Source organism: Paenibacillus xylanexedens (assembly GCF_017874615.1).
In the GTDB taxonomy this organism is placed as follows: Bacteria; Bacillota; Bacilli; order Paenibacillales; family Paenibacillaceae; genus Paenibacillus; species Paenibacillus xylanexedens.
Genome location: NZ_JAGIKV010000007.1, coordinates 230,687 through 331,202, shown reverse-complemented (window position 1 = coordinate 331,202; position 100,516 = coordinate 230,687). Strand labels below are relative to the sequence as shown.

The 100,516-nt window shown below is 42.4% G+C and carries 75 protein-coding genes and 4 pseudogenes (1 of these 79 only partly in view); 22 read left to right on the top strand and 57 right to left on the bottom strand.

Annotation, left to right across the window (positions count from 1 at the left end):
- Window positions 1-100: 100 nt before the first annotated feature.
- The 4 genes from J2Z28_RS12065 to J2Z28_RS12050 form a co-directional block, all read right to left on the bottom strand.
- Window positions 101-526 (bottom strand): hypothetical protein, encoded by a 426-nt coding sequence (locus tag J2Z28_RS12065; protein ID WP_211082674.1) that lies wholly within the window; start codon window positions 524-526, stop codon window positions 101-103.
- A 103-nt stretch (window positions 527-629) separates the two neighbouring features.
- On the bottom strand, window positions 630-1,046 hold the full coding sequence (locus tag J2Z28_RS12060; RefSeq protein WP_211082673.1) for a hypothetical protein: 417 nt from the start codon (window positions 1,044-1,046) through the stop codon (window positions 630-632).
- Window positions 1,047-1,376: 330 nt separating this feature from the next.
- Window positions 1,377-1,664 (bottom strand): hypothetical protein, encoded by a 288-nt coding sequence (locus tag J2Z28_RS12055; RefSeq protein WP_244988239.1) that lies wholly within the window; start codon window positions 1,662-1,664, stop codon window positions 1,377-1,379.
- Window positions 1,665-1,721: 57 nt separating this feature from the next.
- Entirely contained in the window at window positions 1,722-2,198 is a 477-nt protein-coding gene (locus J2Z28_RS12050) for a hypothetical protein (protein ID WP_211082672.1), read from the bottom strand.
- 229 nt (window positions 2,199-2,427) lie between these two features.
- Between J2Z28_RS12050 and J2Z28_RS12045 the strand changes: the two genes are divergently transcribed.
- From J2Z28_RS12045 to J2Z28_RS12020, 6 genes are all read left to right on the top strand, one after another.
- Window positions 2,428-4,107 (top strand): PucR family transcriptional regulator, encoded by a 1,680-nt coding sequence (locus J2Z28_RS12045; protein ID WP_211082671.1) that lies wholly within the window; start codon window positions 2,428-2,430, stop codon window positions 4,105-4,107.
- Between the two features lie 231 nt (window positions 4,108-4,338).
- Window positions 4,339-5,115 (top strand): ABC transporter ATP-binding protein, encoded by a 777-nt coding sequence (locus tag J2Z28_RS12040; RefSeq protein WP_211082670.1) that lies wholly within the window; start codon window positions 4,339-4,341, stop codon window positions 5,113-5,115.
- Window positions 5,115-5,987, top strand: a complete 873-nt coding sequence (locus J2Z28_RS12035) for an ABC transporter permease (RefSeq protein ID WP_211082669.1) — start codon at window positions 5,115-5,117, stop codon at window positions 5,985-5,987. The genes J2Z28_RS12040 and J2Z28_RS12035 overlap by 1 nt, the downstream gene beginning before the upstream one ends.
- Window positions 5,988-6,021: 34 nt before the next feature.
- Window positions 6,022-7,053 (top strand): ABC transporter substrate-binding protein, encoded by a 1,032-nt coding sequence (locus J2Z28_RS12030; protein ID WP_211082668.1) that lies wholly within the window; start codon window positions 6,022-6,024, stop codon window positions 7,051-7,053.
- Between the two features lie 193 nt (window positions 7,054-7,246).
- A complete protein-coding gene (locus J2Z28_RS12025; protein WP_211082667.1) occupies window positions 7,247-8,623 on the top strand; it encodes an amidase in 1,377 nt (458 codons plus the stop codon).
- Window positions 8,624-8,642: 19 nt separating this feature from the next.
- Entirely contained in the window at window positions 8,643-9,029 is a 387-nt protein-coding gene (locus J2Z28_RS12020; protein WP_074096996.1) for a RidA family protein, read from the top strand.
- A gap of 99 nt (window positions 9,030-9,128) precedes the next feature.
- Here J2Z28_RS12020 and J2Z28_RS12015 read toward each other — a convergent pair whose 3' ends face one another.
- Entirely contained in the window at window positions 9,129-11,186 is a 2,058-nt protein-coding gene (locus J2Z28_RS12015; protein WP_211082666.1) for a methyl-accepting chemotaxis protein, read from the bottom strand.
- 276 nt (window positions 11,187-11,462) lie between these two features.
- On the opposite strand from J2Z28_RS12015, the gene J2Z28_RS12010 reads away from it, so the two are divergent.
- Complete coding sequence (locus J2Z28_RS12010) at window positions 11,463-11,888, top strand: hypothetical protein (RefSeq protein ID WP_211082665.1); 426 nt, start codon at window positions 11,463-11,465, stop codon at window positions 11,886-11,888.
- 152 nt (window positions 11,889-12,040) lie between these two features.
- On the opposite strand, the gene J2Z28_RS12005 is transcribed toward J2Z28_RS12010, so the two are convergent.
- The 5 genes from J2Z28_RS12005 to J2Z28_RS11985 form a co-directional block, all read right to left on the bottom strand.
- Window positions 12,041-13,204, bottom strand: coding sequence for an iron-containing alcohol dehydrogenase (locus tag J2Z28_RS12005; RefSeq protein WP_211082664.1), 1,164 nt, complete (start codon window positions 13,202-13,204; stop codon window positions 12,041-12,043).
- Window positions 13,205-13,468: 264 nt separating this feature from the next.
- Window positions 13,469-14,347: an amidohydrolase family protein gene (locus J2Z28_RS12000; RefSeq protein ID WP_076319943.1), complete on the bottom strand. Its 879-nt coding sequence runs from the start codon at window positions 14,345-14,347 to the stop codon at window positions 13,469-13,471.
- Window positions 14,334-17,501, bottom strand: coding sequence for a GNAT family N-acetyltransferase (locus J2Z28_RS11995; protein WP_211082663.1), 3,168 nt, complete (start codon window positions 17,499-17,501; stop codon window positions 14,334-14,336). Before J2Z28_RS11995 ends, J2Z28_RS12000 begins: the two co-directional genes overlap by 14 nt.
- Before the next feature lie 299 nt (window positions 17,502-17,800).
- The gene (locus J2Z28_RS11990) at window positions 17,801-18,136 is read right to left on the bottom strand and encodes a type II toxin-antitoxin system PemK/MazF family toxin (RefSeq protein WP_211082662.1); all 336 of its coding nucleotides are present in this window, start codon (window positions 18,134-18,136) and stop codon (window positions 17,801-17,803) included.
- Entirely contained in the window at window positions 18,133-18,435 is a 303-nt protein-coding gene (locus J2Z28_RS11985; RefSeq protein ID WP_017687001.1) for an AbrB/MazE/SpoVT family DNA-binding domain-containing protein, read from the bottom strand. Before J2Z28_RS11985 ends, J2Z28_RS11990 begins: the two co-directional genes overlap by 4 nt.
- An 898-nt stretch (window positions 18,436-19,333) precedes the next feature.
- Here J2Z28_RS11985 and J2Z28_RS11980 point away from each other — a divergent pair.
- On the top strand, window positions 19,334-19,939 hold the full coding sequence (locus tag J2Z28_RS11980) for a DedA family protein (RefSeq protein ID WP_211082661.1): 606 nt from the start codon (window positions 19,334-19,336) through the stop codon (window positions 19,937-19,939).
- 185 nt (window positions 19,940-20,124) lie between these two features.
- Here the strand turns inward: J2Z28_RS11980 and J2Z28_RS11975 are convergent, their stop codons facing one another.
- The 4 genes from J2Z28_RS11975 to J2Z28_RS11960 all read right to left on the bottom strand — a co-directional run bounded on the left by J2Z28_RS11975 (window position 20,125) and on the right by J2Z28_RS11960 (window position 23,718).
- The gene (locus J2Z28_RS11975; protein ID WP_211082660.1) at window positions 20,125-20,508 is read right to left on the bottom strand and encodes a YhfM domain-containing protein; all 384 of its coding nucleotides are present in this window, start codon (window positions 20,506-20,508) and stop codon (window positions 20,125-20,127) included.
- A 198-nt stretch (window positions 20,509-20,706) separates the two neighbouring features.
- Window positions 20,707-21,906, bottom strand: a complete 1,200-nt coding sequence (locus tag J2Z28_RS11970) for an MFS transporter (RefSeq protein WP_211082687.1) — start codon at window positions 21,904-21,906, stop codon at window positions 20,707-20,709.
- Window positions 21,907-22,213: 307 nt separating this feature from the next.
- On the bottom strand, window positions 22,214-23,251 hold the full coding sequence (locus tag J2Z28_RS11965) for an ROK family protein (protein WP_211082659.1): 1,038 nt from the start codon (window positions 23,249-23,251) through the stop codon (window positions 22,214-22,216).
- Between the two features lie 197 nt (window positions 23,252-23,448).
- Complete coding sequence (locus tag J2Z28_RS11960; protein ID WP_211082658.1) at window positions 23,449-23,718, bottom strand: hypothetical protein; 270 nt, start codon at window positions 23,716-23,718, stop codon at window positions 23,449-23,451.
- 109 nt (window positions 23,719-23,827) lie between these two features.
- Between J2Z28_RS11960 and J2Z28_RS11955 the strand changes: the two genes are divergently transcribed.
- From J2Z28_RS11955 to J2Z28_RS11950, 3 genes and pseudogenes are all read left to right on the top strand, one after another.
- The gene (locus J2Z28_RS11955; protein WP_211082657.1) at window positions 23,828-24,043 is read left to right on the top strand and encodes a helix-turn-helix domain-containing protein; all 216 of its coding nucleotides are present in this window, start codon (window positions 23,828-23,830) and stop codon (window positions 24,041-24,043) included.
- A gap of 519 nt (window positions 24,044-24,562) precedes the next feature.
- Window positions 24,563-25,194: pseudogene (locus tag J2Z28_RS31785) on the top strand (transposase); the annotation flags it as partial.
- 762 nt (window positions 25,195-25,956) lie between these two features.
- Window positions 25,957-27,289 (top strand): annotated as a pseudogene (locus J2Z28_RS11950) (IS4 family transposase).
- 239 nt (window positions 27,290-27,528) lie between these two features.
- Here the strand turns inward: J2Z28_RS11950 and J2Z28_RS11945 are convergent.
- Together J2Z28_RS11945 and J2Z28_RS11940 are read right to left on the bottom strand one after the other, a co-directional pair.
- A complete protein-coding gene (locus J2Z28_RS11945) occupies window positions 27,529-28,584 on the bottom strand; it encodes a hypothetical protein (protein ID WP_211082656.1) in 1,056 nt (351 codons plus the stop codon).
- A 1,776-nt stretch (window positions 28,585-30,360) separates the two neighbouring features.
- Window positions 30,361-31,203, bottom strand: coding sequence for a helix-turn-helix transcriptional regulator (locus J2Z28_RS11940; protein ID WP_211082655.1), 843 nt, complete (start codon window positions 31,201-31,203; stop codon window positions 30,361-30,363).
- A 1,287-nt stretch (window positions 31,204-32,490) separates the two neighbouring features.
- Between J2Z28_RS11940 and J2Z28_RS31780 the strand changes: the two are divergent.
- Window positions 32,491-33,291 (top strand): annotated as a pseudogene (locus tag J2Z28_RS31780) (transposase).
- 390 nt (window positions 33,292-33,681) lie between these two features.
- Here J2Z28_RS31780 and J2Z28_RS11930 read toward each other — a convergent pair.
- The 17 genes from J2Z28_RS11930 to J2Z28_RS11850 all read right to left on the bottom strand — a co-directional run bounded on the left by J2Z28_RS11930 (window position 33,682) and on the right by J2Z28_RS11850 (window position 52,868).
- Complete coding sequence (locus tag J2Z28_RS11930) at window positions 33,682-35,061, bottom strand: sugar phosphate nucleotidyltransferase (protein WP_211082654.1); 1,380 nt, start codon at window positions 35,059-35,061, stop codon at window positions 33,682-33,684.
- Window positions 35,062-36,405: 1,344 nt separating this feature from the next.
- Window positions 36,406-37,455, bottom strand: coding sequence for a nucleoside-diphosphate kinase (locus J2Z28_RS11925; protein WP_211082653.1), 1,050 nt, complete (start codon window positions 37,453-37,455; stop codon window positions 36,406-36,408).
- 119 nt (window positions 37,456-37,574) lie between these two features.
- Window positions 37,575-38,702 carry a methyltransferase domain-containing protein gene (locus J2Z28_RS11920; protein WP_211082652.1) on the bottom strand — a complete coding sequence of 376 codons (1,128 nt, stop codon included), beginning with the start codon at window positions 38,700-38,702 and terminating at the stop codon, window positions 37,575-37,577.
- A gap of 611 nt (window positions 38,703-39,313) precedes the next feature.
- On the bottom strand, window positions 39,314-40,273 hold the full coding sequence (locus tag J2Z28_RS11915; protein ID WP_211082651.1) for a glycosyltransferase family protein: 960 nt from the start codon (window positions 40,271-40,273) through the stop codon (window positions 39,314-39,316).
- A gap of 29 nt (window positions 40,274-40,302) precedes the next feature.
- Window positions 40,303-40,554: an acyl carrier protein gene (locus J2Z28_RS11910; protein WP_211082650.1), complete on the bottom strand. Its 252-nt coding sequence runs from the start codon at window positions 40,552-40,554 to the stop codon at window positions 40,303-40,305.
- Window positions 40,555-42,018, bottom strand: coding sequence for a class I adenylate-forming enzyme family protein (locus tag J2Z28_RS11905; protein WP_211082649.1), 1,464 nt, complete (start codon window positions 42,016-42,018; stop codon window positions 40,555-40,557). It abuts the gene before it with no gap.
- 24 nt (window positions 42,019-42,042) lie between these two features.
- The gene (locus tag J2Z28_RS11900; RefSeq protein ID WP_211082648.1) at window positions 42,043-42,285 is read right to left on the bottom strand and encodes a phosphopantetheine-binding protein; all 243 of its coding nucleotides are present in this window, start codon (window positions 42,283-42,285) and stop codon (window positions 42,043-42,045) included.
- Window positions 42,278-43,153 carry a hypothetical protein gene (locus J2Z28_RS11895; protein WP_211082647.1) on the bottom strand — a complete coding sequence of 292 codons (876 nt, stop codon included), beginning with the start codon at window positions 43,151-43,153 and terminating at the stop codon, window positions 42,278-42,280. Before J2Z28_RS11895 ends, J2Z28_RS11900 begins: the two co-directional genes overlap by 8 nt.
- Window positions 43,140-44,249, bottom strand: coding sequence for a nucleotidyltransferase family protein (locus tag J2Z28_RS11890; protein WP_211082646.1), 1,110 nt, complete (start codon window positions 44,247-44,249; stop codon window positions 43,140-43,142). Before J2Z28_RS11890 ends, J2Z28_RS11895 begins: the two co-directional genes overlap by 14 nt.
- A 5-nt stretch (window positions 44,250-44,254) precedes the next feature.
- Window positions 44,255-45,313 carry a hypothetical protein gene (locus J2Z28_RS11885; protein WP_211082645.1) on the bottom strand — a complete coding sequence of 353 codons (1,059 nt, stop codon included), beginning with the start codon at window positions 45,311-45,313 and terminating at the stop codon, window positions 44,255-44,257.
- A 19-nt stretch (window positions 45,314-45,332) separates the two neighbouring features.
- Complete coding sequence (locus J2Z28_RS11880) at window positions 45,333-47,105, bottom strand: ABC transporter ATP-binding protein (RefSeq protein WP_211082644.1); 1,773 nt, start codon at window positions 47,103-47,105, stop codon at window positions 45,333-45,335.
- Window positions 47,106-47,118: 13 nt separating this feature from the next.
- Window positions 47,119-48,846, bottom strand: coding sequence for an ATP-binding cassette domain-containing protein (locus tag J2Z28_RS11875; protein ID WP_211082643.1), 1,728 nt, complete (start codon window positions 48,844-48,846; stop codon window positions 47,119-47,121).
- A gap of 11 nt (window positions 48,847-48,857) precedes the next feature.
- On the bottom strand, window positions 48,858-49,505 hold the full coding sequence (locus tag J2Z28_RS31775) for a PHP domain-containing protein (protein WP_425325412.1): 648 nt from the start codon (window positions 49,503-49,505) through the stop codon (window positions 48,858-48,860).
- Between the two features lie 116 nt (window positions 49,506-49,621).
- Window positions 49,622-50,356 carry a GTP cyclohydrolase II gene (locus J2Z28_RS11865; RefSeq protein ID WP_211082641.1) on the bottom strand — a complete coding sequence of 245 codons (735 nt, stop codon included), beginning with the start codon at window positions 50,354-50,356 and terminating at the stop codon, window positions 49,622-49,624.
- Between the two features lie 8 nt (window positions 50,357-50,364).
- Complete coding sequence (locus tag J2Z28_RS11860; protein ID WP_211082640.1) at window positions 50,365-51,207, bottom strand: glycosyltransferase family protein; 843 nt, start codon at window positions 51,205-51,207, stop codon at window positions 50,365-50,367.
- A gap of 25 nt (window positions 51,208-51,232) precedes the next feature.
- Window positions 51,233-52,093 carry a queuosine salvage family protein gene (locus tag J2Z28_RS11855; protein WP_211082639.1) on the bottom strand — a complete coding sequence of 287 codons (861 nt, stop codon included), beginning with the start codon at window positions 52,091-52,093 and terminating at the stop codon, window positions 51,233-51,235.
- 40 nt (window positions 52,094-52,133) lie between these two features.
- Window positions 52,134-52,868, bottom strand: a complete 735-nt coding sequence (locus J2Z28_RS11850; RefSeq protein ID WP_211082638.1) for a BUD32 family EKC/KEOPS complex subunit — start codon at window positions 52,866-52,868, stop codon at window positions 52,134-52,136.
- Window positions 52,869-55,368: 2,500 nt separating this feature from the next.
- On the opposite strand from J2Z28_RS11850, the gene J2Z28_RS11845 reads away from it, so the two are divergent.
- The 4 genes from J2Z28_RS11845 to J2Z28_RS11830 all read left to right on the top strand — a co-directional run bounded on the left by J2Z28_RS11845 (window position 55,369) and on the right by J2Z28_RS11830 (window position 59,195).
- Complete coding sequence (locus tag J2Z28_RS11845; RefSeq protein WP_211082637.1) at window positions 55,369-55,686, top strand: transposase; 318 nt, start codon at window positions 55,369-55,371, stop codon at window positions 55,684-55,686.
- 207 nt (window positions 55,687-55,893) lie between these two features.
- Window positions 55,894-56,889, top strand: coding sequence for a hypothetical protein (locus J2Z28_RS11840; RefSeq protein ID WP_211082636.1), 996 nt, complete (start codon window positions 55,894-55,896; stop codon window positions 56,887-56,889).
- 173 nt (window positions 56,890-57,062) lie between these two features.
- On the top strand, window positions 57,063-57,674 hold the full coding sequence (locus J2Z28_RS11835) for a TetR/AcrR family transcriptional regulator (RefSeq protein WP_211082635.1): 612 nt from the start codon (window positions 57,063-57,065) through the stop codon (window positions 57,672-57,674).
- A gap of 198 nt (window positions 57,675-57,872) precedes the next feature.
- Window positions 57,873-59,195: an amidohydrolase family protein gene (locus J2Z28_RS11830; RefSeq protein WP_211082634.1), complete on the top strand. Its 1,323-nt coding sequence runs from the start codon at window positions 57,873-57,875 to the stop codon at window positions 59,193-59,195.
- 26 nt (window positions 59,196-59,221) lie between these two features.
- On the opposite strand, the gene J2Z28_RS11825 is transcribed toward J2Z28_RS11830, so the two are convergent.
- Together J2Z28_RS11825 and J2Z28_RS11820 are read right to left on the bottom strand one after the other, a co-directional pair.
- Window positions 59,222-59,479: a type II toxin-antitoxin system HicB family antitoxin gene (locus J2Z28_RS11825; RefSeq protein ID WP_211082633.1), complete on the bottom strand. Its 258-nt coding sequence runs from the start codon at window positions 59,477-59,479 to the stop codon at window positions 59,222-59,224.
- Window positions 59,480-59,598: 119 nt separating this feature from the next.
- On the bottom strand, window positions 59,599-60,192 hold the full coding sequence (locus tag J2Z28_RS11820) for a YdeI/OmpD-associated family protein (protein ID WP_211082632.1): 594 nt from the start codon (window positions 60,190-60,192) through the stop codon (window positions 59,599-59,601).
- Between the two features lie 261 nt (window positions 60,193-60,453).
- On the opposite strand from J2Z28_RS11820, the gene J2Z28_RS11815 reads away from it, so the two are divergent.
- Both J2Z28_RS11815 and yidD read left to right on the top strand, forming a co-directional pair.
- A complete protein-coding gene (locus tag J2Z28_RS11815; protein ID WP_036617217.1) occupies window positions 60,454-60,675 on the top strand; it encodes a hypothetical protein in 222 nt (73 codons plus the stop codon).
- A 16-nt stretch (window positions 60,676-60,691) separates the two neighbouring features.
- A complete protein-coding gene (gene yidD, locus J2Z28_RS31660) occupies window positions 60,692-61,198 on the top strand; it encodes a membrane protein insertion efficiency factor YidD (protein WP_342357495.1) in 507 nt (168 codons plus the stop codon).
- 42 nt (window positions 61,199-61,240) lie between these two features.
- Here yidD and J2Z28_RS11805 read toward each other — a convergent pair whose 3' ends face one another.
- From J2Z28_RS11805 to J2Z28_RS11790, 4 genes are all read right to left on the bottom strand, one after another.
- Window positions 61,241-61,717 carry an EVE domain-containing protein gene (locus tag J2Z28_RS11805; RefSeq protein ID WP_211082631.1) on the bottom strand — a complete coding sequence of 159 codons (477 nt, stop codon included), beginning with the start codon at window positions 61,715-61,717 and terminating at the stop codon, window positions 61,241-61,243.
- A 26-nt stretch (window positions 61,718-61,743) separates the two neighbouring features.
- Window positions 61,744-62,280 carry a DinB family protein gene (locus J2Z28_RS11800; RefSeq protein ID WP_211082630.1) on the bottom strand — a complete coding sequence of 179 codons (537 nt, stop codon included), beginning with the start codon at window positions 62,278-62,280 and terminating at the stop codon, window positions 61,744-61,746.
- A 67-nt stretch (window positions 62,281-62,347) separates the two neighbouring features.
- Window positions 62,348-63,295: a helix-turn-helix transcriptional regulator gene (locus J2Z28_RS11795; protein WP_211082629.1), complete on the bottom strand. Its 948-nt coding sequence runs from the start codon at window positions 63,293-63,295 to the stop codon at window positions 62,348-62,350.
- 202 nt (window positions 63,296-63,497) lie between these two features.
- Window positions 63,498-67,037 (bottom strand): S-layer homology domain-containing protein, encoded by a 3,540-nt coding sequence (locus tag J2Z28_RS11790; RefSeq protein WP_211082628.1) that lies wholly within the window; start codon window positions 67,035-67,037, stop codon window positions 63,498-63,500.
- Between the two features lie 608 nt (window positions 67,038-67,645).
- On the opposite strand from J2Z28_RS11790, the gene J2Z28_RS11785 reads away from it, so the two are divergent.
- The 3 genes and pseudogenes from J2Z28_RS11785 to J2Z28_RS11780 form a co-directional block, all read left to right on the top strand.
- Window positions 67,646-67,987, top strand: a complete 342-nt coding sequence (locus J2Z28_RS11785; RefSeq protein ID WP_211082627.1) for a hypothetical protein — start codon at window positions 67,646-67,648, stop codon at window positions 67,985-67,987.
- A 56-nt stretch (window positions 67,988-68,043) separates the two neighbouring features.
- Window positions 68,044-68,298: a helix-turn-helix domain-containing protein gene (locus tag J2Z28_RS31150; protein WP_342357494.1), complete on the top strand. Its 255-nt coding sequence runs from the start codon at window positions 68,044-68,046 to the stop codon at window positions 68,296-68,298.
- Window positions 68,241-68,663, top strand: a pseudogene (locus J2Z28_RS11780) (IS30 family transposase); the annotation flags it as partial. The gene J2Z28_RS31150 and the pseudogene J2Z28_RS11780, both read left to right, overlap by 58 nt.
- Before the next feature lie 159 nt (window positions 68,664-68,822).
- On the opposite strand, the gene J2Z28_RS11775 reads toward J2Z28_RS11780, so the two are convergent.
- From J2Z28_RS11775 to J2Z28_RS11710, 14 genes are all read right to left on the bottom strand, one after another.
- Window positions 68,823-69,977: a response regulator gene (locus J2Z28_RS11775; RefSeq protein WP_211082626.1), complete on the bottom strand. Its 1,155-nt coding sequence runs from the start codon at window positions 69,975-69,977 to the stop codon at window positions 68,823-68,825.
- 20 nt (window positions 69,978-69,997) lie between these two features.
- Window positions 69,998-73,030, bottom strand: coding sequence for a histidine kinase (locus J2Z28_RS11770; RefSeq protein ID WP_211082625.1), 3,033 nt, complete (start codon window positions 73,028-73,030; stop codon window positions 69,998-70,000).
- Window positions 73,031-73,223: 193 nt separating this feature from the next.
- The gene (locus tag J2Z28_RS11765; protein WP_211082624.1) at window positions 73,224-75,587 is read right to left on the bottom strand and encodes an S-layer homology domain-containing protein; all 2,364 of its coding nucleotides are present in this window, start codon (window positions 75,585-75,587) and stop codon (window positions 73,224-73,226) included.
- A 15-nt stretch (window positions 75,588-75,602) separates the two neighbouring features.
- Entirely contained in the window at window positions 75,603-77,102 is a 1,500-nt protein-coding gene (locus J2Z28_RS11760) for a dockerin type I domain-containing protein (protein WP_211082623.1), read from the bottom strand.
- A 475-nt stretch (window positions 77,103-77,577) separates the two neighbouring features.
- Window positions 77,578-78,447: an aldo/keto reductase gene (locus J2Z28_RS11755; protein WP_211082622.1), complete on the bottom strand. Its 870-nt coding sequence runs from the start codon at window positions 78,445-78,447 to the stop codon at window positions 77,578-77,580.
- Between the two features lie 72 nt (window positions 78,448-78,519).
- The gene (locus J2Z28_RS11750; protein WP_211082621.1) at window positions 78,520-78,951 is read right to left on the bottom strand and encodes an RrF2 family transcriptional regulator; all 432 of its coding nucleotides are present in this window, start codon (window positions 78,949-78,951) and stop codon (window positions 78,520-78,522) included.
- A 258-nt stretch (window positions 78,952-79,209) separates the two neighbouring features.
- A complete protein-coding gene (locus tag J2Z28_RS11745) occupies window positions 79,210-80,037 on the bottom strand; it encodes a sugar phosphate isomerase/epimerase family protein (RefSeq protein WP_211082620.1) in 828 nt (275 codons plus the stop codon).
- Window positions 80,038-80,049: 12 nt separating this feature from the next.
- Window positions 80,050-80,193 (bottom strand): hypothetical protein, encoded by a 144-nt coding sequence (locus J2Z28_RS11740; RefSeq protein ID WP_211082619.1) that lies wholly within the window; start codon window positions 80,191-80,193, stop codon window positions 80,050-80,052.
- Between the two features lie 453 nt (window positions 80,194-80,646).
- A complete protein-coding gene (locus tag J2Z28_RS11735; protein ID WP_211082618.1) occupies window positions 80,647-83,304 on the bottom strand; it encodes an endo-beta-N-acetylglucosaminidase in 2,658 nt (885 codons plus the stop codon).
- 95 nt (window positions 83,305-83,399) lie between these two features.
- A complete protein-coding gene (locus J2Z28_RS11730) occupies window positions 83,400-84,899 on the bottom strand; it encodes an ABC transporter substrate-binding protein (RefSeq protein WP_211082617.1) in 1,500 nt (499 codons plus the stop codon).
- A gap of 58 nt (window positions 84,900-84,957) precedes the next feature.
- On the bottom strand, window positions 84,958-85,914 hold the full coding sequence (locus J2Z28_RS11725) for a carbohydrate ABC transporter permease (protein ID WP_211082616.1): 957 nt from the start codon (window positions 85,912-85,914) through the stop codon (window positions 84,958-84,960).
- Window positions 85,915-85,938: 24 nt separating this feature from the next.
- Window positions 85,939-86,844: an ABC transporter permease gene (locus J2Z28_RS11720; RefSeq protein WP_205524889.1), complete on the bottom strand. Its 906-nt coding sequence runs from the start codon at window positions 86,842-86,844 to the stop codon at window positions 85,939-85,941.
- A 286-nt stretch (window positions 86,845-87,130) separates the two neighbouring features.
- A complete protein-coding gene (locus J2Z28_RS11715; protein ID WP_017686958.1) occupies window positions 87,131-88,693 on the bottom strand; it encodes a response regulator transcription factor in 1,563 nt (520 codons plus the stop codon).
- Window positions 88,690-90,522, bottom strand: coding sequence for a cache domain-containing sensor histidine kinase (locus J2Z28_RS11710; RefSeq protein WP_211082615.1), 1,833 nt, complete (start codon window positions 90,520-90,522; stop codon window positions 88,690-88,692). The genes J2Z28_RS11715 and J2Z28_RS11710 overlap by 4 nt, the downstream gene beginning before the upstream one ends.
- 231 nt (window positions 90,523-90,753) lie before the next feature.
- Between J2Z28_RS11710 and J2Z28_RS11705 the strand changes: the two genes are divergently transcribed.
- On the top strand, window positions 90,754-93,903 hold the full coding sequence (locus J2Z28_RS11705) for an alpha-mannosidase (RefSeq protein ID WP_211082614.1): 3,150 nt from the start codon (window positions 90,754-90,756) through the stop codon (window positions 93,901-93,903).
- A gap of 475 nt (window positions 93,904-94,378) precedes the next feature.
- On the opposite strand, the gene J2Z28_RS11695 is transcribed toward J2Z28_RS11705, so the two are convergent.
- The 4 genes in view from J2Z28_RS11695 to J2Z28_RS11680 are tightly spaced (at most 37 nt apart) and all read right to left on the bottom strand, a layout consistent with a single transcriptional unit that may run on beyond the window.
- Window positions 94,379-95,404 carry a hypothetical protein gene (locus J2Z28_RS11695; RefSeq protein WP_211082613.1) on the bottom strand — a complete coding sequence of 342 codons (1,026 nt, stop codon included), beginning with the start codon at window positions 95,402-95,404 and terminating at the stop codon, window positions 94,379-94,381.
- Window positions 95,397-99,083, bottom strand: coding sequence for a non-ribosomal peptide synthetase (locus tag J2Z28_RS11690; RefSeq protein ID WP_211082612.1), 3,687 nt, complete (start codon window positions 99,081-99,083; stop codon window positions 95,397-95,399). Before J2Z28_RS11690 ends, J2Z28_RS11695 begins: the two co-directional genes overlap by 8 nt.
- A 37-nt stretch (window positions 99,084-99,120) precedes the next feature.
- Window positions 99,121-99,993, bottom strand: a complete 873-nt coding sequence (locus J2Z28_RS11685) for an ABC transporter permease (RefSeq protein WP_211082611.1) — start codon at window positions 99,991-99,993, stop codon at window positions 99,121-99,123.
- Window positions 99,990-100,516 carry the 3' portion of an ABC transporter ATP-binding protein gene (locus tag J2Z28_RS11680; protein ID WP_017686951.1) on the bottom strand. Its footprint extends 454 nt past the window's final position, so the window shows 527 of its 981 coding nt (coding positions 455-981); its start codon lies off the right edge, out of view; it ends in the stop codon at window positions 99,990-99,992. Before J2Z28_RS11680 ends, J2Z28_RS11685 begins: the two co-directional genes overlap by 4 nt.

The window sequence follows — 100,516 nt, the reverse complement described above, 5'->3', positions numbered from 1 at the left end:
GCGTAGAGTATTTGGTCGTACTTCTATTTTACGCAGAGAGTCAAGCGTGTCTCTATTTACATTTCATGGAACTAGTTTTGGGCAAGTACAGTTACTAAGATTACTTCACAACAATTTCAATTGAATTCATGGTCATAGAGATATCCGCGGTCATATCCACAAAGAGATTTTGTTTCCCTTTTTTGGTTACCTTAAATTCATCTTCAACCTCAATCACTTGACCTGATTTAAACTCAGTTACATATCCCACATCCGCATAATTACGCTCCTCGTTACTACCGGAGAAGGAGAAACGAATTATTGGTTTTCCATGAGATACTTCAACAGGTTTAATACCTGTATATTTTAAAGTTCCTTTTACTTTCAGTGCCTCACCAGTACCTAAAACAGTTGGTGTTGTTACTTCGAAAATAAAATCAGATGCTACTACACGTTCAGTAATTGTATCTTCATTTTTTTCTTTTGGTGAACATCCCGCAAATATCATGGATATCACTAATACCAACATTAAGATGTTATTACTCATTTTATTAATTTCATATCACCTCTCTCATACTCTAACGAATGATGTATAGAAAGGGTTCCTCAATTTGTTCCTTAATTCCCCTGGACTATCGTTTACTGTTAGTTCAATAAGTTAGATGAACAGTATCGTCCGGGTCTGAACCAGCTGATCCCCATACTTCCCCTACAACGCGATAACCGCCACCACTCCATTGAAGCAAGTAACCTCCAGTATTCATACCTTGGGTGAAACCTTCTTTACTATTTATCCAATCAAAAGATTCCCCGGCAGCAATCGTTCTAGCGAAATACACTTTACTAGTATCTAAGTGCGTTAAACTAACATTGACTTCATGGCTACTATTGTTCTTCATAAGCAGTTTTATATGTACAAATTCCGGATTTACGGAAAAGGGTTGCTGTACCGTTGCGCCTCCAGAAACAATATAGTGGGAGGGCTTGCTCTCTTGTTCGCTTAAAGAATTAGAAAGGGTTGCACTTTCGGACTTGCTTGATAATACACTAGATTTTGGAGTAGACATATTCTCTTGAGTTGGACTTGTTGAATCACAGGCAGTTACGGTCGCTGTTGTTAAAGGTAATGCTACGACAGTAAAAAAAGTCTCTTTTTCTTCATTACTTCATTCCTCGTATTCTTTTAGTTATTCCAAAAACCTATAGAAGTTCCTCGTTATGAACAACGCTATCAATCAATAAAAGTTACACCTATAATTCACAAGATGGCATTGAGTTACCTGCCCGTTACTGAACAAAAGTAGCCGATCAGGTTGATCGACTACTTTCTGGGGTTTATTGAGTACCGTATACTTTTAGTATAAACAAATGACGACCGACAGTATTTGACACTTCAGTCATCGAAAACCGAAATGCTTTTCAACTTCCAATAACATCTGATCTTTATTGGACTGAGATGTTCTCATGAACCATTTTAATTGATACTGCTCTGCTTGTTGCAGGTAATGATTCGATGCTCGAACCACCGTGTTTAATGTTTCGTCCCGTGCACGTTGTGGATCTGATAAATTAGGGAACACATCCTCCATGCCTCTCAGATGATCTCGATCCAGATACTCCGCTCGAATGCGGAAACAGTCATTATTAATGCCGTACTGATAAAGAATCTTTTCATTGGAGGTCACTCCTCAATCGTTTCTATAGAATGGGACCTGTGTTTTAGTAGAAACCAGATACAACAACTAATGATCTGTATACTGCAAAGCGTGAATCGGTGTACCTTTAGTGACTTCACCTGTGAATGTATTGATTTCTAGTGGCTCTACTAAAACCTTCCATCCATTTTCGCTTTTGAAAATTTTATATGGAAGTGGTGGCGACTGTTCATATCCTTGTCCTGAATACTTTTGAACTACATAAAATTGAACTTCATCCTTGTTGATTTGTTTGCTTTCCACAATTTCATACCCTGTAGTTGGATTGGTCATAGAGTCCTTAACATATCCTTCTTCACGACTTTTCTCATCCAAATAATTTGTATCTTTAGAATAGAACATCATTCCCTCCACATCCTTAGCAATGTAAGCCTGAAAGTATTCAGTTGCTGCTTCCATCGGAGTTTGGGCTACGACTCTTTCCGCAGTTGTAGTCGATGCTACTAAAATAGAACCAGCAACAACACTGGCAAGTAAAAGCGATACTAATCCTTTTCGTTTCATGGATTGAGAACTCCTTTTTAGTGATAGAGTTGATAGAGTTGGTAATAGTGATCAAATTTTCTTTAGATCTATTTAGTATAACGCATTGAATTATTGGAAAGTTTTTTTGTATTTATGAGAAATTTGTTTACATCTATCTTTCAGCCTCTTTATCCAAACACTTCTTTACGCCCACCTCACTTAATGTTAGATTTTATAACATATCATTATGAAAGCGAGTGGGTTGAAGATGGATCTGCAACAGTTATTGACTATCCCCATTCTCTCCAAAGCAAAGGTTATTGCCGGACATCGCGGACTAGATCGCTTGGTGCAATCGATTAATATTATGGACGCACCAGATATTGTCCAATTCCTGAAGCCGGGAGATATGCTGCTGACCAACGGTTATATCCTCAAAGACCGCCCCGATGCTCATCTTGCATTCATTACAGACATGCATACTATTGGCTGTGCGGCGCTTGCTGTCAAGACACAGCGTTTCTCTCTTGAATTATCTCCGCAACTGCTTGAGACAGCAAACAGACTGGGCTTCCCGATCATCGAACTGTCTGAGATAGACAATACACTTGGTGAAATATTTCAACATTCGATCAGTGCCATCCTTCAGAACAAAACCCATGAGCTACACTACGCCTTGTCTATTCACAAGCAATTTTCCACGATGGTTATGCAGGGAAAAGGCATACCCTCCATCGTAGATACGTTGTCTCAGTTGCTATCCTCACCTGTACTGCTACTTGGTTCGAAGAAGCAGATTACGGCAAGCTCCCATTATGCACAGCAGATGGATCACCAGTCTCTTGCCGCGCCCTTACTGACATTTATAGATGAGCACCCTTCCTTCCATACCGCAACCTCGATCTGCCTACTTACTGCTGATAAATATCGGCATGCTGAGCTTCATCCCATCTTCACGGATCGGCACGAGGGCTACTTGATCGCACTATACGACAGTTCCGCAAGCTCTAAGCTCTCCACTCTGGCACTGGAGCAAGCGGTCAATGTGATCGGTCTGGAGTTAACCAAGAAACAAGCCGTCAAGGAGCGCTCCCGCCGTTACAAAAATGAATATTTCTCCGATCTCATTCAGGGCTTCATTCGTTCGGAACAAGAAGCGCTGCATCGCGGCAAGAAATATGGGCTGCAAGCCAAAGGAAGTTCTGTTCTCATCATTGCCAAAACGGATGAATCCTTAGCGGGCATACCTAAGCAGGACTCTACTTCCTCCGGGGAAGAGCGGTTCATCTCGGAACGAGACGCTAATTACGAGCTGATTAAACAGGAATTCGCCAGATTGGATCTCTCCTTTGTCATGTTCACTAAGAACGACCAGTTCGGCATACTTGTCTTTTTGGCCGAATCGTCTTGGGACGAACACACCGTTGTTCAGCAGCTTGAGCGGATGGCGAACAATCTGTATTCGGAGTCGCAGCTCAGCCTATCCTTCGGAATAGGTAATCCCTACACCAATGTATTGGATATTGGACTCTCCTATAAGGAGGCAGTCAAGGCGCTCCAATCCGGTTATCAGATGCGTAAGACACGCTTCGCTCATTCCTATCAAACCATGGATATAAGCCGTCTGCTGCGCATGATCCCCCACGATGAGATGATGCAGTTCCATCAAGAAACCTTTAAGCCCTTCAACGACCGAGAACCAAACGAGCGTAACGAGCTTATGAAAACCTTGTCCTCCTTCTATGAGAATCATTGCCAGATCGTCGATACAGCGAAAGAGCTGTTCGTACATCGCAATACAGTGATCTACAGATTGGAAAAATGCGAGAAACTAACCGGCAGGAACATTAAGGACCCGATGGAGAGCCTGCGCTTCCGACTTGCCTTCGCACTTGAGTCCCTTCTGAATGTTAATCCAGCCCCTAGCGAAGCTAATCATACGTCTTAAACCGAGAACGTGTCATGTATAATGACACGTTCTTTAATTTTTCTTTTCCCAGCCTAAACTCATTTGTGCATTTTAACTGATTCAATTCTATTTTTATGTTCAGAGTAACTAATGACAATTATGCAAACAGTCTATATGATTAGGAATATATTCATTAATGTCATGTTAATTAACATCAAATTACATCAAGAAACGAAAAAACATCAGGCTGTAGGAAAGGGGCTACCTATCATGGCTATACAGATACAAGGCGTATCCAAATCATTTGTCAGTGCAACCGGAGAAGATATTCAGGTCCTGGCTGAGGTTTCGATGCAAATCAAGAAACAGGAATTCTTCAGTATCGTGGGACCGAGCGGTTGTGGCAAAAGTACGATTTTCAATATTATCGCAGGTCTGCTTAAGCCAACAAATGGCAAGGTTATCGTCTGTGGTGAAGAGATCGATCAGACCACCGGACATGTCGGTTATATGATGCAGAAGGACCTGTTACTTCCTTGGAGAAGCATCCTGGATAATGTCACGTTAGGCTTGGAAGTGAAGGGCATGTCCAAAAAAGATCGTGGCGATATTGCCATGGATTATCTGGATCGTTATGGCCTGGCTTCATTCGCAGGAGCCTATCCCTCCACACTATCAGGCGGTATGCGCCAACGTGTAGCCCTCATTCGTACCCTCGTTACCCAGCCCGATATTATATTACTGGATGAACCCTTCTCCGCACTTGATTATCAGACCAGACTCATTCTGGAAGATGAGATCTTGTCTATCCTGAAATCCGAGGGCAAAACAGGCGTCCTGATCACGCATGACATTGAGGAAGCGATTGCCATCTCCGACCGTATTGCCGTTATGAGTAAACGACCAACAACCGTGAAGCAGGTGTATGACATTGGTCTCGCCTCGCAATATGGCTCAGCACTGAAAGCCCGCTCCGACCAGAAGTTCAAACAGTATTTTGAATCAATCTGGTCAGAGCTTGATATCCAAATGGGGAGGATCAGCTAATGAAGAGCACATCACCTGAAGTTACCCTTGCCGGAAAGCCTGCTGGAGTTACGAAGAGCAAAAGCAAACGCAGACAGCCCACCTTCTCCAAAGAATGGCTGATGACGATGCTGTGGCGGTTCATTATTGTAGCGGTCATCCTGGTGATCTGGGAATCCGCCGTTCGTCTGAAACTGGTTAACGGATTCCTCATGGGATCACCAAGCGCCATTCTCGATGCCGCCATCACGATGGCCAGCTCAGGGCAACTGCTTACAGACGCGTTTGCAACGGTGAATGCCACCGTTATCGGCTTTGTAGCCGGAAGCTTAATCGGCTCATTGGCAGGACTGCTCATGTGGTATTCCAAGTCCGTTGCCCGTGTGCTCGATCCATTCATTGTAGCGATGAACGGTATTCCGAAGATCGCACTTGCTCCCATGATTATCATCTGGTTTGGTTCAGGCATCTTCTCCAAGATTGCTCTGGCCTCCGTAGCAACATTTATCGTAGCGCTGTTGTCCGCCTACCAAGCTACTCATCAAATCGACGAATCCCAGATTAATCTGATGAAATCCTTCGGTGCAAAGAAATCACAAATTTTCCGCAAAATTATCGTTCCTTCCTCTCTGCCATGGATCATCTCAGCCTTCCGTATCAATATCGGTTTGGCATTGGTGTCTGTTGTAGGTGGAGAATTCATCTCTTCAGATAAAGGACTTGGACACATGGTATTCGTCGAAGGTAACCTGTTCAACCTTCCGGCCGTATGGGTCGGCGTGTTCATGCTTATGCTGGTCGCCATGCTCCTCTACACCTGTGTCGGTTATATTGAATCCCGTCTCCTTCCATGGAATGACAACAAGACCAGCAGCAAATCCACATCTGTATAGCTGACCTACAACGATTAAAGGGGACTGATGACTAATGCGTACATTCAAAAAGATAGCTTTTCTAACAGCGATGACGGTTATTTTGACTACACTGCTCAGTGCATGCGGAAGCAATTCCACAACACCCGCGAGTGGTGCAGGTGCATCTAATAGCGGGGGGCAAGCAAATACGCAGGTGGACAAAATTATGGTCTCCGAGGTGTATCACAACCTGCTCTACCTTCCCTTGTATGTAGCGAACAACCAAGGTTTTCTAAAGGAGAATCGCATTGAGCTATCTTCCATCCGTGCTGCCGGAAGCGGTCCAACAGCATTGTCTTCGGTGATCTCAGGTGAGTCTGCGTTCTCCTTCCACGGTCCGGAGCATGTCGCATTTGCTAATGCAAAGGGCGGAGACGCCCGTTCACTCGTCCTTCTATCAGGCAGCGCTCCAGTATGGGCTGTTGCGCGAGAAGGAGTAACCGTGAACTCAACAGCGGATTTCAAAGGTAAAACCATCGTTGTTGGCTTGGCACCTACAAGCTCGAACAGCTTACTGCGGAAGTTATTCGCTGACAACAACATTGATATCGATAAGGATGTGACGATCACTGAGGTCCAAAATGGCTCTGAGCTTGGTGCTGTATTAGCCGGCAAAGCCGACATTGCTATCGTTTACGAGCCTCAGCTGGATCAAGGCATTACAGAAGGGCTGCATATTGTCCATGATTTCACGAAGGATTATCCTGACTTTGCCTTTGCAACGATGAATACAACTGCAAGCTTCATTGAGAAAAATCCTGATCTCACCCAGCGTTTTGTCACTTCTATCGAGCAAGCCCTGGAGTATATTCAATCGAACCCCGAAGGCGCGAAAGCAGTTGCCGTGAAGGAATTCCCGAATTTAGATAAAAACGTCGTGGAGCAAGCGGTACAACGCATGATCGACAGCAAAGTATATCCTGCGGAGGGGCTCATCAATGAATCAGCATTCGAGACCGCAATCAATATGCAGCGCTTCATCGGCAATCTGAAGGAAGACCTCGCTTACGAGGAGATTATCGATTCAAGCTTCACCACCAAATAGAGAGAGAAAGGGTGATTACTCTGAACCAGGACGACTATCTCACACACCGCCTTACAGAAAGCGCCAAATATGCGGACGGAGTTATTACAAGCGAGGAGCTTGCCCTATTTACAGCAGACTTGGAGCTGATTCGAAAATTCAAGTTGCCAGAACAAGTAGGGCCCAATCCCCCGCATAGGAGCGTGCCTCTGCGATGATTACGAAACCACTTAACGAGCTGACGATTGCTGAAGCCGCAACACTGATTAAAAATAAGTTGATATCTCCTGTCGAGCTTACGAAATCCTATTTAAATCGCATTGAGAAAGTAGAGCCTGCTGTGCAAGCCTTCGTTACGGTCACCGCCGAACAGGCTTTGCAGGCCGCAAGAGAGTCTGAACAGAAACTGATGAATGGCGAATATCTCGGTCCTCTGCATGGCATTCCCTATGGAGCCAAAGACATTATCCATACCGCTGGCATACGCACCTCGGCTGGATCAAGTACCTTTCCAGACTTCGTACCTGGAACGAATGCAACTGTAATTAATAAGTTGCAAGCTGCAGGTGCTATCCTGCTCGGCAAGACAACAACGACGGAATACGCCTTTCAGGGAGGAGAACCGCCAACCCGCAACCCATGGAATTTAGAACATACCCCAGGCGGTTCCAGCTCCGGCTCTGCCGCTGCAGTAGCGGCTGGCATGGCTTCCTTCACACTCGGAACACAGACCTTTGGCTCTCTGCTTAGACCCGCAGCTTACAACGGATTAACCTGTATGAAACCCACTTACGGCAGGGTTAGCCGTAATGGTGTCATCACAGCCAGTTGGAGCCTGGATCATATTGGCGCCTTCACTCGATCGGCACAAGATAACGCAATCGTTCTGGAAGCAATGGTCGGACAAGATGAGCTGGACCCCTTCACGCTCCCTCATGGCAAGCCAGATTTAACAAATGCTCTTGAGCATCCTATTTCAGAAATGATGGTCGGGCTACCGAGCAGCTTCTTCCAGACTGATGAACCGGCGATCTTGTTAGCGGTAGAGTCGGCCATCGCTGTGCTTGAGAAGCTGGGCATGCAATGGAAGAAAGTTGACCTGCCTTCTTATATAGAAGAGACCGTTGCTGCTCATCGTACGGTAATGCGGGCAGAAGCTGCCGCCTTCCATCAGGAACGCTTCGCGGAAGCCGCTGATCGTTACGGCCACACGATGCGGGAACAGCTTGAACTCGGTTACCAGACGAGTGCCGTTGATTATTTGCAGGCACAACGCATTCGAACGATATTCCGGAGTGAGATGATGATGCTTTTCAATGAAGTAGATGTGTTATTGACTCCATCAACACCATATGCGGCCCCACATGGCTACAAAACAGGCAGCCCGATTTTCAACGGACCGTTCACCAATACGGGTCTACCGTCCATCACCGTGCCCATTGGGTTCGATACCACCTCAGGGAAGCAATTACCTATCGGCATGCAACTTGCCGGTCCACTCATGCGAGAAGACCGCTTGTTGTCCATCGCTCATCATTATCAGCAGGCTACGAACTGGCATCAGTTAACACCAATCATACACACTCATTAGGAAAGGAATGACAGCTACGATGTCTACCATCATACATGCAAGTGCAGCACCCAAGTTCCCGCTTCCTTTCTCCCATGCTGTCCGCGCAGGAGATTTGGTCTACGTCGCAGGTCAGGTAGGTGTCGATCCACAGACGCTTGAGCCCATTGGCGGCATTAAGGAGCAGACTGAGCAGTGCATTCGTAATATTGAGGTGATCCTGCAAGAAGCCGGACTTACACTCGATCATATTGTGAAGGTAACCACTCATCTGGCCCGAGTCGAGGATCAGCCCGAATACAACGAAGTGTATGCGCAGATGATTAAACAGCCCTATCCCGCCCGTATTACCGTATTCAGCGGGTTAGGACCTTATTTAATTGAAATGGAAGTGCTGGCGTATGCGCCATCCATTCGAGGAGAGTAACACATCACCAAAGAGCACCTGTAGCCATAGATGGGTACAGGTGCTCTTTGTGTCTAGAAACCCGGTTCTCTTTTGAGAAACAGGTTTCTTTACGTATTCCTATTTTGTTTTGAAGCGAGATGCTTCTTCGGCAAGTTGTTTGGTCAGTTCATCGATTCTCTGCACCATATCTGTCAAATGTTCCGTCATGCCGGACTGCTCCTGCATTGTTGCTGTGACTTCCTCAACAGAAGCCGACACCTCTTCACCGGAAGCGGACAAGTTCTGTGCAGCTCCAATGACGTCATCCTTATCACGTTCAATGGATTCGATCTCCGTGGCAATAGCCTGAACCTGGCTCATCATCTCATTCATATTCTCGGTGACAAAATTGAATGTCTCCTTCGTCTGGCTAACACTGCTCTTATGCTGTTCCGCAATCGCTTCAATAGCCTGAACACTCCGGTTATTCTGCTCCACGTGATCAATGGTCTGCATCACAATTCGGTTGATATCCTCCGATTGAGCTGTCGTCTGCTCTGCCAGCTTGCGGATCTCAGAAGCAACGACTGCGAAGCCACGTCCCTGATCACCAGCTCTCGCCGCCTCGATTGAAGCATTCAACGCAAGTAATTTCGTCTGATTTGCGATTTCGGCAATCGTACCTGTAATCTGGTGAATGCCCGAAGAACTTTCGGCGAGTTGCACTGTAATTTTGGAGATGTTGCCAACTTCAATCTCGTTCTGCCCGTTCACCGCAATGAGTGCATCAATAACTTCATGATTATTTTTGAATGCATCCGTAATTTCATCTGCCTTGAACTTCACTGCCTGCGACATTCCATTCACGTTGGCAATCTTGTTACCAACATTCATGAATTTGTCCACAATGGCTTCCGTATCGTTCGCCTGGGACTCCATCGCTCGTGAAATCTCAAATGCTGTTGTCGTTGTTTCGGCAATCGTGGTCGAAGTTTGCTGAGTGGACTGTTCCAGCTCGGATGTACTTGTTTTCAGGATACCGATGGAATGGTTCATGCTGGAAATCAGCTGTTTATTGCCTGCTGCCATAGTATTGAAGCTGTCCACCAATTGTTTGAATTCTCCGCTATATTTACCTTGAGCCTGCACCGTCAGATCGCCGCCCGCAAGCTGTCTGAACAACACAGTTAGTCTTGTAATTGGTCTGGTTACCAGCAAAGAGATCAGAATACCCGCTACGACGGAAACCGCAATAGCACTAAACAAAACAATATACATCTGTTTTGCCATCGCACGCAAAGGCTTCTGCACATCGCTCAGTTTATCTTCAACAACGACGGTCCAGTCCGATCTTGGGATTTTGGAATAATACGCCACTTTCTCATCTGTGCTGATATCCCCTTGCTGTAGTTCAGCGCTAGGAGCAAGATCAATCAATGATTGGTATTCGCCGGACTCCATCTTCTGGCCTGCCAACTTCTCATCCGCTGAATCGTAGATGACCATACCTACACGGTCCAGAATGATCACTTTTCCCTCATCATTAATATTGATATTCTGTAGCTGATTGACGAAGAAAGAGGTAGAAGCAGTAGACGCGAGCACGCCCTGTACTTCTTGATTCTCATTGTAGATCGGCATGGCAAAGACGATTCCCAGCGTCCCCAGAGATTCGGAAATCACACCTTCGCTGATGACACTCTGTCCTTGCAGCGCCTGTTGGAAATACGTACGACTGGCGCGTTCTCCCCCGACCACTTCAGGATTGTTTGCTGCAACAACGACGCCTTTTCGGTCCAGCAAAATAAGAACGCTGTTGCCCTCCATTCCTGTCAGGCTGTCTGCCAATATCCCATTGGCCTTGTCCAGCAATTCACTATTTTCAGAAAAAAATAACTCATCACTCTGTCCTGCCGTATGTCGAATCTCCAGCAAATCACGGAATGTGCGATGTGTCGTAATCAGAAACGTAGACTGCTCCTCCAGATTCAGTGAGGTAAACAGCCCCGCACCAATCCGGTCAGAGGTTGCTTTAATCTCATCTTTGCTTTTGTCGAGTGTGATAACAGCCGCTACAGTGTAGGATACTACCGCAGTTACCGCCAGTACGATACACACCAGCAGACTGATCATAAGTGGCAGTTTGACTCTGAACGACATGTTGCGCATGCGTTCTCTTGCCTTGCTAAATACCATGATTACATTCACCATCCATTTTCATTTTCATCATTATGAAGTCCAAATTCTATGTATCTACTTTATATCGGTCGATATCAAATAATCTGTAAGCTGTTTCCCCAGTTATTCTAGGTCAAAGGCCACTGCAAACGATTGGAAAATGAAGACTTTGGGTTAATACAAAATATGACATCAACATCGTATAATATATAAAATACATATCGTGCAGGAAGAGGGACAACGCATTGAATCCGAAAATGCCTACTTTATTAAATGTCGAATAGGAGAAGTGATATGGCAAAAACAGCATTACCTACGCTATTAAATGTCGTGCGCATTTTATTGAGTGTGAAACTGATCTACGTGATTGTGTCCTTTATCGTGTTCCTCATTGACTTCAACCAGAACATGGAGACCTATCTGGGTTTCTTACGCAAAGGAGATGATCTGGCTTACGCCTCTGGCGTAATCTTAGCCAGAATGTTGTTTATCATCGGTCCCAGCCTGCTTGCTGTTATATTCATCACCAAAAGAAAGTTCAAGCTCACCGTGACGTTTCTGAGTCTGGCGCTATTCGTTGCCATTCCGAATGAGAGTAACCTGTTCACCCTGATTCATCTCTTCGCCCTGCTCATCGTGCTCTTGCATCGTCCAAGCAAGATGTATCTGAAACAAAAGGATACCCCTGTCAATGAAGCCGTAGTTGAACCGAAGAATTAATTCGAAAAGGGGATCACATGATATTGAAGTCCAGATACACGGTGGAGCGCATAAGATATGATGTCATAATAAAAACAAGGACGTTCCTTAGTATTAAAGGAAGGTCCTTGTTTAATGTGACTCACTATACAAAGTGATTGTAAGATTTACAATTACAGTGCAGCTTGATAGATTTGTACTACATCTTCACGCTGCAAGTTTTTGAAGAATCCGAACGGACCGAATCGCATCGCTTTATCAGCCATCACATCAATCTGACTGTCGTCGATGTCATAGTCAGCCAAACGGCTAGGGGCACCAATTGAAGTCCAGAATGTACGCAGCGCTTCAATGCCTTCTTCAGCAACTTGTTTGTCCGACTTTCCAATAGGATTAATATCAAATACATTAACGGCCATACGTTTGAATCGATCTACATCCACATCCAGATTATGCTTCATCCAGTGTGGGAAGAGAATCGCAAGGCCTCCCCCATGCGGAATGTCATACACAGCCGATACGGCATGTTCTATATTGTGAGAAGCCCAATCTCCGGCAAGACCCATATTCAGGACATCGTTAAGCGCCATTGTTCCACAGTAGAGAATGGTTTCACGCAGTTCATAGTTTTCTGGATCTTTAATCAGACGAGGGGCCGTATCAATAACGGTACGAAGAATCGTCTCACAGAATCCAAGCTGAACCGGTGTATTCGTATCCAGATGGAAATAATGTTCAAACACATGAGACATCATGTCCACCATGCCGTATACAGTCTGATCCAGTGGTACGGTGTATGTGTACTCCGGATCAAGAATGGAGAATGCTGGGAAAGAATACTCGCTGAACCATGCCCATTTTTCCTGCGTATCCTGATTGGTTATTACTGAACCGTTGTTCATCTCGGAGCCTGTCGCTGCCATCGTTAGAATTGTACCCAGTGGAAGTCCGCCTTCCGGGGTTGCTTCGCGCACAACAACAGCCCACATGTCTCCATCGTATTTGGCTCCTACTGCGATGGCTTTCCCGCAGTCAAGTACACTGCCGCCGCCAACCGCAAGAACCAGATCGATGTTATGTGTTCTGCATAGTTCTACACCCTTATGAACCGTAGACAGACGCGGGTTAGGTTCCACACCAGCCAGTTCCGTAACCTCTGCTCCGATTTCATTCAACTGGCTGATTACCTGATCGTACAGCCCGCTGCGTTTGATGCTTCCACCACCATATACAAGCAAAATACGCTTTCCGTATTTTGGAACTTCGGTTTGTAGTGCTTGAAGTTGCCCTTTGCCAAAAATCAGCCGGGTCGGATTATAAAACTGAAAAGATCTCATAACGTATGTTCCTCCAAAGAAGTCTGAAATTTTGTGTATCCACCATTATAGTTCTCTTTATTCGTAAAAACAAATACAGACAAGAAGGAGATAACAGATCAGTATGGAGTCTGTCATGGCTAAACACTGTTTTCCTGAACAAAAAAGCTCCTGCCAGCAAAGTGGCAGGAGCTTACATCACAGGAATTCAATATAACCATCGCATGCTTCCATGACAGGCATGCTATACGTCCCCTCAGATATTAAGAATTCGATATTTAGGTTCTAACCCAGATCGGCAATCCGCTGTCCAATACGAGGAAACAGCCCAAAGGCATTCTCGTAAAAGACTTTATCATGATGCTGTTCCGGTACAAGTCGACGGACAAATTCGGCATACAGATCGATGGGCGCAAGCGGCCAGTCGGTGCCAAACAGCATTTTCTCGTAATGATCCGAATAGACCAAGGCCCGGCGGAAATGATCCATGAACAAAGGCTCGTTCATGAACCGTTCAAAATGGGGCCGATCCCCCACCACAAGACCAGACAAATCTGCGTACACGTTAGGATTCTTCGCTACCACTTCAGCTGCATCCATCACCCAGGGATCACCCAGATGACAGATCATGAAGTTCACACCACGTTGCTGCAAGGCTAATTCATCCACCGTCAGTGGATGCGAATACTTGAGCAACCCGTTCATGGAGTACGTGTCTCCTGTATGAATCACCACAGGCAAGTTGTACTTGGCTGCGAGTTCATAGACTGGGGTATAGATTTTGTCGTACACATAATGATGATAGTATCCGGCATAGAGTTTGATTCCGGCTACTTCAGGGGATTGCAGTCTTGCTTCAATCCGGTCCAGCTCGTCCTGAGCGTTTTTACCGTCTAGCGCATTAGGATTGATGCCCACACATTCCATGAGGAATGAGGGAACCTTCTCTTCCAGGTCAAGTCCCATCGGGTTAGGGGAACTGGAATCCGGGAATGCTCCCTTCGTCTGCTCCGTAACCCCCATTCCGATACCCATTATGACATCGTTTTTATCAAACTCCGCTTTAAGACCAGCGGCAGAGTAATCCACTTTAGACAGATCGATCGCTGTTCGGTGAAAGCTGTCGATGTCCGACAGATGAATGTGAATATCAATGATCGGCATGTGAAGCCTCCTTTTCATCGGTAGAAGTTGCAAAATTCAGTTTGAGAAGGTCATGCACATCCGCTGAACTCAGCGGGATGGGTCCCAGAACCAGATATGTCGGCTCCGTCCAGACCGTCTCCCCCTGCTGGAGTGTCAGATGATGATGTACGTTCAGACCCGTCACCTGATTATTGGCAAACCCCCATGCACTCTGATTCGGGTAACGATGTACCGCATGCAGCATGTTTTCACGCGAAACCGATCCTACTCGCAAAAGGTCTTCAAGTGGCAGGCCCACATCCACCTTGCCCAGCGGGAATCGATCTTTACCCGGTTGCTCTATCCAACCTTCCGCAAATACAGATGAAGGCTGGAGGAAACGTTCCTCCGCAAGCGAGTAATCCGTCAGCGTCAGACCGCTTTCGTTGGTCACGGCAAGCATCGTGCATAGCACAGGAACACCGGGCAGCATCAGATAATGCTGGTGGATCGTGATTCCACGATTCGCTTCATGCTTTTCAATCCGGGTGGTCAGCTTTATACCTTTCCAGACGTTTCCATATTGATCATTGTGCTCTGTCCAGGAAGCGACTCTTTGTTCCGACTGGCGGCTGAAACCATTCATGCCTGGAACCCCGACACCCAGTCCGCCATACCACGGATTCCACCACGAGCGTGGAGCCGGTTCAGGGTACGAGCTATCCAGCCATTCTTCTCCTGCATATTTCAGGGAGTGTACTACACTCCCGAATTCAGGAGCAACGGCGATCGACAACACTCCATTATTTACGGTGTACACAGGTCCAGATGAACCTTCTTCAATCTTCTGCTTCACCTCTGTTCCGCTCTGCGGGAACCAAAGGGCGGTTCGCTCCTGAATCCGATCTTCGCCCCGGTATATCCCACGAACTTTCCAACCACTCTCGTGCTGGTCTCGGTCCGCTTCGTCTGGTGAGAATGTCAGCTTGGCGGAGTTTAGGTTCTGCTCCGGATTGAATTCCTTCGCATTGGCCATAACCTCCGGTTCGCCACCCTGCTGCACATACAGCTCCAGCTTGCCCGCAAGCGGAACCAGTTTGTGTTCAGTCAACGTTGCTTGTAGCACGTCCTGAGCAAATGGATTCCCCTCACTCAGTGTCAGATCCAGATGACTGTCCAGCAACGGAATGACCGGATTATGCTGCTTCCGCGCAAACGCACGGAAATCCTGCCACTTCGCAAACGTGTTCAAAGCATATACAGTTGCCTTGGTCCGCACAACGGCTCCTGCGGGAATACGGCCAAGCTCATGCTGAAACCCCAGCGTGTATTCCGGGCGAAGCAGCTTCAGAGAAGGGTCCCAATAGATACCGCTGGCACCATACTCTTCCTTGCAAAACAGCCAGTTTTCCGTAATCTGTGCACTGTCCCAATGACTCGGATCGCCAGCGTAAGAATCCCCCATATCCACAAAACGATCTTGGTACGGGAGAATTAACCTGCTACCATAGAACCCAAAGTTATTCATTAGATACAGGTCCTCTTCCCAGGCGGTGTCTCGTGTATTTTCAACCTCGTGGTGGAATTCGGCGACTCCATTCGCAGACAGCTTGACCACGGACTTGATCTGCAAGCCAGGGAAATCCTCCGAGTCATACAGTGCTTCAAGAACCTGACGTTCCCCTTCGGGATAAATATTCACTTCTTTTGCTTGTTTCTTGGATAACTCTTCGGCAAACGGCTTACCCAGCTTCGGATAAGTCCACCAGAATGAATGACGGGAGCCCGGGTATTCAATCCACATGTTATTATCTTGCTTGCTCATATGAATAGAGAATGCACCATTCACAGCCACCCATTGATCCTCAATCTGCCCTCCATATTTCCCTTCGATTCCCTTCATCAGGACAGAAATTTTGCTTGTAAAAGAGATCGCATGGTTCCCCACTGGGACAGCCGTCACTTCTACTTCTTGGGAATAGAGACCATATGAACGCAAGGTGAAAGGCACAGGCACAGACATTTTACCTTTGGCTGGCACCGTAAAGCGAACCGAACGCTCTGCCCATTCAAGGAATTCATCCTCAGGCAAGTCCAAGCTGAACTCCGTTTCGGCATCCACATTATTTTCCACGTTCAGAACCAACTCCGCCGGAATACCTGGATAGAGTTCCTTCACAGGCAAGATAGTCTTGATCTTGGCCGGGAATTTCGGGGCGATACCCAACCTAAACTCCGCTTTCTTACCGCCGATCAACCATGTGCTGGCAACAACGGGATGGGTCTTATTGTTATTCTGTTCCTCTGTAATTGGATCAAGGTGAAACTCACCTTCCACGATGATGGTTTCTCCCGGAGCGACTGCTTGTGCAATGTCCAGCGCAAATCGAATGTTTTTGTTATCCTCACCCTTGATCTCAACCGCCAGTTCGGACGCAGAATTGTTCTTAATGCGATAGCGAACCTTATAGCTGGAACCGAATACCAGATCATGATCATCGACTTCTGTTGAGATTTCGTAATCTGGTGTTTCGAGGGCAGTCAGCCCGCGACCCGACTTTTCAAATTCAGCCCGCAGGGAGACATCTCCCTTTTTCCACGTGTAGTCAAAGAAATCAAAACCACGCTCCCGTCGGCCATCCGGCTCGACCACGAGTTCACGCGTGCTGTCTGCATACCAATCCAACTCCTCGAAATATGGAGCAAGTGCTTCGGTCTGCAAAATGGTAGGGATGAAATTCATTAGATGCACATTATCATCTTTTTTCTCCCAGAAGAATCCACATTTCTTGTACATCGGTACAGCCTTTGTGTTGCCTGCCCATGTGAACAGATCCAGGCGGGGCCATCCGGCCTCCACGGTCTTGCGCACAGCATTCAGGATCAGATTACGTCCAACTTTATACCCGTGATAGTCGGGGCATACGTTAAGTAGCGGTACATATAGCGCTCTCTCGTCATAGCGGTAATGAGCAAAACTGCAGAAGCCAACAACCTCTTTCTCATGAACAGCTAGAAATGCATAAAGATTGGACGAACTCTCCATCTCGCGGCGAACCGTTTCCTCTGTTCTAAGATTGGTGCCGCCTCCCCAGCTTTCATTACTACGGTTCCACATATCCGCGAGTGCGGCAGCGTAAGAGGGATCGTATTCAATAATATGGATCTGATCGATAATCGAAGTTACGGTCATGTTCTGATCTCCTTCTCTTTATGTACAGGATGGTCTTTGTGAACTTTCGATATGGCCTTTGCCCGATAGCCGCAGAGATAATACAGGCCATGTTTGAAGAAGCTAGCGATAGTCTTATCATACTATAAATGGAAGCATTTTCAGAGAATTAAAAATCTTTCTTTCCAACTTATATGTGCCTTTCGGAAGCTCTTGTTAGAAGCGTCAAGGATGGACGAATCTATTTAGGCATGAAAGAAAAAATCCACGTCTTTTAGTTAGACGTGGATTTAGGAATATGATCAGCTACTAATTTTCAATTATGCCAATATAGAACGGACATTGCGTAGAACTGATTTCATAAATTCAGAGGTTGGTTCGGTATGCCCCGCAATTTGGATACGTCGTTGTCGCACATCAAGACTCTTCAACTGATCCGTTAAAACAACACCTGAAAATGGCAGCTCTTCTGGTAGTGTAACTTCAAAAGGATAATCCTTGGCTTGGCTCGTTATGGGACATACAACGGCAAAACCCGTTATTTCATTGAATTCAAGTTCCGATAGAACAATAGCCGGTCGTCTCCCGGCTTGCTCGTGACCCGCTTGAGGATCAAAGTCAAGCCATATCAGATCGCCTCGTTTGGGAATAATCAAAGTAACTCGTTCCCTTCAGTACCAAAGTCTATTTCTTCATGTCTTGTATCCTGTTTCACTTTAGAGAGCAAAGTCTTTAGATGGTTACGTAGTTCCTCATTGGACTCTACAGGCTTGGTTTTTGGACGCAACAACAATTCATTATCTTCTGTCACCAAAATCTCGATTTCCGAGCCTTCTTCCAGATTAAGACGCTTAAGCAATTGGTTAGGAATGCGAATTGCACTGCTATTTCCCCATTTGCTAAGTGTGGCTGTAGTCATGGCAATCCCACGCCTTTCGTTTGATTGATGCTCCAATTATACCTCACCTCCCTACAGTTGTATATCTATATGATATACATGAAACAGTAAAAGGATACATTGTATTCAACCATAAAATAATGATTGTACAGCCTATGGTTATGAATAGATATACCATTGGTACAAAGCAAAATAAGCATATAAAAAAACCTTATTTGGTCGAAACGAGGTTTCCCAGTCAGATCATCTCCAACAATGAAAAACAGCTGTAAGCCTTAGACGAAAAAAATGAAGTCCAGACTGCCCCTGTTTTATGGAGCTATAGTCCCTCGGTAGCTTACCCTTGTATAATATGCCTTGATCTCGACTGCCAGTTCGGACGCAGAAGTGTTCTTAATGCGATAGCGAACCTTATAGCTGGAACCGAAAACCAGATCATGATCATCGACCTCTGTAGAGATTTCGAAATCCGGTGTTTCGAGGGCAGTCAGCCCGCGACCCGACTTTTCAAATTCAGCCCGCAGGGAGACATCTCCCTTTTTCCACGTATAGTCAAAGAAATCAAAACCACACTCCCGTCGGCCATCCGGCCTCCACGGTCTTGCGCACAGCAGCGTAAGAGGGATCGTATTCAATAATAAGGATTTGGTTGATAATCGAAGTTACGGTCATGTTCTGATCTCCTTCTCTTTATGTACAGGATGGTGAAGAAGCTAGTGATAGTTTTATCATACTATAATTGGAAGCGTTTTCAGATAATTATATCATTGCCTGGTATCCACTTCTGTATTAAGTGTCAATGAATCCATGCCTTATGTACGGGTAAACATATTGCCGCAGTGTGCCCTGAAATGGACATACATGTGAACTTTGACAAGCTCTATTCGCTATTGTTACTCTTTGTACAGGAGTGTTTCTTTTATATATAAAAAAGATAGATTCATGGAGGGAAAGCATGACAGAATGGATCACGCAATTTATACTCTTTTTTAAAGATTTGTCATACGCAGGTCTCGTTATTGCCTTGTCGTTTGAATTCGTACCTGCTGAACTTGTGCTGCCCATGGCGGGATATTGGGTGTATCTTGGGGATATGAAGCTTTGGCTGGCTATTCTGGCTGGTACCGTAGGCGGAACGTTTGGACCTCTGACGTTGTATGCCCTGGGACGATACGGTGGCAGACCGATGGTCGAAAAATTCGGCAAGTATTTCTTGATTCGCCCCCACCATCTGGACGCTTCCGATAAGTTCTTCGAGAAATATGGCAGCGGGGTAGCTTTCTATGGACGTTTTGTACCCGGCATTCGGACGGTGATCTCAATCCCATGTGGAATGGCGAAAATGAATGTGTTTAAATTCAGTATCTTTACATTCTTGGCCATGCTTCCGATCACCTCATTGTACATTTACTTAGGCTTCAAATTAGGCTCTCAATGGGAGCATGTGGATGAGATTGTTAAGCCTTATATCGTTCCGGCAGCGGTGGTTTTCTTAGGCGCTTTTGGATTGTACGTGCTTTTGAAACGTTGGAAAAGAAGAACGGCTTTGAACAAGTCATAGTCTTGTTGAAGTAAGGAAAAGAGATGCGCAATTTGATGATTTTTTGAAATAGTCGTATGCTAAAATTCATCTGATTATATGTAAGACCCCACTCGATCCTAAGGATCAGTGGGGTTTTATCGGTTTAATGACTATTTAATGACTATCTAACTAATAAGATACTGATAGAAAAATTAATTTCTATTTTAAGTCCCTTTTAGAATTGTTTTTAAGTCTTTTATAGACTGACTTGATAGCTCATAAGCATAATTACTGTCAGATTCCATTACGACCATACCGACACTCTTATCAAAATCGATGTATAGATCAAAAATTTTGATATCATTGCTACTGTAATTAACAACTATTTTTTCGTCTGTTTTCCCTACATCAATAACCTTCTTGTTCTTTTGAGCAGATTCTAAAATATTTAGAATTTGATTAACAGTGTCTCTTTGAGTGATTTTGATTACATTTCCTTCCTTATGATATTCTATCTCTGCCACAACATCGTCATTGTTTTTTTGATTACAAGCTACAATGATAAGGAGACATAAACAAATTAAAAACAATAATCCTATCCTTTTCATTTTGCACTTCCTTCCTTGTTCATAAAAAAAACTCTTTTCCCACTCTAATGTTTAAGTGAGAAAAGAGCCATTAAAAATTATTTATTGCTTTGGTTTATACAACAATCCATAATTATTTCTCTGCAGGTAATTAGTTCATCTAAAGATCCTAAAATATTTTTCTCACATGTTTCTTCAATATTTTTATACCTCAAGTATTTAAATCAGTTCCTGCCTTCTTTTCAAATACACATACAACACTACTCCCGATGCCGCACAGATCACAGCACATAAACCGATGAATCCATACCCTGCCTGAAGTCCGCGTAGCAGTCCCAACTGAGTCGTTGAACCGTACAAATTCTTCACGCCCTCAATCACCCAGCCAATCACATAGTTACCAATGACACTACCAACCCCCATCAAGGTAACCGTGAACGTAATCGCGGTGTCACTGCCGTTCGGATATCTGCGTGCGATAAACGCCATAACTGTTGGATAGATCATCGCTATGCCAGCGCCAGATATCGCAAAGAAAATCGCAAGTCGTTCTCCCCCTGCAAGCGCCACGAACGTACATACTCCCGAGAAAGCCGAGAACAGAATCAATGACAATACAAATCCGATTCGGTCCGTCAATGGACCAAGCAGCAGACGTCCCAGCGAGAAGCTGAGGAAGAACGCAGACAGCAGCCCAGATGCTTTGACTGTGTCCCAGGTGTAGGCTTTCTCCAGGAAGTTAACGAGCCAACCTCCAACCGCCAGTTCCGATACCACGCCAAAAGAAAGAATGAGCACCATCAGCCAGATGGCAGGATCACGTGTTAACGTCTTGAGTGAAGTCCGATCTTCATGAGGAAGATCATCTCCCGGAAATTTGCTGCGCAGCGCCGCAATGATTGGCAACATACAGAGTGACAACATCACCAGATACATGCCGCGCCAGTCCAGTTCGTGTCCAAACACCTTCAAGGACATGACACCCGTCGCCAGCAAAGGTGCTACCGTTGAACTCAGCCCATAGAAGAAATGGGACAGGTTCATCATCGTACCTGTGTTTTTCACAAAAATCCGCGCACCCAAAATCGCCAAGGCAATCTCCAGCATGCCGTTACCGATGTACATGAAGAAGTACGATGAAGCAAAGAGTGGATAGGTATGAGACACATAAATGAACACACCCGATAGGATCATAGATGCAAACGATATGATGCTAACTGCCTTAATGCCCCATTTGCGAACCAGAATAGCCGTGAAGGAGCAGGCGATCAGGTACCCCAGTGCGTTCAGGGACAATAACGTCCCTAGCTGTTTCTCATCCAAATTGAAGTCGAATTGAATTCGCGGAATGGCCGGCCCCTTAATATTTTCCGATATGCCAAATACGATAAATCCCAGAAATATCGTTGCCAGTTGCATGGCGTACAGCTTGTTAAACTTTCGTTTGTTGCCTTGTGTACCTGCTTGCTGATTCAAAATAAGTTCCTCCATTGTGTTCAGGAAAATGATTGCACGTTATAACTACGATTGCAGTACCATCTTCCGACCGCTGTTATCCCTGTATTTTTTTGATTTGTTCCTAAAGGTGAAAATACAGTGATAAAGGCGTTCTTCAGATTGGTTCTGCCCTCTACGTTATCGTTTCAATGATTTGTACATTTGAAATAGGAAACATGGTTAAGCTTTATTCCTAAAAATAGAATACTCGTAAAAGCTCCTTTTTCCTTTACCATTGCTTCTCAATCACCTGGATGCGGTAGGTCAGGCTTTCCAGCGTCACCGTGACTAGCCCAGTCACATATTCGCGCCGAGTGTCTCTTTGGATAATCAACTCCGGCATATGCTCCAGTGGAATCATTCGATCCAAACAACCTTGCGTCAGGCCATCCCGCATAGCTGGGTCCATTGTATCGCCTGTAACCACAATTGTAGCCGGGTTAATGATCGCGATGATGGATACAAGCGTTTGTACGACGAGTTCCTTCAAACCCTCTGTCGTTTTCAACATGCGCAATTGCTCTTCCCGTGACACGCCAAACGGTAGAAAAGATACCTCGCCCCCAAATTGTGTGTTCCCGGTCAGCGGACGACCATCAATGATAAAACCTGCACCCGGAAAATGGTTCTCGGGAAACGTCACCACCGCAAAGTTCTTCTCTTCCTCAAATTGCTGCTGGTTGTACAGTCCGTAGACTGTCAGGTTCATGTCGTTGCCAATGACCACTTCCACGTCTTCATACTGCTCCTTAAGCCTTGGCCCGAGTGGCTGATACATCAGATCCGGTACGTCGCAAATGCCAATCACACCGTTGTGTGCCACCCCAGGTATGCCGATACCAATCGCTTGCACATTGTGGTGTTGTTCGATCAGGTTTGCAATCAGATCCTCTACCATCGTGACATTAATCTCATCCAAAATGAGAGTCTGTTCGTCCGCCATCTCTCCGTTCAGATTGGCATATGTATGTGTGATCGAGTGAATGCCGCCCTCCGTTCGAATAATCAGGCACAGTACACTGGCGTAGTCCGCATTAAACTGGTACCGACTCGCCGGTCTCCCCCCGCTCGATTCATCCGGGCCCAGATCAATAATCTCACCCGTTTGGAGTAATTCGTTCAGGATCGTGCCGCATGTCGCCACGCTAAGTTTGGTCAGGTTTGCGATGGAAGCCTTCGTACCTACGCCCATGGATCGAAGCGTGTTCTTCACCAGTTCAACGTTGATCCGTTTTACCTGTTGGGTGTTGTGTGATCTAGGTAACATGGTTAGTTGTATGCCTCCTTTCGTTCATTTCGAACCATTCAATGAATGTTTTTAAAAGTATTTTAATAATTGAAGTTTAGGTGGATTTGTGGGGAAAGTCAATGCTTAATTGGAGCCAAAAAGTTTGGACGGGAAGGCAAAAAGACAGTTCAAGATCATCTTGTGTGATCCTGCACTGTCCTTTAGTTGAGGTGGTTTTATGTAGACTGACTCATTTGATGGGCCAAGATGCTCTTCTCCAGCCTTACTTCAAATAACTTTCGGTATAGATCCTGTTCCATTGCATGTAGGTGATACGCAGCCTGTTTCACCGTGTCCATGTGCAGTACCCCTGCTCGCTTGGCGATAATGTCCATGGCGTCCAATATGAGTTTGTTGCATGTAACGAGTTGATCAACGTAATCGTCTTCTTGTTGGACAAGTTGTGCGTACTGCAAAGCGAGGTCTCCGCTTTTGGTACTTGTCATGTCACCACTCCTAAAATTGGTACGCATAAGAGTACCAGATATACAAAAAGTATATGGTACGCTCATGCGTAACGTCAAGACCATATGGAAAATTTAGGAGTGATTTAGCATGGCAAAGAAAGTCTTTGTTAATATTCATAAACTCACGGAAAAACATAATATCTCACTGCGCGAACTGGCACGATTATCTGATATACGTCACGCTGCGTTGAGTGAGTTGCAGTCTGGGAAACGTGAGAATATCAACTTTGCTCATATTGAACGGATCGCAGAAGCATTGGACATTGATGATATTAGGGAGATTATTGAGATTCGGGATATTTAGTTGAAAAATACTGTGACTATTTTAAAGAACCAATGTACTTTCAAAAAAACCCTGTTTATTATACCTTATCGACAGTCTTATATCTCCAATCTAATTTTAAACCAATCTGCTAGTCTCTTAGCCAACAAAGGAGGAACTGCATAGCCGATTTGCACAAAATTAGAAGTCCTCAGCCCTTCAAAAAAAACCAAATGGAAATAATTGGATTAAAAATACTTCTCTAACAGTAAGAGAACGTTTTTTCGTTATATCTGGGTGAATATAATGATGACCATCTTTTGATATATGAGCGACTACAGTATGAGAATACTTCTCCCCCAGCAACCGCCTTCAATCTGTCAAGAAATGAAGTAAGTTTCTTATGTATAATTAAATGCTCTGGTAGATCAGGATATTTTAAATGACTCTTTTTTTGTTCCACTTTTCTACTACAATATTACAATCCATCGTCTGTAAGATATATTGTGTAAGCTCTCAAACCCATTTAAATGGAAGAAAGAAGAGAGTAAAGGAGAAAACATGGGACTTTGGTCAAAACAGCAAATTCAGGAATTCATTAAGAAGAACAATCTGGTAAGCGCGCAAGATGCACAGAATGCAATAAAGGATCTATTTGCAGAAACATTCAGGAGATGCTGGAAGCCAAGATGGATACCCACTTGGTCTACGGAGAGCATGAAGTGAAGGCAAATCTTACTCCCAACAGCCGAAAATGGAAAGAGCCGTAAAGCAGTAGTCAGTGAGTTTGGGCTTGTCGTTAAGAAAAATTAATAATCGGCCTCGCAAGGATCTATCTGGATTGAAACAAGGATGTCTTAGGGATGTGGATTGGTGAGAATAAGTCCTGCAAGTTCTGACTGAGCGTTCTGAACGAACTAATAATCGGGTAGTTCAAGACATCCTCATCATCTGTATGAACAAACCTGACTGGGTTCGAAGGAGGCTTACTTGAACTCAACCTTTCAAGGAAGTCTGGGGCGTTAAATATCCGCTCTTAGCGAAACAATTAGGATGAGCTCATTAACTTTTTCAAGTACCCGCCTGAGATTTGCAAACCCATCTATACTAACAATATGAACGATAGTTACCACCGCCAGCTTCGTAAGGAAATCAAAGGGAAAAGTATCTTGCCTACGGATGAATTCTTACTAAACCACCATGCACTAGAGCTGGCTAAGTTTTTTTACACTCAAATACACTGAAGTGTTCTCTCATCAAGGCAGCTCAAGTTCGTGACTGTAACTCACTTTTCGATGTATCTTTGATCATTTCTTCCGTCACTGCTCCTACCATTCTAAAAAACATCCGGTTGTCCGTAAATGTTGCTCCTAGAAACGCTTCTTGAGTTCCTGAAATTCTTCCTGCAACACCTTGGAGGATCGACCTTTCAAATATATTGAAACAAATTACTGGGTACTATCGTCGACGGACATGATACCAACAGATGAACGTGTTATTTTCCTATACTACCTCGGATAATCCTTGAATTTCTTGTTTAACATCCTTGATGAATTAATTCTCGTACCATTCTGCTACTGCGCCTTGTAACACTTTGTATCAATATTTTATCGTCCACACGATATGATATTCGATATCGTACCTCGTGTGGCTTCCATTTTGGATGTATCCCATGCCTTCTCAACCTAATTTAGTATGTCAAACCTCCCGGAAAGCACTAAAGTGCCTGCTAGTTCTGGAGGGATTTACTGGCTGAAATCTAATGGGTTTAGACCAAGAACTTTATTAATTACTCAACTTTCTCACCTAGAATATCGAGTCAACCCTTTGTGGGCGTAAAAAAAATTTAAACATCACTGTTTCTATTGACAAAAAAACACCTTTCTTGTTTGGTATCATGGAAGTGCGACCAACCATGCCAACAAGAAAGGGGTGTAACCCTATATTACAAAAACATTCCTTGTCTGAACAGTCTCATTTTTTCTAAACTTTTTGCTACACTCCATATCGGAAAAGCCCTCAGGCACGCAGGCATTTCCAAATCATTTGGTTTTTCGAGTTTAGCCATTTTTCGAATCGTATTCTCGTTGGTTTTTGAAGAAAAGAACTGGTTTCGCCTTTTGGAAAGTGACCGCGGAGCCGATTTGCCAGGTAAAGATGTCTTCTATCGGTTTCTAAATGAACCCTCCTTTGCCTGGCAGCGATTTTTGCAGACGTTAAGTCTTCAGATCGTACGCCATTTTAAATCGCTCATTTCCTCCCACCGGGTACGTGTATTTATCATTGACGCTTCATGCTCAGCCGAAACCGGAGTAAAAAAGCAGAGCTCTTGGCACGTGTATTTGACCATTCCGCAGGCAGGTACATCAAAGGTTATACGATGCTCACGCTCGGTTGGTCGGACGGTTTTACCTTTGTGCCGCTGGATTCTGTCATGCTTTCTTCTGCCAAACTGGCCAATCGTTTTTGCGAAATGGCATCCCATCTCTCCAAGCGGAGCCATGGATACAAACTACGAATAGAGTCTTTTTCTCGTAAGCCCGATGCATTTGTAGGCTTGTTAGATCGGGCTTTAAAAGCCGGATTCACTGCGGATTACGTGCTGATGGACAGCTGGTTTACACAAGCTCCACTGCTTCGCCAGCTCACAGGCAGAGGTCTGTCTGTGATTGGAATGATTAAAGAAATGAAGTAGCGATATCTCGTACAGGGACAGCATATGACGCTAAGTACCGTGTTTCAAACCCTGCCCAAATCGAGGACAAAAGACATCAAAGGCTCCGTGGTCGTACATACTTCGTGTGGTCTGCCTGTGAAGCTTGTTTTTGTGCACAACCGGAATAAAAGACGAGAGTGGCTTACCATTTTAAGCACAGACGTCACGCTCGATGAGACGAAAATCGTACGAATCTACGTTATGCGTGGAGTATTGAGACCTTTTTTAAAGTCACCAAGAGCTATTTGAAACTGGGAACGGAATTTCAGGGTCGTCCTTCGACCAACTGATTAGCCACACAACGGTTGTATTCAACCGTTATTTAGCGATGGAATACGAACGACGCGAAACCAGTGATGACCGGACACTGGGTGGGCTCTTTTTTCTCTTTGCCGATGAGGTTCGCGATCTGTATTTTCAATCCGCGCTTCAGCAACTGATGATTTCTCGACATGTCTCAAGCGAAAACGAAAAAGAACAAATCGGCTGTTTTTTGTCAACTACAAGAATGGATCTCCGGTTTACCCAGCTATATCAAGGGTTTGTTTAAAGATTTAAGCTGCGAAAGTTGAGTTAATTAAAAGTGCTCTATCTGGCCACTGGGGGCAAATACTGCTCCAGCTTTCGGTCTTTTACCGGATCGGAATCGGGTCGGTCAACACTCGGGGTAAATTCGGAGTCTTCCCCCTCAGGCGAAAATATACTTAAAAGATTTTACACAAAATCATTGACAGACTCTCTTTTTTTCATTGTTTTATAACATTATTTATTTATCTCCGCGTCTTAACTATTGGAGCTCATGCAATACAACTTATAATAACTTCTTATCAGAGAAATCATTAAGCAAACGTTCTAGAAGCACTTTCTCGATGAGATATAAATCATCAAGAAGATTCATTAATTGATAAATATATTTTTTCTCCTTCGATATTTTATATTTTATATATAGATTAAGTAAAATTTCACTTTTATTCTCGAGCGTTTTAAATCCTTCGCGAAAAATAGACTTAAAATCAAAGAATTTATTTTCCTGTATATATCTTATTCTTGCAACCATGAGTTTTTTATAATTATAAAGCGTATAATATGGTCTAACATCTATTAACTTGTTGTCCTCCAAGTGCAAATTAATCTGTCTTTTCAATCTAGGTAAGATATTAATACCATAAGTCCAATCCGAATATAATTCATGACTATAGAAAGATCTAAAATTTAGTGATAGATTTTTCGATTCAAAATAGTCCTTTATTTGTTCCGCAACAAATTTCATATCAAATTGGTATGGTAATCCTAGATGATGATTTGGATGTAATTTCAATAAGTGCATATAGTTTACGTGTTGAGTAACATCACTATCTATATGTGTTTTCCCAAAATCGTAAAATGACTTCTCTATTTCTGAGTATGAAGCATAGGAGCACATATATTTTCTATGCTTCAAAAAACCAGAAATATTAAACCGTTGCTCATTATCATCGAATCCGTTTATAAATATTGCATGTGGAAATGAATACTTTTTATATGCTGGCGAGCCTGGAATATAATATTCATTTACATGCAGCCAAATATAATTTTCAAAATGGATTTGATCTTTTAGAAATTCAACTATATCTGGAATATACTTCAATATCGTTGACCTTAGTAATCTTTGAGAGTCTACGAAACATGGATGAAAGTGATGTTCAGGTGTTTGTGCATAATAATCTAGAAAGCAATTATTACTCGATTCCATAAAACACATATTTAAATAATTACTGTAAATCCATGGAAGAAATTTTTCGTTATTAGATATAATAGAAAAATAATATGCATGCTGCGGGTAATTGGAGATAAGCGGATAATGTATAGGAAGTACTTTTGTATTCAATAAAATCATCCCTTTGTTACTATTTTTCAATCATTTGGTTACTTAAATTCAAACCATAAAAAATTATTGAGCAAAGGTGTCTACCATTAATTCCAACCTTGAGTTTCCAGTGAATGAATTTATTTGGTGATTCCACCCCGAGAACTTGAAATATTTTTAAAAAAAATCTGTTTTGTATATATTTCCAACCGGTTTTAACCCCGCTAAAACAGTATTATAGGATTCAGAGTGTATTATTAGGAGATATTTTATCAGGAAATAGGAACTAGTACAGCCAAGCTAAATAAGTCTTGAAATTGAAATGTTCCTGAATGCAGTGAGGGGAGAGCAATGCTATCTCTTTAAACAACTGATCCGACGATGAAGTACGCATCAAAATTTGGTCATTTTACCTGAATCTTTCGGAATCTACTGAGGGAATCAGTAACAGTGAGATCAGCAGCCGGTGGCTTCCTCTTCACCCTCTACAAATCACGCTAGCGTGGGAACGCTAGGCCAGTACCCCAGACTATGTATCATCGAACAATATCATCCCGAAGAACTCTAGGCTGTGGTGTTTCAGGTTTTCACTACGAACCCCAACCTGGTACCCTACAATGCCAACCTTTACCTAGCAGCAAGTGATTCAAATAAAAGAGATTGCCAATCAAGATCCTGAGGCTTGCGGACTTCCCGTGAGTTGCTGGACTGCGCTTTAAGTAAGGGATAAGACAGTCCCAACAAGGCGTTGTACTGTCTATTTTCGTCCGACAGGTCGGTCATCTTTTTAAAATGAGGCGGATCTCAGTCCCTACCGCTACCAAGTATGGATGAATGTCAAACAGGAAAATCCTGCTGTTTTTCCCAAAAGGCCCGAGAAATTTCCTACTCTATCGATCGACTCCACTGCTTCACTCGTTTGGCTTACATGTGGTGTCCTTTGATGAAATCAGAGGTATTCAAAAACTGGAACGACTTCATCCGACCTTGCCGATGAAATCAGGCTTGTTGAAACGCAAATAGTTCGAGTATTTCTGTCATGGCACACTAAGCCTTATTGCTAGTTTTAATGTGATCACGGGGCAAATTGTGAGGGGCGTAGATGGCACCTCCCCGGAACGAAACCGATTTTATGATACATGTGAAGCAGCTTGTGAAAAATGATGCCCACAGAGAGTTCATTGCCCCCGACCTGAACACCCACCACTCGGAAAGCTTGATTCAGGTTAAGGGAAAACACAGGTCTAGCTCCTCCGTGCAGCAAGCAGTGACTTACGCATTTTGTTAACCATCATATAGACCATTACAATGAGATTTCCGACATTGAGGTAGCCACGAGCTCGGCCTTTGGAGACTTGCACATGGCCATTAATTCCTTAGAGCAGACCATTGGTCGTATGTCTGTGGAACCAGCAGTAAAGAATCCCTTCTTCATGCCAACAACTACTAACACAAAATAATTCGAGTTTTTTGTAGGTTGGATTAACAGGTAAGACTAACAGACTGATATCAAAATTTTACTTTTTCTGCCAATTAAACACATTCGCTGCTTTGATAATTGTTTGACCATACAATATATGACCTGTTTCCAGATCAACTCTTCTACACTCTATCCTTCATCAAACTCCATTTCTCAACCATTATCTATCTGTCTACAACCGACATTTCCATAGCCTCACATAGATAAAACGAAAGAGGTGTTTCAAATTATTAGGCAGTTTAATAGAATATGTCCAAGCAACTATGGTTTTTCAACTTCCATTCTCGTGGAAAAGCAGTACTAATATTTCTTCTGCATTAAATATCGAATTGTTTACTTTTAATACTTTGGTCCATTCCGTCTCCACCACTAATCATCCCCGCTCTTGATGAGGGATGATTGATGCGATATTGGCCAGGTGTCACATTGTAATATTTCTTAAATATTTCATTGAATTGGGAATACGAAACATAACCTATCATTTCCGCTACTTCACAAATTGATAAATTTGTTTCCAACAAAAATTGCTGTGCCTTTTTCATTCTATAAACTTGTAAGAATCTCATGGGAGGTATTTTAAATACACGAGAGTAAGTGTTACTTAGATAAATGGGATTACACTTAATTAATTCGGAGAGCAGTTGGAGCGTTAGCGGCTCTTTATAATGTTCTCGAATATACCGATTAACGAAAATTAATCTTTTGTCAATTTTTCCGTTTTTCGTTTCTTTTCTATCAGATATCGCTATCTCACAGCCTGCATTTTCTATTATACAGTTGATAAGTGGAATAATAGCTTCTATATTTGCTGCAAGTTTTTGATAGTTAGTGATATATGTAAAGCTGGCAAGTACACTTGATATGCGTTCATCTACATTTGACCGCTTAACAATGATCGGAATTTTTAGCTGTTGAGAATGTTCGGTTTTCTTAAAACCAAAACCTCTCACAACTATGAAATCTTTAACGCTAGGGTTACTTAAAGTAATTTTTCTCCCAATAACAATATCTCCCTCGCCAAGTTTAACAGGGCTTCTTGTACCTAAATTAAGCAATCCACCCATTTCAAGCAGAACCAAGTCACTCTGTTGAAACTCCATCTGGCATGAACTAATAGGAAGAATAATCTCATGATTTCTTATAGAAGTAACGTACTCCATATCATTCACCTGCAGGTTATAAACTAATAACGCTTTCATTTTATATTTTTAAAAAACTCTTAAACATTTAATGCATCAATGAATTATTAGATTTTTTAATAACCAATTTATTATTTCGAGAGACCACTACAAACAGATCAGAGTATTTTGTATCAAAAACCGATAGGATAACACAATAAAAGAACAACTTTCATACTTCATCGCTCTTTGTATTGATATCGATATGATCTCTCTACAAAAATAAGTATTATCATTAATATTTAACATTTAAGTTATATAATAACTTTAACATTCTATCCATAGTTCGTCAACCAAACACACATTGTAGAGCAGTCGCTTCTAAAATGAGTGAAAAAACAGGGAAATACACCAGACTCAACAATGAAATGAAAGCAAGGAGCTGAGCTTGTGGAAACGAGAAGTTTATTGAATTTGTTTGAAGAAATCCCCGAAGTGAGAGTAACAACCATTAGTTACCATTAATTAAAATAAATGATATTTACCATTGTCCTTTCCATTCTCAGCGATTGTCTAAATTTGTCGAAATGTAAATTTTTACTCGACTACACGAAGAATGGCTACGGACTTTTTGGGAGTTACCCAGCCCTTGCCCCTCCCATGATACCTTTCTATTAGCGCTATTCCTAAGACCTGCATATGCTATTCAAAAGTGGGCCGATACCGTTCGTGAAAAAATAACCTGGAGGCTATATCCAAAGATGGAAAATACCCAACGAAGCAAAGATACGGTTCACACTAAAGGTTAACTACATGTGTTAAGTGCTTAGGCTTTTGGCCAAAGCAAACTGCTATATCTCAAAGGCTGCATCGTAACCATCGAAACGATGGGAACGCAAAAAGACCTCACTTAAACAATCATCAAAAGTAGCAGAAAATACTGGCTGCTGGTCAAGGACAATTAACAGATGCTGAAAGAAGAAATCTCCTATTACCTGGAGAACAGAAGTTACGACTCAACGAACAGCAGACAGTTAATTCGCCAGCCCCTGATGCAAAAATCATAGACGGTAGTTGCTATGTGACAGAAGAGTTTGAACGGTTAAGAAGCAAGGAAGAATGGAGCATCTTGCGGGAATCGGCCTGCTGGTTTCGGAGCGCATAATTGTCAAACAGAAGACAAGGTAATCAGCCATTTTATCTATAGGACGGATTGTAATATGAAGCGCTACACTTACTGGAAATAGATAAAAAAATGGCCCATGGCCGGATTCGTGTAGAATGACGCCACCACAACAAACATTCACACAAGAAAAGGAAGAATCCACCATGAGATACACACATCATAGCATAATCAAACGAGATCCTCCATCAGCAAGGTATAAGCTCACAAGCAATTGCTGAGGAACTGGGCAAACATCCTTCGACTATTTGCCGTGAATTAGAATGAGCCGTTTCATCCGAATCTTATCAGGGACGTAATAAGGCTTCCGTACCCACCGTGAAATGGTCCGATTGGCTAACTCTACTTCACCGGGGCACAAGCTGAGGGCCACATGGTCTCCGGAACAGATTACCGAAGATGAATTGCCTGTGTTCTCCTTCAAAACCATCTATCGCTGGATATACATGAAGACTGATTCGAGTCGTGGTATACATCCTTCTGGTTAAAGTAAAGCGTCAGAAACCTGTTGAAACTCGCGGTCAATTCCCCATTTTCTAATTCATTTCGGATCATCCGAAGTAAGTCTATTCTCGTAAAACGTTTGGACACTTGGAGCCGGATACCATATTTTCGGGATGCGGTAAAAGTATAGGATGCGTAGCCACGCTTGTTGAACGAAAGGCGTCGGTATGCAGCAATTCTTATGTCCAATTCTACCCATTGTCAATGGAGATCGCACTTGCTGTAGCCATTTCAAAGTACCCAAAGAGACGTTTATTTTGCTGATCAGTATTCATCCTAGCAACGCGATTCCAATGAGAATGCGAACGGGCTGCTGCGAGAGTTTTTCCCGAGGATGAAGACCTCGCCCTCCTCACTCGATCTCATTAAACAGACCTCGTAAATGTTTGGGATGCAAAACGGCTCACGAATCTTTTTCAATGGAACTGTCTCACTTAAATTGACACACAGCGTTTGCCAGTGCAACACGTGCGGAATCACGCAGTACCTGAGGAGCATGAGTGCTCATCCTTAGCATTATGTCTAAAGAAGTATTGCACCAACTTATTGTAATTCACCTTCGAGAGATCAATGAAAATCTGGTTCCCTTTCGCTGGACATATGACTTAGAAATCTAAGCATTTTAAAAACGTTAATTCAGGAGTGATCTATCGAATCGAGCTGAATAAATAGGGATATCTAATATCATTCCAATTCGAAAATTTACAACTCTCTTCTTATTCTAGATAAATCACCTGCTTATTCTGAATAATTAATTTTCTGTCAATCTACCTCAGGAACAATAAAAGCTCCTTCTTCAGCGACCATGTCTAGGGATAATTGAATAACTGTCTTCATGATTCCACTGAAATGTTAAGACAATGCTCGGTCATTTCTGACCATGATGAATACAACTCCATAACCTGATCTTGCTCAGAATAACCACTATGGACGTTAATTATCTCCATATTTGTAATGGCTCGCAGGCCATGCAAGGTCTTAATTGGAATGTGCAGAACGTTACCCGCTTTCACTTTCATCTGAATACCGTTCTGAACAAACTCTCCCTCACCTTTCACAATAGTCCATACCTCTTCACGATACAGATGCATGAGATAGCTCAGATATCTTCCTTCTTTAATGGCTACCCGTTTCGTGATAACACTGCGGCCATCATCAAAACGTTCATCGTCAAGAATCCGAACAGTGCCCCATTCTTTCTCTTCGAACATTGGGCCTTGATCATAATTAATATAATCTTTAATTCGTGGACTAACACTCTTATCAGTAACCAGAATACCATCTGGACAAGCTGCGACTACCACATTAGAAACCCCTAGTATCGTAACTGGGATTTCAAGCTCATTAACAAGATGCGTATTGATACAATCCTCACTAATAATACCCTTTCCAATCTTGCTCTGTTTCATCTCTTCCGTTAGTGTATTCCATGTACCAAGGTCCTTCCAGTATCCTTCATAAGGAACCACCACGATATTATCGGTCTTCTCAACAACTTCATAATCAAAACTAATTTTTGGCATTTCATGGTAGTGTTTCACAAGTTGCTCATATTGAGTAGGATATCCATTTTCTTCAAGAATATTAATGAGATACCCCAATTTAAAGGAAAACACTCCGCAATTCCACAATGCTTGCTGCTCAATCAATTGAGCAGCAACTTTTTCAGAAGGCTTTTCTTGAAAATGACTTACTTTCAAGATATCGTTGGTTGCTAATTGTCCTTGCTCTGGTATAATATATCCATACTTTGCAGACGGGTAAGTTGGTTTTACTCCAATTAGGGCTAGATCAGCTTGAGTCGTTAAGATAGTCTTCTCCAACTGTTTAATGACATAAAAAAAGTGGTCTTCTACATAAGGATCCACTGGTAAGATAACTATGACTTCATTCAAATTTACTTTTACAACAGAATATAAATAAGAGACTGTTAAAGCTATGGCCGGGAAGGTATCTCGACGTTCTGGTTCAATAATAAGCGGTACAGAATATCCAATCTGGTCATGCATCATTTCAATCTGGGATTTGCCTGTTGCGACGTAGCTAGATTCGGCTAATCCGCTTTTACTAATTTGACTCCATACCCGCTGCACCATAGATATGAGTTCTTGTTCTTCGTTCTCTATTACCTTCAAAAATTGTTTAGATCGAGCATCATTGGACAAAGGCCACAGCCGCTTGCCTGATCCACCAGATAGCACTACTAGTTTCAATCACTTAACCTCCTTTTGACTCGTTCTATTCTAAATCACCTATTTCTTCTTAAATCACACTATACACACAGTAAATAGGATGAAATTTTTTGGAAAATAAAGCTTGATAAACTAACCGTTATATGAATTATATCGCGACTCTTCACGAGCAGTCATGCCTGGCTAACAGAGACTACATTTCAAATGATGTATTCCTTAAAAATGTATCTTTTCGAAGTTTAAAGATACGCGTCAGTCCTATATGAAAATACTAAATCAGCTTTGCTTCTCTTGGGAAAACAGATACTTGAGATCACAAATTTTCGGTGACTTAAAAAAAGAAAAACCCTGGTTTTTCTAAAAAAATGGATTTAACTGGTTTTCACACTGCGATCCGGCTTGTGTTGCGGCTAGTGGGTATCCCGATATCAAGCCACTATCACTATAAAAACAGTAAGTGAGGGACGCCCTGCACCAGACTATTCCTACCAAGAATGTGGCGTAAGTGTAGCCGATAAACTGAATGAAGAATAGCTGATGGAGCTGATTTCAGACGATCGCTACAACTACAGATATCGTATATTAACGGTTAATCTAAAGCGTGCCTATAAGCTGATTATTAATAAGAAGAAAGTGTAATGGCTTTGTAAAAATCTTAGTTTGCTGAGGCCTCAACGTAAGTTGAAGACGAAACACCCCAGAAAAACGGCTCATAACTGAATCCTTACAAGCTCCAATCAGTAATTTGAAACGGACATAACATATGGCTATATCGCAAGTTAAAATCTCTTTTTCTTTATTCAGTCGTTCATTGATGTATACGATCGCTCCATTATTGCCTACTGATTGGCCTTCGTTGTGAAGTCAAAGATATAGTAAGGATTCTGCATCAAGCCCTGTTGAAACGTCCGCTATGGATTCGCGTGGTACGCTCAGATAACGGTACACAGTTCGTTTCTCATACCTTTAAAATGGCTTGTGAGGACTTCGGAACCCTACATGAACGAATTCCACCATGATTGCCTAATACGAACGATCATATCGAGTCCTTCCATCGCATTCTTCAAGATGATTATCTATATCTCCGAATGACTTTACCACCTATGGTGAGAAGTATGAGGTAGTCATTGCGTTCATGATCTTCTATAAGCAAGAAGAATGCCTTACAGTATTACAGACCTGCTCCTCATGAGCTCTACAAGCAGAGAACCTGATTAAGCCCATTGCCATTCAAGCGGTCCGTTTGTAATTTGAAAAGCTATGAAAGAATGATATTAAGAGAGCATATGTCCAAACTTAATGGGTTAAACCCCTCCGACTGGAAAGTGACCAAACATATACATTCCGAAAACAAACTTTATACTATCAACCAAGCGACTGAGGATGTTCCTTACCATAATCAAAATAATCTTCGCCATACAAAAGATTAAATAATTGATTAAAGATCTCATAAGAAACACTAAATCGACCACTTTGAGTTATTCCACCGCTACCACCAGTTGTAATCATTTTACATGCTAAAATATTCTCTCTAAGAAACTCAGTCTGGGCTAATGTATATTGAGGATGATATACAACCCCACCTCGTATCCCTATATCAGACATTTTTTCTAAAATTTCCTTTGTTATTTGATTTAATTGATTTGTATAACTAAAAAAGGCCGTACCACCAGCTTGATTTATAAGTTGAGTTAAGTCTTTTAGATTAGAGTAAAAGTATTTATCATGATCCTTCGACAATTTTAGAGATTCATTAAGCTTATAATATCCTAAAACCTTAATGTTGATATTATCAACCACAGTATTGTATTCCAAACCAATGAATGTAAACTTCTTGAATCCACCATTATTGTAATAAGATTGAATTAGTTTGGAGTAGTAAGGAAATATGTCATTATTAAAAATATGCGCACACACTTTCACGGATGCATTTTTTTCTATTAATTCAACTTTTCTACAAAAATTTTCATATTGCATTGGAAAAATTGTTTTTGAATACAAATCTGCGTACATGTTGTAATGATTTATATCAAGATGTGGAAAGAAGGTTCGAAATTGCAGATCAAACTCATTTCCAACCTCTGACGAATGTATAATATTTTGCATTGCGTCATTTGCATACATTTTTCGAATATTAGATTTTAAATTTCTTAATTTTTGTACTGCATTTTTCCCTCTCAATAAGACAGCAGTTACTTCGCCTCTAGTCATATAAGATTTATAATTGCGATCATTATATAAGTGAATAAATGTATCTGACACTTGACTCACGCTTAGTCTAAATGTATTTCTGTGAACTTCTTTTAACCCCCCTTGCTCATCTAAATAGGATAAAATTATATTTGTTAAATTTTTCTCTATACCATCCGGTTTCACTAATAACAATGTATTTTCGAAAAAATCGTTTTCGTCCATAGTTTTCACCTTCAATTATGTTTTGAGTATACTGTTTTTCTTATTTTTCCTAATCATCAGCAATTCTAGGCTCTTGGATTTGTTCTATGTCATTGAATAAAAGGTTTTATCAAATCACCTTATCGGATACTTAAAACGAAATTATGATTGTTACGCGATGACAATTCATAAAAATCGACAAAAAATCCACTAGATTGGAATATTTCCAACAATTCATCTTTGTTATATTGATAATTATGGCCTAAATTATGACTAAAATAATCTTTTTTTGTTTCAAATTCTTCAAATTTAGGCATATCCTTCCATGATTTGTAAGTGTGAATGCGTCCCCAGTTCGGTGTGGTTAAACAGATTTTTCCTTTCAGAGTCAAGAATGATTTGATCTTCATCATCGTTTGTACCGGATTACAGACAAAATGTTCAAAAACCTCTGTTAAAATGATAAAATCATATTTATGTGGTAGCATCAAACTAGGATCTTCAATTTCTCCATGAATAACCTGGTGGAGACTTTTGTTATATTTCTCTTTAATATATTTTGACGTCTTTAATGTTCTACGATAACCTGCATAGGAGAGTATGTCATAACTCAAGTTAGGAAAAGTTGATATAATTGTGGCCATTAAGTTACCATAGCCCGGTCCGATCTCTAATACATTACTATTTATTTTTAAATTTTGAAGTAAATATTTTAATACCGGAGACCACCAAGTTATTGATTCAATCAGAAATTGAATCATACTCTCATTAGCAGTTCCAACAATAGGTAGAGATAAAAGCTCTTGCTTATCATAAATATTAATTAACTGATTAATTGTATCTATATAAAGTGAGATAACTTCTTTATTGCTGGAAAAAGGGATAAATTTCTCATGCAACATTATACTATAGTTTTCAACACCATTTAGATATAATTGCGCCCGAACGGTGGATAATTGATCTTTTTCCACCGCTACAATTAAATAATATTCACTTGCATTGTCCATGACGAAATAGGGTGATAGGATTTCACAACTTTCTATTTCTTGCCCCCATTGTTTGTCGTTATTACTACAATATTTATCTATAATTATCCCCTGTTTTTCCAACGCTTGTTTTACTATATAACCTTCTAAGCCTGTTCCAAAGACAACTATTTCCTTGTTGTTCTTATGTTTAATATCGTTTAATGTTTGCTCAATATTTAAAAGAAAAATAGCTAATGGCATATTTTCTATATGACTTTCTTGCAAATAAATTATTTCCATAACCAACCTCATTTTAAGTTTTTATTAACAATTGAATTTGTTAACTAGAGCGTGTGCTTCAAACTCAGGCAAGCTATACAATAATGGATGTTCATGTTCAGCGTCCAAAAAAATCTTGATGCCCATGCTGGCTGATCCTGGCCAATGAGCAGACGAATTTCTAAGGAATACGAGACGTCTTATTTGGCCTTCAGGTCTTTTTAGCAGTTTATTTCCTGCTCAAGCTCAACCTAGTTGAAGGGCTATGGAGATGGCTAAAAAGCGATGTTGTTCACAAAGTCTTTTACAAGAAGTTTTACCACATTCGCATTTACGTAGCTGCCCTTTATGAAACGCTTCAATACCAGTCCTATGGAGTTCATAGATTGACTTTATAAACGAATGTAATTCAAAAGTTCAGTCTAAAAAAGTTAGTCTGTACTAAGTATTTCATGATAATATCCCTACAATAGATAAGGCATAAGCTTTCGATGTAGTATTAAGTAAACAATAAAAAAATAACTCAATTGGAATATATAGGTCACCCCAGTAACCTTGTGTGGTATTTTCCCATGACAGTTTTTCTTTTTTGAAAAAATTTCAAAAAAGAAAGACTGTCGAGGGCAATACTTTTATAAAAGTCGAGTTATCAATTTATTACTGTTATATGCTATCAGCGATAATAAGTATTCGACACGCTTCCCCCACGTATGTTCTTTATATAAAATCTCGCGTCCTTTAGCAATAATTTCTTGTTGTCTATAAGGATCATTTAATAGGCTACTTATGATATCTCTAGTGTGATCATTCCCTTCAGTGTACATAACACCACACCCCTCGGGGAACATTTCCATCATAACAGGATGAATATCAGAAATGAGTACCACACCAGTTGAAATTGTGTGGAATATTCGATTCGTTACGAGCCCAAAGTTATTTGTATAATTTTCATTATGAATACTGAGAACAATCCGCGCTGATCGATATATTTCAATCATCTGATCAATTGTTACGCTCCCTTTATAATATCGATGGTACTCATCGAATAAAGGATCCCGCCATCCAGATCCATAAATCTGTAAGTTGTAATCTGTTGCCGGTAATAAATACTGATTGTATTGTTCCAGAGTTCTCATTCTAGTATTACCTATAAAAACTACATCGCACTGATAGTCATCAATCGATGGTCCAGCACTGAACTTTTCTTCATCAACCGCGAGAGGGAAATAATACACATTATCAAACTTGTCAGCCGTAGACTTACTGTTTGTAATAACTAAATCAAATAAAGAAAATGATGGTTGAGCCTGATTTATCAACTTATCATCATAATACTGTTGAAAAAAAAGGATATTAAAGGCACTATCTATTTTAAAAGTAGGGAAATCAAAATGAATCAAAATATCATATCTCATATTACCGTCAGATTCTTCTATATATTTCAAAATATTTGGCGAAACAATATCAACGTTAATACCTGGTATTCTTTCAAAAGCCGCTTTCAGACCGTTTGCGTCGATTTCTTCGCCCCAGATCATTCCATGAAGATAAGAATTATAAGCCATATCCGGTAAGACTAATCCAATATGCAAGGTAGCACCTCCATGTTTAATTAAATTCTTTAGCCGTTATTTTCGCATTCTTGAATAATGACTAATAACTTTTGTATTGTCGATGCTTCTTCGATTATTAGCTTTTCATCTGGAAATATAATTTCAAATGAATCTTCAATCCTTGTCACTAAATTTATAAAGGCTAATGAATCCATACCAATCATTCGAAAATCAGTATCCAGATCCACTTCTGAAATTGAAATTGTTAATGGAACAACAGATCCTATAATCTCTCTTAATTTCTCCTCATAATTTTCCATTTATGATCCCATCCAATTCACTTTGATTTTAGGTCTGATAACTTTACCAGAAGCATTTTTATCAATAGTCTTAACAACGTTTATTTCATCAGGCAATAGATACGGGGAAAGTGACTTCGAGCATATTGACATAATCTCACGTTTATCAAGAGAAACATTCTCCGATAAAACGATATTAATACCAATACGCATTCCCTCTTTTTTACGAATCCCATATGCTATAATGTCTTTAATATCAGGATTCATCATAAGTAATCTTTCAATTTCTTGTGGATATATATTCATGCCGCCTTTTATAATCATTTCATCAGCTCGAGCCTTAATGAATATTAACCCCGCATCATCTACGCAAGCAATGTCTTTTGTCCATAACCATCCATCAATTATTGGCGTACTATTACTATTGTAGTATCCTTTCATTATATTAGGACCTCTAACAAGCAAGTTTCCATCAATATTCGGACCTACGGTGTTTCCCATATCATCAACTATTCTCAATTCTACTGATCTTAAAGACTGGCCTACAGATTCAGGATATTGATCGAATAGATTTGGCGATAAGCAGCTGACTCTGGGAGCGGCTTCTGTAAGTCCATATACGTGGTAAATATCGATACCCCCAAATACATGCCTGATCTCTTTTGCGATATAGGCTGATAAGCACTCACCGCTTATGGCAATTACTCTGATTCCAAGTTTTTTAGCGCTTCTTTTTGTGAAAAACGCTAAATGATGCAATAAAGTAGGAGTACCGCCAAATACAGTAATTTCATTCTTTAGAATCTCTTCCATGATAATTCGTGGATTGTATTTCTGGTCCAGAAATTGGATGTTTACTCCTTTGACCAATGACACCAAAAGTTCCCCAGTTATTACTCCACTATGGTATAAGGGCCTCGAAATTAATATTTTATCTTTGTCATTAATATTAAAATAGTGAGCAATATCGTCTACATTTGCAATTAATCCTTTTTCAGTGATAAGAGCACCTTTAGGCTCCCCAGTAGTACCTGAGGTAAACATAATTAACGCTACATCCTCAAGGATGTACTCTGGCGCATGGGTATCTATTTTCCCAGTCAATTCTCCGTTTGTGATGGAAAATACGGGTAAGTTAGTATCCAATGCTGGATCAACAAAATTCTTATTATTATCACATATAAATAAATGCGGACGGGATTTCTCAATTATTTTTTTACCGTGCTCGACTCCATAGTTATTTGAAAGTATTATAGGAACAATATCTGCTTTCCAACAGGCGAGGACTGCTAGCATAGTATTAAATTCTCGCTCGCACAAAATAATGCATTTCGACTTTGGGCGAATAGCTAACTTCAATTTATTACCAACTAAATCTACAGTTTCAAGAATTTCCTTATAGCTTTTAGAGATTAAGTGATCGGAAATAATTGAACTTGAATGATTATTAATATAAGTACTTATAAAATCCCAAATTCTATTCATCTTTCTCATATAGTCTCCAAATCGTTATACTTTTAAGGTATGATAAATTAATTCCAAAACATCTTCTACCTTTATTAATTTCGAAGGATCTAATGTAGAATTATTAAACTCTATTTGAAACTCGTCCTCTAAAGCAATAATTAGCTCAACCATTTTCAATGAGTCAATTCCAATCGAGGCTAATGTATCAGTTATATTAACACCATTGCCTTGGATAGAAAGTGATTCAATAGAGCTTAGTGCTCTTTCAGTTACTAATTCAATCATTGTATACTCCCCCAATTGTATTCTTAATTTTTTCGGAAATTTCCATGTCCATGGAATAAAGCTTTTTAATTGATTCATTAATATAATTCAAATCTAGTTTCTTTCTTAGACGCTGGTATTCTACAAGTGCATATAATTTTGAAATTTCGTTTATATATGGGCCAATGTAATCTACTTGAAAATAATTATTCATGAACCGTTCTACTCTCATTCTGCTTATACGAATAACTCCAAGAAAGTCCCTTATTTGAACAGCATCGGTTTTGCCCAGTAATGAGACATTAATATCCATTGAATTTTCTGGTATTTTTAAAGTGCTACAGAATTTAAACAGCAAATCTTCTTTTTTTGTGATTTTATCATGATTGATCAAATGATATTTTATGCACTGACCGTTATATAACTGTTGAAACTGCTCCCTCGTGACAATGCCTTCATCCTTGGGATTGTCGTTCAAATAATGATATATATCTTCGTCTAATTTTCTTATATATACGTAATGATCATCACGCCAAGGGTAAATTTTGTACTTATCATGGAAGTATTTCAGATTCACCCCAACTAGTAAATTGTGATTATTTGCATTAAACATCTCATTGATATCTGTCTCATTACTCCAATTCATATCAATAATATTTTCCTTTACTGCCAAATCCTGAATACGTGTAATGCTACTTAAGCGGGCATACTCAATGTGATTATTAGTAAAGTCCTGATAAAGGCTCTTGAATGGAGCAAAACTCAAATAATAAAGTAAAGAAATATTAAATCCTTCTTTTTTTAGATGTGCAGATATATAGTTTTCTACACAAGAAAATGAAAGTAAGTCATCAAAATCACTTTTCCTTAAGACATCAACTTGTGACATTTTCGATCTCCCTCAGCATTTTAAGCTTATCGTCACAGAATACCCAACTTATAAATTCACAATTGTGGGAAAATGACTTTTTCTCTAGCGGCCAATAAATTATGTTAAAATAATTTAAGTCATTGGGTTTAATGTTTTCTAATAGTATGTTTATCCCCTTTCTCTTAGCAAGGTATGGAAATAATTTTATTGAGTTAATCAAGGTAAAATAACATTCTTTTTCTAATCCATATTCCAAAACTTTATTATTAAATTTTTCAAAAAAATCTTCTTCTACTTCGAGCAAAAATGCATATATGTCACAGTATTTGTATAAATGAGTGTCCCTATTTTCTTTCACCCAATCGTAAATTGTTGCTTCTTTAAACAAATGAGCACACAAGTGAATCAGAAAATCTTCTCTATTTAATGTACAAAGGGATGTTCCATTAATATCATAAGAAAAAGTATTCTCTAACATGCGATCTACTAAACTCAAATTGTATTTTGCTTGAAAATCAAGTGAAATATTTACGTCAACAATCGCAGTTTCAATCCCTTTTAGCCCATAATCTCTAAAATAAGGAAGCAACTCACCATAATTCATTCTAGCAAAAATTTTCTCTTTTCTAGTTGGTTCTACCCATCCTGCTTTATCTCTATAAACTTTTTGAACAAAATTCATTTTTTTTAAATAAACATCAATTTTATCAATGTCTTTTTGAGATATTAATATATCAATGTCGTTAGAAATTCTTTGCCCTTTTGCATATAATTTAGGAATTAGATATGAACCTTTTAAAAAAGCATAATTGTATGATTCATTTTCAATCTCACTTCCAAGATGTTTGAGTATTTTTGTAAGGTCATCATTTTTTGTTTTGTTATTCTCAAAAACCATTGACAACTTACTTTTAAATGAGGAATCTGCAAGGTCTAATAATTGCGAGTCCACTAAAACACTATATACAATACCGCCTATTCTGTGGTGGTTAATAATATCCAGCAGTAAATCCCAATCTGAAATTTCACCGATAGTATTTTTGAGTAATTCATTATCATAATTCTTAAAGTTAATACACTCTAAAATAAATGTTTGAATAGCAGCTTCTTTCATAATTTTCACTCATCTCCATAATTATTCTTTGTGTTTACTATTGCATTTTCAATCAAGATATTTGCCCTTTTTAGAAAAAGGAGATATAATTCTTTAATTTCAATCAGTAATTCCCTTGCTCGAGATAAATCAATTTTACTTAGCGTTACTGCGTACTTACGTAATAAAGAGAAAAAAATCATCAATTTGCGACTAACTAATTCAATCTGATCGAATATATCTTGCTCAAAAAAAATATAATTTTGCTCCATTACATATTTAAATCGTACTTCATGACTTTTCATATGCTGTGAGAATATTTTAATACTCCATATTGCTTGGTTATATCTTTCTAATGATTCATTGTTTTCAAGATCGTTTAAAAGAGTTTGTAACCCTTTAAAAATCATCATTCCACTATAGTACTTTTTCTTAACGTTACCTCCATAAGAGAATTCGATCTCGGCTCCTTGAAGTTGTGTATAGAAATTATGATACATTTTCCGCAGATTCAATTTTGGAAATTGCTTTTTAATCGAAAAGGATGAGAAGGGATGAGAAAATGCAAATTGCCAATTGCGCGCCTCCATCTGCTGAGTTTTCTCGAGGCTTTGCCTAAGAGCTAGATATAAATCGTCATACGCGATTTCACTAGTATCATAATCTTTGTTGTTAATTAAACTTTCATGATAATTAAAACTGTTCTTACCTGAATCAAATCCATAAATGAGTGCCTCTTGATACTGATGTTTTTTCAGATAATCATTTGATTGTTTAACGTAATATCTGTCCCAATTCACTAAGACATATTCTTCCTTTTTTAAAGATTCAATAATGCTTTGTAAATCATCCCCTATTTCGAGTAATTTAAATTCTGCTACTTCATCGTAAATATTGAAAATTTCATAAGTATTTTCAGCATCATAACAATGAATATTAAAAGTATCGTACATTAACTGGGGGATAAAATTGTTAATATACCACGGTAACGCGAGAGAATTCGAGGTTATCGCCACTATTCGATTCATATCTCTAAGCATTCCGCCATAAGGTATGTTCCTGTTTATTGGTAAAATAATTTTCAATAAGTTTTCCTCCAGTACATCATTTATACCAAGAAGCTTGTAAAGAAAACATATTAGCATATATTCCGTTATGAGAAATTAGATCATTATGGTTACCTACCTCAACTATAGATCCATTTTCTATCACAAATATTCGGTCAACATTTTTCGTCCATCCTAATCTGTGTGAAATGAAAATTGCTGTTTTATCTTCACAAAGCTCCAACAATTTCTGATAAATTTGCAATTCGGAAATCGGATCAATTGCTGAAGTAGGTTCATCTAAAATAATCAAGTCTGCATTATTATATAGCGCTCTCGCTATTGCTAATTTCTGCCACTGTCCACCAGATAGTTGTCTACCCCCCTCATATATCTGGCCTAGTTTAACATCCAACCCACCAAGTTCATGATATAGGTCCATCAGCTCACACTTTTCTAATATCATTATAATTTTGTCATCATCAATTTCCTCTTCCACATTTCCCAATATAATATTTTCTCTTAATGATAGTTCAAACTTTATGAAATTTTGAAAGACAACAGAAACTTTTCCTTGAGGTTTATCATTGCCGTTCCACAACACAGTACCTAAAGTTGATTTGTACTGACCTAGTATCAATTTAATTAGAGTTGATTTTCCAGCTCCATTCTCACCTACTATCGCTATTTTTTCCCCATGATTAATTCTCATATTTATATTTGAGAGTATAAATTCTTCTGAATTTTTGTACTTGAAATAGATGTTTGTTAGATCGATTGGTGTCAGTGATAATGTTTTTTTGTTCGTATTACTCTCTTTAATAATATTTTTCTTAAGTTCTAGTACCTCATTTAAATCGTATAGTTTACTGCTGCTAATATAAAGTTTGCTAAGTGGCCAGGTTAGACTCATTATCTTATTACCACATGTTAATAAAGCTAAAAATAAAACAGCAACAGTACCTATAGAAACAGAGTTTGTTTCCTTAATTCCTTTCAACAGATAAACCAATACAATATAAATGGTTCCAGTTTGTATCAAAGCTACAATCATCCCTGTTTTTATTTCAAACTTTCTCGCTCCATATCTCTTGTTGTGCTGTTTTTTCATAGTTCCTTTCCATAAATCGATAAAATAATCTACAGATCTATAAATCTTCATTTCGCGAAGAGTGCTATGTTCCTCTAAAGATTTTGAAAGATAGTCACCCATTCTTCCGTCTAAAGTTATTTCCCTTCCAACTTTTCTTACTTTCACCTCAGAAAAGAGACGAATTGATAATGTGACGATTATCATGATAAAAATTAGTAGGCTAATCAAATAATATCCTGATGTAGCTGACAGCCATATAATACTAAAAAGAGATGAAATTATCCCTACACTGGAAACCAAAAAACCAGTTATTCCATCCAGATCTTCTCCAACAAAGTTCTTCGCTCTTTGTAGTTTATTAGTAAATTGTTCATCATCAAAATTTTCATAATCAATACTATTCGCAATATCAATGATATCTGACTGGAATGAAATAGTAATACTTGCATTCATTTTGTTTTTAACAATTTCAGTTATACTAGCTAATAAGTTTTGAATGGCAGCAACTCCTACGTACAATAATACCGGTATGAGAGCTAGTTCAAAAACTTGAGAAAGATTATAATTTTTCGACCCCATAGTAACTATATCAATTAACTTTACTTGTGCATTATAAGAAAAGAATGTTAATAAACCACTGATCAAAGGAATCACTAAAACAAGTGAAGAAACAAGCTTGTTTTTCCTGAAAATTTTCACTACTATCAGAAGGATATTAAAAATATTTTTTTTTAGCATAGACTCTCCTTCCTTAAATATACAATGAAGATTGAAAATCATACATTTTTTTGTACTTGCCATTCTTTTTTACTAGTTCTTCATGAGTTCCGCTTTCAATGATCTCTCCATCCTCAAATAAAAATATTTTGTCTACTTGTTTAGCCATATATAGTCTATGCGTAACTATAATTGAAGTTTGCTTATCCCCTAACAAAATAAATGTGTTAAATGCGTTCTGTTCCGAATATGGATCCATTGCGGCAGTTGGTTCATCAAAGATAGTTAGAGAACTTTCATTTAAATACGCCCTTGCAATGGCGAGTTTTTGCCATTGCCCGCCAGATAAATCAACTCCTCCAAACTGAGGTCCGAGCATTTTATCCAGATCTGTACCGTTAATATCCGTTTTTGCTTTTTCTATTGCAGTTATTAACCTTGAATCATCGTTAATTGCTGTAATATCACCTAATGCAACATTTTCACGTATGGGTCTAAGCAATTGTGCGAAGTCTTGAAATACAACTCTTATATTCTTTTGGTTTCCATTCAGTCTATGGCCATCTTTAATCCAATCTACATTTCCATCGGTTGGATTATATAAACCTAAAATCAACTTAACAAGTGTACTTTTGCCTGATCCATTATCACCTACAAAAGCAATTCGTTCACCAGGATTAATATTTATATCAATATTTTTTAAGACTTTTTTAGATTTATCACCGTAACTAAAATTAATGTTATTTATCTCCACTCCTATAAGACCCGTTTTCCCTTTGATATCTTGCATCAAAGTAGTTTGTTCGTCTAATTTTATATAGGATAGATAATCTTGAAAGCGCAATCTACTTGCTGTATAATCTGTAAACCCCTTTTTCAATGATGGAATTGTAACAAACAATTGATTTGTAATTTGAAATAATATTACAAATAATCCAACACTACTCCCATTACTTCCAAGTACTAAAACAAGCGCTATAAGCGTGCCACCATTTAATAATGTGTTAATTGAATTCTGTGTGAAATTTATGGATTCCGAGAATATAACTTTTTTTTGAATTACCTCATAATTTTTTATAAAAATCCCCTTTATTTCATTGTATAAATAAGATTGCATTCCATATATCCTAACTTCTTGAGTCGTATTTCTATTTGTAAGCAATTCGACTAAATAATTAATAACTCGTTGAGAGGAGCTTTGGCTTTGGCGAATGTACTCAACCTTCTTTGATACATAGCTTGAAATAGTTAATTGGATGATTAATACAATAAAAATTGCAATAACTAAATAGTAAAAACCGTATAAACATACTATAAGCGCCAATGTTCCCACTATAAAAAAGTTAATAATAAAGGAAAACCATTGATCCATTAATCCGAACAGCGAAAAACGTCTTGCTTTTTCTCGTTTAGTTTTAATTTGTGGATTTTCTATATCCAACATTGTGAGCTTAGATGTTTTTAACAGAATACTATTCTCTAATTCTATAAGGCTAGTAATTGTAAGATTCGTAGATGCTATCGCTTTCATAGAACTATTAAAACCGCTGATATACAACAAGATCATAAGTAGTGTAACCGTAATTAATATGTGGTAAAATTGAAAGTCATGATAATTCTGGATGATATCGATTACATATTTGGTGAAAAACAACTCGATAAATAACAAGGGTGCAGTAAGTAAGCTTGTAAAAATATATACGTTTAAATTTTTTCTATCGATTCTATGAAAGAGTTTGATGACATACATAACATCCAACATTGGTGCCCCCTTTATAAGGTTCTGCTATGTATTTTTGAAAGAAATGGTTCAATTACATGAGAATATTGTTCGCATAAAGAATTATAATTATGAATATTTTCATGTTCGATCCCATGAAAATCGGTCCCAAAAGTACAAAGTAAGTTGAATTCTCGGCATAATTGAATCATCTCTTCAGTAAATTCAAGATCTTGGCTTGGATTAATGCACTCTATACCATCAACCATAGATACTAATTCATTTATGATGGGACTGTAAATTACTGGGTGGGCCAGTATTGCATAACCATTGCTAGCGTGAATCAATCTAGTTATTTCTTCAATTGGATAATATCCAACCGGTACGCTCTTTGACTTGGATCTATTTGCTTTTACAGTAGTAATTATTCGTTGGTTCGCAACGTACCGTTCCAAAGAACTAGACGGGTAATTTGGAAAATATCCTAATACGTGAACAGATTGATTCTCATAAACAGCCGACAACTCAACCCCATAAATATACTTTATATTATTTTTCTTACAAATCAATATTGCATCATTCTGTGATTGAAATGAGTCGTGATCAGTGATCGAGATAGTTTTTACATGATTATTTATACAACGATGTATGGTTTCTTCTATGGAGAGCAGTCCGTCCGAGCAATTAGTGTGTTGATGCAAATCGATCAAATTTTCACGACCTTTGAAGTCACTATAAGTTACCTCCTGTTGGTGCTTTATGCTCCGCTTATAATTCGAAATAAAACAATAATACGTGTTTAAGACTTATTTAATCGTTATATATAATTCATAACTCGCTGTTGTTTGGAATATAGATATCTTTTGTTATCTTCATTTTCGAATCCGCAAAGCCGAATCAGGCCATTAACTACAACCCCATCTTTTTCCAAAGATAATAATTTATCTCTATTATTACTTAGTAACGATATACCTCGAAGTCCTCTAAAATGTTTTAAAATTGTTACGGCTTCATCAAATGATCTTTCATCATCTTCAAAATCCAAAATATTATTTGATTCATATGTATCGTAACCGGCCTCTTGTAGTGTATTTGCAATCGCTTTAGCAAATAAACCTATGCCCCTACCCTCATGATTATCAAGATACACGACTGCACCAGATTCATTATCTATTATTCGCCCTAATGAATGGTGTAGTTGTGGCCCACAATCACACCTAGTAGAGCCAAATACATCGCCGGTAAAACAGCACGAATGAATTCTAACTAGTGGATTATCAGAATATTGAAAGTTACCGTAAGTCAGAATCGAGTTATAGTTCCTTTCTGCCCCATGACTCTTTAACTCCATTAACAGTTCTTGGAACGTCATACTATATTCACTTTTGTGCCATACATACCAATTAAACACATATCTTTTGTAATTTAATATAATAGGAAAATATACAGGACCATATAAATGAAGATAATGACCTTTTTCTTTAATTACTGTGAATTTTTTTTCAAGTTCTAAAAGAGTTTTATCTTTGCCTGTTTTAATATTAGTTTTCATATGCACCCTCACCTTATACTTTGGTGTCTAAATATTCCAACGATATATCCACATAAAACTATAGTCCATTGAAATATCGAAAAACTAAAGTAACTTAAACTATTGTCCTTAGTGTAGACGATCGGGGGGACGTACCTTTTCAGCCTTACTAAAATATGCTCATTATCCCTCCAAAGACGATATCCATAACCTACCCCATATCCAAACCACGTTTTTACCAATTTTTTAATTTTATCATCAGCTTTATTTTTACAATTTAATACAGCATTTGAAGCATGGTATATTTCAAAATCATATTTACTTTTTAAACGTTGACTCAAAATAAAATCATCTTGACTATCAAGATTATCATGAGACCATCCACCAGCTTGTATTAGAAATTCTTTATCAAAAATTAAATTTGGGGAAAATGTCTCATTTTTAAAAAAAATCTCGTCACACAGCGTTCGATAAATGGCGTTGTATCTGGACAACCGATTCTTTTCATGAATGTATATATTTCGACCCCTAATGACTTTCTGGCCTGAAATCTCGAGGATCTCATTCGTAAAAGATCTGTCAAATGTACAATCGCTATCTACAAAAGCTACCATTTTAGTTGATGAAAGCCTCAATCCCTCGTCTTTGCGTTGACATCTGGAGTACCCCTCCCTCACAAATATTTTTATATTTTTATAATTATTGATGACCAGTTGAATCCGTGTTTCATTTTCAACTGAAAGCGTTTTAAACATAATTAATAGTTCAGTTTCATTAATGCGTTCCATTAATAAATAACTATTAATTAGCTTACATAAATCATCAACGTCTCTTTCGATTAATGTAACGACAATTGATAATTTAGGTTCCATTATATGCTCCTTAGTCCTTAATACCTTAATAGGCTATTGTAGGTGTGAGATGGTGTGGTTTTGAGATTCCTTTTGCTTGTGCCCATAGAATATAGTCCAGTTGTATTGGACTAACACGCAAGTTATGCTTAATCTTTAACTCGTCGCATATTAAATCCATCGCTTCGATCGTAGCCAACCGTATCTCAATTTCAAGATCACTGTCTCTACAAATTAAGATTTCGTTGTCAATGGTTTGCGTTAATTTATTTGAATAATTTAAAACACCAAAATGTCTCAGTACCCTAGGAAGTTGATAATCTGCGAGGCAACTCAATTTATCAATATCTCGGATTTTTGATTCTGCACCCAATTTTCCATGCAGCATTGCAACAAATAGTTGTGCTCGTTTATTAAATTTAATTTTCCTTTGTTGATCTTTCCACATAGGAAAATGTTCTGTAATAATTTCTACTATTGTTGGCGCGTGCCATTCTGCTTGGTCACATAGTTTCAACACACTGCCTGAGAATGAGTCAAGCAAAACTTCCCCCGCCTCTAAGAGCGATTTTGTTCTTTCTGTTCTCATGGGAAGTAATGGATCAAGAATCATCTCAATATTATTACCCGAAGCGATACTTTCCAGATTTATTAATTTTTTTTTATCCTTCATCGACGCCCACATTGCTGCTGAGCCTGTATAATTTTTGTATTTATACTTTTGCTGAGATGAATTGTACCAAAATTTATAATTTATAGAGTTTCCAATGAAAAAGAACTGCGCTATCTCTTCAACGTCATTACTATCCAATAAGTGCCGATCATTCCATCTATGAAAAGAAAGATTGCATCTAGATAATTGATCAGCGAGTTTTTTGATACTTTCTGAGAAGATTTCAATGTTCATATTTAATTTCTCCCAAGCTTCCATTTCTAAATTGGTCCTTTCAACGTCCGATGGTTTCACCCAGATATGTAACAAGTCTTTCTATAATAGAATTGTTTAATTTTGGTCGAACAATTGAATCAGGCAATTGAATCCCCTTTCGAGCCGCCAAAGGAATTACTAAGTGATTCAAAAAAACCACATTATCAAGCAATTCCAGTTCCTTCGTATAGGGCATCGCGCCTATTAAATCAATTAGTATTGGCTCACCTGAGAGGTTTGAAATCATAACATTGTGGTCAGTCGGATCTGTATGGCAGATTCCATTTTCGTGTAATACTAGTAGCACTTGTCCCAATTTTCTAATTACCGAAAACAAATCTTCCTCATTACACAAATCAACGTAGTCTATCGTGTTAGAAAACGGTCCAAGTATCCATTCCCCTTTTTTTGTACTTAGATGTATACCATCAACGTATTCAATAACAACTGTGCAAAGACACATGTCTATTATTTTCAATAAATTTGGGTGACTGATTTGCTTTAATTTGTTTAATACAATACCAGTTTCAACAACTTTTTCTCTCACTACAGTGACTCCAAAATCATGAATATTTGCATCCCAATTTTGAGCCAAACGCTCTAAGTAAAACTTATTCTTAAATCGCACGCCTAAATTATGTTTTTTACTTGCACCAGCAAAACTTATATCATCAGGGATACCCTTTATTTGATGCATTACACATCTAGGAGAACAATATAGAAAGCTTATTTCTCCTTGATTCTCACTATTCAAAATCAATAGCATCACCCCGCTATAATTAATCTTTCTATTCAATCATTTTTACGATGACCGTTAAATCTCTTAGAGATAAAAAGTAATCTGTGAATTAGATATATAACCATTAAATTCAGAAACTATTGGAAGACTTTTATCATCCAATAGTTTCTGAATATTTTGATAAGATTCAGTTACCTATACATCACTGTATATAACTAACACTCATTATGTCCCCTTAGTCTTAATTTTCATTTCCCATAATATTTAACATCATTTTATATTTTTCGATTTCCACTTTCAATATGTGTTTTAAAGATTCTGTAAAATTTGCAGTTCTAATCTGGGAATTAGTATAAAGCATTTATAATACACATCTTTCGAATAGGATTTTGTCATAGGAAATTGCTTACCTGAACACTACTCATACATCAGACATGGGAGCTGACCTCCATAAGCGATCTTTAGATCCAATACATGCAATCGTATTTACCGTAAGATTCACCGCTTCCTGTAGTAAAGCGTAGATACACTGAGGAAGATTGGGCACGGTGTGCCTTCCGTCTTTGCCCAGTTGAGAAATTATATTTGCGACTTTGATCCTTATCTTCGGTTGGCGAATTGCCATCAAATTCTTTGTTTTTCTTTACGTGGAGAGGATTAACCAAGCATACTTTACTTACTGTTCTCTTAAGAAATGAGCAAAATTTAGCCAGTAGTGGTCTGTAGGCTCTATGCTGACGATATCCTCCTGAAAGCCTTGCTCTGCCCCCAGTTATTCAAACCTGCTAACGAAGTATTCAAATCCTTCTCGAGAATTGATTTCCTAAATTCGACTCCGCGGTAGTCTTGCGCACGAGCCACATGTTTGAATTTGGCGATATCTAGACTGATGATTAAGATAGAAAAAGTGATTTAATAATTCGTTAATTTGAGTAGAATGCATGTTGAAGTCCTAGGTTTGTTTTTGGATCCGTTAGCTGCCCAGCGTCGGAATCAATACACTGTACCTTTTCCCGTGTAAAAGGTATAACAAATCAGTATCTATTGGAACAGCTAATATGTCTAGTTGGTTAAACTTTGAGTCTAATATCTGTATATAAAAAGAGGGCCTGTCCCAAAAGTGATATGCTCCCCATATAGTAGACAGGTGAAATAATAAAAATCTGCTACTGTATGGAGAGCATTTTTATTGAAAAAAAGAAGCATACAACATTTGAAAAAATTAATATTATTCAAAAAAATGAATGCGGGAAACTCGATGGCTCGAAAGCATGGATTATTCAAAATTAAGCCTGTTAAATATCATAATTAAGTAAATCCATTTTGGTGAAAAACTCCAACTTAAAAAAAGATCCTGTTGCATCCTTATTCTACATTTTAGGGGCAATTGCTCTGAAGAAACAAACTAATAAATGCAATCTCTACATGCTTGGGTATAGCATTTTTGCCGACTCAAAGAGGCTCTCGATAATAACATAAGAGATTAGCGCTATATAACTGACTATAAACCGCATTTTCGGTCGTACCAAATAAGTTAGGCACATTTAGGTTTTGCTTGATCCAGCGAAAAAAGACTTCAACTTGCAGCGAGCTTTATACATTTGGGCAATTTGCTCGCTACTCGCCTTCATCAAATAGGTGTCCACTCAAATTTCTGGCCCCCAAAATCATGAAAAATCACCACCTGGTGACGTTCTTGGCTCCTACCCACCTTACACGTTATTTCTCGGATTACGCGCGAGTCCTTGGATTAATGTCTGTGCAAGGCGTGCTTCTGGTGCAAATATACTTTATTCTGAGCCTTATCGTATAAGATTGGTTGCTGGTTTTTAACCGATTCAGTCGCTCGATTTTCACATATGCTCAATCCATCACCATGATAAAATCAGGATAACTGCTCAGAGTTCGGTCCATCTTGAAGTGATCCCAGCGTTTCTGCGACCTTTTGAGGCGAATGTTCACTTTCTCGCAGTGCATCGAGGATCTTAATTCCGGATTTTTTCACCTTCGTACGGTGCCCAAAATAGATGAGTTTCCCTACGGTAATCGTCGTCGAGTAAAAGTTCTTTAGTAAAAGACTTAAACATCGTTAAAAAAGAAACCAACTGATGAAACAGCTATTTAAATACCCCAACAGGAACCTCGTCCGCTTTCGTGGATATACGGGAATAGTATGACGGACAACCGAGTCGGTTTATGAATTCGGCTCTCGCCTCGATAACTTTTCCATCTGTGACAACCGAAAGTGTCCAGAACCCAAGTAACCGAGGAACTGGAAATTAGCGTGATGTATCCTGACATCCGGAATCCTTTGTAGCCTGTGTAACTTTTTCGATAGAGAGAAAGGATTGAAGAACCGAGAAAAATCGGATAGAATTTTTCATGATACCTCCGCCTTTTGGAGTTTGTAGGAGTACAAACATTTTACCGAGGTTGCTGTTCTGTTTGGAGCTAGAATAAAAAGTGGACACCCGTTAACGGACGGAAGGATAATAAGACTAACGGAGGTGTCCACATGGGAGAACAGCGGCAACGATATAACCAAGAATTCAAGAAACAAACGGTCAAATTCATTCAAGAGCAGACGAAGACACTTGGAGATTTGGCAGAAGAACTCAACATTCCAAAAAGTACGTTGCACCAATGGATGAGTAAGTACCGAGAACTAAAACATGAGCCTGTTGCCAGCGTAGATCGAGTGAAGGAACTGGAAGCAGAGCTCCAAGAGATGCGCCGGTTGCTTCAAGAGAAAGAGCACACGCTTGCGGATACACAAGAAGAACTGGCGATTGTAAAAAAAGCAGTACACATCTTCAGCAAACCAAAGAGCTAAGATTTCAGTTTGTGGAAGACCATCGCTCCGAGTTTTCTTTGGAGAAGATGTGCAGTACCTTTCAAGTATCACGGAGCGGATATTACAGATGGCGAATGGACCGAACCAGCATGCGGCAGAACCGCGGTGATTATGTTGGGAAGATGATATTTTAGGAACTATCAGCTAAACAAGAACCTATATGACGATTTAAAAAAGGAGCTCACCATGGATAAAATACTACATATGGAAATACCCATCATCACATCATATCCTAGGAATGCAAATTTCATAGCGATACTTAGTGGACAGCACCCTTATTTTGAGGATTGGCTTTTAATGAATCATATCCAATTGGCATCGACCATTGATGAGAAACAAAAATTTTGGATTTATTTTTATGAACCGCTTTCAAGACAGTACCATCCATTATTAAACAAACAAGAATTACAAAAAGAAACTTTTGTCGACTTAAAAATTGATCTTATTAACTTCTTAACCACTAACCTAGACAAGAATTTTTATATTTATTTAAGTGTGGACACCTACTATATTTCAGCTTATTCCAATCAAACAAAACATTATGCCCATGATTTATTTATATATGGTTATTCAACGAAAGAAAATATATTTTATATTGCTGATTTTTTCGAGAATGGAAAATATAATTTCTGTTCAGCCAGCTTTGAAGAAATTGAAAATGCTTTTTATAGTCAATACCCTGAAAAAAATGTTGAGTTTGATTCTATACAATTACTATCTTTGAATTCGAGTAAAAAGTATATATTTGATGTATCCTATTTTGAAAAACTCATTTTAGAATATATGCACTCCAATAAAACATTTGAAACTTATCGTTTAATAGACAGTTACACTCTTGACCACACGTTCGGGATGAATGTTTATGATGATTTAACAGAACAGATAATTAATATGCCGCCTAGTGCAAGCATGGTAAAAGCATTTCATATTGTTTCCGATCATAAAAAGCTAATGTTAACCAGAATTAAATATTTATACGAACATAAAATTATTAATGATGAAAATTTATATAATATGTTTGAAAAAATATATCATTTGTCCCTTGTAATGAGAAACTCTTCTCTAAAAAATTTAGTTTCAGGAGTTGATTTAAGCTCACAAATCAAATATGTAAAGGAATTAAAGGAGCAAGAAACACTTGCTTTATGTAAATTACTTAGAAACATAAGATTGCATAAATAAATCACGCTCTTAGAATAACACAATGCCAAAAAGGCTTTCCGTAATCATCATCTCAATTGGGTATGATGAAACCTTGTTAGACCTATTTATGCTCCATTTTTTATTGACAACCCCCTCAAAAAAGGTCTATCCTAATAACGAACCAATCATTCATTATTAAGGAGTCGTTTCCGATGGTGCAAGCCAAGAAAGACGAAGTCAGGAAAGAGATTGAATACGCGGCGCTCAAGGTCTTTTTTGAAAAAGGCTATGTGGATGCCAAGATGAGCGATATCGCGGATGAGATCAATATTTCCGTGGGCAATATCTATACTTATTTTAAGAACAAGAAAGAACTATTCTACGCAGTCGTGCCGCCGGATCTGGTGAATTATTTGAAAGATGTGCTAGTGGAGACGATTCACTTTGATAATCAGACCTTGTTCGAGGAAACGGATAGCGAGCGAAAGTCGGCACTGTTGCAGGAACAGGTGGACGTATTACGTAAATACCGGAATCAGATTGTCATCATCTTTGAAAAGAATAAAGGAACCATCTACACCAACGCCAAGAACGAGCTTGTTGAGCTGATGATCGAAACCAAGAAGGCGTATCTCAAAAATCAATATAAACGATATGAGATCGGAACCGAGGAGAATTTGATCTTGCTGAACATCCTCGCGCACAACGTAATCGACATGAACCTGGATCTGTTGAAGCGGGGTATGAGTGAGGACAGCCGGAAGCAAATATTCGAAGCGTTGTATGTATACAGACTTTACGGTATGAAGAGTCTCAACGAATAACGTTCCATCTCATCACTAATGCCGGGTATACAAAGCGTGCAGATCAGCTCAACTTCACTTGGTTTGCACGCAAAAAAAAATCCATCATAGATCATCCTATTTTTTTGACCTAAAAATGAATTAATTATTCATTATTGAAACAGGTATCTTCGTTACCTTAACTACTCGCTTCACCCACATTCTAAGGAGGAACACAACATGAACACCGCTTACGCATTAAAAAACGTCAATCTGATCCACGGCGACTCAAGCCGCAATCTGCAAAAAAACATAACGATTCTCGTCAATGAACAAGGACTTATTCAGGATATCGGCAAAGAAAATGAACTGCTTATCCCTAGTCACTACACAACAATTGGCCTCTCAGGGAAATACGTAATGCCTGGACTAATCAACGCCCACGTACATCTCTTTGCAGATGGTAAACCGTTCAGTCTCTCGGTCAGTGAAGGCTTGTTGCAGTTTGCCTATGATCGGATATTGAACACGAAGTTTGGCAGAAACGTTTTGAAAAAACGCATGAAACGCAACGCGCTGACTGCACTCCATGCGGGTGTAACAACGATGCGCAGTGTGGGGGAATTCTTTTACACGGACGTCCAGCTGCGGGATGAGATTAACAACGGTGACTTTGTCGGCCCTAATCTGCTTGTCTCCGGGTTTTTCCTAAGTGTAACGGGCGGACATGGTGCTCCCTTTCTCGCTCTGGTGGGCGATTCCCCGTGGGAAGCACGAAAAAATGTTCGCATCAATGTGAAACATGGCGTGGATCTGATCAAAATCTGTGTGACGGGTGGCGTGACGGATGCGAAGATGGTGGGCGAAGCTGGACTTTTACAGATGACGGTGGACGAAGTTGCAGCGATCTGCGATGAAGCGCATAAGATTGGTTTGCGGGTGGCAGCGCATGTGGAGAGCACGGAAGGCGTACGGGTTGCATTACAAGGTGGCGTCGATACCATCGAGCACGGTTCGGAGATGGACGACGAAATCATTCATTTGTACAAAAATAATCCCAATGCCCTGAATGGCTACACTGCACTCATTCCCACACTGCAAGCCGCTTATCCATCCGCTTCACTGGATACCAGCGTAACGAAGGTAAGTGCAACGGTAAAAGAGAATTCAAGACTCGTCTACGATTCCATGCTCAAGGGCGTCAAGCAAGCGATCGAAAACGACATCATCATTGGTATAGGCACTGATGCCGCCATGCCTTACGTGACTCACTATGATATGTGGAGAGAAATGGACCACTACATGAGACAGGCTAACCTGAACAACAAACAGGTCATCGACATGGTGACCCGAACCAATGCGAAGATCCTCGGTGTTGACGATGTTACAGGGACGGTGGATATCGGGAAACATGCTGATCTGATTATCATGGAGCAAAATCCGCTGGAACATATCGAGGCCTTGTCAGGCATCTCTATGGTTATGGTCAAAGGAAATCTAATTCAAACACCATCTGTCACAAGAATCAAAGAAGTCGACGATGTTCTAAATTCTGTTTGGTGAATTCCGATATGTAAACATAGAATTCATCAATAATACGTAATACTTGCTTCAATTAAGTACGCTTTATCTTTAAAGTTCAATAATTCAGGCATTATGCTTTGAGGTGGCGGAATATCTTCAACAGGTTCTCCATCCAAAAATAATTCAAGTGCTTCTTTCGCCATCACTAATGCTTCATCAATTGATTCGCCACAGGTGATACATCCGGGCAGATCAGGAAATGTAACATTAATTCCATCCTCAGCAAAATTAAAAACTGCGTAGTATTGGTAAGTTCGAATCATATGGGACACTCTCCTGCTATCTTTACTTTTAGCAAAAACAGCAAAAGCCCTTCGGATTATATCTGAAAGGCTTTCAACTCGTTTTAACTCTTAATTCCCCTCAAATATTTAGTTATAAATTAATCATTCAACCCTTTGCCCTCCAGGATCGGCTGCATGTACTTCTCGATTCGTGACACTTTTGTCTTGGATTGCTTTGGTTGTGAGAAATAATAGAGATATGCCCGCTGCCGTCCGGGTGTCAGCGCTTCAAATGCATCTCGGAAAGCAGGATTCTCATCGAATTGCTGTTGAAGTTCCTCAGGAACGCTATATTCGGCAGTTTTTTTCATTTCCACTTGCAGTCCAGCTTGTTCCACTTCAATCGCTTGCTGGATATAGGATTTGATCATAGCCTCCTGCTCCACAATCTGCTCCAGACTGGTGAAGCGAAGCTGGCGTTCTGCCTGTACATTCTCCGTTTGCTGGACCAAAATGCCGTGCGAGTCCTTCAGCAGAGCACCTTTGAAGAACAAAATAGCCACGTATTCTTTGAATCCATGGATTAAAACGATGTTTTTCCCATCCAGCATGTAACAAGGGTGCATCCATTTCATATCCTCTGTCAGTTCAAAATCCCGAATAATCTCTCTCAGCTTTGTGGACTCTTCCTTCCACGTTTTGAGTTTCTTTAGATAGCCGTCAACTTTGCGATTCCCACTTGTATCGGTCATGGAGAAATTCCTCTCTTTATCTCATGTTCTTATAGGTTCAATTGTACTGGTTTTCAGTGGATTGTACAGCGTTGCTTACAGAGCTTTTATTGACTTTTCCACTTGAATTTAAACCTTAATAACAACAAAGACCATCCTGTTAGATGGCCTATATTTTAATCCAATCTCATCTAATAAGTTTCAATCGACAGTTTACCATACCCATAGTAAAATAATGGAATGTCTATTGCCATAATTCCAACATACGAAAGGATGATTTAAATGAGAGAGTACACAGTTGTTCCAGGTCCGAAAAATGTTCAAGTAAACCGAGGTGATACTCAGGCTGCTGTTAATTTATTTGCGGATATCATCAATCACAAAGCACAATCTGGATGGACCTATCAATCCATGGAGTCGCTATCCGTCACTGAGAAACCCGGTTGTCTCCAGCAACCTGTTACAACACATCATTATATGCTGATTTTCTACAGAGAGATTTAATAATAGTACAACAATCATGAGAAACTCAGAATCTGAGGAACTGATATATAATAACATGCCATCCGAAGAAGAACTTATTAGACTCTTACATACACATCATGAAGAAAACGACCCTCGAAGCAGTTTCTATATAAGAACTCATGTTATTCCAGAAATCGATTGGTTGAAGTCTTTGCTTAACGTTACACTTGCATTATTCGCAGGGCTAATCATCTCTATGATCTGTTTCTATCTCTTGAATCCATTCATTCCAGTATATGCTTTGCTGAGTGCCCAGATTGTTTTCATAGCAAGTATGTTCTTCATCGTTCTACGACGTGTTAGAGCAATCCTGATATGGAGTATTAGAATTTATCAACGTTTTGCCCCCATTGAAGTGAGGAACAAATGTCGTTTTGAACCAAGCTGTTCTGTGTATATGATTCAAGCTATTGAGAAATACGGGGCAATTAAAGGTCTTTCCTTAGGCATCCATCGTCTTCGCAAATGTAATATCAACGGTGGAGGATATGATTATCCATAAAGCAAAAAGGTCCATAGACAATCTATGGGCCTTTTGCTTTGGTTAACATCCCTGGCTTAAGCTAATATCCAGTAGTGACTGTGTCTCATCTTCCAACATGGAGGAAGCTATCATCATGAAGTCTTCAGCCCCAATTTCAAATTGACCTTTACGAAATGGAAACCCCCAATTGCGATTTCCGCGTGTAAAACTAAGTTGGTCTAACAACGTTGCGATCTTTACTTCTCGACATGGAAGATAACGGAGATCTCGGCGAAAGGGTATAAAGGATTCCGACATCTGATATTGGTATATCCTGTCATCGGTAATTTGACCAATAGCGGTAAACGCCTGAAGTGGCTGCCCTGTTGATATGTCTGTGCGTGGAGAATAGTATATCAGCCAATCACCCGCGGACATCTGTCGCAACAGCGCTGACTTGCCATGGCACAACTGCGCAAACCCTCCCTCTACCGCTACATTTACATGAGAAGCAGATACAACACAAATCCAATATCTGCTGTCCTGATTTGGTTTCATGGATATATCTCATTCCCTTCTCTCGTTTACATTTCCAGATTCGATTTCAATCGGTCTAATTGCAAAAAATGATGTCTGTAGTGCATCTCTATCAACAAAAACCACTCTTGAGCATTTAGAGCGCCAAGCCTTGGATGATGTATTTTGTTATTTACCGACACTTGGTATACAAGAGGTTCTGTACTCCTCATCCGGTCCACGACCATGTGAAGCCCATCAATCAAGGACTCCATGCTCTCGGGTGGTTGCGGGGTATACTGCGGGGAAGCAGGAACCTTAATTGGAACGGGAGGGAATTGTCCTAATTCGAACACTTGCCTACCCAGTTCTGTTTTTTCCTCCCCCGAGTTTAATGTCGAATCCTCGCTGCTCAAACACTGCTCAATATTATGCAGATGTAAGAAAAGCGCTGATTGAATCAAATGTACATACATCTGTCCAATGGACCATTCCTCTTCACTCTGTTTTTTATATAAGCTAGACATATCCAATTTGTTCAGTTCTGCCAAATATCGTTCTACAGCCGTTTCAAATGATGTCAATACTTCCGTTGTACTTCTCATCCTTCAACCCACTCCTCTTGATCTGTGATATATCAAAGTATAAAAAAACACTACTGACAGGTGTATGTCAGTAGTGTTTTAAGATGTTTTTGGCTACTTCCTGCATTCGGAAGCGCAAAGACTCCGGCTCCAAGACCTCGATATCTCCACCCCATCCAAGTAAATAATGCAATATTTCTTCCGGGTAGCGGACACGAAAATGAAAAACAACACCTTCCTCTTGCTCCTCAAATGCATCCATATAAAAATGAAGGGCCTCCATAACTTTGTCAGCAATTTCAGGTTTAGCCCTGATTAATACTTGTTCGTTACGGTCGTCAGGAGGTCGATAACTGTTTAGATCAAAATCCGGTGGCAAAAGGAATTGATCCTCCAGCACGGAAAGTTCAGTCATCCGTGACAAACGAAAATGACGGATGTCTTGTCGCATATCACAACGTGCAATTAACATCCAATTCTCCTGAACCAGTGAGAGTCCGTAGGGTGAAACCTCACGCATATTATACCGATTGCCATCCGTTCCTGGCATTTTTTTCAGGTACATAAAACTGATTTTACGTTGCTCCAAAATAGCATTACGTATCTGGTTAAGGTATGTTTTCACCCGCGTTCGGGTTAAAGGTTCAACCGTATGAAGCAGTCGCATCGTTTCCCGAACACGTATTGATTCGTTTCGAACGGCTTCTGGTAAAATCGCTTCAATTTTTCGTTGAGCCGACTTAGCCTCCATCGCGTATTCTGTATCCAATCTCTGTTCGATAAAATCAGCTCCCATGAGCAGGGATACGGCTTCCTCTGCGGTGAAGCTTACCGGGGGCAGAAAATATCCTTCCATGAGGGAATACCCATGACCCGGAGCACCCATAATCGGAACACCAGCTTCGCTTAATGCCTGCATATCTCGATAAATCGTACGTACACTTGTCTCCAATTGAGCAGCTAAATCTTCTGCTCTTAGCATCTTTCTTCGCTGCAATTCAAGCGTAATCGCAAGCTGCCGCTCCGTCTTGTTCATTCTCTAAGCCCCCACCGTTTCATCATCCAAACCTAACTTATTCTATCACAGTAACTTGCCCTTTCGTTTCGTGAATTACAGCAATGGCACGTCTTAAATATCATCCAAGATGAGATAGTCTTAATCCCAAAAAAACTGATACCCCAAAAGGATATCAGTTTTTTTATCTGCTTTATATACAGTTAATTCTCTTTGTTACTTCTTACACGTACATGGCCAGCAACAAGTTATAGATCATCGTCGCAGCTTCCGCTCTTGTCGTTTCACTTCCTGCACGAACCGTATGGTCCGTATATCCGCTCACAATCTTGGCCTGCACCGCGGTATCCAGTGCTTCTTGTGCCCAAGATGGTGTCTGCGATGCATCGGTGAAACTTGGTTTAACGGAGGTATTACCGGACATTCCGGCTTGTGCATCTGAACTTACTTTCAGCGCATTCGCCATCATGACAGCCATCTCGGCACGGGTAATCGTGCGATCAGGCTTAAATGTGTTATCACCGTAGCCGTTCACGATTCCGGCTTGCACGGCTGCGGCAATATCACCTTTTGCCCAGTCTGGCAGACTGCCTTGATCTGCAAATGTCAGATCGGACTCCACGGACTTCAATGCCAGCGCCTTACTGAGCAACGTAACAAACTCTGCCCGTGTGATCTTCTTCGATGGTTGGAACGTACCATCTGTGTAACCTTGAATCACGTTCATGCCCAACAAACGATCTGCATAGTCGGAAGCCCAGTGTCCATTCAGGTCAGACAGATTCACCGGTGTGTAACTGGACACAACGAATGTACCCAGATGATTAACATTGGCCGTTATGCTTCCTGCTGTATTCATCTTGCCACCAATAAATACCCAGCTCTGACGAGCTTCATTATAATAGTAGATTGCAGGTTGGGTCCCGTTAGGCAGATCTGCCGAATCCATATTCAGGCTCAATGTAGCCTGATCATTCAATGTTCTTCCGCCACTGCGGCTGATCTGTACAGCTTGTCCAAGTACATTCAGGGAAGCTGTATTCTGCAACTTGTCCTTGGCAACCACAGACACTTGCAGCGTATCCTTGGAACCAATGGCTCCCGATGGAACATTGAATTGCACGATGTCTTTCAAACCCGTTTGGACCGGCTGATTCGCTTCCACCTCTACCTTCACTTCAGTGGATGAATCTGACCCCGTTTCCGGATTGGTTGGTGTGGTTGGAACGGTAGGCGTTGTTGGCACACTTGGTGTGTTTCCTCCAGAATTCCCACCAGAGTTGCCTCCAGTACCTCCACCTGAACCCCCGCCACCATTGCCTGAGCGTGCTTGTACAGTCACGGTACGGATAACTTCCTGTGCCGCATTACCAGCGATATCCTTCACGTTATACCGAAGGGTGTAGATCCCTGCTGCTTGTGTGTTCACCGTGCCATCCACCTGCACGGAACCACGGATGCCGACATTATCAGAAGCCTGTGCTCCAGGCTCGTTGTACGTATCTCCTACGTTCAGCGTCATCTGGCTGCTACCTTGCAGGGTGATGACGGGAATCTCACGGTCTATTTTAATGACCAGAGGTAAAGTATACGTTTGTTCCAGATCGTCTGTTGCTCGGAATAAAAGGTTGTGCTCTCCCGGCTCCGTTACCTCCAAAGGTGTATTCTCTGTATAAAGTTCATACGTCTGCCCTCCATCACGGGACAACTCGATAATTGCGGAAGTAGCAGGCGCGTATACTGCGCTGGTTACACTAACCGTTACGGACTGGTTCGTCCATGTATCCGTGTGATACGGCTGGCCGTCAGCGGTAGTCATGTTGCTTTTTAATACCAGCGCCTGATTATTCTTGCCTTCCACAATGACAGTGAACGTTTTGGGTTGTGACTCCGTGCCACGTTGCACGGTTGCCGTCAGTTCCAATCGCTCATTATTGTCCGGTTGCGTTAGCAGCTTGCCCTCGTTATTCATTAGTTCCGGGTTGGAGCTGGACCAGCTAATCGTTGCACCATGCTTCCCTTCAACAGGAAGGGTAAGATCGGAATGGACCGCGTTCAGATCGCCCAGATCGATTGCTTGAAGTGTATCGGTTACCGCCTGTGCATCACTGTAAGGTGTGGCACTCATGAAGATTGGGTTGGAGTAGAACCACAGATCGCGATAGTTGCTATCGTTAATTTGATTAAAACGGGTCGTTGCATCAGCTGTCGTATTTTTTGGATCAAGTTGTGGTTCACCGTCTACAGTCTCACCTGTCACGTTCATGCCCAGATTGGTACCGCGAAGGCGGAAATACTTGTCCTGGTCTGTAGCTTTGATCTTGTACGTGATGACATTATAGCCTTCGGCATCTGTCGTCCAATCGTTGGATGTGAAGGTAGCCAGTACCTTGGTAGAGTCGTTGGTGTCTTTGGTATATGCGGCTGTACCCTTCTGGGCCTTGGCTGTCACATCCCCAGCGATGAGATCAACGTGATCCACCACGGGTACTTGTCCAGCGGACGTGCCGCTGTTGATTGGATTTTCATAGTTGTTGCTCGTCGTTGGACTCTTGAAGCGAATCTTCAGCTCTACTTCATCGCCTTGAGTCACATGAAGGTCTCCGCCCATCTCAACCTGAGCACCCGCTCCGGAAGCTGTAAAGTCCAGTGCGTTGATCAGGTCGCCGAATACGGAAAATGATTTTCCCGAACGCAGTCCATCCAGTACTGCCTGCATGCCTGTACCCTCAACCCACGAATAGGTCTTAGCATATTCACCAGGAAAATAACCACTGGAATTCGTACCAATTGTCTTGAAGTGGTAGTCCGAATTGCCATAGTTCCAGAAGTGACGTCCTTCTCCCAGCAATGCATCCCATAGTCCGCCAACCTTGGCGACCATATAGTCTACACCGCCGTATGTACGGTATTTGTATCCATCATCTGCGGTCGGATTAGCTACATTGTAGCTTGTGTTGTACCCTCCACGATCCGGTTCCATCTGGTTACCCAGCATGCCTTCGATACCAAATACCACTTGTGGAGCCAGATCGTTGAAATCACGCAAGTCGGCGACGGTATATTTGTATTTACCGCGTGAAGGATGGTTGATCATCGCATAACTTGTCATTGGATAGTTCGTTGCGAGCCAATTGATGGCGGTTAAGGCATCCTGATGAGTCGTGTAGGCACGCCCTCCGTTCTGATCCCATTTTGTTACGTCAGCCGTATTAAACAAGTTCGCTGCGCGATTCGTGAAACGGTATTCGAATTCCTTGGCAGCGTTCAGCGCTTCGGTTGAGTTCGGCTCATCCGTGAGAATCCCTACCCCAACGTGTTCATGTGTAGGCATGTCCCATTCGAAACCGGAGAAGATTGTTTTACCTGCGTATTTGCCTGCATCCTGAAGGGCCTTGATCTGTGGTACCTGATATTCATTCATTCCTTGGGACATGGGTATTGACCCACTTGGAATGTCTACGCCGTTGTGATCTCGCTTGGATAACCGCAAATGATCCGTAAGCGCAATCCAGTCCAGCCCATATTTGGTTAAACCCGCGTCGAGCACGTTCTCCAGTGAAACCTGTGCATCATCGGACTCAAACGTATGTACATGCAAATCTCCCGTTTGCCAAGAACCTGTTGCCGAGTTGTTGGTTGATGTGTTATCCCCCGCATCTGCATACGTTATCGCAGCAGGGAAAGCTCCCATGACCATCCCTGTAGCCAAGGGTATAAGTGTAAGCATAGCGAGCATTTTCTTGCCTTTATTAATGAACAAAATCGTCCCACCACCCGTTCTGAGTTGTTGTGTCGGGAGTAAATATAAGAGACTTTTGGGGTCAGGGTCAACGGCCTGGAAGTATGTATTTAAAATTTTACATATACCTGCATTCTTTCATATTCCGTTAAAGGTTTTTCTAACTTATCCTAACGAAGTTATACTCTATACTGCTCCATATTGGGGGAGTGAATCTAGGGATAACGCTGCAAATAGGAGGTGATACAAAATTCAGAGATTGTTCACGATTCAGGAAAGTTCCACCACTGCTGTGGATCATTAGGAGGAGAACTGGCGTAGGCGGAATGATGAAGTGGAGAAGATAGTGGGTTTTGTAAAAAAATCAGGATTGCGTATACGCTGAGTATAGAAAAAAGCACCCACGAACTACAGGCATAATATACCCTGAAGCCGCAGGTAATTTGGATTCAGCGGGATTTTGCTTCAGCATTTACATCTTTACTTTTATAAAATGGGGGCGAGTTGTTTGTGAAATCCGACCTATCTCCACTTTATATTTAAGCTGGAAAAATACGATACATAAACCGATAATCTTGGAAATGGCTAACAACGCAAAGATCATTATACATTGAAGGAGTTGCACACTTTTGAAAAGATTCTATCTAGGTTTTGGATTAACGATCACCATTATCATTGGACTATTATCATGCTCTACTCCAACAGAAGCAGCATCGAAGAAAGTAAACTTAAAATTGTCAGATGGAGGGACGTACTATGGTGAAGTTTTAAACGGAAAACCTCATGGTAAAGGAACCGCGAGATGGGAAGAAACCGAAGTTTACTCTGGAGATTGGGTGAGTGGTAAGCGGCAAGGAAAAGGCAAGTATACATATACATTAGTTGAAGGTGGAGGTGTCGCCTTTGAGAATTACAATGAATCTAATATGGGCCATGGAACAGGTGAATTCACTAGACGGATTGTAATATGAAGTGCGACACCTACTGGAAATAAATAAAAAAGGGCCCATGGCCGGATTCGTGTAGAATGAAGTCACCACAACAACCATTCACACAAGGAGAATCCACCATGAGCTACACACATCTTAGCATAATCGAACGCAGCAAGCTAGAAATCCTCCACAGTCAAGGCAAAAGCTCGAGAGCCATTGCACAAGAACTGGGTAGGCATCCATCGATGATTTACCGTGAGTTAGATCGTGTTGCTGCATCACATCCCTATCAGGCAACTGGGAACTGTATACCGTCGTATCAGGTCGTGGGAAAAGTAAAGGCTGCGTAGGGACGTTGATTGAACGCAAAACACGCCTGTATACCGCTGTTCTCATGCCCGACCGTACCGCTTTGTCGATGGAGATTGCGCTCGGTGTAGCGATCTCACAGTACCCTACAGGGACTTTCCTCACAGCCACGGCTGATCGAGGAAAGGAGTTTGCATGCTATGCCAATCTGGAAACGACCCATAGCCTGCACGTTTATTTTGCTGATCCGTATTCGTCTTGGCAACGCGGTTCCAATGAGAATGCAAACGGGATGCTTCGAGAGTTTTTCCCTAAAGGTACCGATTTTGCTCAAGTGGAGGATGAAGATCTCGCCCGTTCACTCGATCTAATGAATCACAGACCACGAAAATGCTTGGGTTGGTGAACCGCTCATGAATCTTTCACAGAGGAACTGTCGCACTTGGTTTGACAATCCGTCATATAAACAAAAACGTGTCGCTGGAAGGCATTCTCCAGGACACGTTTTATTGGAATTTCAGATAGTCACATATGCGTTGATTCATTGCAGCTACTTCTTCACCGTTCAGACTTTAATCTGTTCATACAAACGTGTGGTCACAGCAGAAGGTCGAATATGAAGTTCACTTAATCGTGCCTCTAGATCGCGATAGATGCGCAAGACATGATCATGGTTTCCCATGGACAAATAGGCTTGCATGGCACAACGATACGCTTCTTCTTCATAAGGGGAATGCCACATTGCACGTTCCGCTGCCTCTGCTGCCTTCTTGCCGTTATGCAGCTCCAGATACTTCTCGGAAAGCTTCAACATCAGCTCCAGCGCACCTCGCTCCATCTTCTGGCTCAGTTCAGACATCCAGAAATAATCCTCCTGCGGAAGCAGTTCATCCTGATACATATGCAAAGTCCGCTCCATTTGAGCCAGTGGAACATCCTCCCCGCGCTGCATTCGAAGCACAAGTTCCAGCACATCATATACGTCAGCCCGGATTCGCTTTTTGTCCAGCATGTAATGTTCATTCTTGTAGCTGACCATCTGCTCCATACCCATTTTATTCAGGTTTTTTCTTAGCAGACTGACACATGTATGCATATAGATTTTGGCTTTTTCGTAACGCTCATCAGGCCACAGATGGTCAATAATGCGATCCCGGTGAACAACACCGGTGGCCGGGTCATGCAACAGCAAATATGCAAACAGTTCCTTCTCCTTCGCTGTACGCCACATGACGATTTCACCGTTCGTAGGCGTGACACGAAACTTTCCAAGCATTTGTACAAATAATTGATTCGGCTCATCACTGTTCATCAGAGATTGCCGGTCCGGTTGCTCGGCAGATGACTTGACCGCGTTCCCCTTATCCTTCAGTAATCTGTCAATGGTTCTGGACAATCGGCCCATCTCAATCGGTTTGAGCAGATAATCCAGAGCCTCATGTTCAAAAGCAGAGACAGCATAATGATCATAAGCCGTTGTAAATACAATCACCGCATCCGGTTCGATCTCATGGATGTTCGCTGCAAGCTCCAATCCGCTCATGCCCGGCATCTCAATATCGAGGAACCAGATATCCGGTCGTGTATGCTGAAGTGCCTCCAGTGCCTCGAATCCATTCACCGAACGACCTGCAATGTGGACCTCTCCCGTTCGAGTCAGAAACATCTCCAGCATATTCAGAGCATGAGGCTCATCGTCCACCAAATAGGCCTGCAACACGTTCTCTCCCCCTCTTTTTATTATTGATAAGGAAACTCGATGGTCACCTTGGTACCTTGACCTTGTTCGCTCTTGATCACAGGTGCTTGACCGTTCATAAGTTTCAATCGTCTCTGTACATTTTGGAGGCCAATGCCTTGTTCTGTATGACTTTTGCTCAGAAGAAAGGTAACCTGCTCACCAGACATGCCCACACCATCATCCTCAACCACCACTTGAACGCTATCTTCACATCTTCGAATGAACAAACGAACGGTTCCCCCATCAATCTTCTTGGATACGCCATGCCGTATGGCATTCTCTACCAGTGGCTCAATCAGGAGTGGCATGACTTTACAAGAATATAACGAGCTATCAACGTCCAATTGAACCTGAAGTCGTGAACCAAATCGCTCCTGCTCAATCTCCACATAAGCCTGAATTAACTCCATCTCCTTACTGAGTGGAATCAACTCCTCGGAGTTATCCAGATGAAAGAGAATACGCAGATAACGACTAAAACTGCCCAGCAGTTCTCCAGCTCTCGGCCCATCCGTAAAACATAATGACATGATAGTTCCCAAGGCATTATATAAAAAATGCGGCTTGATCTGTGATCGCAGAAAGGCCATTTCGTTATTGGCTGCTTCTTTTACGAGTTGTTTCATGCCAAGTAATGTATGTATTCGGACAAGAATTTCGCCAGCATCCAGTGGACGGGTAATAAAATCATTGCCGCCGGCCTGAATACACGCCTCAATATCCGCAGGTGTACTGCGCATGTTGATAAACAGAATCGGGAGATCCACCTGGCTGAACTCCATCCGAATCTGCTTGCACAGCTCATAGCCGGTCACCTCAGGCAGCATGGCGTCGACAATCACAAGATCGGGCAACCTTCCGCCAGCCAATGCAGTCCGAACCTTGACATCAGAGTCTGCGAAGCTCAGATGAAAGCCTTCCGTAGCAAGCAATGTGTTCAGTTGTTCCATGTCTACGAGATCAGACGTCGCAATTAAAACGTGGGCTGAAATCACGCTTCCCACCTTTTTCTCCTCCCTCACATCGGTCTCCTGCGTTACGGCTGTCTCCGCCAAATCCTCCATGTCGATACTAGCAGCACACGGAAGCTCAATCATGATGGACGCAGCTTCATCGTTCACCACAAGTTTTCCTCTCATTGCGCTAACCATTTCCGCTGCAACAGACACCCCCGCTGCAATTCGATCGGCTTGCTGTGAACCGGAGTCCACTTCCTGACGTTGCCGAGTACTCCGATCTGGATCAGCTTCCAGACAAAGGATAATCTGCACATTATCCTGATGCCTCTCGCACGCCAGAACCAGCTTCCCATTATGATGCTGTCCCATCATGTGATAGACCAGGTTATACAGTACTTGCAGCAGCCGACTCTCATCCGCCATGACGTAGCGTGCTTCAGGCTCTAACCTGCGAATCATAACAATGCTTTTGCCAGAAGCCAGAAATCCCAGCACCTCCGTGACCAGCGAAAGGCAGGATACCAGATCAACGGTCCCCACGGATAGCTTTATGCTGCCATCCCTGAACCTTGACATGTCAATCAGATCATTGACCAGATTGGACATCCGGTACGCCGTATTGCGGATAAGCTGAAGCTTGCCCCGGATCTCCTGTTCATTAGCACGCCTCAGTGACATTGTCAGCACAGAACGGGACAGATGAATAATGCTGTGAAGCGGAGAGTTTAACTCATGCGAAGTTAATAGCAAAAACTCATCCTTGGCCTTGTCCGACAATTGAAGCTGATGGGTAAGTTGCTGCATCGAGGCATACGCCTGTGTATATTGATAGATCAGCAACATGGCAAAGGTACACAAAATCACAAGCGTTGTACAGTTCAGCAGCACCTGACTGATTGGATACCACGTAACAATGATTCCAAGCACATAGTTTACTAACATAAGCCAGATGCAGATGATCAGCAATTGAGCTTGGGATCGACTCTTGTTTCCGTACCTTGCCTGAATATACTGATGAATAATTACAATGAAAGCCAAGGCGTAGGCACATAGATTGACGGCATACATGCTCTCTTGGATGAACGAATAGATACGAAATGGAGATATCACAATCAACACCACGTATAAAGCCAGCACTATGCTTGGTACCCGAAGCCATTTTTTCAACAGGGGCTTCAGATCAGAAGTAAGTCTCCAGGTAATCATGCTTGTAATAATAGATACACCATATACCGATATATATTTCAATTTGTACGCCAGTTCAAAGGAAATGTCCGGCATCAGCTGTAACAGCAGACGCTCCCCGTTGGTCACCACCGTCAATGCAAAACCAATAAAGAACAACGCATACAGCAGCTGGATTCCATCACGGTGCAAGCGCACATACAGATAGAAGAACAACAATCCAAAGATCACCACAATGCCCATAATCAAAAGCTCAAGTCCCGATTGAATGATCGCTCTCGCTTCCATATGACTGCCTTGTCCCAGATCAATCGAGTTATAGATGCCACCACTACGAAAATCAAAATTGGCTACCTGTAGCACAACTTCAATCTCTGTACTTTCAGGGTGGAAATAGATTGTATAGGGCTCATTACGGGGGACGTACGATGCGGCAGATGTACCCGGCTGCCCGGAACGGCTCATCAATTTCCCATCAACATACATCACATCCGAGAAGCGTACATAACGTTTGGCAATCGCCAGAAGTTCACCTTGCGGCACATTGCGTACAATCAAGCGATAGGTTCCGTAACTTTTGCCATTCATGGGGTATACCTGACTAATCCTTTTATCGTCCCAATTGCCCGGCACTTGTATCATGACAGGTTGGCTATGGTTGAGATTAATCTGTTGTGGTGAGAGCAACTGCTCCGGATAGAACTCCCATTCTCCATCCAACGGTATGAGAGATTGGTTCGTCCACTCCACACCTGCCATGTCCAGAATACCCTGCCTGGCCAAAGGTTTCTCGTGTCCATCTGTGATCTGCCACGCAACCACCAGTGCAAGCAGCAGGGTCATGCATCCGATCCCTAACAAAAATCGATCCGTTCTGATGACCGTCATCTCTCTTTCTCAAGTAAACGTCTATCTTGCAATATAGCGTTATTCTCCCACTCACACCAGATGCTGTCCATCCTTTTTGAAAACCACAATATAACGATGAAAAAAAGGCATCCGCAGATGCCTCCTGGATTTCATCTGATGCTGCTCGTCCCCAGCTGAAAGATAGGAACAAGCAGCATCAGCACTCTACATTTTAATTCTGGGATGCAGCCTGGATTGCACCATAAGCCCAGTGACTTACAGATACATCCTTCCATCTGGAAGTGCCGGACAGTTCAGGTTCAATATGAACCAGACGATTCAGCAAAGTAACCGCCTCCGCTCGTGTTACGGCTTCGTTTGGACGAAATGCTCCGTCCGGAGACACACTCATGACTCCCGTTGCCAATACACGCTGAACCGCCTCGCGGGCCCAGTGCAGTGTAATGTCCGTAGCTTCCTTCGTCAGCTCTGTTGTCGTTACTGCCCCCGTGATATCCTTGCGATTCAGAAGCCGCTCGATAATGACCGCCATCTCAGCTCGTGTGATGTAACGTTCCGGCATGAAATCCCCGGCAGCATTGCCACGCATATAACCTGCTGCAGTCGCCTTGGTAATCGCTTCGCGTGCCCATTCTGCAGCAGGCATATCCCGATATGATGTATCAAGCGTTGCTTCATCGCTGTCAGACGGAAGTATTCGAGATAATAAAGCAGCCATTTCAGCACGCTGAACCGCCTGATTCGGTCTGAACGTGCCATCCGTATAACCTTGAATGTAGGCTGAGGAAGAAGTGCCGTTCATGAGAATCATGGAAAATGTGCTGAACTTGGTAACTTCAAACTCAATTCCCGGTTGATCAGTTCCATTAAATTTAACGATTTTACCCTTAACGAGTTCCTTGGTTCCATCGCTATGTTCAATAAATACTTGCAGCTTGTCCATTTCCTTCTGCGTCAGGTTTGTCTCTCGGATTGGCAGTACTACTGTCACCGGACGACTGCTCATATTTGTCTCAATGGTCATTGGACGACCTACCAAACGGAAGTCCGCGGTATTTGATGATGATTTGACGATTAATGGATCGTTCTGGATACGCTGCTCCACCACTTCACGCCCTGCAGTATCCTTGATCGGCACAAGATGGAAGAATATATCCGAGCCCAGTCCCTGTAAAGAATTCGCCGGCAGTTGCAGGGAAGCATTATCCGTTTCAATATACAGATTCATCTTCTCATCAGCCATCAGTGAAGTAGACTTGGCTGGCAGCTTCACGTTCAGTTCGGATACCTCGTCTTTCTCATCCGGAATCATGATCCGGGCAATATTCGAACCGGCCTTCTTCAGGCTTTCAATTGCACGAGAAGTCTGCTCAGCCGTCAGATTTACCTCGTCTTTTTTGCGTCCATCTGCCCCTGTTGTTCTCTCTATAATCGTTGCCGAAACAACGGCATTGGTGTTCCGTTCATTAGTCACATTTACTGTAATCTTCTCGGAAGTGCTTGCAGGCGTGGATGGTGTTGACGAACCACCGGATGAACTTCCTGAACCGGACGAACCCGGATTGGATGGTGTTGTTGGCGTAACTGGTGAACCCACGACTGAAATTTTGCCCGGTACAATCTGCTTGTTCATCTCCATTGCATCAGTATCTGTCACCGTAAAATGTTCAGGCAGGGTTGTGTCGACAACCTGAACCGGATAATCTCCTGTAATAGCACCGGAAGCAATCGTGAATTCAATTTTGAACAGCGCCTGCGGGCTCTCCGATGCCGGAATTGGGCTCTGTCCTCCGTCCTCATCACTCCAGCCCACGATGACTGATCCCGTCTCATTATTCGCGTTATACTGGATTCCCGGAACGTTACCTGTAACATTAACCACCTGAAGGGCTGTAGGATTATACTTCAAGCGTACCCCATACGACCCAATCGGTTGATCAAGCGACACGGTATCCACCGGGAGCGTGACCTTGTCACCTGCTTTTCCTTGCGCTGATCCGATCGAAACAAGTACATTTCCAACTGGCTTCTCATCTGACAGCACAGTAACTTTTCCATTTTCCCCAGTCACCTGAAACAGATCGTTTTGCGCAATCAGTACCCCTGAATGAAGGATTACTGAACTTGCACTGGCAGTCGCACTATCCTTGATTTTGAAATGAAGGGAATACAGCACTGTAGATTGATCGATGAATTGTTGATTCGTCGTCACAATCTGAATGAAACCTAGAACAGACGTATCTTTGGTCAGGCTAACTCCCTGATAGTTTTCATAGGCCTGTTGGTTTACAACCTCGTCCCCTTCCACAAGTTCAAGCACAGCCGAATCATAGGCAAAGGACAGTTCAGAGTGATAAAAAGAAAATTCTGAGCCTTTTGAATCATAAGATACAGGCACTTCGACGATTTCTCCTGGTTTCCCGGAGACTTCACCGATATGAATATTAGGATCTACGCTGGCTACTGCCTGAGGAATCCACGAGAATATCATAGAGACCATAAGCAGCATAGCCAGAATAGTCTTCATTGTTCGTTTGGAGTTTGCTGAAAATAGATATAAATTCTTGCTATGCAAGGTATTCACCTCTTCCTAGGTTAATGAGTTGATGCCCAAGTAAACGCCCATAATCAGCACTGAATCTTTCATATCCAGAACACCGTCATCATTCATATCCAGTGCTTCAATCTGTTCTGGTGTAAATGTGATCAGCCCTTTGATATATTTATTGACCAATAACGCATCAGCTGGTGTAAGCACACCATCGCCAGTAGCATCACCTTTAATTCGCAGCATAATCGTTACATCCACGCTATCAGAAAAAACAGTTCCATTGTTGGCCTGCCAGCCAAACGTTGTCTTTATCCCTGTAAAAGCTGAAGCAGGAATGAAGGTCAATGCATTCAACTCTGCGACAGGAATCACCTGATTCTTCACAACGTCAACACCATTCAGTTGCAATGTGCCACTGTCAGGCAGGGATACGATGCGAATATCCGTCATAGGTCGGTTCTCTGGGTCGGCATAATTACTGTCAAAATCAGTAGATGTAAAGGCTATTGGTAGCCCTTTGATAACTGTTTTGGAAAATGCACCTGCTGTAGGCTTAGGGGTGTCATCTTTGCTGAGACCCAGAGTACGAGCAGTAGTTCCGTCTGAACTGAAAATGACGATCCGGTCCCTCGCCGTATCAGCCATGTACAATTCACCTTCTGGTCCAACGCTGATCTGATTGCCTATGTCAATGGGATAGGTCTCCGATCCACTCACCCACGTACTCAAGACAGGCCGATCAGGATAGACAAAGCCTTCGTAGCCTGTGCGCATAATCTGATTCTCGCTCACAACGTATAAACGTTTGTCTACTACATCCAGTGTCAGATCTGCAAGCTTGTCTGTTGAATTCTGTATACCAACCAAGGGGTAGAGCATAACTCCACTATTAGATGTATACCATTTCTGATTTCCATCTCCAAGAATTACACTGGAGTATTCTGTGAATCCTCCGCTCTGTGATCCCCAGCCTGAATTGTCCAGGTTCATGTCGGCTAATGTGGCATACCTCTGTGGAACGTTATTATGCACTCTGTACTCGTTGTAGAACAGGGCCAAGGTTTCATTGTTGTTCTGTTTGTACCGAATTACATTTCGGATATAGGGTTGCTTATCCTCGTCTTGACCCGCATACAACGAAAATTTACGCATAACGTCTATAGGCGGCGCGTTCACTGTACCGTCCGGGTTAAAAATATGTACCTGTGCTTTTGCACCTGATTCAGCAGCATAGATCAACCCATCACTGCCCATCGTAGCCGCCGTTACTTGGTTGACCTCCATGGTCGCCAGCACTTCGCCTTCCGCTGTAGCCCGAATAACCCGATTGTTGCCGCTGTCTGCGATCAGCATCTCTTTTTCCCCATCAGCCGTCTTATAGAACTCGATATCTGTAGGTTGGCTTAACGAAATGGGTGTTGTTGCGGCCAATGCCGATGAAGATGGAAAACCCACGCTTGTGAGTAATGTAACGACAAGAGCAATCACAGTCCACCGTATAAACTTCACTCTTGTACCCCTTCCAATGTATAGACTCAAATGTTCTCCTCCTTAACCTTTCTGATGACTTACTGTTTCAATATACATAACAGCTCTTAACAATCACTGAACACCTCAGAACCTATAGATAAAAGAGAGGATCTTTTTTCTCATAAAAAAACGATGGGGCTGCCTCAAAAAGGAATTGCTGCTCCCTCCAAGCGCTAACGAACCTACCTAATCTTAAAAGGCGGATCATCAACGGTTGTAAGATTTAACGAACCTCAGTCACGCTATTTCGTCATAAAAAGGTATCAAAACCTAAAAATCGACCGAATCGACGAAATAACGTCTCTGTAATTCGTTAGATCTCAGCTCTGGGCAAATGGGTGCGGATAGCGTGTCTCAGGTTCATTCGAACAAAATAACGCTAACAAGGGATGCCCCTGTCATATTCATGACGTATGGGACATCCCTAGCGTTAATGGTTCATTCATATAAAATTAGATATGCCGATGCAACGGATCGCTTCGTTCTACCGAATAAAAAGTTTCATCAAGGTATTAAAAATCGGATTCACAATATAACCTGTCGGATGGATCGAATATCTTTTGCCCGAGTTCAGACGACTGATCTTTTCCATTTCCTCAGCGGACAGCTCAAAATCAAAGATTTCACTATTCTCTCTGATCCGCTTTGGATTGGATGATTTGGGAATGAGGATGACGCCCCGTTCCAGGTGCCAACGCAAAATCACTTGAGCCACTGTCTTACGATGATGATCAGCGATTTCCTTCAATACCGGATGCTGTAATAATACTTGATTCCCCTGACCTAACGGACCCCACGCCTCATGCAAAATCTGATGTTGATCCATATACGCACGCAGTTCGTTCTGTGGAAATTCCGGGTGTGTTTCGATCTGGTTGATCATCGGCAAGATTTTTGCATGCTTCCTTAATTCTTCCAGATGCTGAATCTCAAAATTCGCGACCCCAATGACTCTGATCTTGCCTTCCTCGTATAATTCCTCCATGGCTTTCCATGTTTCGATATACTTCGGCGAAGCAAAATGGATTAAATACATGTCGAGGTAATCAACACCCAGCTTGTTTATCGTTTTCTGAAAAGCTTTCTTGGTCGCTTCATAGCCATGATCTGTATTCCAGACTTTCGACGTGATGAAGAATTGCTCGTGCGGAATCTGACTATGCCGGATCTCTGCTCCCAGCGCTTTCTCATTCCCATAGATTCGGGCAGTATCAAAATGTCGGTAGCCAACCTGAATAGCCTCGCGAGTCGCTGTTGTAAATTCTGCTTCTTTCGTTATTTTGTAAACTCCAAAACCCAGTTGGGGAATGGGAACTCCATTTCTGGCTTCAACCACTTTAGTATGCAAATTCATTTTAACTGCTCCTCTCAAAAAAACAAGATATACTTGATATATATTATATCTAGTTAAAGCCAAAAAAAGAGGTTAACCCTTTCTTTCTTTATGAAACAAATCGGTTAACCGTATATCTTTTAAATAATTCTGCATGGCGATCTCAGCGCCTTCAAGATGATGAATGACCTTTTGTTTCACATCGTCCACGTCTTGTCCCTGGAGTGTTACATCAGTATGAATTTTAAACAAGTCTTTGCCGGGTTCAACCGCCAGGAATACATCCAACATCGTGATTTCCGATAAAGGCTGAGCAAGCAATATGCCGCCCTTGGCACCTTCTTTGGCCATTGTCAGTTTGGCGTTATTCAGATTGCGAATGACTTTTACCGTCGTAGGAACCGGAATATTTAGCTGCTCCGATATCAACTTGGTGGACAAATAATTTGAACAGTTCTCCTCGGATAGAGCGTGAATATAGAGCAGAATCGAGATTCCCTGTGATAAGGCTGTAGAGTATGCCATTGCATTCATCCTAACTATTTCTTTTCTAAATATACTATATATCTTTTATGTTTAGTTGACAACTATCAGCCTATTCCCACTCAAGAAGAACTCCGCTTCCCCTTGTTCGATGTATGTATACACATGATCGTGGTCTATCCATTCCCCTGCCAAAGAAAATGATTCCGTCACTCTTGCCGCTCTTACGAATGGCGAAATGTTATTCATCCATAGCTCATACACATCTATTCCTCCCAACTGCCTTCTCACTGATCCGGTTTATATATTGGCAAACACTTTATCGAAGCCTGCTTTGGACTTGGCAAACAATTCACTTGAATCGACGGTTGGCGTTGGGGCCAGCACCTCCTGAGATACGACACCTGTGTAACCAATCATCTTCAGATTCTTCAAGAACCCCTGCAGATCGATTACTCCTTCGCCAGGGTATAACCGCTCATGATCCAGCAATTCTTCAATAGGCAAATCATAAGCATCATTGATATGAACATGGACAATCTGTTCCTTCTTAAGATCCAACACCTCTTCGATCTTTAATCCATTTGTATGCCAATGATAGGAATCCACCAATAAACCTACATTCGGAGCATGAATTGTTTCGATCCAGTCAAGCGTATCCTCCACACTCCAAATAAATGGATTCTTCCATTGCGTGCGCAGATGATGGCAACCCACAAACTCCAGGCCTAGTCGAATTCCATAGGCGTCCAGAATATCTGCACACAATCTCAATCGTTTGGTAGCTGCCGCCATAAATGATGCTGCTGGCTGATCCGTGGAAGGTAAAATATAGGTGCAACAGCTGTAACAGTTCAACGAAGCGGAGGCTTCTGCCATTTGAACCAGCGATTGAAGTCCTTCACGAAACTGTTCATCTGTGGTTCTCCAGTCCACGGTCAGACCGGATGAACCGATGATCACCTGATTGCTTTCCAACAGCAGTATGGCCTGTTCCTTACCAACCTCTTCAATCAATGAGAGCGGATTCAAATCTACAGACTGAAATCCGTATTTTGCAGCATTCGTGATATATTGTTCATTGGACTCGATGTTCCCTAAGCCTGCACTTGTTAACCCTCTAATCATCCCAATCTCCTCCTAGGACCAGTCAAACAGTACTCCGTTATACTGGTCTTTATTCAATCTCAGACCCTCGTAAGCTTCTTGCGCTTGATCCGGCTTCATCACATGACTGATCAATGGTTCGATATGCAGCTTGTTCTTTAACATCAGTTCAAACACAATGTTCGAATTTCTCACCAGAGAATGCTTAACGAATTCGTTCGGCTCAACCGGGAAGCGTCATTCACTACACCGGCTCCATTCGTTATGGCATCTATCTTTACTTTTATTTTATCTTCTCCGCCATGAAGCGTATAGTCAACCCCACTCTTTTTAACTACAATATAAGACTTTTCATTCGCATTGTATTTGATTGCAAAACCGATTTTTTATCTAAAACAACGAATTTAAAACCCTTGTAAGCGAATCCAGCATAAACGTAAAAAGACTCACAAGATCCAATGATCTGTGAGCCTCATATTCAATCCTATTCAGTCGTAGTCTGATACAATGCGGTACACCCATTAGAAGATGGGATACTTCAGGGATATCCAGCTGTCATTGAAACCAGATTGGCCGCATGGTTCCTTTTTGCTAATTTCACAGCTACACTTGTCACTTCTCAACCGCCAACTACGGCTGCAACCCATGAACCTCAAACTCATAGATTCGGGCTGCCGTATCGCCGCCCTGCGTAGGTCTAAGCACATTCAGTTTCACATAACGAGCCTTGACCAGTGAAATTGCATCCGAGGTTTCGGCTGCGGTATTCCCCTGTACATGAACTACATCGGACCAATTCACGCCATCAGCACTGACCTGGATCGAATAGTCGTTCGTATTAAAACCAGACCACTCCCCACCACTCTCCGCATGTTTGATGACAAAACCACTGATCTGATGTTCTTTGCCAAGATCAACTTGCAGCCAATGCGGCTGGTTACCCAGTGCGCACCACTTGCTGTTGCCAGTCACCTTGCCATCGATCGCCTTCTCTGCACCTTCCGCGGATCCACAGGCGTGGTCAACTGTCGCCTTTTTGCCCAGAGCGACATTTTGGATTCCAGAAGCAGCCTTGCTGACGGTAATCAGCGACTCCTTCGTCACCGTATCCTGCCCCGAGCTGTTGGAAGTTGTTAGCGTCACATTGTACGTGCCTTCCTTGTCATACATTACCACTGGATTTTGCTCCGTGCTGACAGCCGGACTGCCATTATCAAAAGTCCACGACCAGCCTTCCGTCACCTCGGAAGAAAGATCAATGAAATGCACTTGCTGACCCGGTGTGACAAGTGTTGCATCGGCCTTGAATCCTGCTTCCGGCTTCGGATACGCTGGCCACTGGATGGTCACGCTGGTAGACTGGCCGCGCTCATACTTCGCATTCACTGCCACGACTTTCAGTACAGTCGCCTGTTCCGCGTTGATTCTCTTCATCTCAGGCACATAGAACACGTTATTGGCTGTCGCACCCACCCAAGTCTCTTTGCCGTCGGGCAGTACACGGTAAATCTCATATTGTTGAACTTCCTCGTTCAACGCGTTCCATTGCAACCTTGCATCACCGTAAATACCGCCGCGGAAGTCGGATTGGGTGACATTCAATGCTTGAACGGCCTCAAGAGGGTTCGATGGATCACTGTTCTTGTGGATAGATAACTGCCCAATATGGATGTTATAATCCGATACGGTTTCTGTACTGTCAAAATACAAAGACAATGCCGCAATCTGCTTTCCTTGGTAAGGCGTCAGATTGATCACGTCTGTCGTCCAGTCGGTTGCCTTCTCGTTCTTCACATCCAGAAAGACGAACTGGTCCGGCTGGTCTGCAAAAGCAAGGCCAACCTTCATACCCGGCTTGCTCTGTGTCTTGTACGTGATCGACAGCTTGGTAGCTGGCTCAATCTTCAGATCGGTTTGATACAGCTTCAGATGGGTGGCATTTGCCGAACTTAGCGTACCCGCTACCTTCAGGGAACTGCCACCATAATAGGCATCCGACCAATCGAGAGAAGGCTTGAGCGCCGTGCCTTTACTTTCTGCTAACCAGCGCCATGTCGGAAGTACGTCCTGCAAACTTCGATTATTCCATCCAGTCTCCCGCACTTGTGTGCCATCCACATAGAATTTCTCGCCACTACCCGTGTTGAAGTTGGTCGTGAATGGCAGTTGGTCCACCGGCGATGATTCAATCACATTGTTCGCAATCCCTTTCCAGGCCTGGCTTGTCGCCGTATTGGCCGGGTTGCCGTTCTGCCCTACCCAGAATTTATTTTCACGGGCAAAGAAATCGGTCATGCTGTCCGCGCTGTTGAACGACCAATCCGGCCGGTAAATGCCGAGGGAAGTCACAGCCGGTTTCCCCTCAGGAAACAGCAAATTCCATTTCAGACTGGTATCGTATCCTTTCGCTTCCACATCAATACCTGCGAACAGGTCAAATGGTGATCTGCCCAGACTCTTGGATTTGGCCGCAGAACTGCCAAGATCATTCCACCAGAAATTCAGGAACATGCTGTCTGATACCTTGCTCCCGTTATCCTGCAGGAACATCGCGTTCCGGTCCGTCAGCGCATTCTGCCATGAAATATTGCCTTCCTTTGTCATGGAATCATACCAGATGATCTCCATACCCGCGGGCTTATGATCCTGAAGATAACGGAGGAATGCCTTCATTAACTGTGCATCAGTGGCTGTTCCACCTTCAGTCTCCTGGTTGATAAACCAGCCGTCAAAACCGTAGTACTCCGCTACCTCAATCAGTTTATCCGCAGCCGGGAAGGAGCCGTCGCTGTTCTGCTGAAGCATTTGCTTCACCCACTCATATTTGCCACCGTATACGGATGGCGGAAAGAACACTGTGCCCATGATGGGCACTCCGTTCCGGTGTGCCGCATCAATCGTGTCGGCGCTTGGTGGCACAATAATACCTTCTCCCGCCGAGCCACCCCAATATACGAGCTTGTCGACATACTGCCAGTAAGAGAACGTATTTGCGAAAAATGTATCCGAGCCCTGTGATGGAACACCGCTGGTTCCCTTATTCAACGCAGACAAGGCCATGACTTTGGGATCTTTCGTTGCGTTCGGGTTAACTGCCTCTCCCGTGAATCGGCTCTGGAGCGGAATGGTGCTCCGGTTGAAGGCCGCATCCGGGTCGGAAGCTGGATTCCAGTTAAGCAATTGTTCAGGCAGCCAATAGGATGAATAAGGTTGTTTTGCCAAGGCCGCCGAGGAAAGAACAGCGCATACCAATATTACAAATAGGAGACTCGCACCAAGCTTTTTCATGCCATACCCTCCAATCCAATTTTGGCAATCCAATCAGGGTAAAAAGAAACGCCCGTCAACCGGGCAGACGTTTCCATGTCTTCTTTATTTCAGGTTTACTTTGGATTTGCAGCTTTCCATTCATCGTATTGCTTTTGCGCTTCTGCAATCACTTTATCCAGACCTGCCGCTTTCAACTTCTCGATCGCTTTCGGCAGATGCTCATCCGGGTCAACAGCTCCCGTCATGATCGATGGGTAGAATTCCTTCACGATGGCGGAGATGGAAGCGACTTCCGTCTTCACCGGATCAGGATTGAAGTTGAAGCCAAAGCTTGGAGCAACCTTCGCGGAATTGTTGAATTCCTTGAACGCTTCCCACTTATCGGCTGGATCTTCCTTGTGCATGTAGGTCAGGAACAGATTACCCAGGGCAAAACCAGGCATCTGGAACCCGTCCTTCATCGCTGGCAGATCCTCTATGACATTATCCGATACCTTTTTGTAATGTGTACCCTCAATTCCGTAGTTGATCAGGTTACGCAGATATGGATCGGTATTGAGCAAGTTCAGGAACATCATGGCCCGTTCCGGGTTCTTGGAGTTCGCCGAGATTGCATGCATAGCGCCTGTTGCTGAGCCAGTGAAAATAACCGGATCCTGCATCGGTGTAGTCACGATATCATAGCCCGCACTTCTGGACCATCCCAGTTCAGCGTACGGCTGTGTCTGTTCACGGTCAACAAACCATTTGCCTGTTTTGATGTTGTCGATGCCCTCCAGTGTCGCTACATCTTTGCGCAGATAACCAGCCTGATAGTATTTACGGATGGTTTTCAACGAGCTTTTCAGCTCTTCGGATTCCAGCATATTAACGTATTTACCGGTGTCACCATTCATGTTGATACCAACCGGGAATTCGTCACCCAACAGGAAGTCGAACGCTAGATAAGGCTTAAAGCCCTTCGGAACAGCCAGCGGAGTAATGTCGGCCGGTTCATTGTCCTTGATTTGCTGCAGGTAAGGCTCCAGATCCTCTAATGTACGAATCTTGGTGATGTCCATGTTGTATTTATCAACGTACTGCTTATTGAAGCGCCATACCCATTGCGAAGCCAACTCTTTGTTAACCGGCACGGCATAGTTTTGGCCATCGATCTGCGATCCTGTGAGGAATCGTGGATCAAGCTGCTCTTTAATGCCCTGACCATACTTATCCAACAGATCATTGATTGGCAAGAATGCTCCTCTGGTCGCATTTGGCAGATAGTCATAAGCCCAAGAAGAGGTGAAAGCGATATCATAATTTTCGCCCGAAGCGGTAATGACTGGCATCCGTTTAGAATAATCACCCCAGTCAATCATCGTGATGTCGACGGTTGCATTTATTTTCTCCATTAAGTATTTGTTCATTTCTTCCTGCACCATTGGCAGATCGCGCTGTGGACCACCAATCATATATACCTTGAGCTTCACCGTATCCTTATCGCCTGGTTCTCCCCCGGATGCCGTATTCCCGCTTGTATCATTGGTATTACTACCACCGCAGCCTGCTAGAACAGTAGAAAAAGCAAGCAGTAAAGTAACCATGAGCAGAGCGATTTTTCTTGTCTTCATGTGTATCCCCCTTATCAATGTTATTGTTACTGCCCTTGGAGGGCAGGCACAACCAAACTTATTCTTTGACCGAACCGATGGTCAGGCCTTGTATAAAATACTTTTGGAAAAACGGATACGCCAGCGCAACCGGCAGTGTAGCCAAGACAACCATCGCCATGCGGACGGTCTCCGTTGGCAGTGTCGAGGCAATGTCGTAGGACACAACCCGGCTGCTGTTTTGCACAACAAAATCCATATTGTTCTGTATTCGAATCAGTAATGTCTGGAGTGGAATCAACTTCGCATTGTCGATATAGAGCAGCGCATTGAACCAGTCATTCCAGAATCCTAATGTACTGAACAATCCAATAGTCGCAATACCCGGCAACGAAATCGGCAGTACGATGCGCGTATAGATCCCGAATTCAGTAGCTCCGTCGATTTTGGCCGACTCAATAACCGCATCCGGCACGGTGGTCGTGAAAAATGTACGCATAACGATAATGTAAAAAGCGTTCATGATCGACGGCAGGATCAGCGCCCAGATCGAATCCCGCAAGTGCAGCACCTGCGTAACCACAATGTAACTGGGAACGAGACCGCCGGAAAATAGCATGGTGAAGAAGGCCAAAAAGCTGAAAAACCGACGCTGTGCAAAATTTTTGCGCGAAATGGCATACGCATACGTGGTGACCAAATACAGTGTGAGCGCGGAACCGACAACCGTCACCGTTAAGGTAACCCCAAACGATTGGGCCATCTGCTGCCCGGATTCCATAAGGAATCGATAGGCATCCAGCGTCCAGACTTCAGGGAATAACTTAAATCCATTGATCGCCAGCGTCTTCTCATCGGTAAATGAGATGATAACGATGAACAGAAACGGAAAGATACAAGATAAGGCAAACAGACCGATAGCTATATTAAAAATCACATTGGATAATGGCGAAATGGCATTCAGATCTCTCGATTTCTTTCCGGTCCTCTTCGCATGGGCTGATGCCCGCTTTACCGGTTCGCTTAAATTACTCATGGACAGCACCCCCTTGCCGCAAGCCTAGAATACGGCATAATCCTTTTCAATTTTACGCACAGCATAGTTTGCCAGCAGGACAAGAATCAAACCAACAACCGATTGATACAATCCTGTAGCTGTACTCATTCCTGTATCACCCATAATGGTCAAGCCGCGGTATACAAACGTGTCGATGACATTGGTGACCGGATACAGCGCACCAGAGTCCCGCGGAACCTGATAGAACAGTCCAAAGTCGGAACGGAAGATCCCTCCGATCGCCAGAATGGTGAGGATGATCATTAGTGGTCTGAGCAGTGGCAGCGTAATGTACCGGATCTGTTTCCACTTCGTAGCGCCGTCGATCATCGCTGCCTCATAATAAGAACGGTCGATACCTGCAATTGCCGCCAGATACACTACACTGCCATAACCTGCACCTTTCCACAGGCCGAGCAGAATGAGAAAATACGGCCAATACCCTGTCTCACTGTACCAACTGACCGGATCTCCACCAAAATAGGTAATGATCTGGTTGAACACACCCTTTTCCACACTCAGAAACGAGAAGACGAAATAACTGATAATAACCCATGACAGGAAATAAGGCATAAACATCGCGGTCTGGTAAATCTTCGCCAGCCGTTTGTTCAGCAGTTCGTTCATGATGATCGCAAGTGTCACCGCAAGCACCAACCCGAGAAAGATCAGACCCAGGTTATACAGAATGGTATTACGTGTGATGATATAGGCGTCACTGGTGGAGAACAGAAACTCAAAGTTTTTGAACCCGACCCATTCGCTTTTTAGAACGCTTTCAAGAAATCCGCCCGGATGAATCCGGAAGTCCTTAAAAGCAATAATCGTTCCGAACATTGGCAAATAGGCAAAAATGATAAACCAAGCTGCTCCCGGCAGTACCAACAGAAGAAACGCCTTGTTCTTCATCAGACTTTTGAAGATGTCCTGCACGGCTGTCCCTCCTTATGATCTCGTTCATTATCGCTTTTAGCTGCATCCAGCATTAATCCCCTATAATCAACACTGGACCTTAGCTCTTTTGTTGCTTTGGATTTCCTCGTTCACTCCTACCTTCATTATGCAAGCGCTACCAATTTTGAGATAGTTGAAAAAACCAATAAATTGATGGATTAATCAAAGATCGTGCATTCATTGCATAACAAAAAAGACACCCCCACATGCGGAGTGTCTTCATTCAGCCGGAGCGCCCGGCTTACTTTTTCATGTAGATCGAGCGCAGCTCCGTAGGCGAAACGCCAGCATATTTCTTAAACTGTCTGTAAAAATAAGTGGAGTCCCAATAACCCACCTCGCCCGCTATTTCTGCCGTTTTTTTATCCGAATATAACAGCAAATGGGTAGCACGCTCGATCCGGTACTGGTTCACATAATCAGAAAAAGTGGTACCGACCTCTTGCTGGAACAATTGGCCAAGGTAGTTCGGATGAAGCTCCAGCCTCTGACTGAGCGTCTTAAGTGAAAGCTCATCCTGATAGTGATTTTTCACCACCTCCAGCACAGCCATGATATGCGGGCTATACGTTTTCTCAGCGGTATGATATGTATCCAGCGTGCGATGAACAACCTTTCTGACCAATTGTTTCAGTTTGTTGAGCGTATGAATTCTGGACAGTGGCCCGAAAATATCTCCGTAGTCCGGCGTTTTCTCCAGTTCCTTGGCGGCCAGCATAAGCTGGATCGCAGAATTGAAGAACGGTGTTCTCGCAAGGCAGAGTTCCTTCCCCTCAACATTGAAGAATTCGTCGATGAACCGGTCCACCTCAGTAACTTCCCCATCCCGCAGCAGCTTGTGGAACTGCTCCATCGCTGGCCCAGGTTTCTTCTGATGCTGATTCGTAGCTTCTTCTTCGTTCTCTACTTGCATGATGAAGGTATTACAATCCATAAACAAATGATTCTTAAGCCACAGCTTTACGGACTTGCAGCTCTTCGGAAAACCCAGATATGTCGACTCGGATTGACCGATAATTCCCCATACACGTGCATCTGTGTCCTCGGTAACCGCTTGCTTCATCCTGGTGAGTGCCTGAATCTGCCATTCATCATTACCTTCCGTACCGGCTGAAACGAACAGCAGCATGATGTCTCCCTCCTGATCGGGAAAACAGATGATACCGCAGCCATCCGGGAGGTCTTTGTTCCCGATCTGCTCACACTGCTCAGTAATTCCAGGCAGATACATCTGGGGATCATCCCCCTGGTCATCTCCTACAATCCGTAGAGAAGCCGCACAATATGTGGACTTGTTCATGGGAATCTCAAGCAGCTGCGCACGCTCACGGAATTCTTTGGCGTCAATGGTTTCGTTCGCCCACCGCTGCAAAATATTGTTGCGCAGAATTCTCCAGCTCTGATCCATTTGAATCTGGCGCATCTCTTCATGCTCCCAATCCCGCTGCATATGCTTGATGGTCGCTTCCAGTTCCTCCATATTGACTGGTTTGAGAAGGTAGTTCTCGACCCCCAGCGAGATGCCTTCCCGCACATATTGGAATTCTTCGTAACCGCTCAAAATAATGAATTTAGTATATGGATTACGCGCTTTAGTCTCCCGGATCAATTCAAGTCCGGTCATTTGCGGCATCATGATATCCGTAATAATCAGATCGACAGGCCCCCCGTCCATCATTGATAACGCTTCCAACCCATTGCAAGCCGTTCCGACAATCTCCATATTATTCTGATCCCAATCAATGATGGCTTGCATTCCTTTCACAATAAGCGGCTCATCATCGACCAACATTACACTTCTCATCCCGTTTCCTCCCTTGTAACTGGAATGCTGATGGTCACCTCACATCCTTCGCCCTCCACACTGTTCAGGTGCAGACCATAATTACTGCCGTAATTCAGACGTATGCGGTCGTGCACGTTCTTAAGACCCAAAGATCGGTCAGATGTCTCAGCAGCTTCATCGCCCTTATGCAACCCTTGTTGCAGTTCAAGCAATCTCTCCGCGGAAATCCCCTTTCCGTTATCCTTCACACGGATACGAATCACGCCGTTCTCTTCTTCGGCTGTGATGGAGATCCGATTATCATCATCGTACGTACGAAAACCATGCACAATGTAATTCTCAATAATCGGCTGGACCAGCAACTTGACGACCATGCTTCCCGCCGCTGCATTCTCGATATGGGTCTCCACGTGCAGCTTGTCCTCATATCGATATTGGACCAATGCCAGGTACATACCGCACAGCTCTATTTCCTCTGCCAAGGTTACATGTGTCTGCTTTTTGATCAAATGACGGAACATCGTGGCGAGAATATAAATCATCTGCCCAACATCCCTGGCTCCCAAACTGATGGCTTTCATGCGGATGCTTTCGAGCGTATTGTACAGAAAATGGGGATTGATCTGGGCTTGTAAAGCCACAAGCTGCGCGTTCTTTTGTTTGATCTCCGACACATATACCGTTTCTATGTAAGACTCCAGCCGATCACACATATGATTAAATCTCTGCGAAATCTGCTGCAGCTCATCTTCCCCCTCCATCTCAATACGTTTACTTAGATCACCCTCCTGCCAGCGACGCATGTAAAGCACGAGTCTGTGAATTTTTTTGGAATAACGGCGGATGATAGTGAACGTCACTGCGATGCTAACCATGATGCACAGAATCACAATTCCAATGAGGCTGAAACGAATCGCCTGAAGGCTCTGTTTGATGTGAGACTCCGGAATAATAGAAGCCACGACCATTCCTGTATTCCCGATATTCAGCAGCTGCACCTTGGAGCGCTCCTCCAGATCCACCCAATCCTCCGGCGAATTCATCTTCCCCCAGTACGGGTAGACGGTGTTGTCAACCTTGCCCAGTGAATCGAAAATGACCTGGCCTTCCCCGGTCATCAGCATGACCCGGCTGTCCTTGCCGCCGAGTCTATCTCGAAGCAGCCCTTGGATGCGGTCTGTATTCAGTTCAAACATAATTGCACCGTACTGCTTCAATGTGACGGAGTCCTTGAGCACATTCGCGTAGCTATACGGGGTAGGCTCATCAGCCATTTTCCCTTCGAAAAGCGGTTCGCTGCCCATGTACTGCCAAGGTGCATTCCTCAGCCGCTGGAACCAGCCCTGATGCCCTGCAGACAGCTTGGGATGATAGTAAAAGTGCTGGGTCTCCCGATTAAGAACATAGAAGAAATCCTGATCCGTGCTGTATAACACGACATTTGCAATCGAAGCCTCATCCTTTAACAGCAGACGTAATTGATAATCGAAGTTCCCTCGCTCCGTACGGTAGCTGTAAGCGTATTGATTCAGGCGCCAATTGAGAAAATCCTCGTATTCATGAGTCAAAAAATACTTCAGATCATCGCCGATCATGGCGTCGGTATAAATCTGCTGCACGGCGTTATACAGCCGTTCGTACTGCTGATTCAGGTTGATACTGACAATATCCAGTTCCTGCAAGCTCGCATCCATTCGTTCCTGTACCACTCGCTGTTCATAATAGCGGTAGGCCAATACCGCGATGCTGATGAACAACAGGACCATGACCATGGAATAAAACAGTAAGATTTTGTTGAACATTTTTTTCTTCAAGTAGTTCTTATACATGGTTCGTATCCTGGACATTCACGCCTGAACACCTCCTCCAGACCCATTTCCAACTCAGTGTATCACCGTTTGGTTAAATTCGACAATCACCAGTGCACAGGACCAGCAATCCATATTTTAGTTTGTCAAAAGCGAATGGAAGCGCTATAATGGGCGCATTCCCCTATAAAGTTATGTCATACATACTCGCTTTGGATGCTCTCAATATATGAATCACTCCCCGATAAAATGAACTGGGGGTTTTTAACGATGTTTCTTACTGAAAACAAACTACACGCACGTATTCATGAATTATCCGAGCTCCGTTACCGGGATCGTTTGCCTTTAAATCATTTTCTCGCCTGCGAAGACCGCAGGGAAGAGATCAACCCGGTCCTTCCGGCAGATGATAGCCATTGGAAGCCTATGTATACAGGAGAAAGTTGGTCCGGTCGAGATCTTTATTTGTGGCTGCGTACAAAAGTCGAGTTCCCTTCCTCTTGGAAAGATAAACGGATTGTCGGACGGTTTGATTTTGGCGATACCGGGGGTGGAAACAATTCCGGCTTTGAATCCCTGTTCTACTGGGATGGCAAGCCGTATCAAGGCGTAGATTCCAACCACAAGGAAGTGTTCTTTCCAGCCTCTGCCGCAGGCAGCACCAACGAGTTAGTCTTTCGCTTATGGTCCGGTCTGGAAGGTGGCGGTCAGCCCCGCAACCAGACGCATACATTCAGACAAGCAGAATTGTGTTGGTTGGATGAAGCTGTTGATGATCTTGTATTTACAGGGTCGGCGATTCTGGAAACGGTCAATATTTTGGATGCCCATGCACCGGAACGCACAAAGCTTCTTCATGCGCTCCAGAAGTCCTTCCGCCTGATCGACTGGTCGCAGCCTAAGTCCGATGTCTTCTATTCTTCTGTGCATGAGGCAAGGGATGACCTAAGCTCCCGATTGAATGCGATGGACAAGGCCTCTGATGTGACCGTTACTTGTATCGGCCATACTCATATTGACGTTGCCTGGCTGTGGCGGTTGAAGCATACGCGCGAGAAATGCGCCCGCTCCTTCTCTACGGTCATGCGCCTGATGGAGATGTTCCCGGAGTATGTTTTCCTTCAGACACAGCCCCAATTGTACGAATATGTGAAAGAGGACTACCCGGAACTGTACGAATCCATCAAGGAACGTGTCGCTGAAGGTCGCTGGGAAGCGGGCGGCGGCATGTGGCTGGAGGCTGACTGCAACCTGACCTCGGGCGAATCCCTGGTCCGGCAATTGCTGATTGGCACTCGTTTTCTCAAAGCAGAGTTTGGGACGGATTGCCGATATCTCTGGTTGCCCGATGTATTCGGCTACAGCTGGTCACTGCCGCAAATTCTGAAAAAATCCGGTATTCATACGTTCATGACGACTAAAATCAGCTGGAATCAATACAACCGCATGCCATTTGATACATTCCACTGGCGCGGCATTGACGGCTCAGAGGTGCTGACCCACTTCATTACTACACCTGAGCCTTGGTCCGAGCCGGGGTCATGGTTCTATACCTATAACGGAAAAATAATTCCGAAGACGGTTAAAGGCATCTGGGATGCCTACCGTGATAAGGAGATGAACCAGGATCTGCTGCTGTCGTACGGATACGGGGACGGCGGAGGCGGCGTTAACCGCGAAATGTTGGAGATGAGACGGCGGCTGGATCAACTGCCCGGATTGCCCAAGGTCAAGACAGGACGCGCAGATGATTATTTTGAAAAGCTGCAAGAGACGGTGGAGAAAACCGATTCGTACATCCATACATGGGATGGCGAACTGTATCTGGAGTATCACCGCGGAACGTATACCAGTCAGGCGTACAACAAACGGATGAACCGCAAGCTTGAGCTGGCTTACCGCGAAGCGGAATGGCTGAATGCATTGCAAAGTATCGTGCAAAATGACTGGAATCTGTATCAAGCGAAGTCCCTGACTGCGGGTTGGAAAATCATTTTGCGCAACCAGTTCCATGACATCATTCCCGGTTCCTCCATCACAGAGGTGTATGAGGATAGCAGAATTGAATATGCAGAAGCTGAGCAGATTGGCAGTCACGTAGACACGCAAGCTCGGTTGGCTATCGCTGGCAGCGGAGAATCTCCATATACGTACACCATTTGGAACTCCTCCCCATGGGTCGTTACAGAAATCGTGAGCATTCCCGCGGCATCAGGCGAATTGGAAATGGGAACTTGGCTGAGCGATTCCGGTGAGATCCTGAACGCTCAATACCAGAATGCACGTTGGGCCGTCGAGGTAAAGGATATTCCTTCGCTGGGGTATACCACCATTCACTTCCAGAGCAAGACAGTAAACGATATCCCTGAGCATTCGCCATTCATCCACACAGCCAATGGAATTGAGACACCGTTCTATCTGCTCGAGTGGAATGAGAATGGGCATTTGACCCGCCTTTACGATAAAGAGTCACACCGTGAGGTGCTAGCCAAAGGCGCTAGAGGCAATGTGCTTCAGGTGTTCGAGGACAAACCACTTGCCCATGAGGCATGGGATATTGATATCTTCTATCAGGAGGACATGCGAGAGATTACGAAATGCACCAGCATTGAAGTGGTAGAGACTGGGCCACTCCAGGCCGTGATTCGCTTCGCTTGGGAATACCTTGGCTCTACCATGACGCAGAACATGACTGTATATACGGGGCAGCGACGAATCGATTACGCCACTGAGGTGGATTGGCATGAACAGCAGCAACTGCTGAAGGTTGCCTTCCCAGTCGGCATCCGCTCCACTGAAGCCACCTATGATATTCAGTTCGGTAACGTTAAACGGCCCACGCACTGGAACACAAGTTGGGACTGGGCGCGTTTCGAATCCGTTGGCCATCAATGGGCAGATCTGTCCGACAGAGGTTATGGCGTCAGTTTGCTGAATGATTCCAAGTACGGGTATGACATTAAAGATAACGTCATGCGGCTGACCCTGATCAAGAGCGCTACGCACCCTGACCCACATGCCGATCAGGGGCTGCACAGCTTCACCTATGCTCTTCTTCCGCATCAGGGAGATTGGCTCGTTGGCGGAACCGTGCAACAGGCCTGGCTTCTGAATGCTCCAGCTCGATATACACAGGGCGTATCAGAGCAGCCAAGTCGCTCCATGTTCACCTTGTCCGGCAGCACAGCTATGATCTCGGCAGTCAAGAAGGCGGAGGATTCCGAGCGTGTCATCGTACGCATTCATGATTATTCAGGCAGCATGAATACGCTTGAACTGACAAGCGATCTACGGATTCACGCGTGGAGAGAATGCAATCTTATGGAAGTACCGGAGGGTGAAATCCTGTATGATACACCGATAACCTTTGCTATTGAACCTTATGAAATCAAGACGTTTGAAATTGATCTGAGAATATAATCCTATAACTGCAACAGCTTAACCGAAGAAACCAGCAAGTCCCCAGATGATGGGTGACATGCTGGTTTCTTCGTGTCGATCGTTAGGATAGGGGCTTTCTGGATCGCATTTAAAGCATTATGAACTGGAAGCAAGTTCGCTGTACCATCATTGTGATTTTATTTATTTTACCGTCTCCAATGTATATCGATTGCGTGGAATCTCAAGACCCAGATTACCGCGCAGTGTCTCATGCTCATACTCGGTACGTAACAGGCCGCGCTTTCAGCGCCTGATCAATACTCACCAGTTCGGCAATTTCCTGATACTTCTGCTCCGCCTCTTCCTCCGTTCTGCTCACAATGGGACCGATGCCCGGGAAGATCAGCATACTTGATGATTAGCGCATTAAGCACCGGATAGACCGCAAAGTTCAATAGACCCATTCAAGAATTAAATGAATGAGTCTATCTTATCGGCGATACGTCGTATTTAATTATTGTCCTAACTGTGATTGATACTCGTATTCGAATACATGTTTCATAATAGCCAATTCCATATTTTTCAATTCAATGATTTTATCAAGCATGACATCATACTTTTTGTATACACCCTGCTCCATGATGAATTGATTCATATACATGACCAGATTACGGAGTTTTAAAGCTTCGCTAACCAGCTCTTCTAACCTTATTTTTATCGAAGGATCGGGGAGAAAGTCAAGTATGGCTTGAGCAAGCAGTTGTTTATGTTCGTAAAGCAGGTGAAAAGGATGTATAGCAAACGGCTGATTTTGCATCCCTTTCTTCTGCATCCCCAGCATATCAATCATCTTATCGTATATTTCACTTCCAAGATAACGGTGATCCTTTCTCAGAATACTACGAACTTGATTAGTCTCTCCTACGTATTCTTTCAAAATATTCATTAGATCCTCTTTGGAAAACTGGAGAACCGTTTCATAATAATATTCACTGGGTTCCTTATACTCATCTGTCTTTTCAATGGCCCATATTCCGTTTAGGTAATCCGTAGACCATTCAGCATCGAAATTCGAATCTTGAATAACAGTGATCTCATCATAGGGAAGCCATTTCTCACCGTAGAATCCATCCCAAAAATCATGGCACAAAAACTCTTTACGATCCGAATCGAATCCAGAGATGAATACCTCATGTTTACCACCGCCAGGAATATTTCTCAGGAAATAAATATAATTATTCTTTTGAATTAGTTCCACTATAAAATCTTGCAGTTCCCACTGTTTTAAAATCATATCTCTATCGTACACCCTTGTAATTAACATGGGGCATGTCGACATTTTGAATTTGTGCCAAGGATAATATTGTGAACAGACGTCCAATCCATAGCCCCCTTCATCATTGTGATGCAGGATGACCAATAGAAAATTATGATAAATCCAGCTACGTGAACGCTTGTCCAAATCCAGCATGGAAAAGAGACTCGCGTGATGTGGGTAGGTAGTCATTAAAGGCTCGTTCACTTGCAATTTTTTAATCATGACTGATCTCCAATCCTGAGCAATTTATTAAGTTATGCTTCTCCAGTTCATGAATGACTTCCAGCTTGCTTGTGAATTTTCTCCACTGATTATGTGTCATATTCTCCCGATATACCGCCTTCGCCAGCACGTTACGTAACTCACTCCAATGATCCTGTATTGCCTGAGCAGCAGAAACAAGATCGGTATGATGTTCATATAACCGTTGCATACGATAGGTTTCGACCTTTTTGGCATTCACAATGTCTACAATGGATTGGAGAACAAGTTCAGCATAGGCCATATCAGGTGAATCTTCTTCTTCATTGAACTGATACGTCTTCTGTATGAAGGACAGAAGATGACTCAGTTCCTGATTAATCTCTCCCTGTGTAACGCGCACATGATCAATAAACATGTCTCGCAGTTCTCCCAGCATGATGTTGTTTCTTTCATGTGAGACAGTTTCACAAGCTGAAAATGCGTAGAACGTGGGTACTTCTTCTTCCTCCATGAAAAGCCGTACGAATCCTTCGTAAGCTTGTACAATATCATTCATAGGCATCTCCATCGGCTGATACGTGAGATTGTCCCGGTGATCATGTTCTATTACATGGAAGACTTGCCGCTGGAGATCATACCCATAGATTAATAAGGAATGAGGCCAGTGGGTACGTAAATACATGTCTTTGCGCAAGGACTCGTAATAACAGTCCACTCGGATAATTACTGGGCGGTTCAAATTAACCGCCTCCATAATCTCTTTTCGTACATCCTCGTTGTAGGTCTTCGTTTCATAAGTTATCCCCATACGCTCAATTAGCTGGTCATCTGATAATACAGCTTGATACTCTAATCGGAGTATGCTCTGATGTTCATCGAATCTATAGTGCATTCGGTCGTTGATCATCACAGGCAGTACACCAATAGAATAGAAGTTCAATACAGGAAAGAGTGAATTATAGAAGCAGTTTTTGTAAAAAACATCGTTAAACGGCTCTATTCCTGCGATGATAACTATTGGCCTATGGGAATGATGTAATATAAGATGATCCGCTTCCGCCGTTGCCCCAACTTCTTCGGTAAATTGCTCCATTGCACCATCTGTCTCTGGCATATCCTGCTCTTCAAGAAGTATCTCTTTTTCAAAGTTATGCTCATCCACTTCATATCCCTTGATTCGAAGCACTTCAGCCAGTGATGCAATAGTCTCATACCGCATCACTTCATCAGCAGTAAGCGGAATACTCTGCCTCTCCATATTGGCCTCAAGTTTGATGACATTTAGTGAATGCCCTCCAATTTCGAAGAAGCGGGCATGAACGTCAATCTCTTTCAATTGCAATAGATCCGACCACAATTCGGCGAGCACCTGCTCTAATGCATTGCGTGGAAGTGTAATATCTGTCCCTTCTCCCTGTAAAAGCAAGGGATCTGGAAGAGCTTTTCGGTCCAACTTCCCATTGGCCGTATATGGCATATGATCCAACATAGTATATCTGGAGGGCAGCATATATTCAGGCAACTCTGACAGCAAAAAAGATCGCAATTGCTCCTGATTGAGACTTTGGCTCTCCGTTACTGTGTAATAGGCACATAACAGGGACTGCCCATCCTGATCTGACCGAACTGTGACCGCAGCAGCCGAGATCGCCGGGTACTGGAGCAACCTGTTCTCGATCTCCCCGAGTTCGATCCGATAACCACGTATTTTCACTTGAAAATCGGAACGACCCAGATACTCCAGATCTCCATTAGCATTGAGACGTGCGAGATCTCCTGTTTTATACATATAAGCGCCTTCATGAAAAGGATCTTTTACAAACCTCTCGGCCGTAAGCTCAGGTCTGTTCCAATAACCTCTGGCTACTCCATCTCCTGCGATGCATAATTCTCCCGTTGCTCCGATTGGCATATGCCGCTGCCGCTTATCCAGAATATAAATACGGGTATTGGCAATCGGATAACCAATCGAAATTGTCGAGGTAGGCGAAAGTTCCTTAATGCTCGACCATATTGTTGTTTCTGTGGGGCCATACATATTGTAGATGCGGGCAGAGGTCATCCCCGCGACCTCCTCATACAAGGCATACGGTAGAGCTTCCCCTCCGATCATCAATATTTGAATCACGCTCCATACCGGTGAATCTACTGTAAGCCCAATCTGAAGCATCCGCAGTCGAGAAGGAGTTATTTGTATTAATTCAATGTTGTGAGTAACAATTAGATGCGCAATACGGCTTGGACTTAACTGATCCTCCTCTACCGCCATTATCAGTGTTAACCCGTTAGCGAGTGCCCCGAGCGTCTCCAGTACAAAGATATCAAAGGAGAATGTTGTGAGGGCGAGAATTCGTTTGCCAGCTTCAAAAGGAATGCTGCGGGATACACCTTCCACAAAGTTTCTTAGTGCCCGATGTTCAATCATGACCCCTTTTGGCCTGCCTGTAGATCCGGAAGTATATATCAAATAAGCCAACTGCTCCGACGAAACAACTGGCAGTGAGATATGTTGGTCATCCCATTCTTCCATGTGAGAAATATCGATTATTTGGCCTGTGTATATGAGTGAGCCGATCAGATCGGGCTTCGTTAGCAAAATCGCAGCCTGGCTATCCTCCAACATGAACTGCAAACGATTATTTGCATATGTGGGGTCCATCGGCATGTAAGCAGCCCCCGCCTTAAGTACACCCAGCATAGCCAAGAGCATGTCTTCCGATCGGGTTAACAGAATTCCTACAATAGCACCTGATCTTACTCCCTGAGCTAACAGGTATTTCGCAAGTTGATCTGATTTGCAATCCAAGCTTCGATAGGTAAGAATATGATCTCCGCAGATCACTGCGGGAATATCCGGCTGTTGCGCAGACCAAGACTGGATCATCTGGATGATTGAACGAGCTTCAGGAAAACGTATCTCCGTATCATTCAGATGTTGAATAACCTGGTCTTCCTTAAACGAGAGCATCTTTATATGATGTAATCCCTCATCTGGAAGGGCTGTACACATCGAGAGCACATGCATCACATGGTCTACGATCTGTTCAATGGTTTCTCGAGAATATAATGCGGCATTGTAATTCATGCGTAACGCCAGCCCCACTTTAGACATTTGAAGTGAAAACACCATATCGCCTAGGGGGCCTGTTTCCTGTATATTCTCCTGCATATTGTCCATTCGAACCACAGTGGCCACCCTTGACAAGTCTGTCCCCTCATGACCAAGCAATTCAAGAATTTTCTCCAGCGAAAGATGGTTAAACTTTTTGGCTGTACCCACAAGGGTCCTGAGCTGAAGAACGAGTTCCTTAAAAGAACACTCTTCACCAAAATTGATGCGAATAGCACGTAGTTGACTTGAATTTGCTGCACCTGACGAAGCGGGAATACCCACAGTTATATCGTCATTGTCCAGGTAACGGTGTAACACGTATGTAACACCTGCCAGAAGAAGAATAAATGCCCCTGCTTCGGTGTTCCCGGAGATACGAAATATTTGTTCTGAAATAAGTTGAGGAAATGCAAGTTGCATCTCCTCAAACACTTGCTCACCCCATGTTCCCCTCGTTTGTTCACTAGGGAACATGCTGAATTGAAGGTCCCCCGAGAGATGGTTTAGCCAATATTGCTTCTCCTCTTCGAACTTTCGGCTCGATAATAGCAAATTTTGCATGAATGCACCTGGCTCTGCTGACAATTAGCACGCCTCCCATTCTCTTTGGGATCAAGAATAATCAGATCAGGTTGAGACCTTTTTTCTTTGCCATCTTTTCTACCTTGCGCAGCATAACGATTGAGATGATTGTATACGAAATGGCGAAAAAGATGAGGATGCACCATTCCATCCAGATTGGTGCAAGGGGCACCCAATCTGTTTTGAAACTGTAATAACGCACCATATCATACCCCCAGGTATAAGGCAGGAGATATGCGATCCAACGAACGACTGCCGGAAACTGGTCCACTGGGAAATAAGCACCTGCTACAAATTCAAACATGATAAACAAAATACCCACAATGGATGAGACCTGGCGGTACAGAATCCCCAGTAGTGCAATCATGACGCCAAGCGCCATTAATGCAACGATGACCACAAGACAGGTGACTAGAATCATCATGGATTCAGCAAAGTTGAGACCTGCATACAGAACAAGCAGGATATACATCGGTATGAACACAATGACATTCATTAATGCACTGGCTACAACCGTCCCTACATAATACGCATAACGAGAGATTGGATTGCAGTACAGATACTCCAATGTGCCGTTATGGAGATCATTCGTCACGGCGCCGAGCGGAGCGTTTAACGCTACTCCGTAGAACAGCCATACAAGTATTGCACCCAGATAAAAGATAAACAGGTTATCTCCTTGAAGTACATTCTCTCCCTCGTATACAACAAACGTGGACATCAGCAGGAAAAAGAGTACTCGTAGACCCAACTGTAGGAAGTTACCGAAGAAGTTGGGCAGATACCTTACAGCAATCTGCAATTCCTTCACGGTTGTTGCCCACACGACGGCGAAAAATCCGGTAGGTTTACCTATGGCTTGCAGCTTTAGCGTTTCCTGACCTGTCCCGGTTTTAGCATATTCGATACTCACTGTTCTCTGCCTCCTGCCAATGTGTACTCTAAATTTTCATCAGACTTCACATAGAGCTGAACAAACAAATCTTCAAGTGTTAGTTGTCTATGCTGAATGGTCGTATGGATATTGCCTTCTTTTAATTCACTAATAACCGCGCCCATCCCGTCGTACAGGTTCGTGATTCCGAAGGAAACCGTGTCTTCCTCCTCACGAATAATGGTGGAAGTTACCTCCGGCAGAGCAGTGATTCGCTCCTGAATGGAAGGGGGCAAGTCTGCTCTGGGAATGTCGATGAATTCGACTGCGCCCAGATTGGATTTTAGTTCGGCAATTGTACCTGTTTTAAGGAGCGTTCCTTTGCGCATCAGGGACACCCGGTCCGTCATGTCCTCTACCTCAGTCAGAATGTGAGAGGTCAGAATAATGGATTTCCCCTCATCCCGCACATAACTTTTAATGAACTCACGTACACGTCTGGAGATCACGGGGTCCAGGCCCTTGGTCGGTTCATCCAGATATATCACTTCAGGATCATGCA

Bases quoted from the DNA above. Each gene is read 5' to 3' on its own strand.
- J2Z28_RS12065 (WP_211082674.1), bottom strand. From the start codon at position 526: ATGAGTAATAACATCTTAATGTTGGTATTAGTGATATCCATGATATTT.
- J2Z28_RS12060 (WP_211082673.1), bottom strand. From the start codon at position 1,046: ATGTCTACTCCAAAATCTAGTGTATTATCAAGCAAGTCCGAAAGTGCA.
- J2Z28_RS12050 (WP_211082672.1), bottom strand. From the start codon at position 2,198: ATGAAACGAAAAGGATTAGTATCGCTTTTACTTGCCAGTGTTGTTGCT.
- J2Z28_RS12045 (WP_211082671.1), top strand. From the start codon at position 2,428: ATGGATCTGCAACAGTTATTGACTATCCCCATTCTCTCCAAAGCAAAG.
- J2Z28_RS12040 (WP_211082670.1), top strand. From the start codon at position 4,339: ATGGCTATACAGATACAAGGCGTATCCAAATCATTTGTCAGTGCAACC.
- J2Z28_RS12035 (WP_211082669.1), top strand. From the start codon at position 5,115: ATGAAGAGCACATCACCTGAAGTTACCCTTGCCGGAAAGCCTGCTGGA.
- J2Z28_RS12030 (WP_211082668.1), top strand. From the start codon at position 6,022: ATGCGTACATTCAAAAAGATAGCTTTTCTAACAGCGATGACGGTTATT.
- J2Z28_RS12025 (WP_211082667.1), top strand. From the start codon at position 7,247: ATGATTACGAAACCACTTAACGAGCTGACGATTGCTGAAGCCGCAACA.
- J2Z28_RS12020 (WP_074096996.1), top strand. From the start codon at position 8,643: ATGTCTACCATCATACATGCAAGTGCAGCACCCAAGTTCCCGCTTCCT.
- J2Z28_RS12015 (WP_211082666.1), bottom strand. From the start codon at position 11,186: ATGGTATTTAGCAAGGCAAGAGAACGCATGCGCAACATGTCGTTCAGA.
- J2Z28_RS12010 (WP_211082665.1), top strand. From the start codon at position 11,463: ATGGCAAAAACAGCATTACCTACGCTATTAAATGTCGTGCGCATTTTA.
- J2Z28_RS12005 (WP_211082664.1), bottom strand. From the start codon at position 13,204: ATGAGATCTTTTCAGTTTTATAATCCGACCCGGCTGATTTTTGGCAAA.
- J2Z28_RS12000 (WP_076319943.1), bottom strand. From the start codon at position 14,347: ATGCCGATCATTGATATTCACATTCATCTGTCGGACATCGACAGCTTT.
- J2Z28_RS11995 (WP_211082663.1), bottom strand. From the start codon at position 17,501: ATGACCGTAACTTCGATTATCGATCAGATCCATATTATTGAATACGAT.
- J2Z28_RS11980 (WP_211082661.1), top strand. From the start codon at position 19,334: ATGACAGAATGGATCACGCAATTTATACTCTTTTTTAAAGATTTGTCA.
- J2Z28_RS11975 (WP_211082660.1), bottom strand. From the start codon at position 20,508: ATGAAAAGGATAGGATTATTGTTTTTAATTTGTTTATGTCTCCTTATC.
- J2Z28_RS11970 (WP_211082687.1), bottom strand. From the start codon at position 21,906: ATGCAACTGGCAACGATATTTCTGGGATTTATCGTATTTGGCATATCG.
- J2Z28_RS11965 (WP_211082659.1), bottom strand. From the start codon at position 23,251: ATGTTACCTAGATCACACAACACCCAACAGGTAAAACGGATCAACGTT.
- J2Z28_RS11960 (WP_211082658.1), bottom strand. From the start codon at position 23,718: ATGACAAGTACCAAAAGCGGAGACCTCGCTTTGCAGTACGCACAACTT.
- J2Z28_RS11955 (WP_211082657.1), top strand. From the start codon at position 23,828: ATGGCAAAGAAAGTCTTTGTTAATATTCATAAACTCACGGAAAAACAT.
- J2Z28_RS11940 (WP_211082655.1), bottom strand. From the start codon at position 31,203: ATGGAGTACGTTACTTCTATAAGAAATCATGAGATTATTCTTCCTATT.
- J2Z28_RS11925 (WP_211082653.1), bottom strand. From the start codon at position 37,455: ATGGACGAAAACGATTTTTTCGAAAATACATTGTTATTAGTGAAACCG.
- J2Z28_RS11920 (WP_211082652.1), bottom strand. From the start codon at position 38,702: ATGGAAATAATTTATTTGCAAGAAAGTCATATAGAAAATATGCCATTA.
- J2Z28_RS11910 (WP_211082650.1), bottom strand. From the start codon at position 40,554: ATGGAAAATTATGAGGAGAAATTAAGAGAGATTATAGGATCTGTTGTT.
- J2Z28_RS11905 (WP_211082649.1), bottom strand. From the start codon at position 42,018: ATGAATAGAATTTGGGATTTTATAAGTACTTATATTAATAATCATTCA.
- J2Z28_RS11900 (WP_211082648.1), bottom strand. From the start codon at position 42,285: ATGATTGAATTAGTAACTGAAAGAGCACTAAGCTCTATTGAATCACTT.
- J2Z28_RS11895 (WP_211082647.1), bottom strand. From the start codon at position 43,153: ATGTCACAAGTTGATGTCTTAAGGAAAAGTGATTTTGATGACTTACTT.
- J2Z28_RS11890 (WP_211082646.1), bottom strand. From the start codon at position 44,249: ATGAAAGAAGCTGCTATTCAAACATTTATTTTAGAGTGTATTAACTTT.
- J2Z28_RS11880 (WP_211082644.1), bottom strand. From the start codon at position 47,105: ATGCTAAAAAAAAATATTTTTAATATCCTTCTGATAGTAGTGAAAATT.
- J2Z28_RS11875 (WP_211082643.1), bottom strand. From the start codon at position 48,846: ATGTTGGATGTTATGTATGTCATCAAACTCTTTCATAGAATCGATAGA.
- J2Z28_RS11865 (WP_211082641.1), bottom strand. From the start codon at position 50,356: ATGAAAACTAATATTAAAACAGGCAAAGATAAAACTCTTTTAGAACTT.
- J2Z28_RS11860 (WP_211082640.1), bottom strand. From the start codon at position 51,207: ATGGAACCTAAATTATCAATTGTCGTTACATTAATCGAAAGAGACGTT.
- J2Z28_RS11855 (WP_211082639.1), bottom strand. From the start codon at position 52,093: ATGAACATTGAAATCTTCTCAGAAAGTATCAAAAAACTCGCTGATCAA.
- J2Z28_RS11845 (WP_211082637.1), top strand. From the start codon at position 55,369: ATGGGAGAACAGCGGCAACGATATAACCAAGAATTCAAGAAACAAACG.
- J2Z28_RS11840 (WP_211082636.1), top strand. From the start codon at position 55,894: ATGGATAAAATACTACATATGGAAATACCCATCATCACATCATATCCT.
- J2Z28_RS11835 (WP_211082635.1), top strand. From the start codon at position 57,063: ATGGTGCAAGCCAAGAAAGACGAAGTCAGGAAAGAGATTGAATACGCG.
- J2Z28_RS11830 (WP_211082634.1), top strand. From the start codon at position 57,873: ATGAACACCGCTTACGCATTAAAAAACGTCAATCTGATCCACGGCGAC.
- J2Z28_RS11825 (WP_211082633.1), bottom strand. From the start codon at position 59,479: ATGATTCGAACTTACCAATACTACGCAGTTTTTAATTTTGCTGAGGAT.
- J2Z28_RS11820 (WP_211082632.1), bottom strand. From the start codon at position 60,192: ATGACCGATACAAGTGGGAATCGCAAAGTTGACGGCTATCTAAAGAAA.
- J2Z28_RS11815 (WP_036617217.1), top strand. From the start codon at position 60,454: ATGAGAGAGTACACAGTTGTTCCAGGTCCGAAAAATGTTCAAGTAAAC.
- yidD (WP_342357495.1), top strand. From the start codon at position 60,692: ATGAGAAACTCAGAATCTGAGGAACTGATATATAATAACATGCCATCC.
- J2Z28_RS11805 (WP_211082631.1), bottom strand. From the start codon at position 61,717: ATGAAACCAAATCAGGACAGCAGATATTGGATTTGTGTTGTATCTGCT.
- J2Z28_RS11800 (WP_211082630.1), bottom strand. From the start codon at position 62,280: ATGAGAAGTACAACGGAAGTATTGACATCATTTGAAACGGCTGTAGAA.
- J2Z28_RS11795 (WP_211082629.1), bottom strand. From the start codon at position 63,295: ATGAACAAGACGGAGCGGCAGCTTGCGATTACGCTTGAATTGCAGCGA.
- J2Z28_RS31150 (WP_342357494.1), top strand. From the start codon at position 68,044: ATGAAGTCACCACAACAACCATTCACACAAGGAGAATCCACCATGAGC.
- J2Z28_RS11770 (WP_211082625.1), bottom strand. From the start codon at position 73,030: ATGACGGTCATCAGAACGGATCGATTTTTGTTAGGGATCGGATGCATG.
- J2Z28_RS11755 (WP_211082622.1), bottom strand. From the start codon at position 78,447: ATGAATTTGCATACTAAAGTGGTTGAAGCCAGAAATGGAGTTCCCATT.
- J2Z28_RS11750 (WP_211082621.1), bottom strand. From the start codon at position 78,951: ATGGCATACTCTACAGCCTTATCACAGGGAATCTCGATTCTGCTCTAT.
- J2Z28_RS11745 (WP_211082620.1), bottom strand. From the start codon at position 80,037: ATGATTAGAGGGTTAACAAGTGCAGGCTTAGGGAACATCGAGTCCAAT.
- J2Z28_RS11735 (WP_211082618.1), bottom strand. From the start codon at position 83,304: ATGAAAAAGCTTGGTGCGAGTCTCCTATTTGTAATATTGGTATGCGCT.
- J2Z28_RS11730 (WP_211082617.1), bottom strand. From the start codon at position 84,899: ATGAAGACAAGAAAAATCGCTCTGCTCATGGTTACTTTACTGCTTGCT.
- J2Z28_RS11725 (WP_211082616.1), bottom strand. From the start codon at position 85,914: ATGAGTAATTTAAGCGAACCGGTAAAGCGGGCATCAGCCCATGCGAAG.
- J2Z28_RS11720 (WP_205524889.1), bottom strand. From the start codon at position 86,844: ATGAAGAACAAGGCGTTTCTTCTGTTGGTACTGCCGGGAGCAGCTTGG.
- J2Z28_RS11715 (WP_017686958.1), bottom strand. From the start codon at position 88,693: ATGAGAAGTGTAATGTTGGTCGATGATGAGCCGCTTATTGTGAAAGGA.
- J2Z28_RS11710 (WP_211082615.1), bottom strand. From the start codon at position 90,522: ATGTCCAGGATACGAACCATGTATAAGAACTACTTGAAGAAAAAAATG.
- J2Z28_RS11705 (WP_211082614.1), top strand. From the start codon at position 90,754: ATGTTTCTTACTGAAAACAAACTACACGCACGTATTCATGAATTATCC.
- J2Z28_RS11695 (WP_211082613.1), bottom strand. From the start codon at position 95,404: ATGATTAAAAAATTGCAAGTGAACGAGCCTTTAATGACTACCTACCCA.